Here is a 115,343-nt window from a genome sequence, read left to right as displayed (position 1 = left end):
GCGGCGTAAGTGCGGCTGTACCTGTGAAGGAAGCCTGGAAGCGAGGGGCTGAGCTGGTCATAGTGGTTCGTACCGAACCTTTGCAGATGATACAGCAAACACCGGGGGTGCTGGATGACTGGAGAGAGCGCATCGAAGTTGCCCTGCCGGAATATATTGAGCGATTCAGCCTGAATGAATCTCTCGACCGCGTGAAAGCGGTGCGTCATGAACTGACCGACCGTTTCGATAATTGGAAGCGTTTGTGGCTGGATAAAGAAACACAAGGCATGATCGCAGCCGATGAAATGAATAAAGAGCTCGAAGAAGAGAAAAAAGCGGTGAATGGTTACCGTAAATGGCTCAGTGGGTTGAATGTAGAGCGTTTTCTGTCCTTAACCGGTAAACGTTCTGAAGTGTTTGATATGCTCAACCGCTACTATCAAACCTACAAAGATGTTAATGATTTCCTTATTCATCCTCCTGAGGAACTGAAAGTGATCCAGATTGCGCCGCAAAAAGCCCTGCATAGTAAGGCTTTGTTGAGCAGCCAGCAGGATTTGAATCTGGATTACATGCAAGGCAAGGAAATCGGCCGTGAATTTTTGGTGTATTTTGCTGATATGCTGAACAACAAAACGACAGTCAGGCAATAACCTGATTTTCAGTACTCGATACACAATGACGTACCAGTGGCGTGATGGCCATAACCGGTGACAGTGACCATCCTTTGGCACATGGCACATGGCACCAGGTAGAGACGGAAAGTCCTCCGTTGGTACATGGAGAAAATGATGCAATCAGGTTTTTATATTGGGGACATGTTCTGTCAGCCCCACGTTTTTCAACTGCCTTTGGATTACCACCACCCTGAAGGCCAAAAGATTCGTGTGTTTGCCCGTGAAGTGGTGGCGAGAGGCAAGGAAAGCAGCGATTTACCCTGGTTGGTTTATCTGCAGGGGGGGCCGGGTTTCCCATCACCGAGACCGGAGGCCGAAAGTGGCTGGTTGAAGCGGGCACTGAAAGATTACAGAGTCCTGCTGCTCGATCAGCGGGGCACCGGACAGAGTGAGCCGGTCCATGCGCAGACTCTGGCAGGGTTAACGGCGCAGCAGCAAGCCGATTACCTGAGCCATTTTCGGGCAGATAATATAGTGCGTGACGCAGAAGCTATTCGGGAAGCGTTGGGGATCAAACAATGGTCACTGCTTGGGCAAAGCTTTGGTGGTTTTTGCGCTCTGCATTATCTTTCTTTTTACCCGGACAGCCTGATGAGCGCCTGTGTAACTGGCGGAATTCCTCCAATTTCTGGCCATGCTGATGAGGTGTACCGGGCAACCTATCGCCGGGTGCTGGATAAAAATGCGGCTTTCTTTCAGCGTTTTCCTGCCGCTCAGGCATTGTGTAATCGCATTGCGGATCATGTATTGACCCAGGATGTTTTTCTGCCGAACGGGCAACGATTTACTGTTGAGCAGTTTCAGCTGATTGGCATCAATCTCGGCAGAAGCGGCGGGGATCTGGCGCTCTATTATCAGCTGGAGAGTGCATTTGTCGAGGTGAGCGGGCAACCGGAACTCAGCTATAGCTTCCTTAACGCCATGCTGGCGGAGCAGTCTTACCAGACCAATCCGATTTATGCGATTTTGCACGAATCAATTTATTGTCAGCATCAGGCGTCCCGCTGGTCTGCACACCGGGTGCGCGATGAATACCCGCAATGTCATTATCAGCCCGGCCAAGATTTTTGTTTTACCGGAGAAATGGTTTATCCGTGGATGTTTGAGCAGCTCGACACCCTGAAACCATTGCGAGAAGCGGCAGCTATTCTGGCAGAAAAAGCAGATTGGCCAGCGTTATATGATGCCAGTCAGCTGGCCGCTAACAAGGTCCCGCTGGCTGCAGCGGTTTATGTCGAAGACATGTACGTGGAATTCGATTACAGCCGTAACACTCTGGCCGGTATCCCAAACAGTAAAGCCTGGATGACGAATGAGTTCGAGCATAACGGGCTGCGGGCGGATGGTGAGCGTATCCTTGATACCTTACTTCTCTTTAGTCAGGAGATTCACGATCAGTTTCAGGGCTAGAACAGAGGCTCTGAGGTATGCAGGGCCCATTATCTCTGACAACAATCATTATTGCTCATGACTTAATTGTTATGTTATAACACTTTTAGTGGGTGGCACCGGAGCATAAGTCAACGGTGATGACTGTTTTAGTGTCATAATTTTAGATATCATCAGCGCCACATGCATACCAACAGCGCATTGAAGTCAGCGGTCTAATGAACTGTGTCGGTAGATAACATAGCAATCAATTGTCGTCAGACTGTGGTTGTATGAGAGGTAATAAAACAAAATGGTAAATGTAAGGGCCAGAGTCCCCTTTAAAGTCGGTACGAAAAGCCATATCCCTGCCGATATTCTCTCTTTTGATGGCCTAGCTTCAGGAAAAGAGCACGTTGCGCTTATTTTCCGTGATGCAGATAAACAACAACTCCCTCCTTTGGTTCGGATGCACTCTGAATGCCTTACCGGGGATGTTTTTCATTCGTCACGTTGTGACTGTGGTGAGCAGTTAGATGAAACCATAGAACGGATGGCTGAAGAAGGTGGCATTATCTTGTATCTGCGTCAGGAGGGCCGTGGTATTGGTTTGTATAACAAAATCGATGCCTACCTGCTGCAGAGCCAGGGTATGAATACCTACGAAGCGAATAATCATTTGGGATTTGGGGATGATCTCCGGGATTTTTCCGAAGCGGCACAAATGCTCAAAGCACTAGGTGTTGAAAGCATCAGGTTGATCACTAATAACCCGAAAAAAATTCAGGACCTGGAAGCTTTAGGCATTTCGATTGAAGAAGTAGTGGGTACAAAAGCACACTTGAAAGAGGGCAATGAAAATTACCTTCGTGCCAAAGCCAGCCGTGGTAAACACCGTTTTCATTTTGACTGAAACCGGATAAAAGCCGATTGTAAAGCGAGCTGAAATGCTCGCTTTTTTTTGCCCGGAAAACCGCAATTTTAAGATTAGTTTTTATAATCCGAATTATAATAAAGTATCGTGCTGATTAGGTTAGGATTTACTTGTTGTTTGCCTTGCCTGCCATTACTATCCCGCTCGAAAGCTCGTCATAAGGCTACTTGATGCAAATGGTCGATTCTGCAGCCATTTCTCAACGTTCACTCTCCGCATTGACTTATGATGACTTGAACTTATCTTTTTCTTTGTATTGTTGTAAGGAGTGAGGTTGTGCAAAGGCAATCTTATTCTGCCAGTGTGGCAAAAATGTTGTTCCTGATTATTATTCTGGCCGCCGTTGGGCAAATGACCCAAACCATGTACGTGCCAGCGATCCCACAAATGGCAGCGGTATTCAGCATTAAGCCCGCTTTCTTGCAGGCTGTGATGGCCGCGTATCTCATTCCGTACGGCTTGTCTCAGTTCGTCTACGGCCCTTTATCGGATCGGATTGGACGTAAGCCTGTGATGTTGGCCGGTATGTGTATTTTCATACTCGGCACAATACTGGCGCTTTTTGCCCCTTCGTTTGAAGTTTTTCTGCTTGCCAGTTTTATTCAGGGCATGGGAACCGGGTGCGGTGGCGCAATGTGCAGAACCATTACCCGGGACTGTTACGAAGGTGCAGAGCTGCACAAAGTAAACAGCCTGGTCAGCATGGGCATTATTTTCTCGCCGCTGATTGCGCCGGTACTGGGCGGATACCTGTCCGAGGCATTTGGCTGGTCGGCAAGTTATGTGTTTTTACTGGCGTTGGGTGCTGCCGTTACCTTGATCATTTTATCCCGCTTCACCGAAACCCTGCCTTCTGAGAAGCGCAGGGTAGAACGTGTGACAGTCAGCTACAAATATGTGCTGAGTAATCGTAAATTTCAGGGGTATGTCATGTGCTTAGTGGCAACCTTTTCAGGGCTGGCTGTATTTGAAGCTGCCGCTGGCGTATTACTGGGTAATGTACTGAAGCTGGATCCGACGACAGTGAGCTGGCTATTTGTTATGCCATTGCCGGGATATCTGCTGGGCTCCTGGATGTCGACTTTGTTGCTCAAGCATATGGGGCAGCAGCGGGTGCTTTATGTCGGGCTGGCAGCACTTGGCTTCGGTGCGATAACCATTTTGTTGCCTGGGATGGCAGGGTTAGTCACCGTCAGTTCACTGATTGGCGGCGCATTTCTGTATTTCCTTGGCTCCGGGATTGTTTTTCCTGTTACCACAACAGCAGCGGTGGAGCCTTTTCCTTTCCATGCCGGTACGGCAGGGGCTGTGCTGGGTGGTTTGCAAAACTTAGGCGCGGGTGTTGCGACGCTGGTGGCCTCTATGCTGAGTGCAAAAGACCAGTTCAGTCTGGGCGCAATAATGACGTGCATGGTGCTGATGGCGATTGCCAGCCTGCTCTGGGTCAGACGCTGTCAGCAGGAAGAAACGCCTGTATTGGTATGATTTAAAAAAACGGTGCTGATATCAGCACCGTTTTTGTTGTATCTGACTTAATCACCTGATTAGTCGCGTTTCCACAAGATGTGGCAGAATTTATTGTCCGGATTACGGCTTATCAGCATGCGGGCAAAGACGTCATCTAATTCATCGCTGGCTTCATTCACCAGCCCGATCCGCACTTCTGCATATTCTTCGCCATCAACAGCGAAGCCAACATGGCCTGGCCAGTCTTCTCCGGTTTCTACAACCTCTGCAGCACCACGGTCATCAAACTGAGCCGTGAACAGCAAGACATCGGCGGGTTCCAGACTGTCTTGTGCCATTTCCAGAAAAATATCGTAGGCAGCTTCAATAACGTCGTCGTATGAAATCAGGTCTAAGTTATCCATGTTTGGGTCAATATCAGTTTTATTGAATAGAACCGGGAGTATACCAAGGCCACCTGTCGATGGCTATGATACAGACGATTGTGCTGTAGCAGGCGCGAGCAGGCCTTAGTTGGTTGAGATTGCAGCGTTTAAGCCTGCCGCCAACTTTAAGGCTGCCACTTTCATGCTATGATGCTGGCAGACAGTGCGGTGCTCCAGGAAACAGATATTGCCAACTTTTCTTCCCGTCATTGATAACAACCGGCCTTTGCAACCGGTGTTTCAACCCTGTATTAATGAGACTTTGCAACACCTCGGTGTCCTGTTCAAAGACACACTTCACAGCGTATACCTTGCAGGTAGCGTTGCACGTCGTGATGCTGTGCCAGGGCAGTCCGATCTTAACCTGACTCTGGTGTTTGAGCGGCCACTGAACGATCTGGAAAAAAGCCGGCTGCACAGCCTGAGCACTCATATTGCCAGGCGTTACAGGGCAGTGAAACGTCTGGATATCAGGCTCGCCATTACGCGTGATGTCTTGTCACTGGACGGTATTTTTCAGTGGGGTTTCTGGCTCAGACATTGCTGTGTGTGCCTCAAGGGCGATGACTTGTCCGGACGCTTTGGTGCCTTCGAACCCAGCTGGGACGCGGCAAAATCATTAAATGGGCCTTTTGAACCCATCCTCATTGAATACCGGGAGAAAATCCTGAGAACACGGGTGCCTGAGCATTACCTTGACTACTGTGAATATATAGGGAAGAAAATGCTGTGGACGGCATATACGCTTGTGTTTCACCGGGAAAAAGTGCTGGCCCTGTCAGTCAGAGAGGCCACAGATCTGTTTTTGAAAAATTACCCTGATAAAGCTGTCGACGTTGAGCGTGCGTATATTCTGATGAGCCGGACACAAGTGCCTAAAAAGGCCTCCTTGTTTTTGATGCAGGGTTTTGGCCAGTGGCTTGTTGATGAGTGGAATAAAATTGAACGCAAAATCGGCTAAGCATCCCCACGTTCCACCAGGGCAAAATACACATTCTTTATCTCAGCAAGCTGAGGGGTTCGTACTCACCCGTCAAAGCCGGGACAGGCAAGGGCAGACTCAGATTGTTATCTGGGTGAAAACGGACCAAGGACCTTGCCAGCTGGTTATCGACGGTGAAAGTCCCGTGTGTTTTATTCCGGCCAGCGAGCAGGAAAGGGCAGACACTGTACTTACCCAACACGGTTTTTCAGTCAACTGGCGCACGCTGGACATGAAAGACTTTCAGCACCAGACCATGTCGGCCTGCTACAGTGCTACGATCAGCTCCAGCCTTCGGATTGGCGCATTGTTGTTAGCAGAAGGCATTAAAGTGTTTGAAGATGATATCCGGCTTGCTGACCGTTATCTGATGGAGCGTTTCATCCGCGGTGGAATTGCCTTTGCAGGGAATGCTGTTATCAGAGACGGGTATACCGAATTTCGTCAGGTGAAAACCAAATCGGCGGATTATCTGCCTTCACTGTCTGTAGTCTCACTGGATATTGAATGTTCAGAGAAGGGCGTTTTGTATTCTGTCGGTCTGCACAGCGAGGCTGACAGCCGGGTAATTATGGTAGGAGAGCCACTCAACGCAGAGCAAGAGCAACTGACATGGATTGAATGGGTCCGGGATGAAAAAGCCCTGCTGGTGGCCATGCAGGAGTGGTTTATCCGCTACGATCCTGATGTCATTATCGGCTGGAACGTGGTGGATTTTGACTGGCGCTTGTTACTGCGGCGTGCAGAATGGCACAAATTGCCTTTGCGGCTTGGCCGTGGCAGGCAGACGCCGCACTGGCGCCAGTCCAGTCAGAACCCGAATGCCGGTTTCATCACCATTCCGGGCCGGGTGGTGATGGACGGTATTGATACGCTGAAAACGGCCACTTATAACTTTCGTTCCTGGTCGCTGGAATCGGTCGCACAAGAACTGCTCGGCGAAGGCAAAGCTATTCACAATGTGTACGATCGCATGGCTGAAATTAATCAGATGTTCCGCGAAGATAAAGTGTCACTGGCACGCTATAACCTGCAGGACTGTAAACTGGTTACCCGGATCTTCGAAAAAACACACTTGCTGGATTTTGCGCTGGAACGTAGCCGGCTGACGGGCGTCGAGCTGGACAGAGTCGGCGGCTCGGTTGCTGCATTCACCAACCTATATTTACCTCAGTTACATCGCGCCGGTTATGTTGCCCCTAATCTTGAAAGCGAAAACTGGATAGCCAGCCCCGGCGGTTATGTGATGGACTCGAAACCGGGTTTGTATGACTCGGTGCTGGTGCTGGATTTCAAATCGCTGTACCCGTCGATAATCCGCACATTCTGTATCGATCCCATGGGGCTGGTTGAAGGTTTACTTCTGGATGAGGGGAAATCTGAGCAGCAGGCCATTGCTGGCTTTCGGGGCGGCCGCTTTCACCGGCAGAAACATTTTTTGCCCGAAATGATCGAAGCGCTGTGGGCCGCACGCGACCAGGCGAAAAGAGACGGCGAAAAAGCGTTTTCGCAGGCGATAAAAATTATCATGAACTCTTTTTATGGCGTACTGGGTTCCTCAGGCTGCCGTTTTTTTGATCATCGTCTGGCCTCTTCGATCACCATGCGGGGTCATGAAATTATGAAGCTGACCCGTGAGCGCATTGAAGAGCAGGGTTATGAGGTGATATACGGCGACACGGATTCGACGTTTGTGTCGCTGAAAAAGGCCCACAGCGGTGAGGATGCGGATGCCATCGGTGCCCGGCTGGTGGTTGATATCAATGCCTGGTGGGCCAGGCATCTGCAAGAGCATTACAATCTTGCCTCCGCTCTTGAGCTGGAATACGAAACCCATTACCACAAATTTCTGATGCCGACGATTCGGGGACAGGAAACCGGCAGTAAAAAGCGTTATGCCGGTCTTGTGATTCGAAGCGGTGTTGAAGAGATGGTGTTTAAAGGGCTGGAGACGGTCCGCACCGACTGGACTCCCTTAGCACAGGAGTTTCAGCAGACTCTTTACAGTAAAGTGTTTCATGACGAAGACGTGGAAGAGTATGTACGTGCTTACGTGGAAATGACCGGGCAGGGAGTATTTGACGACAAACTGGTGTACCGCAAAAGGTTACGCCGTCACTTGTCTGAGTATCAGAAGAATGTACCGCCCCATGTCCGGGCCGCCCGGCGAGCCGACGAGGTTAATCAGCAGCTGGGCCGACCATTGCAGTATCAGACTGGCGGCTGGATTGAATATGTCATCACCACACATGGCCCGGAACCGGTGGAAGCCAGACAAAGCCAGATTGATTACGACCATTACATAGACAAACAGCTGAAGCCGATTGCAGATGGGATCCTGCCGTTTATCGGACGGCATTTTGACGACATTATTGCACCGCAACTGGGGTTGTTCTAAATCAGATTTTCTTTCACGGCATAAGCGGTGAGCTCAGCCGTGGAGTGCATGTTGAGTTTATGCTTGATATTCTGACGGTGGGTTTCCACTGTTCGGGTGCTGATCCCCAGTTCCATCGCAATTTTTTTACTGCTTTTGCCCAGCGCCACCTGACGCAGTACAGTTTCCTCACGCCGGCTTAATGCCGCCAGCACCATTTCAGCAGGCTCAGCCTGCACAATGGGCGCGGCGAATAAGGTATCGGCGACCAGTCGGCAAAAATACCGTCCGCCCTGATGCACGGCTTCTATGGCTTGCACCATTTCCTGTGCGGAAACTTCTTTGAGAATATAACCGCTTGCACCGGCCTGCATGACCTGAAGAATGTATTCGCGATTGTCATGCATGGTCAGGATCAGCACTTTGATCTCAGGAAAGCGGTGACGGAAATGGCGTGTGGCTTCAATACCGTTCATTTCCGGCATACTGATATCCATCAGTACCACATCGGGTTGGCACTGCTCGGCTTTTTTCAGCGCTTCATCGCCATTATTTGCTGTTGCAATCACTTCGATGTTGGCTTCGTTGTCGAGCCGTGCTTTAAATCCTTCCATGACGACCTGATGGTCATCCACTAACAGCACTTGAATTTTTGCCATAAATGTCCAGTCCTTGTTTCAGAGGGAGGTTGACCAAAATTTCCGTTCCTTGCCCCGGTTCACTGCTGATATCCAACTCGCCACCAAGAAATTCCAGCCGTTCACGCATGTTGCGAAGGCCGATTCCTTTGCCATTCATGGCGTGTTGCACATTAAATCCCGTCCCGTTATCGCGAATAATAAACTGCAAGTTTTCCTGTATCACTGAAAGTTCTGCATCGATAGCGTCAGACTGAGCATGCTTGCTGATGTTCACCAGTGATTCCTGAGCCACCCGGTATAGCGTCGTCATCATATCTGTAGAGAGGCTGGCGTTGCCAAGTGTCAGAGAACGATTGACACGTATGCCGGTCGAAGCGGAAAAATCACTGAACAAGTTATCCAGTGCCGCAGTCAGTCCTATGTCATCCAACGAGCTGGGACGCAGACTGTGCGAGATACGCCTCAGTTCGGCAATGGCCTGCAACAGGGAGGATTCACTCAGACCTCGATGGCGTATGGCCTGTTCGATGTCTGATCTGGCTATTTTGTCCTGAAGCAATTCCAGATGGCACTTGCAGGAAACCAGCAACTGGTTCACCCCGTCGTGGAGTTCTCTGGCGACATGCTTTTTCTCTTCTTCCTGAAACATGACAGTTTTATACGCCAGCTCTTTTAAGCGGCTGTCTGCTAACCTGTGCTCATGAAGGTTGATCGCCAGCGTGGTGATCAGAATGATCAGAGTGGTGATGGCAACCAGAACAATGACAGAAATGAAGGTCGTCCGAATGTTAGCCTGTACTCCCTGTTCGACCTTGGCCATTTGGCGGGCGACATCTTCAATGTACAGGCCGGTACCTATCATCCAGCGCCATTTAGGCAACCATGCCGCATAACTGAGCTTTGTCACGATTAAATCACTGGAGGGTTTATGCCAGAGGTACTGATGGAAACCACCGCCAGACTTGGCTTTTTCTATCAGTGCCTGAATGAGGTAATTGCCATTATTATCCTGCAAATTCAATAAATTTTTTCCGACCAGTTCAGGCAAAACAGGGTGGGCCAGATTGGTGCCATCTTCATGGTAAACAAAAAAATAGCCGTCATTGCCGTATCTCAGGTCGTTCAGAACACGTTTTACTTCCGCCTTGGCTTTTTCATCATTGGCTGCGGCGTTTTGATAGATGTGATTAATGCTATCGAGGGCAAGATCGACAGTGTCTTTCAATGCCTGCTCTTTAGATGCGATCAGGCTGGCACGAAAAGTGGCGATTTCTTTTTGCCCGAGTGAGGTTGCCTGATGGATAGCAATCCAGCTGATCGCAGCGCTGATCAGCAGTAATGGGAGCAGTGTCAGTAAGATCAGCTTCACTTTCAGGGGCATAGTTGCAAACGTAGGGCTGTTGAGCGATTGCATAGTTGTCTTGAATGTTAACAATTTGTTGGGGATATCAAAGAAAAATAGCGGCACTTTATGGAAAAAGTGCCGGCTAGCTCTAGATTTTTGGGGTTTCATCGCAAGGCTACAGTCCGTAGAAGCCAGGGAATATTAAGACAGAGGCCAGGATCAGAACCTGAATGGTAATGAAGGGCATAACACCTTTATAAATATCCCGCGTGGTAATACCGTCAGGCGCAACGCCTTTAAGGTAAAACAGGCTGAAACCAAAGGGCGGAGTCAGGAAGGAGGTTTGCAGATTCATGGCAATCAGAATGGCAAACCAAAGCATATTGATCCCCATAGCATCGGCAATAGGCGCAAGGATCGGCACCACAATAAAGCAGATTTCAACGAAATCGATGAAAAATCCCAGAATCAGAATGATGAGCATGGTCAGGATCAGGAAACTCCATTCTTCACCGGGTAAAGACAGCATCCACTCTTCGACCAGATAATCACCGCCTGTGTAGGTGAATGCCATAGAGAAAGCTGTCGCACCCAGCAGGATACCAAACACCATGGCGGTTACTTTGACGGTTTCAAATGCACTGTCATACAGCATGCGCCATGAGAACTGGCGGTAAATGAGCGACAGCAAAACCGCCCCCATGCCGCCCAAAGCAGCAGACTCGGTAGGGGTGGCGATACCCGCAAAAATTGACCCTAACACCACGATAATCAGCGCCAGAGGCGGCAACACGGCTTTCAGTGCCGTGATAACTTCCTGCTGACGAGACTGGTCGGGATCCCGTTCCATCGGCTGGGTGGCTTCCGGATTCAACCAGCTGTAAATGACGATGTAAACGATATAAGCCAGTACCAGTGCGAGGCCGGGCCAGATAGCGGCCTGAAACAGATCGCCAACCGGAATTCCCAGTACGTCACCCAACAAAATCAATACGATGGATGGCGGGATGATCTGACCCAGGGTACCTGAAGCACAAATTGTGCCTGTCGCCAGGCCTTTGCTGTACTGATATTTCATCATAACAGGCAGGGATATCAGGCCCATTGCGACAACAGAAGCCCCGACCACGCCGGTTGACGCGGCCAGCAGCGATCCTACTAATACCGTTGAGATAGCCAGACCACCGCGAACACTACCGAAAAGTTTCCCCATGGACTCCAGCAGTTGTTCTGCCAGGCGGGTTTTTTGCAGCACCAGGCCCATAAAGACGAAAAGCGGTACGGCCATGAGCACAGTATTTTGCATAATGCTCATGATACGAAACGGCATGAATGCAAAGATTTCCGGCCCTTCTGCCCAGACGCCGAACAGCAGTGCGATGCCGCCGAAGGTAAATGCCACTGGAAACCCGAGTAACAGGGCAAACAGGGCAACGATAAACATGATGATACCAACCACGGAATATTCCTTATTTTTCGTGGAACAGGCTTGGGTTTACCAGCCGGTTAATGTTGTGCAGCAGCATTCCGATCCCTGAAATGGCCATAAACAGGAAAGAAAGAGGGATCAGGCCTTTAATCAGCCAGCGATAAGGTAAACCGCCCGGGTCGCCGCTGGACTCACCAAGAGAGTAGGATTCTTTCATATAATCAACGCCATACCAGTACACCAGGATACAGAATGGCAGCAGGAAAAAGAGTGTCCCCAGCAGGTCGATAATGGCGCGGGTTTTGAGAGTGAAACGTTCGTAGAAAACATCTACCCGCACATGGCCGCCAGCCTTAAGTGCGTAGGGAACGCCCAGCAGGAAAACGGCAGAGAACAGATGCCACTCCATCTCCTGCATGGCAATAGAAACATGGTTAAAGGCATACCGCATAACAACATCATAAAAAACGTTGAACATCAGTATGATAAACAGAGTGCTGGCCATCCAGCCAAGCAAATCAGAAAACCGGTTGATGATTTTTTCGAAGGCTAACAAGCTTCGCATAATAACTCCGTCGCGAGGCAACATTCCAGACTGATAAATAAGTATGCACCGGACAGACCGGTGCATGACTTTAGTGTTATTTCTGTTCAGCCTGACTGTCGAGATAGGCTTTATCAGCAATCAGCGTCCATTCACGGGCTTTTTTCAGATAGGCCGCTTGTGAATCCAGGATCTCTTTTGCCAGAGGATCACTCTTGGCCTGCTCTTCAAGCAATTCATCGTTGGCCTGGCGAATGGCTGCCATGACGTCATCCGGGAAGTTCATGACTTTGATGTTCGGATATTCTTCCTTCATGGTTGACCAGTTCTCAGCACTGGCGTGGGTATTTAAGATATACATGTCATAGGCAGAGAGGCGCATCGCAACGCGCAGAATTTCCTGCAGATCAGCCGGCAGGCGCTCCCAGGATTGTTTGTTAACTAGAAATTGCAGTTCAGTTGCAGGCTCATGCCAGCCGGTATAGTAATAAGGTGCGATTTTGTGGAAACCCATTCTCAGGTCCAGGCCCGGTCCCACCCATTCCAGCGCATCAATGGTACGGCGCTCAAGTGCTGTGTAGAGCTCGCCCGGCGCAATATTGGTCGGACTGGCACCTAACTTAGCCAGTACCTCACCGGCAAAGCCCGGAATACGGATTTTTAGGCCTTTCAGATCATCAGTCGTTTTGATCTCTTTCTGAAACCAGCCGCCCATCTGAACGCCCGTGTTACCACCGGGGAATGACAGCAGGTTATGCGGGCCATAGACTTTTTCCATCAGTTCCATGCCGCCACCGTGATAGAACCAGGCATACTGTTCGGCCGCGACCATACCGAATGGCATAGTGGAGAAATAAAGGGTATTCGGTACTTTGCCTTTCCAGTAGTAAGACGCCGAGTGGCCAATGTCATACTGGCCGGCTTTTACCATATCAAACACGCCCAGCGGCGCTTTGTGTTTATTGGCAGAATCGATTCGGATCTGCAAACGGCCGTTAGACATTTTCTCTGCTATCTCGGCCATGGTTTTGGTGGTGTCACCAAAAATAGGAAAGTTTGCGCCCCAGGTTTCAGCCAGCTTCAGGCGATAGACTTTTTCTGCGGAATAAGCGGCGGTACTGGAAAGTAAAACCGCAACCGCGCTGGCTGCCACCAGAGCATTGCGTACAGTGCGTTTTACCAGACTCATGTTTCACGTCCTCATTGTTATTGTGATAGCGGGATAATCCCTATGCAATCAAAGCATTGAACAAACTATAGGCCTGAACAAGCGCAATAACACTGAGTGGAGATCAAATAAGATCGTGATAAATAGCGACTAAAGTATTACGTATTAACACGTAGGCTATCTTTTTAGTTAAGTTTAACTATTTGATAAATAACTAATACTTAGTGCGTCATGTGTTTTAGTGAGTGACGTAAACTACGTAGAAAAGACATAGGTAATTATGTTAACTAATTGTGATGGGTGTGAAGTGGCTCACTGATGACAGATCGGCATTACTTCACCTGGGCGTACCCTTGGCCGACTGGCGTTATCAGCATAAAGTCGTTACTATCAGTTTGTATGCAATTTAAGCAGTTTGTGGTTGTTATGAACCTTTCACCGTATAGCACGCAGATAGCAGAGAAGGGGATATGGAGCAGTTAGAACTTTTTACCATTCCCAGCCCGTGTATTGGTGTCTGCCAGGTGAATAACAGAGGGTATTGCAAAGGTTGCCTGAGAAGCCGAGAAGAGCGATTTCACTGGCAGGTGATGAGCAACGATCAAAAACGGCATGTGATCAAATTATGCCGGCAACGTTACCTGCGTTTACTCAAGCGCAAGCGAGATCTGGAAATGCAGGCCGCGAACGGGCCAGACAATCCACAGCAAGATCTGTTCTAGAATTTCATTTCGTTTCATGCAAAATCACCAGACACAAAAAAAGCGCCCTGAGGCGCTTTTTTCTTCAGCGTTTTCACACCAACCGCAATTAGATGCGGATAAAGTCCATGTGCTGAACTTTTGGCTTGAATGGGTGACGCTGGATGTCTTGTGGCTTAACGTTCACTTCTTTACCGTCGATTACCAGAGTGATGGCATCGTAGAAGCCTTCTTTATCCATCTGGTTGATCACGTCATCGTGGTTCAGTTCGATTGCAACTGGAGCTTCAGTGCCACCGTAGATGATCGCTGGGAATTTGTTAGTGTGACGCAGGCGGCGGCTCGCACCTTTACCCAGGTCTGAACGTACTTGTGCTTCAAATTTCATGATAACTACTCTTAAGTGAGTGAATAAAAGAAGGTATTTCAGTAATGCGACCTTACTGAGTACCGTCAAATTGAGCGCGGATACTAACACTCCCTCATGAAACTGACAAGAAAAAATCCTGACAAGCCTTTTAAACAACGAAAAAATCATCAGAACCATCCCATGCATAGCTCTTTTCTACTTGCAACAAAATACACCCAACAAGTTTCATAAATTGGACTTAGTTCCAATAAAATTGCCCAACTGTGATATAAATAACATTGAGATTGATAGTAATTATCATTTGTTTTTGTATAATCTTTACCAATAACGAATCTAATTGATAAAAAAAATTGATAGCAGGGTATATGAATCACAAACAACTCTCACTGATTGCCAGCTCTGTATTGCTGGCCCTTTCTCCTTCATTGCATGCTCAGGGAACAGAGCAACAGGCAGATGAAAAAATTGTCGTCACTGCATCTCGTCTGGAAGTGACGCAGCAGGAGAAGACTCGCTCAATTGATGTGGTCGACCAGAAGAAACTTGCTGAAATTCAGCCAAACTCAGTGGCCGAAGCACTCAAGTTTGAACCGAATGTTTCACTCGCTGGGGGGAATGTACCCGGTAACCAGTCCGTGAATATTCGTGGTTTGCAGGGTAATAAAATATTGCAGGTGATTGACGGTAATCGTCAGAACTTCGACTATGACCACAGGCCTTCATACTTTCTTGACCCTTCTTTGCTGAGTGACGTTCAAGTGATCAAAGGCCCAATCAGTTCGCTGTACGGCTCAGGCGCAATTGGTGGTGTCGTTATTCAGAATACCATCAATGCGGCCGATATCGTTGATGGCAAAGGGCTGGGTGGCCGAATTAAGACCGGATATCAGGATAATGGTGATGTCTGGACTAACACAGCCGCGATTGCGAATCAGTCCGACAATATTGATTGGTTACTTGCCGGCAGTGTGCGTGACACTGGCGTGATGGAGCAGGGTAACGGCTACAAACTTTATGGTACTGAATCGACTGATACAACGGGTCTGGCAAAACTGAATTGGCAGGCGAATAGTGCTAATCGTTTTGGTCTGAGCCTGCGTTATTCAGACAGGGATGGTCATCCACCAGTTGTCGGTTCAACCGATCCGGCTGCTACTGATACATTGATTGATCGTAACACTGAAGATCAGAGTGTGATACTGAGCTACAACTTTAATCCGGCAAATGAACTGGTCAACCTGGATACCCGTATTTACTACAATCAGACTGAAATTTTGGAAACTGCTACCACAGGAAATGGTAAAGACCTGAGTAAAATTAAAACCACAGGCTTTAGCATAACTAATGAGTCTGAGCTGGGTGCTTTGCAGGTGTACACGGGTCTGGATGGTTATCAGGATAAGCTGAATGCCAAGCGGGGTAATGGTGAGCAGGGTCGGCCGACACCACCGGATGGTGCTGAAACAACCACGCTGGGTGCTTTTGCATATGTCAATTATGCGCTGACGGACACCATAGGGCTGGATGCCGGTCTTCGCTACGACACATTTAAAGCAGAGGCGAAAGGTCAGCAAGACAACGATGAATCTGCAGTATCCCCCTCTGCCGGTATCAGCTGGCAGGCTGCTTCCTGGATGCAGTGGTCGCTGCGTTATGATGAAGCATTCCGTGCGCCAACCACGACTGAGCTATACATGGATGGCACACACTTTACCATGTTCAGCATTCCCGGGATTGGCCCGGTAACGAATGCCTTTACTCCAAACCCGGATCTTAAACCGGAGAAAGCGCAGAGTATTGAGCTGAAAGGTCAGTTTGATTTTGAAAACCTGATTGCGAAGGACAAGCTGAGCCTCACAGCAGCGGTGTTCCGTAACGAAGTTGAAGACTTTATTAATCTGGATGTGTTTGTACCAACAGATTCCAGTGCAATGATGGGCTGTATTATGGGCAGTGGCTCAGGCATTGGTTGTGCCGGAACCAGCCGTTCAGTCAACGTTGATCGTGCAGAGCTGGAAGGTTATGAAGTTGCGGCTGTTTATCGGGTTGCTAGCCTGTCGGCAGGTCTGTCTTATGGTCAGACACGCGGTAAGGATAAATCCGATGGATCCTGGCTGGATAATGTACCGGCTGATAAGTGGGTCGCTCAATTGGAATATGCTCTCTGGCAGATTGACACCAATGTTGGTACAAGAGCGCTGTTTGCCAGTGAGCAGGACCGTGTTTCCGGAAACGAGACTTACGACAGCTATAATACAGTCGATTTCTATGCGACATGGGAGCCGCTTTCCAATCTGGATGGTCTGAAAGTTGACTTTACGGTTGCAAACGCATTCGATGAGAACTATCGGGTTGCTTGGAATGAAGTGTATCAACCGGGACGTTCTTTCCGTTTGTCGGCGCAGTACACCTTTTAAATAATGCTGAAAACTAGCCGCACATCACTGTGCGGCTTTGTTCATTCTGAATCATCAGACTTACTGCTTGTACTGATCCAGATCGAACAACTTATCCCGAATCGCCCAGAAGCGGCCGCTTTTCCGGGCGATAATGATTTCCGGCGGCCGCAGCCTGTGTTCATTGCTGGCAACACGTGTTGGCGCTGTATCGGTGAAGGGCCGGTGGCGATCGACCAGATGGGGATTGATGAATTTTTTCAGAAAATCACTTTTCTGTGTTTTATTGGCTAATGTCCAGACTTCGCTGATATGGCCGTCTTCCTCACTGAAGTAGGTCACTTTCAGCTGAGGCTTGCCGTACTGGTTCTTGCCCGGTTCCAGCTTCATGTCGGTACACTTCATGATCATTGCATCTTTAAGTTTCAGCGCATCACGCAGTTTTTTGTCCGGATCGACCATTACCGCATCACACTGATGGCAGCGTCTGGCGGCGATGTCGTTGTCCGTACCGCATTCTTCGCAGAATTTGGCGCGAAAGCGATAGCCACACTCTTCACGCTCTCCGTCATCGTCTTCGAAATAGCCCTGACAGCGGCGGCCATAGTGTTCTATCAGAAAACCGGCCGGGTCGAGTTTGCCCCAGAAGCTGTTTTTAAAGCCGCAAGCCGGGCAGGGCACCATGATCACTTCACTGTTACTGTCAGGTTTGGGATCGCCGACTTCCGGCTGGTACAAGTCATAACAGTTACCGGCATATTCGAGCACCAGACAGTCCGATTTGCCTTCGGCTAACCGCAGACCACGGCCGACAATTTGCTGGTAGAGGCTGATGGATTCTGTCGGTCGCAGAATGGCAATTAAATCCACATGCGGTGCATCAAACCCTGTTGTCAGAACGGAAACGTTCACCAGGTATTTGATCTGCTGATTCTTGAACCCTGTGATGATGCGATCCCGCTCTTCCAGCGGAGTATCGCCTACCACAAGCGCGGCAGACTCACCGGCCAGATAACCCATGATTTCTTTGGCGTGATTGACCGTAGAGGCGAAGATCATCACTCCTTTTCTGTCTTTGGCATAATCGATCACCTGATCGATGATCACTGGGGTGGCGCGGGACGACTTGGCGATCACCGCATCCAGATCTGCCTCTTTATAGTGACCGTTGTTGGCAGGTTTAAGACTGGAAAAATCATAACCAATGACGGCCATGTCCATGATGCTGGGTTCGGTCAGGAAGCCTTCATCAAGCAGATAACGAATAGGCAGCTCGAAAATACAGTCACGGAAGAAGCGATCCTGCTCTGTCCGCACTTGCCCCCGCGTGTGGTATTTGTAAATCCAGCCCATGCCCAGCCGGTACGGCGTGGCTGTCAGGCCAAGGATTTTGATACCAGCGTTGATACGCTGGAGATGCTGGATAACCCGCTGATAGGCGCTGTTTTCATCATCAGGCACCCGGTGGCATTCATCAATGACCAGCAAGGAAAACTCATCGTTGAATTGCTCAAGGCTGTTGACCATAGATTGCACGGAGGCAAAAACGACTTGCTGATCGGTTTCTTTCCGGCCCAGCCCGGCTGAAAAAATGGACGCGTTCAGGCCGTAGCTTTCATACTTGGCATGGTTTTGTTCAACCAGCTCTTTGACATGGGTAAGCACCAGTACCCGGCCGCGGGCTATCCGGGCGAGTTCTGCGATGACCAGGCTTTTCCCTGCCCCGGTTGGCAGAGCCAGGACTGCAGGTGAGCTGTGTTTACGGAAGTAGTGAACTGTGGCTTTGACACAGTCTTGCTGATAAGGACGAAGCGTATACATCAATCACGGTCACTAGTGGAAAGCGAAGGGGAGTGTAACGGCTTTTCTTGGTGTTAGACAAGTAATCGGAGTAGGGCCCAGAGAAATGAGCCCCGGTGGTCAATCATTACGAAGCCATGTTCAGTGGCAGTTTCGTGGGCTTGATGGTTTTGGTCATCATGCAGAACTGGCGGCGCGGAATAAAATCGTGCTTCTCATAGAAGCTGCGGGCGCCTTTGTTACCTATGTTCACTTCGAGAGTCAGTGCATGCACACCGGCTTCTGCGCAGTGATGTTCAATCTGAGGCATGAGCTCAGTGCCTATTCCTTGCTGGCGCCATTCGGATTTCAGGTAGAACTGATCTATCAGGGCTATTCGTCCGCCATGCTCAAGGCTGAAGCTGTAACTCAGGATAATATGTCCGGCAATCATAGTATTGCCTTCATGTTCAATTTCTATAAACCAAACCTGACCCAGTTCAGGATTGTTCAACATCTGGTGTACTGCCTGTGTGGTTTGCTCACGCTTTTGTGGCAGGACTTCATATTCAAAGAGTTCCCCAACTAGTGTAAGCAGCATGTCCACAGAAGACAGGCTAGGCGCTACAAGTGAGATGTTCATAAGTCAACCTTAGTTGTTCGGTGTTTTCATGGCACAGTGGTGAGTTGTTCAAGGTGTTTATACGGATAACTCATGCCCTCTGTCTATAAGTGAAGACCGTGAAAATGGAGAAATGTTCTACTTTTTGAGCTTAGTGGCAGTTCAGGCAATGCGATGTAAAAATTTGTGATCAAGGGTTGCAATTAGTGATATCGCTTCAGCCGGCTCAGGTTTGAGATTTTTCGTGCATCACGCAGGTCAGGTTTTTATAATGGCGCTTTTGCACCACTCGGAGCCTGCAATGCGGCTTGACAAATTTTTATGTACCGCCCTGGGAATTACTCGCAAGGAAGCCGGTAAATTACTCAAAGAAAAAAGAATAGAAGTGAATGGCGACATCGTCAAAACCGGTGCGCTGAAAATCACGGATGACTGTGACGTTGAGTTTGATGGCAGCACGCTGCACATGACGGGCCCGAAATATTTTATGCTGAACAAACCTCAGGGTTACGTTTGTTCGCATGTGGATGACTTTAATCCGACCGTCTTTGTGTTGCTCGATGAAGTCAGCCCGGAAAAACTGCATGTGGCGGGCAGGCTGGACGCGGATACCACAGGGTTGGTGCTGCTGACGGATGATGGCCAGTGGTCACACCGCATCACCTCGCCGCGCCACGTTTGCGAGAAAGTGTACTACGTGGAAACGGCCGATCCAATTCCGGCCTCTGCAATCAAGGAGTTCGCCAAAGGTGTACAGCTGCGCGGCGAGAAAGATCTGACCCGACCGGCAAAACTGGAGATTCTTGAGGAGTGCGCAGCACTGATCACTATCTCTGAAGGGAAATACCATCAGGTGAAGCGCATGTTCGCTGCAATCGGTAATAAAGTGGTGGCGTTACACCGTGAGCAGGTTGGCGCTGTCGTGCTGGATGAAGATCTGGAACCTGGTGAGTATCGTCCTCTAACGGAAGAAGAAATCGCCAGCTTTTAATCTGTTAGCGGCTTAGCGACTCAGTGTTATAGCGACTTAGTGGTAAAACGACTTAGCGGTAAAGCGAGAAGGCGTCGGCCCTGTAGGGGTATCGACGCCTTTTTAATTCCTGCTATTTGTTCTTTCAGGCTGCAGAGAAAAACAGCGAAAATTCGCTGTCAGGCAACATAGATGCGATTTTTTGGTCAATACTTGAACTTTGTGATAACGCGCATCACAATTTTTCGCTAGTACACTATAAAAAGAAACTTATCATTTCCTGTCGGGAAAGATTTAAGTAGCGGAAATTGTCGTACAATCACTCCCTCTCCTTTTCAATATGCTAATAAGTGGTTTATGAATAAATCTGACAGTCCAGGCCTGAGCTTTTCGCTGATCCTCATCCTGGGGGCAATTGCCGCACTCACACCGCTGGCAATTGATATGTACCTGCCTGCTATGCCAACTATCGCGAAAGATCTGGGCGTGAGCCCCAGTTTAGTGCAGGTGACCCTGACAGCGTATACCGCAGGTTTTGCCGTTGGACAACTTATTCATGGCCCGCTTTCAGACAGCTACGGCCGTCGCCCGGTACTGATAATCGGTGTGATGCTTTTCGCACTGGCGGCAGTGGTGAGTGCAATGAGCCATAACATCAATGAACTGACCTGGATCCGTGCCGCGCAAGGCTTTGCCGGTGCCTCTGCCGCCGTTATCATTCAGGCGCTGGTGCGGGATATGTTTGAACGGGAAGAGTTCGCCCGTACCATGTCTTTTGTCACCTTAGTGATGACAATTGCGCCATTGGCCGCGCCAATGATAGGTGGGTATCTGTCTGTCTGGTTCGGCTGGCGTTCCATTTTCTGGTTTCTGGCACTGGTTTCGGTGCTTGTCATTCTGGCCGTGTTAAAAATGATCCCCGAAACCCTGCCAGCTGAAAAAAGACTGCCGTTTAACTTAGGCTCCACACTCAGAAATTATGCGCGCATGCTGACATCAGCCCCCGCGCTCGGTCTGGTGGTGAGCAGCGGTTTTTCGTTTTCGGGGATGTTCGTTTTCCTCACTGTCGGCTCTTTTGTGTACATCGATCTTTATCATGTCAGCACCGAAAACTTTGGCTTGTTGTTTGGTCTGAACGTGATCTGTCTGATTGTCATGACCACCTTGAATGGCAAGCTGGTACGTAAAATGGGCTCGCATTATATGCTGCGTTTGGGCCTGATCATTCAATTGATCGCCGGGGCAGGGTTGATTGCAGGACAGGTGCTTGAACTCGGTCTGTGGGGCGTTGTGGTACCGGTAATGCTGTTTGTGGGCGCGATTTCTACCGTTGCCAGTAATTCAATGGCTTGTTTGTTAGCCAAGTATCCGCATATGGCGGGTACGGCTTCGTCATTGGCTGGTACAATGCGTTTCGGCACAGGTACTGTGGTGGGCGGTATTGTAGCGGCGATGCCAGATACCACAGCCTGGCCGCTGGCAGGAACGATGGCCGCTTGTGCAGTCTTAGCCTGCTTGTTTTATTGGGGACTGGCGAAAGACGCCTGATGACCTGTGATTGAATAAGAGTATTTGAAAGAAAATTATGGCTGCGTTTTATCAAGAGCTGAACAAACTGGTGGATGAAGGTCTGGCTGAGTTGGAGTCTTCTGTTACAGCAGGCAAAACTCCCAACAATCCGGTGAGTGAAACGCACTTTATGAGTGCCTGGATCACCAAAGTGATTAAACAGCAACGCTATGATCATTGTGTGGCGAAAACATTGCTGGGTTGGCAGCAGATGGCACGCAGTATGGGTAAGCAGGCACAGCTGAAGCTGAAGTTTGAACACCTCGCATGGGCGCTGTCGGGTGTGCTGACTGAAGAAGGCACCACCAGTCCGGTGAAATCTGAACAATTGGACAGGTTTTACAGTGCGCTGCTGCAGCTCGACTGGGTGGTGGCGACAGAATACGAAGTGAACCGAAAAGTGACGCACCACACCGATGGTCAGGCGTCATTGGTGGTGTGTGCGAAGCAGTCAAATGAAGCATTTGATGAGGCAGGAAGACTGGCTAAGCCATTGTCTGTTTATGTTCGCGGCAATATCCAGCAATGCATTGATTTGGCCTATCAGCAAGGATTACTGCTGTACAAGGTTACTGACTATAAGTCGCTGGTGAAATACCACGGTGAATATATTCTTTATCCTGATAATGCAGGTGACTATCTTCCCGAACTTCCCACGCGAGCAGCAGAGTAAGAGACATTAAAGTGCAGCGAAGTCGCTGCATTTTTTATATTTTTATTATGTTTATCACGGTTTGTAGCCTGTCAGATAGAGTAAATAACAGGTCGGTTCAGGTTGTCATTCACTTGTGACTTCAACTTGTGATTTGAAAGGGCCAGTATAAAATCCGGGCCTGTCGCTTTTCTTGTTCTCTCCTTATTTTTCAGGAATATGTATGTCGCCATCTGCTTCTCCTTTATTTGAAGGGGTGTTTGTCCGTCGCCTGCTGGCGATTGCTTTTCCTATTGCCTTACAGGTTATGCTGTTTTCCAGCCGTAGCCTGGTCGATATTCTGATGCTGGGTCAGTTAAATGAACTGGATGTGGCGGCAATTGGTATTGCTGGCCGGGCACTGTTTGTCGTTACTATTATGCTGTTTGGTGTGACGACGGGGGGTGCATTACTGGCGGCCCAGTATTGGGGTGCTGGCAATCAGCACGGGATGAAGCAAAGTGTTGCGCTTACGCTGACCATGACAACCCTGGTCGCCACACTGGCTGCGCTGGTATTTCTTGTGCTTCCTGAGCAGGTTATCGGATTGGCGACAAATAACCCTGAGGTGATTGCCCGGGGCGCTGAGTATCTGCAAATTACCGCCGTGAGTTTGTACGCTGTGTCGTGGGGCAGCAGTGTCTCTGTGGGTTTACGGGCTATGCATCAGCCTGCGATCAGCACGCTGTTCAGTGCCGTAGGCATTGCGCTTAACCTGTTCCTGAACTGGGTACTGATTTTCGGTAATCTTGGGATGCCGGCTTATGGTATTGCCGGTGCAGCATGGGCCACGGCGATCAGCGGTCTGGTCGAAATCGCGCTGCTATTTGGTTATCTGCATCTCAAGGATCACCCGATTGCGCTGCGCTGGTCGCTGTTTCCTGAAGTACTTAATGCTCAGATGATAAACCGCTTCCTAAAACTGTCGCTGCCGACTACTTTTAACCATCTTGCCTGGTCGGGCGGGATCTTCATGTATCACGTCATTATCGGGCAGGCCGGTGTCGATGGTTTGGTGGCCTTATCGGTGATGACGCCTATCGAGTCGATGGCGCTGGCGATGCTGATTGGTATTTCCAATGCATCAGCCGTACTGATTGGCAATCAGTTGGGCGGCAGTAACATGGAGCAGGCTTACCGGCAGGCCTGGGCCGTCACTGTGATCAATTTTGGCTTTGCTGTGGTCACGGCTGGGCTGATGTTTCTGATCCGCGATCCTGTACTGGATTTGTTTGCTGCCATGACAGCGGAAACCCGGGAGTTGACCGAACATTTCTTCATGATTTTTTGCGTCGGTATGATAGTGAAAAGCTTGCCGATGACCATGATAGTTGGCGTGTTACGGGCAGGTGGCGACATTCGTTTTTGCTTTTATCAGGATATTGCGGCGCAATGGATGATAGGGATCCCACTGACTGCATTTTGTGCCTTTGTGCTGAAACTTCCGCTGGAATGGGTTTACGCCATGCTGGTATTGGAGGAAGTGGTGAAAATCATCGGTTCCAGCATACGCATACGCTCAAAAGCCTGGATGAATAATTTGGTGGCAGGTTAAAGTTTCATCCCATAACTTCCGATCCGGATGTTATCGCATGATAATCAGTTTTTTCTTTATTCAGACAAAGGATGAGTGATTGGGTAGACCACAACACCAACAGAAAATTATAAGCATCGCCATCCTGGCGGTGCTTTTTTTTGCTCTATAAAAGAGAGGCTTGGCGCAATGTGACAGGAACAAGCCTGCTGGCGCTATATACTACACTAAGTGATGAGTGTTGAAGTGAACACCTCAGTAGCAATGAGCTTTGTTTGATATGACGTAAATTAATCCGTTTTCCAATGTGAGAGCATAGTCACTATTGGCTGTCTGCCCATGATATTTAAAGGTGGTTTGGCATCATTCGATTCACGCTTGGAGAAAAAGGATGTTGAAACTGATTGATCTCTGCAAAGGGTATCAGGATGGCAATGAGTTTCATTCTGTGCTTCAGGGAGCCGAACTGACGTTACAGCGGGGCGAACAGGTTGCATTGATGGGGGAAAGCGGGTCAGGAAAAAGTACATTACTCAATCTTATTGCAGGGCTGGATAAGGCCGACCAAGGTGAAATCTGGCTGGCAGATACCCCGATTCATGCCGTGACAGAACGTGAACGCACGGCTTTTCGCCGTCATCATATTGGCCTTATTTTTCAGCAGTTTAATTTGCTTCCTACTTTAACAACACAAGACAATATCCAATTCTGCCGCCAGTTGAAAGGCTGGCCGGAAAAGCCTGAATTGTGGCGAGCGATTGTCTCTGCACTGGATTTAAAACCTCTACTTAAGCGCTATCCGGAGGAAATGTCAGGTGGTCAGCAGCAACGGGCGGCCATTGCGCGGGCCTTATATATGGAGCCCGACATCCTGCTGGCCGATGAACCGACGGGCAGTCTGGATGAGCGCAATGCTCAGGCTGTCATGCGATTGCTGACCGGACTTTGTGAGCAGCTAAATTGCTCCTTGCTGCTGGTGACTCACAGCAAGCAGGTTGCCTCCTACATGAATTCCAGCATAGTGCTGAAAGGGGGCGTACTGAATGCGCAGCCCCGTCTTTAATGCTTTGTGGGGGCATTACCGGCGCCACCCTCTTCAGATAGTGCTCTTGCTGCTGGGGTTAATGATGGGCGTTGCTCTGCTCGTCGGCGTGCTGGCGGTCAATCAGCAGGCCAAAGCGAGCTACAGGCAAGGCGAGCTGTTATTTGATAACCCGTTTCAGTATGCCATCCGTCATCATCAGGCAGGAATGACTGTGCCACAGGGCTTTTACATTCAGCTGAGGCGACTGGGATATAAACAATGTGTCCCCCTCGAAACCCACAGGATTCAGACGGCTGAAGCCGGTGAGCTGACGCTGGCAGGTATCGACCCGTTTGTTATGTTGCCGTTCGCTCAGTCTAATGGTCAGCTGACGGGAGCACTGTCCCTGACACAAAAGCCTTATCCGATATGGATAAATCGCGAACTGGCCGCGGTAAAAGGACTGACAGAGGGCCAGCTACTGAGGCTGGATTCTGGCGATGCAGTCGGACGGCTGGTGCTGGTGGGCGACAACCGGATTCAGGGCTCGCGCCTACTGGCTGATATGGGGCTGGTCAGGCAGTTATTTCCCCGTTCCGGCTTCACTGCCGTGCTGTGCGGTGCATTGAGCGCTCAGGAGCAACAGGATGTCAATACCCTGTTGCCCGGCGGTCTGATCCTGACGGAAAACGACAGTGCACAGCTGGAACCGCTTACCCGGGCATTTCACCTTAATTTGTTTGCTATGGGGATGCTGGCTTTTGTCGTCGGGTTGTTCATCTTCTATCAGGCCATGTCATTGTCGTTAACCCAGCGTCAGTTTCTGGTTGGCTTACTCTGTCAGGCTGGCGTGACGGGCAGACAGCTGGCGGGCGCCTTGTGTATTGAAGTGGTCATCTGGCTGATGATTGGTGTCGCGGGTGGCAACCTGCTGGGGCTGTTTCTGGCCCGTCAGTTATTGCCTTCTGTCGCCGTGACACTGAGTGATCTCTATCAGGCGAATATTGCGCTGACAACGGGATGGCACTGGCAATGGGGGGCGCTGAGTCTGGTTATCGCTGTTCTGGGCACTTTGCTGGCCTGCGGTTGGCCGTTAATGAGGTTGATTCGTACCCCACCGATCAGGCTGACTGCGCATATGACTATGGTGCGGGGCAGCTGGCGAGAGTTTATCTGGCAGGCAGGCATGTCCGGCGTATTTATTATTGCTGCCGTCATTGTCTATTTTGTCGATCACAGCCAGTTTGCCGGCTTTGTGTTGATTGGCTGTCTGTTAGCGGCGGCGGGTTTGATCATGCCATTTATACTGTGGGCGGCCTTTAAAGCCATTGCCAGATGGCTGAAATCGCCACGGTTGCGCTGGTTTTTCAGTGATGCCGCCGCCAGCCTGAGTTACCGGGGCGTGGCGGCGATGGCGTTTATGCTGGCGCTGGCAGCCACCATAGGCATGGATACCATGGTTGGCAGCTTTCGGCAGGCAACTCAGACCTGGCTGGGCCAGAGGCTGGCTGCCGATATCTATGTGCAGCCTGCCACGGCTCAGGCTCTGGTAATAGCAAACTGGGCTGCTGAACAGCCTGAAGTGACCGAGCTTTGGTGGCGCTGGCGACAGGAAGTCCCTGCCGAGCTGAAAGAACACACCTTGCAGGTGCTCAGTGTTGGCCGTTCAGACGGTGAAAAACAGTCGCTGCCCATGAAGCAACATCTAGACGGCTACTGGTCTGCGCTGCAGAACAACGGCACAGAGAAAGTGTTTCTGGCCAGTGAATCTCTGGCGCTGAAAAGGGGATGGCAGCCCGGCCAGCGTGTTGATTTACCGTTAAGGCTGGGTGAGAACTGGCTGATGGCCGGGATTTATTATGATTACGGCAACCCGTACAGCCAGATCTTTGTGTCTGATGAGCAATGGCACAGGCTGTTCCAGCAGGATGGCAAAGTCAGTCTTGCCATCCACCTGGACAACAAAGATCACACCTCCGTGTTTCAGGACAGCTTGCAGGAAACATTTGGCCTGAAGTCTAATCAGGTTCGCGATAACGCACATATCATGGCACAGGCACTGGCGGTGTTTGACCGCACTTTCGTCGTCACAGCCACGCTGGGTAAACTCACGTTGTTGGTGTCAATCGGTGGCTTGTTTATTGCAACAATCGCAGGTGAGCTATCGCGCCAGAGACAGTTTGCTTTACTGCGCTGTATGGGCATGACAGGTAAAGAACTGGCCTTGCTGGGCGGGGGGCAGTTAGCTGCTATTGGCGTACTGACGGCAATGATTGCTTTACCCCTTGGATTGCTGCTGGCACAACTGCTGATCGATGTGGTGCTTAAGTATTCTTTTGGCTGGACCATGCCTGTGCAGTTTTTCCCGCTTCAGTACCTGCTGACACTCGGGACGGCGCTGACAGCATTGCTGCTGGCCGGTGCCTGGCCGGTGTGGCGTTTGGTTAAGCGCTCAGCCATGCTGTCGCTCAGGGAGGCATTTTGATGCTGCTTGCTGATGCGCGGTTCAAACCGCTTGTTTTTGTTCTGTGTCTCCTGTCAGGCATAACTGGGTGTGAACCAACGACTGTGTCAGAAAACCGGACAGCGGACAGACTGTCGCAGCAGAGCCAGGCTGGTTTTGAACAGGTCTTGCCCGGTCAGCCTCTGGTGTTTCCCAGAGATCACTTGAGCCATCCGGGGTTTCGCACCGAATGGTGGTATCTGACAGCCAACCTGGAAACGGCAAAAGGCCAGTGGATTGCGGTGCAATGGACGTTATTTCGCATCGCCACTCAGCCGCTTTCAGGCTCTGAAGGCGCCACTGGCTGGCAAGATACGCAGCGGTTTATGGCGCATGCTGTGCTGACAACGGCGAAGAAACGCTGGCAGGCAGAGCGCTTTGCCCGCGGCGGCATTGGTCAGGCCGGTGTGGAAGGAGAGCCGTATCGTCTCTGGCTGGATAACTGGCGCTGGCAGGGGCTGGAGTCATCGCCGTTTCCCGCCACCCTGACGTTTTCAGACAGTCATTCAGATGCCCACACCGATGCTCACACTAATAGTGATACGAGCATGAGCGATAGCAGCATGGCCGCAACGCTCAATATCCGGAGCTATGGCAACCTGGTCAGACAGGGTGAGGCGGGTTACAGCCAGAAAGACCCCAAGGATCCGCGGCTGGCGTCTTACTACTACAGCATGCCATTTTTGTTACTGGACGGGGTTGTGACACTGGACGGCGAGACAATAGCCGTGAAAGGTGAGGGCTGGTTTGACCGAGAATGGAGCAGCCAGGCGATGTCTGAGCATCAAACCGGCTGGGACTGGTTTTCTCTCCATCTGGATGATGGTCGCGCATTAATGCTTTATCAGCTCCGCAGTACGCAGCATGTTCCTTTTGCCTTCGGCAGCCTGAGCTGGCCGGATGGCCGTTCAATCGCCCTGTCTTCTGATGAAGCATCGCTGACACCGATAGCGACAAGCACGCTCTCCGGCAGGGAATTTCCGACCCGCTGGCATCTGCAAGTGCCTGCACAACTGATCGATCTCGATGTGCAGGCGCAAAGGGAAGATCAGTTACTGCCGTTTCTTTTTCCGTATTGGGAAGGCCCGGTGACCGCTTCCGGCAGCCATAACGGACAAGGTTTCATGGAACTGACTGGGTATTGATTAAGATAGCTTCTTAAAACCTCACGCCTCTTTCATTTCCACACCCCAAACCGGCAATTCGCAACCTGAAACCTGTTATTTCCACTGAAAGTCACCCTCAAAAACCGTCACACCGCAACCGCTTCCCAGTGATAAAATCTTGCGCAAAATGTTTGATATAGCTGCTTTTTTGTTAAGGGGGCACTGTGAGTGCGGATGACGATTCAGTGAAAAAAAGATATCCCAGGGCGGCTTATGCGCCCCTTGAGGATTACTGCACCATTGCGCCTCCGCCGCCGACAGGGGAAGACCCGGAGCCAGTGGCACAGTTCGAGTACAGTTTTGATCTGTCCTGTTCGGCAGAGTCATTGCACCAGCACAGCACTTGCGAATTTGCGTTAGGCGACACCGAAGCAGAAGACTGGCGGGCAAACTGGCAAATCAAACCCGTTGAACAGGGTTATCGCCACACCACAGAGGTCAGGGTTGAAGAGCCGAAACATTTGTACGTGAACCGCGCCAGCTCATCGCTGGGTGTGACTCCGGTTGAGCCGGTGACCGTTCATCCCAAAGGAGCCGGTCAGGTTCAGGAAGCTTTCGTGGCTGTGATGCCTGCGGTGGAAATTGACGGTCGTCTGGGCCACCCCACACAGGGTTACTTCTACCATTTTTGTGACGATAAGCTGGTGCAGGAATACCAGATTCTTGGTAATCAGCGCTGGGCATTTCAGGCGACGTATTCCACTCATGATCAACTCAGTGATGCGCTTTATCAGGGTGCACAGAGTGCCATCCTACTGCCGTGGAAGCGAGGCGATCAGAAGGCAGACAATCAGTATCTGGTCTACCGCCGCGAGCGGATCACCCGCCTGCATCTGGATAATCTGAATGAAGACTGGCTGGTACAAAACGGCGTCAAAATCGATCTCGGTGCGCTGCTGGATGCCATCAAAGAGCCTGTTGTTGTGCGGGAAAACAGTAGCAATGAGCAGCGTCAGACTGAGTCAACAAGCTCTCATACGGTGCAGCGCGATCCGGCCACCGGACAGCGGGAATCATGGTCTGATATTGCACAGCAATACGGCCTGACCGCCCGAGAATTACTGGATTTGAATCCAGGCTATGAAGAAAACCCCCTGTTGCTGGAGGCGGGACAAATTCTGACGGTGCAATCACCGGATGCTGTGGCTGCCTCCGAGCCGGTCAGAGAACGGCCGCCGGTGCCGCCAGCCGATGTTAATCAGCCGCTCAACACTTGCTATCACTACGACGGTTCGTGCATTGAAGACACCAGCATCATTCCGATGTATCCCAGCGGGCTGGCGGCAGACATTCCTGTCGTGCGTATCAAGTCGGTGGTAGCGCCGGTGTTTGCCAAATCCTGCGATATCCCGCAAGGATGCACAGACGCCGGTACATCGCCAGAGCCGATCACCCATTTCGGGCCGTTCTCGTGGTTTTTCAGCTCGGCTCATGCCAATCCAATCGCAGTTATTCAGGCACAGCAAGCCACCCAATCAGCACTTGCGAGCAGTGCTGGCGGCGCGGTTGGCAACAAGGCACTCAGTTCGGCCAATAAGGATGCCGCAAACGCTCTCACCAGGTTGACCGGTAAACTCGGCAGTGTGCTGGATGACTATCGGCTGATGACCTCAGGCGGCATTACCTCAGTGCTGATGATGCAGCGAAAAATCTGGCACGATGATGACACCCAGCACACCGAAGAAGAACTGCACAACCTGGAAAGCGTGCAAAGCCGGATCCGCATCCGCTTGACCGACCCGGCACCGGGCGAATCTTACCCGCAAGTTCGTGCGTATCACATGGATGACACCCGTATTCCGGTACGTTATGTCGGACTGGATAAAAAGACCAACAGCTACTCAGTTGCGCTTGAAGAAAACGGCCCGCATATTACCTGGACGCCGAATGAAGAGGGCAAGCCAGAGTGGCAACTGACACCGGATCATGACGACGGTTTTGAGGCGGACGATATTCACACCATACCGATATCTGATATGCCAACCCCGACGGTTGAAACCTATCCTGCCGCAGAAGAAGCCCACTGGAGCGATGCGATTCTGGTGTTTCCTGTCGATTCAGGGATTGCACCGATTTATTTGGTATTTAATAAACTTAATAGGGATATACATTTTTTTCCTGCACCTGATGGAACACCGCCGTTACCTGCATTTCCTGATGCAATACGTGTAAAGTCTAAAACCAGTGTTCAAGGGGGAGGGTCAAAGAGAAGGCGATGGAAAGATAAAAAACATATTTATGAGTGGGATTCACAGCATGGCAAGGTCGAAGTTTATGATAAAAATGGCAAGCACATCGGAGAATTTGACCATATAACGGGTGAGCAAAATAAACCTCGAGATCCATCCAGAAAAATAGAGAAATAACATGTATATACTAGAATTATTTGACAAAAAAACAGAAGAGTTAGTTGTTGAACATCAATTGCTAGAACTTAAAGATGACGATGTACTAGATCTATTAGGTTTTCCTTTACAAGGAAACTGTGCTGATTTAGATGAAAATCAAATAATAAAATTAGAGAACGTATTAGGTAGAAGCTTTAATTGTGTAGGCTATGATGCAGAGCTTTGTGAGGTTGAGAGTTAGTGCTTATTCTCGCCGAAATCTTAGTAATATTTTCGATAAAATGCTGCCTCCCTTGTGGATTTCCGCCTGCGCAGAAATGACGGAGGAGAGGAAAATGACAGACCCGGCACAGGGCGAACCTTACCCGTAGGTTCGCGTCTGGCACAGAGACGATGCGTATATTTCGGTGCATAAGCTTGATTATGCCTGTTCTCCCTAGCGAATTTTAAGCTGCCGCGGAATCACTTCGACGCCGGGGTGGTACCGTCCCGCGGTGGCATTGAGTGCCAGTTCCAGTGCACTGTCAGCAATATCTTCAAACTGTTGTGGCAGAGAATGTATGCGCATTGGCAGAAAATCCAACAGTCTGTGATCGCCAAAGGTCGCCAGTTTGATGGTGGCCATCAGCTTGGGGTGGGACAGAAAACAGTCCAGCATGCCTTCAAACAGGGTGTAGGAGGTAATGAGTATACTGTCCGGCACCTGATCGCTGTCAATCCAGGTCTGCAGTAGGCGCTGGCCTTCTTCAGGGCTGAAGTGCGTGCCATACAGCGTATTGACGGCTATGTCTGGCCGGTGATCACGGATGGCGGCATGGAATCCCATTTCCCGCTGTTGCGAGATACCCAGATCCGGCACGGCGCCAATCAGGCCAATAGAAGCAGTGTCAGCTTGTATGAGCTGCTCGGTCAGCGCATAAGCACCATCGTGATCTTCACTGATTACACAGGCAAAAAATTCATCATCCAATCCACGGTCAATCGCGATAACCGGGACACCGGCTTCCTGGATCTGGCGGTAAAAAGCATTGTCAGCAGGTAAGCTGCTCGCCACAATCAGAGCGTCGATACGCCGCCCGACCAGCGTCTGCGCCACTTTCATTTCTGTCTCTGGTTCATCGTCAGAGCAGCTGATAATCACCTGGTAGCCGGCTTTGCGGGCATCACGCTCAAGAAGCTTGGCCAATTTTGCGTAACTGGAGTTTTCCAGATCCGGGATGATCAGGCCCAGCGAACGTGAGCTGCCTGCCCGCAGCGCGCTGGCGGCATGGTCGGGTTTGAAGTTGTGTTCATCAACCACAGCCATGACTTTTTGCTGGGTCTTTTCACTGATCCGGTACTGGCTGGCTTTGCCGTTAATCACATAGCTGGCCGTCGTGCGGGAAACGCCCGCCAGTCTGGCAATTTCATCTAGCTTCATCGTGTCTCATTCACTCGAAAATCTGGCAAAGTGTGTGGTGGATCATAGATTGAAAACGGATCCAATGTCCAATGTTTGCAATTCTTGCTGAATCGATCCAGCATCATGGCTGAAAGGTTTCAGCACTGTCTTATCAGGTATTCTATACTCTCTGGTACATCGCTGAAACTTTTTATTTACCTCGTTGCTGAATCGTTTCAGCTTGACTTAAGTTGTCATTGAGCATGAATCGGTTATCAGACAAAACACTCAGTATATCCGGCCTCCAGAGCCGGTGAGAACAAACAGGGGAGTGAAACATATGTTGTCACTGACGCAGCAAGACATAGTGCTGAATCAATCAGCCAGAGATAAAACCGCGGCAATATCGGCCCTTGCCAGTGAACTGACACAACAAGGCTTGGTATCTGAAGGCTATGTCAAAGGCATGCTGGCCCGTGAGGCGCAAAATTCGACCTTTCTCGGTAGCGGGATTGCTATTCCTCACGGGACAACCGATACCCGTGATCTTGTTCAGCAAACCGGGGTGAAAATTCATCACTACCCGCAGGGTGTCAACTGGGGTGACGGTAATACTGTGTATCTGGCGATTGGCATTGCTGCGAAATCGGACGAACACCTCGGGATACTGAAACAACTGACGAAAGTGCTGTCGGCAGATGGTGTGGCAGAGCAGATCCGGCAATCTAACACTGCCGAGGCTTTAATCTCACTGCTCAACGGTGACACTCAGCTGGAAGCCGATTTTGATGAGTCACTGATTGCCCTGCATTTTCCTGCGACCGATTTGCTGCAGCTGACAGCGGTAGCAGCCGGCCTGATTAAAAATAAGCAGGCAGCCGATAACGCATTTGTTGCTGATGTGATAGCTGAGGGCGCTTCGTATCTGGGGCAGGGACTGTGGCTGGCCAGAAGCAGCAAAGGGGTTAACCGCACGACCATGTCTTTTGTGACGCCGTCACAAGACATCATCCACCAAGAACAATCCACCCACCAAGAACAACCGGTGAAAGGCTTGCTCATGCTGGCAGCCTGTAACGCGGCCTGTCATAAGCCGCTGAACCTGCTGGCGCAAAAGCTCTATCAGAACCAGCTGCACACCTTGTTTGAAGCCGATGCGGCACAACTGCCGGCCTTGTTGACAGACGTTCAGCCAGCGGTGAGCGATGAGGCTAACACAGCGGTGTTTAAGATTCGTAATGCGCACGGCCTGCATGCCCGCCCCGGCGCCATGCTGGTGAGCGTGGCGAAGAAATTCGAATCGGCTATTCAAGTGAAAAATCTGCAGGGCGACGGTAAATCTGTCAATGCCAAGAGCCTGATGAAAGTGATTGCACTGGGTGTTAAGCATGGTCATGAACTGGAATTTATGGCTGACGGCTCGGATGCCCCTGAAGCCCTGTCGGCCATCGGTGATGCGATTGCTGCCGGACTGGGTGAGGGCAGATAGATGAACACTCAGGCAACCCGAAATGACACCCAACCCAAAGTGGTGGCGGTCAATCTCAATCCGGCGCTGGATTTGACCGGCAGTTTATCCGTGCTGGAGGCCGGTACGGTCAATCTGGTCGAACGAGGATCTCTGCACCCGGCAGGAAAAGGGGTCAATGTTGCTCGTGTGCTGGCCGAGCTGGGCGCTGCTGTGACTGTGACCGGTTTGCTGGGAACCGAAAATCAGGATCCGTTTTGTGAGCTCTTCAGCCAGTACGGTATTGAAGACGCGTTTGTCCGTGTACAGGGAGCAAGCCGGATTAATGTCAAACTGGTTGAAGCCAGTGGCCGTGTCAGTGACATCAATTTTCCCGGTGTGACAGTCAGCCAGGACGATGTTGTCGCCATGGAAAACAAATTGTTTGAGCTGGCCGAGCAGCATGAGGTGTTTGTGATTGCAGGCAGCCTGCCGGCGGGACTGAGCCCGCAAGTTTGTGCGGACTGGATCAAAAGATTAAAAGAGCAGGGCAAAAAGGTGCTGTTTGACAGCAGTAATCAGGCCCTGAAAGCCGGCCTGACGGCTTCGCCCTGGCTGGTGAAGCCCAATGATGAAGAGTTGTCCGCCTGGTGCGGCAAGACATTGGAAACACCCGCTGAGCTGAAAAGCGCCGCGGAAACGCTCTATCGTCAGGATATCGCGAATGTTGTGGTGTCGCTGGGCGAAAAAGGCGTGATGTGGCTGGATGAATCTGGCTGGCTGTACTCACAGCCGCCAGGCATGGAGGTCGTCAGCACCGTTGGCGCCGGGGATACCCTGGTGGCTGGCTTATGCTGGGGTTACCTCAATCAATGGAATAAACAAGAAACACTGGCGTTTGCGACGGCTTTGTCGGCACTGGCAGTGACCCAGATAGGGGTCGGCGTACCTGATGCCGGGTTGCTTAACCAAACGTTGGAAAGTGTTCAGATCAGTAACCAGCAGCCTGTTGGTCAAAACGTGAATTGTTGAATGACAAAGGTGACGACATGAAGATAGCAATACTGACCGCTTGCCCGAGCGGAATCGCAAATACGGTCATCGCGGCCGGATTAATGGAACAGGCCGCGAAAGCGCTGAACTGGCAGGCTGAGATTGAAGCCCAGTCCAGTATTATGCCGGTGACACCGCTGTCACAAACCGCCATAGAGCAGGCAGATGCTGTGGTAGTAATTGCAGACTGCCCGGTGGATCTGAGCCGTTTTGTTGGTAAAAAAGTGTATCGCGGCGACATGGCAGGCTGCCTGGCTGATCCTGATGCCTTCCTGCAATCGGCGGTATCACAGGCAACTGTGCTGGAGCAGGCGGAGCCCGTCGCTGCAGAGTCCGCATCAACTTCTGCGGCTCAGCACATTGTTGCCATTACGGCATGCCCGACAGGGGTCGCACACACTTTTATGGCAGCAGAAGCGCTGGAAGCAGAAGCCAAATGCCAGGGGTATAGCATTAAAGTCGAAACCCGTGGCTCGGTGGGAGCCAAGAACCAGTTGACGGCTGAAGATATTTCAGCGGCTGATTTGGTGATCATTGCTGCCGATATAGAAGTGGATCTGTCTCGTTTCGAAGGAAAGCGACTGTATAAAACCAGTACCGGTGCCGCATTGAAGAAAACCCGACAGGAAATCGACAATGCTTTTGCTTCGGCTTCCGTGTTTCATGGTAAAGCCTCCGGCGCGGCCACGCCGTCAGCCAAAGAAGAGAAAACCGGTCCTTACAAGCACTTGATGACGGGCGTATCGCACATGTTGCCATTGGTGGTTGCCGGTGGTCTGGCTATCGCCCTGTCGTTTGTGTTCGGTATTGAAGCGTTCAAAGAAGAGGGCACCTTAGCTGCGGCATTAATGCAAATTGGTGGCGGCTCGGCCTTTGCACTGATGGTTCCAGTGCTGGCGGGCTATATCGCGTACTCTATCGCGGACCGTCCGGGTCTGGCGCCGGGTTTAATTGGCGGTATGCTGGCCAGTTCTACCGGGGCCGGATTCCTTGGTGGTATCGTTGCCGGTTTCCTGGCGGGGTACAGTGCCAAGCTGATTGCAGAAAACGTGCGTTTACCCTCTTCGATGGAAGCACTGAAACCCATTCTTATCATTCCGCTGCTAGCCAGCCTGATCACCGGACTGGTGATGATCTACATCGTTGGCGGTCCGGTGTCTGCGGCCATGAACGGGTTGACTGAATTTTTGAACAACATGGGTTCAACCAACGCTGTGCTGCTGGGCATTCTGTTGGGCTGTATGATGTGCTTTGATTTAGGTGGCCCGGTCAACAAAGCGGCCTATACCTTTGGTGTCGGTCTGCTGGCATCACAAACCTATGGCCCGATGGCGGCCGTGATGGCCGCCGGTATGGTACCGGCGCTTGGCATGGGTCTGGCCACTTTCCTGGCTAAGCGTAAGTTTTCACAGCCTGAGCAGGAAGCGGGTAAAGCCTCTTTCGTGCTGGGACTGTGTTTTATCTCAGAAGGGGCGATTCCATTTGCCGCTCGTGATCCCATGCGAGTGATTCCAAGCTGCATGGCTGGCGGCGCGTTAACCGGTGCATTGTCTATGCTGTTTGGGGCAAAACTGATGGCACCGCATGGTGGTCTGTTTGTGTTGTTCATTCCTAACGCCATTACACCTGTGCTGATGTATCTGGTCGCGATTGCAGCAGGTACGATTCTGACGGGGGCCACCTATGCGTTTTTGAAACGCACTGAACAGGCGGAACTGGTGACGGCATAATGAAAAGAGCCCCAGACATATAAAATGTCTGGGGCGTTGCCACCGCTGCCTACTGAATCTGTGGGTGCTTATCCTCATTATGCACTCTGCTTTCCCCAAAAAGCGCATGACATAGAGTGACTGAGAACACCGACCGCTTTGTTGTATGTAGGCTCTCCGTGCGAGTAAAAACTGCCGTATTGGCGAATGCGCATTTTTCCCAATTATTATTGTTGATTGCCCAATGTCATCGTGGATGCATTGATGTTGTTATTATTGCCATCGCATGTTGCCTGCGATTATTCTTCGACTGTGTACAGAATGGTGTCATCACTGGTAATCAGCAGGTAGGTATCCCCTGGCTCCAGGTTAGGTAAACAAAGATCCAGTTGCTGCGGATCTACCACCTCGCCGTCCTGACCTTTGGTCGCTGAAATTTCAAACTTATCACCACAACTTGCCATCAATATGGTTGACGAGACTTTACCTGCAGCAACATTGGTTGAGCCAGTGGCTGTGGCTGACTGGTAATCAATTTTGATGTCTGTGTTGGTAAAGACTCTGAACCCGTACTGATCATCCGGTACGTCATCGTCGTTATCGCGTCGGATAGAGGTCACTCTGAAGCTATTGGTGGTTTCCCCATCCAGCCAGACAATCGTCCACCAGTCCTCACCATTGTTGAGCAGGGTATTTGTCTGCGCCGGTTCTTCTTCCAACTGGTATTTGGTGTCCCAGATACCAATGGAGACAGGCTGGGCTGAACTGCCGCCCCAACGGTGCATATACTCGCGATGTGTGCTGTCGCTGATCGGGCCTCCTTGCATATTACCTGTGGTGAACAAACTGGTAGTGCTCGCATCTGAGCCGTTTTGCACAAATACATTCACTTGCTCGCGGGCTGTATTGACGAAGGTCAGTCTGGCCTGGTGTTCAAGCTGACCGCTGCCACCTGATGCATCGCCAGAATCACTGCCTGAGCCGCCACCACAGGCAGTCAGCGTTACAATAATTCCCAGATTAAGCGTAAAACCCCAAAATGGCTTATTCATTTGCCACCTCTAGTTGGATTAATTTATTCCTTTCTCAGTAAGCATATTTCAACGATTGGAGCTTTTTTGAGTAATAAGGTGGGCGCAGAAAAGTTTTCATTAATTAGTTCAAATTGCGAGGTTTTTTCACTCTCAAAGCTGAGACACGCTGTCTGGCGGCGGGATAATGCATACACTCAGCAAATCGGGAGGAGAAATATTCGTGACGCAGGAAAACCACTAAACCATAGTTTGACACTATGGTTTAGTTAATGGTGTAGTTAATTTTATAACATTATCAATACTATTTTATTAACACATTCTGCGTTTCAGGCCGCTGATATCCAGCAACCGGGTTGAGATCTCTTCAACCGACAGAGAGGTGGTGTTGAGATAAGGGATCGCTTCGCGGCGGAACATTGCCTCTACTTTTGACAACTCACTTTCACATTGCCCTTCACTGGCATACTGGCTGTTGGCGTAGCGCTCATTGCGTATGGTGACAAGGCGCTCTGTATCTATGGTTAAACCGTATGTTTTGTAACGATAAGGCTCAATCCCTTTGGGTAGTCTGAGGCTGTTCATATCGTCAGCTATGAAGGGGTAGTTCACTGCACGAATGCCAAACTGCATGGCCAGATAGAGGCTGGTAGGGGTTTTGCCACATCTTGATACGCCAAGCAGAATAATATCGGCCTTATCCAGGTTACTCAGGGATATTCCATCGTCATGAGCCAGGGTGTACTCGATGGCTGCGATCCTGTCTTGATAGCTTGCCACATCACGGCTGATGCTGTGTGAGCGGCCCAGCATGGCATTGGGTTGCATGTTCAAATCTTTACTCAGAGGTTGCACCAGAGCGTCAAGCACATCATACAATTTGGCCTGACATTGATTAATAACGGCTTTTACTTCAGGCAGAACGATGGAGTAAAAAACCAGTGGCTCGATGCCGGATACCCGATGAGCTTCATCAATTTTTTCTTTGACTTGCTGAGCGCGTTCAACCGACTCAACAAAAGGCAGTGTGGTTTGGCGAATCTCGAGGTTAAATTGACCGAGTACGGCATGCCCAAGTGTTTCAGATGTAATCGCTGTACCGTCAGAAACGTAAAACACATCACGAAAATCAGATTTGCGGCGCATAATAAGTTGAGTCCTTTAGATGATCCTGTAACGATTGAGGCCAACATACAATTTATAACTATAACCCTACAGGGTAAGTGTTCTGCTGAGCAAGGTTTTGCCAGCAGTTTGTCTCGAACGGTTACTATTCTGAAGCAAGTTTTTTTTGAATGCTAAAGCAATCGTTTCCGTTAAGAGTTTGCCCACACTATACAGCTGATCCAATACAAGGAGACTTCCCGTGCAACAGAATGTTGTTTGGTATGATGCTTTATCAATGAACGACGTTGATAAAGTTGGTGGTAAGAACGCATCGCTGGGCGAAATGGTCGCCAATCTTGCGAATGCTGGCGTGAAAGTACCTAACGGTTACGCAACAACATCTTATGCATTCAACCAGTTTCTGGAAGCCAATAACCTGAATGATCGTATTTACGATCTGCTGGATACGCTGGATGTCGATGATGTGAACGCGCTGAAGCAGGCGGGTGATACTATCCGTAAATGGGTGTATGAAGCACCGTTGCCAGCCGACCTTGAGCAGGACATTCGTCAGTGCTACAAGGAACTGGGTGAAGGTGACGAGATGTTGTCCGTCGCTGTACGCTCTTCTGCAACCGCTGAAGACCTGCCAGATGCCTCATTCGCAGGCCAGCAGGAAACTTTCCTTAACGTTCGCGGTATCGATTCAGTTTTCGAAGCCGTGAAACACGTATTTGCTTCTCTGTTTAACGACCGTGCTATCTCGTACCGTGTTCACCAGGGTTTTGACCATAAAGGTGTGGCACTGTCTGCGGGTATTCAGCGCATGGTACGCTCTGATAAAGCCTCTTCCGGTGTGATGTTTACACTGGACACTGAATCTGGCTTTGATCAGGTCGTGTTCATCACTTCTTCTGTAGGTCTGGGTGAAATGGTCGTGCAAGGCGCGGTTAACCCGGACGAATTCTACGTACATAAACCTACCCTGGTTGCCGGTAATCCTGCCGTCGTTCGCCGTACTCTGGGCTCTAAGCTTCAGAAAATGATTTACGGTGAAGGTAAAGCCCTGGGTACACAAGTTGTTATTCAGGACACAACCGCCGAAGAGCAAAACAGCTTCTCCCTGACCGACGCCGAAGTCGAGGCTCTGGCGAAGCAAGCCATGATCATCGAAAAACACTACGGTCGTCCGATGGACATCGAGTGGGCGAAAGATGGTATCACCGGTGAGCTGATGATTGTTCAGGCGCGTCCGGAAACCGTTCGTTCCCGTGATGATGCCAATGTGATGGAGCGTTTCCACCTGAATGGCCAGGGTACATCTCTGGTTGAAGGTCGTGCTATCGGTCAGCGCATCGGTACCGGTGTGGTCCGTGTGGTGAATCATCTCGACCAAATGGATCAGGTACAGGCTGGTGATGTGCTGGTGGCTGATATGACTGACCCGGACTGGGAACCTGTCATGAAGAAAGCGGCTGCCATCGTGACTAACCGTGGTGGTCGTACTTGTCACGCGGCGATCATTGCCCGTGAACTGGGTATTCCTGCCGTTGTCGGTTGTGGTAACGCCACTGAGCTGCTCAAAGACGGCCAGATCGTGACAGTTTCCTGTGCACAAGGCGAAACGGGCTTTATCTACGAAGGCGAGCTGGATTTCGAAATCCGCCGCTCTGAAGTGGACAACTTGCCTGAACTGCCACTGAAAGTCATGATGAACGTGGGCAACCCGGATCGTGCATTCGACTTCGCCTGCATTCCAAACGAAGGTGTGGGTCTGGCGCGTCTGGAGTTCATCATCAACAAGATGATCGGCATTCACCCGAAAGCGCTGCTGAACTATGACGCGCAATCGGACGAGCTGAAAGCTGAAATTGATCGCCGCATCGCTGGTTACTCCGACCCGGTTGAGTTCTACATTCAGAAACTGACCGAAGGGATCTCCACCCTGGCTGCCGCATTCTGGCCGAAGCGTGTGATTGTACGGATGTCAGACTTCAAATCGAACGAATACCGCAATCTGGTTGGTGGTGTGAACTTCGAACCGGTTGAAGAAAACCCGATGATTGGTTTCCGTGGCGCATCGCGTTACGTGTCGCCTAAGTTCCAGGATTGTTTTGCACTGGAATGTGAAGCGATTAAACGTGTTCGCAATACCATGGGTTTGCGTAACGTTGAAGTGATGATCCCATTCGTGCGTACCGTGAGCGAAGCGGCTTCTGTAATTGATCTGCTGGCGAAATTCGACCTGCGTCGCGGCGAGAACGGCCTCAAAGTCATCATGATGTGTGAGCTGCCATCGAACGCGATTCTGGCCGAAGAGTTCCTGAAGTACTTCGACGGCTTCTCGATTGGTTCCAACGACATGACACAGCTGACGCTGGGTCTGGACCGTGACTCAGGTGAAATCGCCCATATGTTTGATGAGCGTAATGAAGCCGTGAAAGCCATGCTGTCGATGGCCATTAAAGCAGCCCGTAAAGCCGGGAAATATGTCGGTATCTGCGGTCAGGGCCCATCTGACCATGACGATCTGGCCGACTGGCTGATGGAGCAGGGCATCGATTCTGTTTCACTGAACCCGGATACCGTGGTGGAAACCTGGCTGCATCTGGGTAAGAAATAAGTACAAGTCAGCTAAGCTGAAATGAAAAAATAAGCCCGCGCATGTCGCGGGCTTTTTCATGTTTGTCCGTCTTGTCAGGCAAAGGGGATATCCGTACTCACAACACACTCGAATAGTTCCTCCCCCTTTTCAAGGGGGAGGTTAGGAGGGGGTTACTGGGCACAGACGCCAAATATGTGCTCACTTCACGAACCCCACCCTGACCCTCCCCTTGCCAAGGGGAGGGGATAATCGTGCTCACAATAGATTCGGTGCTGTTCCTCCCCCTTTTCAAGGGGGAGGCTAGGAGGGGTTACAAGGCACAAACGCTACATTTGTGATCACTTCGCGACCACCCTTAAACAACACTCACCGCCTCTTTTTCCTTCCGGCGGGTAAAGGCAATCCCGGCCACTAAAACCGCGAAGCCAATACAGACCCAAACCGGTAATTGCGGGAAAATGACAGCCGTACTGGCAAGTAAAGATGCCAGACCATAACCCAGGGTATGCGACATCGAAATCAAACCGGCGATCTTTCCGGGTTTTTCCGGGTTGGTTTGTGTTGCCATTGACGTATATGCCGGCACTAAAAGTGCAGCGCCTACGGAAACCACGACCATGGCGATAGTGAATACCCAGAAAGCCGAGTTGAGGAAAAGCACGAAACCAGCCAGCAGGGCAAAGCCGCCCAGCCGGTACATGGTGTCGATGTCCAGTTTCTTCTTTTTGATCACCAGCACCTGGGTCAACAGGGTAAACGCGGCGCTCAGAGTCAGCAGCAAGCCAATAGCCTGACTGATGTCATCTGTGGCCCACATGGTGATCGATTCAATTAAAGGCGACAGGCTGTATTGCAGCAAAGCAACAACCGTGCAAAGCAATAAACCTGTCAGTAATAACGGCAGCAGCGTCATTTCCGGCAGTTTGCGTGACTTGCCTGGCGGCGATGTTTTTTCTGAATCCGCTTTCGGCGTAAAAGCTGGTTTGGGCAGCCAGCAGGCGCCAAGTAAGGCAATCACTGGAAATGCGACCATCAGCATCAGTGGTGCATAGGTGTGCAGTTGTAAAGCGCCCATCGCCAGCAAAGGGCCAATCAGCCGTCCTGTGCTCAGCCCGATGCTGACGGATGTTATGGCTTGCAGGCGGTTGCCTTCACCGCACAGTAATATCGCCCAGTGCTGACTGGCCGGCACCATACCTGCCACAGTACAGCCGTAAATGATACGCGCCACTATAAGCCCGGCCAGCCACAGGTAGGTTTGTTCGCTGAACTCATTGCTGAGGGCGGTGAAAATGAGTAGAAGCAGAAAACTGACCGCCATTCCGGCTAACGCCTGAAGAACGACAGTTTTTGGCCCGTTCCGGTCACTGAAGCTGCCCCAGAAAGGTGCCGAAGGCAGAAACAGGAAACTGCCAATCGCAATCACAATCGACCAGGTGGGCAAGCCAAATGCGGAGTGTTCAACAAGAAAGGGAAGTGACACTAATAAACCATTTTGTCCGATGCCCATTAAGGCAGCGATAAGCGCGATAAGGGTAAGGTGAAAGCGACGTTGTGTTCGGCTGGCATCGTGCGTCATGTTCCCGTCCTGACTGGAAATGAGTGTGAAAATCAGGTGATACAAAGCAAAGGAGAAGTGTTCTCGTTCTCACTTGAGATTAGTGATGGGTATCCTACATCTAATTAATGGTTGTGAAAACTATTATCATTAACAGTAGGCTGTGATAAAGTTCGTGCACTCTGTTGTGCAACACATTACCGCATTCATGTATCAACTCATTGACGCTGCCTTTGATGTGGACGGGAAACGGATTCTTCATCCTACGTCACTGGCCTTTGAACCCGGAAAAGTCACGACTTTGCTCGGCCATAATGGTTGTGGCAAATCCACTCTGATGAAACTGCTCAGCCGGCAAAATGTGCCTGCTGCCGGGCAAGTTTTGCTCAAAGATCAGCCTGTTCAGAAGTTTGACAGTAAGACATTTGCTCTCAATGTCGCTTATCTGCCTCAGCATCCACCGATCACAGATGGTGTGACAGTGCGCGAATTGGTGTGTTTTGGCCGGTATCCCTGGAAAGGTGCATTCGGTCGTTACAGCCAGCACGATTACCTGTTAGTCGATGAAGCGATTGAGAGAGTGGGGCTGGCCCACTTTGCTGATCGTTTTGTTGCTACCTTGTCTGGCGGTGAAAGACAACGGGCCTGGGTCGCCATGTTGCTGGCACAACAGAGCAAGTGTATTTTGCTGGATGAACCGACTTCTGCGCTGGATGTCGCCCACCAATATGAATTGCTGCATTTAATCAGGGAATTGAACCTCAGCCTTGGATTGACTGTCATCATGGTGTTGCATGATGTCAACATGGCAGCCAAGTTCAGCGACCACTTAATTGCTTTGCATTCAGGTAAAGTGATCGCACAAGGGGCGCCAGAAGAGATGATGACCCCTGATGTTCTCAAGAAGATATATGGCATGGAGCTGGCGCTGTTTTCGCATCCGCAAACCGGCCAACCGATCAGTTACATTCCATAGCAATAAAAACAGGGAAAGACCGTGAGAAAGACTATCGCATTGCTTTTTACCGTACTGACTTTTCAGAGTCAGGCGATGACGATAAAGCACGAGTTAGGCGAAACAGAATTTACTGAGCCGCCTGAGAAAGTGGTGGCACTGGACTGGGCGCTGACAGAAACCGTGCTGAGTTTGGGGGTGATACCCGCAGGTGTCGCGGATAAAGACGGTTACCGTACCTGGGTAGGCGAGCCTGCATTGCCCGATTCAGCGATGAATGTCGGCTCACGGCGAGAACCCAATCTGGAGTTGCTGGCAGAGATGCAGCCAGATGTTATCCTGGTCAGCAATCACATGAGCCCTGTCTATCAGCAGCTAAATGCCATTGCGCCGACACTGGTGTACACCATTTACAGCGATTCGAAAACACCGCTTGCCAATGCCGTTAAGGTGACTCAGCAGTTAGGAAAAGTGCTGGGCAAAGAGCAAAGGGCGCAATCTGTTATTGAAACCGTATCGGCTCACCTCAAGCAAAACGGTGATAAAGTCCTTGCTTCTGAGGCAGGGCAAAAACCTTTGATGTTTGTTCGGTTTATCAATGATAAAACCCTGCGTATTCACAGTGAAGGGTCTCTGACTCAGGACACTATTACGGCGATGGGGCTGAAAAACGACTGGCAGGAGCCGACCAATATGTGGGGATTCACCACAGCCGGTATCGAAAAAATGGCTGAACATCAAAACACGAATGTGATGATTTTCGGCCCGTTGAAAGCGGATGAGCAAAAGAAGCTGATTCAATCACCACTCTGGCAGGTGATGGCGTTTACCCGTTCGGATTCCGTTTATGAGTTGCCTGCGATCTGGACTTTTGGTGGTTTAGTCTCAGCGCAGCGCTTTAGCGATTTCATTACACAAGCATTGACACAGAACTAATGCCGTCCCAGGTTACTTTGATGGATTCATTGCTGCGCTCGGGCCAACAAACCCGGCTGCTGTTGATTATACCGGGCCTGATAGTCGTTATTGGCTATCTGCTCAATCTTACCGTGCCTTATTCGCAAGGGTTGCCATTACTCTGGGAAACGCTGCTCAATTACGATCCCACCAATTACCAGCACATTATTGTTAACCTGACGTATTTGCCTCGCCTGGTGGTTGCGGTGTTATGTGGTTTTTCCCTGGCAGTTGCAGGGGCTGTCATGCAATTTGTGTTACGCAACCCAATTGCATCGCCAACGACCCTGGGTGTGGCCTCTGGTGCCGAGCTGGGTATGGTACTGGGTATCTTGTTATTGCCGGCATCTTTAGCAACACCTTCATTTTTTCCTGCGTTTCTGGGGGGCTCTCTGGCTACAGCTCTGGTGTTTCTGCTGTCGGCTAAACGGGGGTTCGCGCCTGTTCATATGGTACTGGCTGGCATGGTGATCAGCCTGTTTTTTGGTTCTGTCAATACCATGCTGTTACTGCTTCATGAGCAGACTTTGTCGTCTGTTTTTGTCTGGGGTGCGGGTACGCTGAATCAAAACGGGTGGGATACAGTCACGACTTTGCTGCCTATGACGCTCTTACCGCTGGCTGCTTTAATGTTATTGCAGCGCCCGTTAGCGTCTTTGCAACTGGGCGATGGCGTTGCTAGCTCGCTGGGTATAAACGTTAAACAGATTAAAGTGTTGTGTCTGGGGCTGGCCATTTTTATGACGGCAAGCGTGGTCAGCGAAGTAGGGCTGATTGGTTTTGTCGGCATCGTTGCACCAGCCGTTGCGCGTATGCTGGGTAGCCGGAAGTTGCATCAGAATATTCTGCTCAGTGGGGTGATTGGCTCGCTGATGCTGCTGCTGGCTGATCTCATCATTCAGCCATTCTCTGGTGTCGGCGGCGAGATGCTGCCAACGGGTGCCATGACCGCCTTGTTAGGTTCACCGTTTTTACTTTGGCTGCTGAGGCGAAAAACCTTACAGTCCGAGCTTAGAGCAAGGGATGAAAGTACTGCTCACTACCATCAGCGTGATTTTAAAAAGACCGTGCTGATTTTGTCTGTGTTTGCATCTTTATGCTTGATCCTGGCGATCACCGTGGGCCAGGGGCAGCAAGGCTGGTCCGTGACTTTTACGGACGCTGTCTGGGAATACCGTTTCCCCCGGGTGGCTGTGGCTCTGCTTGCGGGCATTGGTCTGGCACTGGCAGGTACGATTATTCAGCGTGTGACAACCAACCCCATGGCAAGCCCTGAAGTCTTGGGTATCAGTTCAGGAGCCGCTCTGGCACTGGTTATCGGTGCATTGCTTGGTATTTCCGTTGAACGTCATGAACAAGTCATGCTGGGTACGGCGGGGGCGTTGCTCGTAACTGCAGTGATCTGGCTGATGGGCAAGAAGCATCAGTTTGCACCTACGCAGACTTTGCTGACAGGCATAGCATTAAGTGCCGGCCTTGATGCTTTCCTGCGCATCGCGATGTCCTCGGGGCAGGATAATGTCCGCGCTTTGCTGACCTGGCTTTCAGGTTCCACCTATTTGGTTTCAGCTCAGGATGTCACCTTACTGGCTATCGGTGTCGGCGGGCTGCTGATAGTCACTTTGTCGCTGAGTCGCTGGATCGACCTGATTGGGTTGGGTGAAGTCAGTGCAACCAGTGTCGGCCTGGATTGCCGGCGAGTCAGGCAGTTATTGCTGTTACTGGTTGCGGGTTTGACAACGCTTTGCACTATCGTGATTGGTCCATTGAGTTTTGTCGGGTTACTTGCCCCGCATATGGCGCGCACCCTCAACCAGTACACGGCAAGCCGACAACTCATTGTTGCCTGTTTACTGGGTGGTTGCCTGATGATGGTTGCCGATTGGATAGGGCGAAACCTATGGTTCCCCTGGCAATTTCCCGCGGGCTTGCTCGCTTCAGTGATAGGCGGCGGTTATTTCCTGTATTTGATGCGAAAGTAGCGTTTACAGTCGATATCTAAGTCACAGAGTGTGTTTTGGTAAAAAGCACTGCATTTGTTTCGAAAGCCAGCAATGATTGCTGGCTTTTTTACTTTTAGCTCAGTCAGATACCAAGTCTCAATAACAGAATTTGCCATATAAAAAATTCAAATAGAATTAACATAAAAGTATTGATTATGTTTTTGATAATCATTAGCATTTGACACAATTGTTAATGCAATGAGTTCATTATGAAAATACATAACACATCCTGCGCAAACTTAACCTCGGATCAGCATGATGTTGCCGCGGCCTGTTTCTTAAATGCGCTTGCCAGAGAATGTTCATCCATTCAGTTTGAGTCAGGAAGCGAAGGTACGAGTTTTCTGATTCCGCTAGCCAATCAGCAGCAAATTCGTATTCCTCTTCGTTATTACTCTTCTTTGGGTGTTCATGAATATCATTTTCCGGCCTTGCTGGATGCCGGGACATCCAGTGAAATCAGCTTTCCAGAGCTGGTCGCTCTTATTCTGGAAGAGCCCTCGCTGGTTGGTTTGGTGACAGAAGAACAAAAACATATTTTCATCAAACGTGTTATGGAAAGTCACCACAATACCTACAGTGCTACCAGCCAAAGCCCCTATGGTGAGGTGCTGTTTAACCAGGCGTTGAATTTTCAGCAAGCGGAGCAGGGGCTGCTGATTGGCCACTCTTTTCATCCGGCTCCTAAGAGTCGTGAACAGTTCAGTACAGACGATGCGAAACGGTTTTCTCCTGAGTTTGGCAGCCATTTTCCCCTTCGCTGGCTGGCTGTTGATTCATCTATCACTGTGTCTGGCAGCTCTGCTGAACAATCCGTCACAGAGCGCATGTCCGAGCTGATTCGCTCTGACGCAAGGTTTAATCAGGCACTGTTAGAATCGCTTACTGATAATCAGGTTCTGCTTCCAGTGCATCCCTGGCAGTGGCAAGTATTTGGTCAGTATCCGGATGTCATTGAATACTGCGAGAAGGGGTTGATTAAAGACTTAGGGGAATCAGGATGCGACTGGTATCCAACCTCGTCGACGCGTTCATTGTACGCGCCTTCTTTGCCGTACATGCTGAAATTCTCGCTGAGTGTGAAACTGACAAACTCAATTCGTAACCTGTCGGTCAAAGAAGTGATTCGTGGTATTCGTTTGAATCAGCTCTTTTCAGAGACAGATATTCAGCATGTGCTGGGTAACGGGAAAGGGTTTCAGCTGATGCAGGAACCTGCCTATCTGGGGCTGATTGATAAAAACGGAAAAGCCATAGATGAATCTCTGGTGGCGTTTCGTGACAATCCGTTAGCAGACAAGGAAAATGAAGAAGCGGTTGTGCTGGCAACCTTGGCACAGCAAAATCCATTTGGTGGCAAAAGCCTGTTAGCAACACGGGTTGCCGATTATGCCGCCAGTCAGAAAATTAGCTCAGAGCAAGCTGCGAAAGCCTGGTTCCAGGCGTATTGTGAGCATTGCGTTATTCCTTTGTTTAACCTTCAGGCCAACTATGGCGTGGTATTTCTGGCTCACCAGCAAAACATTGTTCTGCAATTGCAAGAGGGTTTTCCGGTCGGCATGTATTACCGGGATTGTCAGGGAACCGGATATACCGATCTGGCTTTCGAGCGATTTGCAGATGCCTTGAGCGACACCAGGCAGGATGTCGAAAATTACTGGAGCCAGGAGAAAGTACGTCGCTACTTTGCTTACTACCTGATTATTAACTCTACATTTAACGTCATCGGTTCTATTTGTGCTGGCGCTGAAATTGAAGAAATGACGCTGATTGCCATTCTTCGCGAACAGCTTGAAGCGCTTAAAGATCAGGGCGTCAGCGACTCCGCCTGTCTCGACTATGTGCTCAATGACGAAGGTCTGTGCTGCAAAGGAAACTTCTTCTGTTACCTGCAGAATTTCAATGAAAACTCCATTCCGGATCCAGCCGTGATCTACTTTGATCTGCCCAATCCACTCATCAATGTAAAGGAAGCCATGAATGTTTAATGCAAAGACGTTTCAAGTGGTTGAAGGAAGCGAAAACCCACTTCGCGTGCAGTTGACGCTATCGGAAAGTGATCTTGTCAATCCTCAGGTGATAGAACAGCTGATTGCTGATCTGGATGGCGAATTCAGTCAACAGTTTGACTGCAATTGTTTTCAACTGGAAGCCTCTGAAGTGATTCTGGCCGAGCTGGCAAAATGGCTGCCGTTATGTGAAGGGGCGGCGTTATATAAATCGCTGTTTTACCAGATGCCCGCGCAATGGCATCGCCACACGGTATCGAGCCACTTTCCGTTGATTGAAGTGCAGACAAACAACCAGTACCGCCATCATCCGCTGCGTCCTGTCATGCCAACCGGTACTGTTTACCAGCGCTTTGATCATCAGGCCGATCTTGACATCTCTTTTCGCGTCTTTGATATGGAGCGGGATCTGGATCGATTTGTTCGCTGGATGAATGATCCCCGTGTCGCGCATTTCTGGGAGCAGGCCTGGAGTAAAGACGATCTGGCGGAGTTTGCTCAGTCCCGATTGAATGACCCGCACATTATTCCGCTGATTGGTGAGTTCAACGGCGAAGCATTTGGTTATGTTGAGGCTTACTGGGTGTGCGAAGACAGACTCAGCCCTTATTATGACGTGCAGCCTTATGATCGCGGTATCCATTTATTAGTGGGTGAAGACCAGTTCCGCGGGCCGAGGTATTTTAACTGTTGGATGCGTGCAATCAGTCATTATCTGTTTATTGATGATGTGCGCACGACTCGCATTGTTCTTGAACCCCGTTCAGATAACCAGCGCCTGTTTAACCGGATTAAAGAAGTGGGTTATCAGAAGCTGTTTGAATTTAATTTTCCGCATAAACGTTCAGCGCTGCTGATGCTGAAGCGCGGTGCATTCTTTGAGGAACAATGGTGATGATTCAACAGGCGTTGCAAAAGTACTGGCCTCAGGCGAATCGTGCCATCGTGGCCAAGATGATCAGCGAGTTTGCCTATGAGCAGGCTTTTCAGTTTCAGGTGTCAGAAGACGGGTTTATCCTGAATCTGGATCATGGTGTCAGCTACCGGTTCGAAGGAAAAGCAAACATTTGGGGGCAAGTGGTGATTGACCCGCAGACTGTCACGCGCATACCGGATACCGGGTCATTGCTAGCCACTCAATTCATGATGGATATTCAAAGCCTGCTCAACATACCGGATGAAGCATTAGCCGAGCATTTTGAAGATTTGAATGCCACCTTGCTGGGTGACTGTAAGCTGGCAGAGAAAAAACAGGCTATGACAGTGAAAGATCTGGTCAGTTTGAGCTGTGAGTTGCAGCAGACCTATTTCGACGGTCATCCGAAGTTTGCTTTTAATAAAGGCCGCAGAGGGTGGGGGACGGATGATCTTGACCTCTACGCTCCGGAATCGCAACGTGCATTTCAGTTAGGCTGGGTTGCCGTTCATCATTCGATTTTGCAAAAATCAACCAACGCACGCACCCATTGGCAGGAGCTGGTTGACTCGGCGGTCTCTGAAGCAGAACAGGCGAAGCTAGGGCGTGTATTAGCTCAATGTGAGGTAGAGCAGCAGGATTATACTCTGGTACCAGTGCATCCCTGGCAGTGGTCTCAAAAATTATCATTGTTATTTGTCCGAGAAATGGCTGACAAATCGTTGTTGTATCTTGGTGAGTTTGGCGACTACTTTTTGCCGCAACTGTCTATCCGTACCCTGAGTAATGTATCCCGGCCACAGGGCTATGATATCAAGTTACCGCTGACAATCATGAATACTTCCTGTTATCGGGGTATTCCTGGTCGTTATATTTTGGCGGGTCCGCTGGCATCAGACTGGATCGATCAGGTTTTTAAAAACGATCCGCTCTTGCTGGGTAAAGAGGCTGAAGTGTTGCAGGAGCCGGCTTCGGCTTATGCAGCGCAAGCGGATTACAAGCTGCTGGAAAAAGCGCCATACCGATATCACGAACTGCTGGGTGTTATCTGGCGTGAATCTCTGGCCTCTAAGCTGAGAACAAATGAATCTGCCATTTTGATGGCTGCCCTGATGGAGTCTGATTCTCAGGGCAATCCGCTGATCGGCGAATACATTGCAGCGTCAGGGCTGTCTGTTGAAGCATGGCTGACCAAACTCTTTGATGCTGTCGTAATACCTTTTTATCACTTGCTGACTAAATATGGCGTGTCGCTGATTGCTCACGGCCAGAATATTACTATCGTGATGGAAAATTTCGCACCCAAACGCATTCTGCTGAAAGATTTCCAAGGCGATATGCGTCTGGTTGAGCGTGATTTGCCCGAACAGGACTCGCTTGATCCTATGGTCAAAGCCGTGACGGTACGCTTACCTGAAGAGCTGATCATCCATGATTTGCAAACGGGTCATTTCGTCACAGTGCTGCGTTTTATCTCTCCATTAGTTGAAAAGCTGGGATTCACAGAGCAGCAGTTCTATCGCTTGCTTGGCGATCGAATCGGTGAGCATATTTCCCAGCATCCTGAACTGGAAGAGCGGTATGAGCGGCTGGATCTGTTTAAACCCCGAATTTTGCGTATTGGATTAAATCTGGCGAAGTTCAGACACAGCACTGATAGCAGTGCGTCCCGAATGCTGCCGGACATGGACGACATGCTTGATAACCCATTGGTTTTAGCCCGATAACAATAAGGAAATAGAAATGAAAATGAATAATCATAAACAATGTCTGGACTTGGCGGGTGTGGGTGTAGGGCCGTTCAATCTGAGTGTGGCGGCACTTATTGAAAGTAAAACTGAGCTAAATGCCTGCTTTTTTGAAGGTCGTGAATCTTTTTCCTGGCATCCGGGGCTGCTGCTGGACAACACCAATATGCAGACCATGTTTCTGAAAGACCTGGTGACGGCTGTTGATCCGCAAAACCCATACTCATTTTTGTCATACCTGGTTGATCAGAAAAAGTTTTATCGTTTTTTGTCTGCAGAGCTGAGTTGTATCAGTCGTCATGAATTTTCCGATTATCTGGCCTGGACAGCACACCAGTTATCAAACGTACAGTTCTCAAGCCGTGTGGAGAATATTGAGTACACGGGAGAAGCGTTTGAAATTGAAACGACGAATGGTGCTTACTTAGCGAAAAATCTTTGTATCGGCACAGGCAAGGTGCCGTTCATCCCTGATTGTGCCAAGCCGCACATCAGTGACAAGGTGTTTCATGCAGCTGAAATGGGGCTGCGTGATCGTGATTTTACTGGTAAGCGCGTCATGGTTGTCGGTGGTGGTCAGAGTGGTGCTGATATTTTCCTGAACGTGCTGAACGGTAAGTGGGGCAAAGTGAAAAGCCTGGACTGGTTATCCCGTCGTTCGAATTTCCAGCCACTTGACGAAGCGGCATTCACCAATGAGTTCTTCACACCTGAATATGTCGAAACATTCCTGGACTTGGAGCCGTCAGTCAAACAGTCTGAAATTGATGCACAGAAACTGACTTCAGATGGTGTGACACAGGCAGCTTTGTTAGCGATTTATCGCGAGCTTTACTATCGGTTTGATGTCCTGAAAGAAGACAAGTGGGTACGACTGCTGCCGCACAGAACGGTTAATGTCGTTGACAATCTGTCTGGTGGTTTTGCTATTCAGTCACTCAATGCACTGAGCCAGCAGGTGGAAGCGCATGAAGCCGATATCATTATCCTGGCGACCGGCTTCAGTTCACCGTATCCACAATGTCTGAAATCCATTCTGCCGTTACTGGAATTGGATGAAAAAGGCCGATATGGCATGACGGCTAATTTCGAATTGAAATGGAAAGGCAGCGCTGACAATAAAATCTTTGCGGTGAATGCCGGCATGCACAGTCATGGTATAGCCGAGCCTCAACTGAGCCTGATGGCATGGCGCAGTGCGCGGATTATCAATCAGCTTTGTCAAAAATCTGTCTTCGATATTGAAAGTGATAAGGGCATGATCGAATGGGTAACAGAGCGCTTGGTCACTGAGTATGCCAAGGCTTCTTAAGTGCCAATCTGGCCTTATAGATATCCTTATTAAATATAAGGCCTTAAAAAAATACATAAAAATTGAACTTTTTTTACCTTGGATATGGAAATAAAGTGGCAAATGAGTATGATTATCAAACTCTGTATTGGTAGTTAACTTAAAACAAGAAGTGGTAATCATGTCCGTGAAAAAAGGGATGTTTCAATTGACGACAGTGGCAGCTGCAGTGGCCGCCACTACTTTCGTATCCAGCGCAGCTTTCGCTCAAGAATATAAGACAACGGAAGAAAAAATGGTGGTGGTGTCCAGCCGCGCACCGAAAGCAATCAGTGATATTCCAGGCACTGTCTGGTACATCGACAATGCTCAAATCGAGCAAGAATACCGTGGTGGTAAAAGTCTGGGTGAAATTCTTGCTGCAGCGGTTCCATCGCTGGACGTAAGCAGCCAGGGCAGAACCAATTATGGTCAGAACCTGCGTGGTCGTCCGATGCTGGTGATGATAGACGGTGTATCACTGAACTCTTCTCGTCTCATCAGCCGTCAGTTGGATTCTATTGATCCGTTTAATATTGATCGTATCGAAATTCTTTCTGGCGCTACTGCGATCTACGGCGCTGGCGCAACCGGTGGTGTGATCAATATCGTCACTAAAAAAGCAGAAAGTGATGAGCTACAGTTTGAGAGCTACGTCAGTACCACATCTGGCTTTAATAGTAGCGATGACTTTGATTATAAACTGGCCCAGTCTGTCAGCGGTGGCAATGACTTGGTAAAAGGTCGTGCTTCTGTTGTTTATGGTGAAACACAGGGCTATTACGATGCTAATGGCGATATCGTTGTACCAGACATTACGCAGGGCTCTGTCCAATTCAATGAAGTGATTGATGTACTGGGTACGCTATCAATTACGCCAACCGATACTCAAACAGTAAATCTTCTGGCTCAATACTACAGCAGTGAGCAAGATAGCCCGTATGGTATTTACTTCGGTCAGGATCTGGCTGGTGTAAATAAAAACATTACAGGCAATCCAGGTGATAAAAGTCTGATTGATGTCAGAGACGGTTTCGAGTCTGATCGTCAGGGCTCAACCGAACGTCTGATGCTTAATGTAGATTACATTAACACTGACTTTCTGAGCCACGAGTTACTGGTTCAGGCATCATACCGTAATGAAACACTGAGCTTTATTCCGTTTATCTATTCAACGTATTTAGCGGCATCTGAGCAGGAAACGGACGTGATCAGCCTTCGTGCCGCGATGATCAAATCCCTGGATAACCTGACTCTGACTTATGGTATTGATGGCTATATCGATAAATTAGACAGCAATCAGATGCTGTTTGACCGTCAGACCAGTTATAACTCTGGCGGCTTAGTGAATCGCAAAGCTTCGATGATTGGCCGTTATCCTGGTACCGAAGTGTCTTCTATCGCTGGTTTTATTCAGGCGGACTATGCGATCACTGAAGACTGGACAGTTGAAGGTGGCTATCGTTTCCAGTACATGAATAACAAAGTGGATGATTTTGTTGCTTCAGGTACGCAAGTTGCGATCGCCCATGGTAATGGCACGTCTGCTGATGCGGTACCGGGTGGTGAAACGGATTATGATATCGGTTTATTCAATCTAGGCACTATCTACCACCTCACCGATACAGATCAGGTGTGGGCGAATTTTTCTCAGGGTTTTGACCTGTCAGACCCAGCGAAATATTACGGTGTTGGCACTTATGATGGCCCGGATGCCAATGGCCATTACAACCTGACTGGCAGCATCAATGTCGATGACTCGAAACTGGCTGGCATTAAAACCAACAGCTATGAAATTGGTTATCGCCATGATGGCAGTGATTTGAGCATTCAGACTGCTGTTTATTACTCTCAGTCTGATAAGAAAGTGAACGCCAATAAAAAGACGCTTAACATTGAACTCCTGGATGATAAGACACGAGTTTATGGCTGGGAAGGTCAGGCATCTTACTGGGTGAGTAATGCTTTGCAGGCTGGTGTAAATGGACACCTGGTGAAATCTGAAGTGCAGAATGCTAATGACGATTGGGTGAAGCAATCTATCAACTATGCAAGTGCTTCAAAAGCTGGGGCTTGGCTGGCCTGGTTTGAAGATAGTTACGCACTGAAACTGCAAAGTCAGACTTTGTTTAATCTGGATGATGAAGCCGGCAATGAAATTAATGGTTATACAGTATTTGATTTAGTAGGTAATTATCAGTTACCAGTGGGTAGCCTTGGTTTCGGGATTCAGAACCTGCTGGATCGTGAATACAGTACAGTTTGGGGACAGCGTGCCGCGGGTTGGTACTCAAGCTATGGTCCTGCAGAAGTTTTTGACTACAAAGGCCGTGGCCGTACTTACACCCTGAACTACCAAGTGAAGTTCTGATCCGTTAAATATACATGTATCCTGCCTTTAAACCGCCCGACACCTCGGGCGGTTTTTTTATTTTTTAGAAAGAGCATCATTCATCCATTAGCTATTTCTGATGTTTGTTGTTTATTGAGCTGTGAGTTTTACTGATGTGATCTTCATCAACTCTTAATTAAATGCATTGAATACATCTCAAGAATTTGTCGCTTCAAAAAAGTGCTTGTATTTATCACTCTTTTCAAGAAAAACGGGTGAAAGCAACAATTAATTAAAGGAAAAGTAATGAGAAAATCATCAGTATCTTATTTGTTGTTAGCTGCAATGGGGTTAACGGGTTGTGGTAGCGACTCATCCAGTTCCAGTCAGACGACTAAAGAAAGCCAGCAAGGCTCAATAGTGACAACAGATGTCAATGATTCGTTTTTTACACCGGAACCTATGAGTATTCAAGTTGATCTGGCCAATCAGCTATCAGCGACCATACCCGATGATCAGCTATTTGACGTGGCGGTTAATTTTGATTTAAACAATTCTGGCGATATTGATGAAGGCGATATTCAGGTCCGAATGAAACGTATTGGGACGGGCTGGACAAATACAACCTCCAACCTGTATTACATATTTGTCCAGGGCGGCGGTAACACTGTTGTGTTCGATGAATCTCCGAACTTTAAGTCTGAAAGCGGAAGAATTACAAGTCTGGGTGTTAAATCTGTTGGCACGATAGAGCAGACGGATAATGCGGGTAAAACTGCACTTCGTTTTGACTTAATTAAAAATCCCCAGCGTAGCCTGAGCGGTGATCTCAATGGTTCAGACGCCGTCTACAGCGCATTTGAATTGGCATTGTCGCAAATCAGTGCGTCGACACCTGTGAACGCGAGTGTGGGCTTAGCCGACCAAAGTACGACACCCGCAACATCTGTGAGTTTTGACCAAGTGCCAGATGGCGGGACTTACTTCCAGGGCAGTAATGCAAGCATCGATGACAATCTTGCTGATTTTTCAGGGGTGAGCGGCGAAGCAGATATTGAAAAAGTAGCTGTTGGTTTTGCGGATTAATTGTTACTGGCTTTTCTGATTCCTGTTTCACGGAAATAAAAATGCCGCCTGTGTGAGTTATTACCAGGCGGCTAAAGTTCAGCAAGAGAATATTGTTATTATTGTGTAGGGCTTATTTCAGTGCAGGGAAGGTCTGATAGCGAACGCCCATCATTTGTTCCATACAGTGAACGACCTGGCAGCTGTAGCCAAATTCGTTGTCATACCAGATATACAGCACGCAGCGCTTATCTTGTGCGATAGTTGCCGCACCATCGACAACACCCGCATGGCGAGAGCCTACTATGTCGCTGGATACAATCTCAGTTGATTGGGTGTAATCTATCTGACCAGACAAAGCCGAATTCAAGGCGACGTTTCTCAGGTAGATGTTCAGTTCTTCTGCAGACACATCAGTATCCAGGTTCAGGTTAGCCACTGCCATGGACACATTCGGGGTAGGGACACGAATTGCGTTACCTGTCAGTTTACCGGCCAGTGCAGGCAGTGCTTTCGCCACCGCTTTGGCTGCGCCTGTAGAAGTCAGTACCATATTCAGTGATGCTGAGCGTCCACGACGTTCGCCGGAATGGAAGTTGTCGATCAGGTTCTGATCGTTGGTGTAAGAGTGAACGGTCTCAATGTGCCCGTTCAGTACACCGTACTTATCATGAACGGCTTTCAGTACCGGTGTAATGGCGTTGGTGGTGCAGCTCGCGGCTGAGATAATGGTATCTTCACTCAGAATGTCTTTTTCATTCACACCGAATACGATGTTCTTGATCTCACCTTTACCCGGCGCAGTCAGCAGCACTTTCGCTGCACCCGGGCACTTCAGGTGCTGGCTCAGGCCGTCAGCATCACGCCAGATACCTGTGTTATCGACCACAAGCGCATTGTTGATGCCGTAGGTGGTGTAATCTACATCCGCCGGGCTGTTTGCATAAATAACCTGAATGTAGTTACCGTTAACAATGATGGCTTTACGCTCTTCATCAACAGTAATGCTGCCGTTAAACTGGCCGTGTACAGAGTCACGACGCAGCAAGCTGGCGCGCTTTTCCAGATCGCCATGTTTACCACCGCGGACCACAATCGCTTTCAGGCGCAATGGGTAGCCTGGGCCACTTTTCTCAATCAGCAGACGAGCCAGCAGGCGGCCAATCCGTCCGAAGCCATAAAGCACGACATCACGTGATTGCAGCGTTTGTGTACTGCTCAGGGATTCAGCCAGTGCCGTTGTCAGGAAATCGTCCAGATGGCTTTCGTCATTGTGATCTTTCCAGTACGCATGTGCCAGCTGACCAATATCGATACGGCAAGGCGACAGGTCCATGTCGTTCAGCTTTTCGACCAATGGCAGGGTCAGGGAAGGGGAAATATCAGAGCCGGTATAACGGCGACCAACACGGTGGGCTTTAATCAGGTCGATAACAGAGGCATTGACTACCTGACGACCGAACAACAGCACTTCGACGCCTTTTTGTCGATATAGCTGGCCAAGAATTGGTGAGATGGATTCAGCATTAGTTTGACTTGTTTGCCAGTCTAGGAGGTAATTTTCCGGACTCATCTTTACTTAGGACCTTTCACATATTGGGAAGAAAAACAGGCATTTATCCTGTGAGCTGTTATCGTTTTTATGGGCAGGGATTGTAACGGTGCATGGGTTATTATCCTAGTAAAATTAATCACTTGTATTTGTGATCTAGATCTTTTGTAACTTGTGATCTTGGTCGTTTGCTCAGAGTGATATGCTGGAATAAGTGTGAGGTAAGAAATAACTTATTTTTTAAGAAATATTAGGATGATTGTAATAAAACAAGAAAAAATGGCTGCCAGGGAACAACTCTTCAATAAAGTTGGTATTTTTACAAAAAAAATCAGGTGACGCCGCCAAAACGGTGTCAAGCCCTGCAGAAATCGCTGTCACCAGCTTGCTGGTAAGTTTTTTCTCAGTATTCGGTGATATTTTAGTCAGTAAAGTGTTTTGCCATTGGTAGCGCTCAGGCAGAATGCCGCTTTTGTCGTCTCTGTGTACTGTCGGACGCTTTCTTCAGTGAACAGACAAAGCGTGATAAAACTCACGTCATCTGTTAATATGCTCGCCAATTTCCGATGAAAAGCTGCCAATGCTATCAGGCAGCTTTTTTCATGTCTGATTATTGTTGTAGGAACCTATTTTGATCACAACAGCGAACATCACCATGCAGTTTGGCGATAAGCCTCTGTTTGAAAACATCTCCGTTAAATTCGGCGAAGGAAACCGTTACGGCCTGATCGGTGCTAACGGTTGCGGTAAGTCGACGTTCATGAAAATCCTGAGTGGGGAACTGGAGCCTTCTGCTGGTGTGGTCAGTAAAGATCCTAACGAGCGTATGGCGAAGTTAGGTCAGGATCAGTTTGCTTTTGAAGAGTTCACTGTAGTTGACACCGTGATTATGGGTCACAAAGAATTGTGGGAAATCAAAGCGGAACGTGATCGTATCTACTCGCTGCCGGAAATGTCTGAAGAAGACGGTATGCGTGTTGCCGATCTGGAAACCGACTTTGCTGAAATGGACGGTTATTCTGCTGAAGCCCGCGCGGGTGAATTGCTGCTTGGGCTGGGTATTCCTGAGCACCTGCACTTTGGCCTGATGAGCGAAGTGGCACCTGGTCTGAAAGTACGGGTACTGCTGGCTCAGGTGCTGTTTGCTGATCCTGAAATCATGCTGCTGGACGAACCAACGAACAACCTGGATATTAATACTATCCGCTGGTTAGAGCAGGTTCTGATGCAGCGCAACTGCACTATGATCATTATTTCGCACGACCGTCACTTCCTGAACACTGTTTGTACTCATATGGCGGATCTGGACTACGGTGCATTGCGTCTGTTCCCGGGTAATTATGATGAATACATGGTGGCAGCGACTCAAGCCCGTGAACGTCTATTGGCCGACAATGCGAAGAAGAAAGCGCAAATTGCTGAGCTGAATACGTTTGTCAGCCGTTTCTCTGCTAACGCTTCGAAAGCGAAACAGGCTACCTCTCGCCAGAAGCAGATTGATAAAATTCAGCTTGATGAAGTGAAAGCCTCCAGCCGTCAAAACCCGTTCATCCGCTTCGAACAGGAAAAAGAACTGTTCCGTAACGCACTGGAAGTGGAAGGGCTGAAGCAGGGTTATGGTGAGAACATCCTGATCAATGGCGTTAACCTGATGGTAGAAGTCGGTGAGCGTATTGCAATCATTGGTGAAAATGGTATCGGTAAGTCAACTTTCCTCAATACCCTGGCAGGTGTTATGACGCCGATGAGCGGTATGATTAAGTGGTCTGAGAATGCCAATATCGGCTTCTACGCGCAGGATCACTCCGCTGATTTCGACACCGACATGAATCTGCTGGACTGGATGGGCCAGTGGAAAAATGAAGGCGATGACGAGCAGGTTGTTCGCGGTATTCTGGGTCGTATGCTGTTCTCGCAGAATGACATCAAGAAATCAGTTCGTGTGATTTCCGGTGGTGAGCAAGGCCGTATGCTGTTCGGTAAACTGATCATGCAAAAGCCAAACATCCTGTTAATGGATGAGCCAACTAACCACATGGATATGGAGTCTATTGAGTCTCTGAATCTGGCGCTGGAAAACTACAAAGGAACATTGATGTTTGTCTCTCACGACCGTCAGTTTGTATCCTCGGTTGCTACCCGCATTATTGAAATCACCAAAGACGGTGTAAATGACTTCCACGGTACTTATGATGAGTACCTGCACAAGCAAGGCATTGAGTGCTAATCCCGTACTTTTAAAGACAGCCGCCTTTCCGGGCGGCTTTTTTTATGCAAAATAGGAAGCCGAACGGCCAATGTGCCCTGAACCAGAGTTAAGGAAACCATCATGAATATCTGGGTTGATGCTGATGCTTGCCCGAATGTGATCAAAGAAATCATTTTTCGTGCCGCTCATCGGGTAGGCGTCTGCACGATATTGGTTGCGAACCATGCCATCCGTATCCCGCCGTCACCGCATATCCGAGCAGTGCAGGTGATGGCTGGCTTTGATGTCGCTGATAATCATATCGTTCAGCAGCTTGAGCCTGGTGATTTGGTGATTACTGCCGATATCCCGCTTGCGGATGAGGTCATTACTAAAGGTGGTCACGCGCTTAATCCACGTGGCGAAATGTACAGTAAAGATACGATTAAACAGCGCCTGCAAATGCGGGATTTTATGGAAACTATGCGCAGCAGCGGTATCCAAACCGGTGGGCCGGCACCTATCAGTCAGGCTGACAGACAGCAATTTGCCAATAAACTGGATGTCTTCCTCGCAAAAGCTCGCTGATAAGCACTGTAATACAGGCTCCTGTTATGCTGATTGGGGCCTGCCATTCTTCTTTCTTCCATTGCATTATTTCGATTTTGCACTTCATGCCAGGCTTGCTCTCCATGCATGCTCTCCATGCGTGCTCTCTATGCCTGATATGCCCTTTACCGGGCGGGACAATAATAAATACCATGCGCTCAGACTCTTATTTTTAATAAACAACTTGTTTCATCTGCATTTTGATGAATAAAATTCATGCTGATGAGTTGATTATGAAAAATAAGGAACAGCCGTGCTTGAACTGACCACCCAAAGATGCGTACTACGCCCACTGACCCTGAGTGATGCCGGGGCCTTGTTTGATATTTTCTCTGATCCGGATGTGATGAGATATTGGGATAGCAGCCCATGGCAATCCATTGAAGAGGCGAATGATTATATACAGGCATCAAAACCGTCATTGGATGAGCCGGAAAAGCTGGTATTGGGTATTTATGAACAGCCTGAGCAACGACTGTTAGGCAAGTGCATGCTCTTTAATATTGACCAAGATTCGCGCAGGGCAGAGCTGGGTTTTGGTATTTCCAAAGCCCACTGGGGCAGAGGCCTTGTTCAGGAAGTCGCTTCTGCCCTGATTCAGTTTGCTTTTCAGGAAATGCAACTCAACAGGTTGGAGGTAGAAATTGACCCGGATAACACAGGATCGGCAAAAGTATTAACAAAACTGGGTTTCTCACAGGAAGGGTATTTAGCAGAAAGGTGGATTGTCGACGGTAAAATGTCAGATTCAGCGATTTATGGTTTACTTGCCAGAAAATGGCGTGCTTGAGCGGGTTTGACTATTGCAAATACACAGAAGCAAGTTCGTTGTTACTTTTTTGCCATGATAACGGCCAGTAAGATGACTTATTACTGACTGACGCCACAGTTTCTTCATGTAAGGTTTTTTGAGCAATACTTACAGGTAAATGCTGCATAATGACACGTTGGAGGCAATATGTTTACTGTTGAAAAAGTGGGTAATGACAGGCTCGACATTGAAATGAGCGGTAAGCTGGATTCTGAAGAGATGAGATCGGCGTTAGATGAACTGCTTAATAAGTCATCAGATATTCAGAATGGCAAAATGCTGTTTGATATAGTGGAATATCAGCTGCCTTCCATGGGGGCGATTGGTGTTGAATTGTCACGCTTTCCATCAATGATGAGGTTTATCCGTAAATTTGACCGTGCAGCGGTGTTATCTGATACAAACTGGGTCAAAAAAGTCAGCGAAGCCGAAGGTTTCTTGATTCCTGGTCTGACGATTAAATCCTTTAATCGCGATCAGCGTGACCAGGCCGAGGCATGGCTGGAAGGGTTCGGCACGGACTCGTGAGAGTCTGTGGAGCCGGATACCAACGGAAGGAACAAATTAATTATATGTATCATGTAATGTTTGATGTGGACGATACATTAATTCAGTCCAGCCAGTTTGATGAAAGTTGTTTTGTTAAGGCGGTGAAGTCGGTAACTGGTCTGGATCTATATCAAAGCTGGAGTGATTATCCGCATGCTACCGACAGGGGGATCCTTCGCACTTTTATTGAAATTCAGGCGCCAGATGAAGAGCTTGTTGATCTTGAGAGGCGAGTAAAAGCGGTTTTCATTCAGAATATCAGGGAGCGTTTGAGCCATCGCCCTGCACTAGAGGTGAGTGGAGCCAAAGCATTTTTTCATCGTTTGCTGGGCGATGATCGCTTTATTGTGTCTCTGGCAACAGGTGGCTGGCGGGAAACGGCAAGAATGAAGCTGATATCTGCAGGCTTTAACATTAATGATGTCAGTATGGCGTCATCAGACGATCATTATTCCCGCGCTCGTATCATGGAACTCGCCCGGGAGAGAGCGGGCGATACGGATTTACAACTGACCTATTTCGGTGATGCCGAATGGGACGTTCGAACGTGCCAGGAGCTGGGTGTTAATCTGGTTATCGTTGGGAATAAAGTCAGTCACTGTCAGACCATTCATGACTATCACAGTGACGATCAGGCGCTGTACTACATTACTAACCAGTAGGGCGATACACTAATAACAAGCCGTCTGCATTCGGCCATCACATCAAGGAAGCTAAATGGATAAAAAGGAAATTATGGCTTTATACAATCAGTTTGAACGTATAGGGCAATCCGTGCCCGGCTATGAAAAGCAAGTGAATGGGTCGGTTGTCCGATGCGTCTCACCCGAGCCACAGGGCAGCTACATTACGTATTTCCACTTTGATGAAGAGCAGGCAATGCCGGCGATCAAAAAAGAAATTCACTTCTTTTCAGAACAGAAGAAATCCTTTGAATGGAAAACCTATTCCACAGACTCACCCGCTAATATAGGCAAACACCTTATTGAACAAGGTTTTACTCAGGAGGATTCTGAATCCTTTATGGTGCTGGAATTGGACGGCATACAAAATATCTTGCCTGTGACTGCGGACATAACCGAAGTTTATGATCTTGATGGTATTCGTGAAGCCATGTCTGTGCAGGAAAAAGTGTGGGGTACAGATCATACAAGTCATGCCTTTCATTTACACCAGATTAAGCAGGCTTGCCCAGAAGATGTCGCTGTTTATGTTATCTATGATAATCATATTCCCGTTTCGTCGGCCTGGGTTTTATACAGCGCCGACAGCCCGTTTGCCGGCATTTGGGGGGGAAGCACATTGTCCGAATACAGGAGCAAAGGTTATTACACAGCGTTACTGCACCGGAGGATTAATGATGCCAAACAACGTGGGATTCGCTACCTCACTATCGATGCATCCGCTATGAGCCGGCCTATTGTAGAAAAGCACGGCTTTAGGTTCATAGCAGAAACGACGCCATACTTTCTTGACGTTAATCACTGACAGGCAAATACCTGCCTGTCACCATTTTTCGGCCTATTTTCCACGATTGATTGCAAGATGGCGGAGATAAAAACGCGAAAATTATCCATCGATCACCCATGTCTTTATCTATTCTGATCTTGACGGATAGCATCTGGTAATTCGTGCTATCCAGCCTGAATTGCATGAGGTCGGAGGGCGCATGGACCGGAAATACGTTATTACCAGCTTTATCTACGCTATCCTCGGGCTGTTGTTAGGCATCTACATGGCTGCTTCTCATAACCATGGTCAAATGGTGACACATGCTCATATCATGCTGGCCGCTTTTGTTGTGTCCTTCATCTATGGTTTGTGCCATCGATTATGGCTGACAAACGGCTCAAGTGCTTTATCCCAGATTCAGTTTTATGTCCATCAGGCAGGCATTTTGGTGTTGGTTGTAGGGCTATTTCTACTGTATGGCAATGTCGCTGAAGCGGATGTGCTGGATCCGATTCTGGCATTGCCGTCGGTGGCGGTATTGGTGGGAATGATTCTGATGACAGTTTTGTTTATGACATCAGGCAAAAGTCAGTAATCAGGGCGAGGTGAGTTTCGCCCTGATTGCATAATACTGCCTTTAGTTCTCAGTTTTCTCGGCGCTTGCAGGTGCAACCTCTTTTTTGGCGCTTTCTTTTTTCGCTTTTTGCTCTTCAAGAATGCGTTTTGGTGTGGATTCTTCTTTTTCACGCTGGCGATAGGCTAATGCGTAGCTCCAGCTTGAGGTCGGCCGGGTGAGTAATGAATCCAGTGCTTTGGTATTGACTTCATCAAACTGACCCAATTCTTTCGCAGTTTTGCCTGATAAGGCAATGTTTTCATCATCTGTCGCCGCCACAATAAGGCTTGCCGCTTCTTTAAGTGCAGCAGTGTATTCATCGGGGTCGTTAAGGTCGTAACTCGACACCTTCATTTTTTTACGCAGATACTGGGCCCAGTGATATTGCATATAGGGAATAGACATAGGTCGGATCAGAGGGTTCACCGTTTTGCCTTTATCGGGATCGCTGTAAGCGATATTGCGCAGGAAAAAGACCAGTGACAAATATTTATCATGCTTTAACTGCTTCATACCCAGATACTCAGGTAACTCAGAAGGTTTGATTTTTTCGCCACGGGTATCAAACAGCCAGAATTGCCCAGCTTCTTTCATCGCATTCCAGACTTCATCAATATCATCGCCGGCCAGGCTTTGTGTGACTTTCACTTTTACAGGAACACTGGTTCCACCGTTAGGCATATCCCAGAATGTCGTCAGGATATGATGACCAGAGAGCAGGTAAAGGGTTTTACCGTCCGGCGCAAGCAGCACGGTAGGCAGGGCATCCTGATTGCTGCCTGGCGGTTCTTGGCAAGTATAGCTTTCCAGATCGGTCGGTTTAGACTGGTGATCCCATGTTTTCACACCTTTGCCCCCGCTAGTCAGGCAAAGGTCATCAAACATTTGGGCCGGGCGTGCTTCGTAACGGCCCAGGCTGGCAAACACCCTGTCAAAAGCAAGAACAGGTTGTGTTGGTAACAGTGCATCCAGTTTAACCGTCAGCACGTCGCCCACTTGAATAGAATTATCCTCGTTGTTTTTGTTGCTGTCATCGCTTTCGGCCTGACTGGGTGCTTTTGCGGCTGCTTTTTCTTCCTGAGCTGCAAGTGCAGAACCTGTGACAGCAGCACCTAACATGGAAGCAAAAACTAAGCAGGCAGTACGATGTAATCGCATGAGAGCTCCTCACTGATAAGGGTAGCAAATTGAGTTTAGCAAATAGCTAAGGTCGCGTTGTATAAGAAATAATACTGAAATCGGGCGGGGGAAGTATCAGATGGCTGTCAAAAAACTGTCGTCACTTAGAAACCCGATCAGAGTCGGGCTTCTAGTTATACGGGAAGATCAGGCAAATCGTTTTTCAAGATATTGAATAATGTCAGAAGATTCATACATCCATTCCACATGTCCATCTTCTTTTTCAATTCGCAGACAAGGTACCTTGCGTTTTCCGCCGCCATTAATCAGTTCCTGTTCGAAGGCAGGTTTCTTCGCATCAAGGGTTTTGAGAGGAAGAGCCAGTCGTTTGGCACTGCGACGGACTTTGACACAGAAAGGGCAGGCATCAAACTGGTAAAGTTTCAGCTTTTCAGCCGCCACATTGATTTCGCTTTGCTCAAGGGCAGAGCGTTTCATGGATTTTGGCGTAAATACAACATTGAGCAGCAGGATAATCCGGCCAAGGAACCATCGAACAAATTTCATTAGAATGTCTATCTCTATAGTTCAGATTTTAGTGGCAGGATTGTAACGTAAAAGCCCTCCTAACGTCACCAGTGTTCCAACTTCAGCATGGTATCAGCAGAGACCGAAAATCCGCGTTGTTAACTGCTCGGAGGCTGGTGCTGGCAAAAGTCATCTGGCGGATGGCTAAATTAGCTGTTTCTTATTGATAAATAAAATAGTTAACTTGAGCACACTTGGTGTCACAGAGCTTGAAAAACAAATTGGACACTCTATCATTTGCTGTAGTGTTGGGTGGAATAAGCAAAAGATATGGTTGTTGAATCTGATGGTTATCACGCGCTGATTGAGTATTTTACGGAACACCTGAGTGTGTTTGCTGTAAGCGGTACTGATGCAAGTGAGGAAACCGTAGAAAATGTTGTCACGGATCTGATCGCTACAAACCTGATGGCGGTGTTTGGTCAGAACCCGGATCTTGAACCGGAGTTTCGATTCAAGCTAATGCAGGAAGCCGATGCTGTATTGGATGATATGGCGGAAATGCTAGGCGGCTTATGGCAGAAAAACCCGGGAATTGAACAAATTACCTTCCTGGAAGATTATATCAGCCTGGTCAAAAACCTGTTTGACAGTGTGATAAGTCAACAAACTTCACACGCCTGAACACAATGCTCGGAGAGCGACATCCGGCAAGCAACACAGAAGCAGCTGAGGCTGCTTTTTTTGTCGCTGACATTTAGCTAACTGCAGGCTTTCGTTACATATTTTTTACCTTTGACATTTTATTGTCATATTTGAGCCGTATGTTAACGGCGAATTTAATGAGAATAGGATCACAATTATTGTCCTGTAACGTGTTGGAACTGGTTTTGCTGGGGCAGAAATTGTGGCATTGACAAAGGTTCATTATGACAAAAAAACGCACTCAACGGACAAGGCTGTCAGTTGTGGTTCTGATACAGTCAGTCTTTCTGCTTCTTGTGGTTATCGGTGGATTGCTGTCATTCTTTGGTAATCAAGGGCTTAACCGTGTTTCTACGCAGTTCGCCTCGCTGAGCCAGCAGGCATTACCCGTCGCAACACTGAATGCCGAAATGGTAGAGGGATCACTGGCTTCCGCCCAGAGTCTGACAGAGGTGATAAATAGCCGGACAATAGAAACCCTTGAAACGGCACTGAACACACTGAAAAGTAATGAACAGCATGTAGAAGATGCCGTAGCAGAATTGCAGCAGCTGGCGACTGAACATAGCATTAGCTGGCTTGAAAATGATGTCAGTGCTTTTGAAAGCGATCTCACCACATTTAATCAACTCGTCTCGTCCATTCAACAAACACAGCAGCAAATTCTGACCAATCAAGCCAAGCTGGAATCTGACAAAGCTACGATGAACTATGCTGTTTCATCTGTTCGCTCTGAAATGAGCAGGATCAGCATCGGGTTGTACGCTGGCGATACTGCGGCTATGGGTCATGTGACTAACTTCATTAATCATTCCCAGGAAATGGGAAACAACATGGTGGCTTTGTTGTTTGAAAGCGATCTGAAAAAAGCCGAAGCGTACGCTAAAGATCTGAATCGGACTAATTTGTCAGGCATGTTATACGCGTGGAAAGAGCTGAATCGACTAAATCCTGAATTGGCGGAATACTCCAGTTTATCTGTACCGTTTGATATGGTGAAAGAGCTGTTTAGCGAGCAGGGGATGGTCGCGCTCAAGCTCGATACGCTTCGCCTGATACAGACGCAGGCTGAAAAAGCCGATCAGGCAAAAGTGCAGGTGGAAAAAATCATGCTCAAGCTGGGAGATATGGAGACAGGTTCACAGCGCATGATCTATGAAAGCGAACAGGGTGTTCTGGCCGCCAGCGACAATGCCAAAATGATTTTTATTGCCCTGAGTGTCGCCGGTTTGCTGTTGGCGCTACTAGCCGGCGCCTGGGTCAGCAAAACGGTTCGCCTTTCTTTGCAGCGTCTGGATGATGTGATCAAGGCAAACAGCGTGGGTGATCTGACAGTCATCGCAGACGAAAACGCACCGAAAGAATTTGCCGAACTGGCCAGTTTGCTGAATCAGTCAAATCGGACCAACAGCCATGCCATGGCGCAACTCAGTGAGAATGGCCATACCTTAACTCAGGCGGCTGAGCGCAGTCAGGCCGCTTCGGCGCAGTCTCGCCGCGCACTCAGTCAGCAGAGTGATCAGTTGAGCACTATTGCTGCTGCCATCACTGAGCTGGAAGCCTCTATCAAAGAAATCGCGCAAAGTACCACTGAGTCGGAAACCGAAGCCGAAGCGGCCAATACGCTGGCGCAAGAAGGGGCCGGGATTATTGCGCGCAGCACCGAAAGACTGCAGTCTCTGGATGTTCAGTTTGCGCGAAACGAGGCCTGTATGATCTCGCTTGATGAACACGTCGGCAAAATTACAGAAGTCGTGGAGCTTATCAGCACGATTGCCAACAATACCAACCTTCTGGCGCTGAACGCGGCAATCGAAGCGGCACGGGCGGGTGAGCAGGGACGCGGTTTTGCCGTGGTGGCCGACGAAGTCAGAAAACTGGCCAGTGAGACCAACCAGCAAACCGAGTCGATCCGCCGGACTATCGCCGAGCTGCACCAGGCGGCAGAGGAGGCGAACACGGCAATGCAGGAAAGCCGTAGCGAAATGACAGCCTCCATTAATCTGAGTGGCGAGGTTGAATCGGCTATTCAGAGTATACAAGGCGCCATTGCCCGGATTACTGATAAAGTGATCACGATTTCTGCTGCCACACAACAACAGGAAAATGCTTCCATGGAAGTGGGCCGAAGTGTTGAGGAAGTCGCCAGCCAGGCCAGCCTCAACAATCAGCAATTATCGACGCTGGTAGAGGAAGCCAGAACTGTGTCTGACATTGCGCGGGAGCAGAGCCAGATGCTGACGCGCTATAAAATTCTGGACCCTGCCGTTTAGAAACCGCAGGCATAGACTTGTCACCGGGTCACTAACGCCAGTAGAATGCTGGCGTTTTTTCTTTCCCTGGTAGTCTAGCTATGCGTATCCACGCTGTTCATAACCTGTATGAAATGCGTCTTGCCCGTTCAACACGGCCATTTCTGGCACGGGGTGGAAAAGTTGAGCGTTGTCAGTTCTGCATGCTCAGAGCCCACCTTTGTATCTGCAGCCATAAACCACAGATTGAGTCTGACGCCGCTTTCATGCTGATTATGTATGATGATGAAGTTCTGAAGCCCAGTAACACCGGCAGGCTGATTGCCGATCTTTTTATCGATACCTTTGCATTTATCTGGTCTCGAACTGAGCCTGATCCCGCCATGCTTGCGGTGCTGACTGATCCCCAATGGCAACCTTATGTGATTTTTCCTGCGGAATACGGTACCCCAGAGCGTGTCGCAAGCGAGGTTGTGCCTGCGGCCGGCAAACGGCCATTGTTTATTTTGCTTGACGGAAGCTGGTCTGAAGCGAAAAAAATGTTTCGTAAAAGCCCGTATCTGAACGAATTTCCTATGCTGTCAATTACGCCTGAGTCACGTTCACGTTATCAGGTAAGGGAAGCGGCCAAGGACAATCAGCTGGGTACGGCAGAAGTCGCGGCCCGGATCGTGGCCAGTTTCGGTGAGCAGGAAAATGCCCGAATGCTGGATCTCTGGTTTGATGTATTCAGAGAAAATTATATGGTCGGAAAACTAAACCGGTCTTTGCCTGAAGACTCGGCTTTGGCGCGCCTAAAGCAGGCGGTGCTCTCCGAAGCTTGTGTGTAACCGTGCTTTTCAGCTTTGCATTGCTTACTTAATATAATTGTGCGCTTGCGCTGATTGATACACTGCTAAATATGGTTTGTGTCACAGTCTGTATATGCTGATAAATGGATAATTTTTGCAGCGCAAAATAATGGAGACAACGATGTATTACGGCTTCGATGTAGGAGGCACTAAAATTGAATTTGGTGCTTTCAACGAACAACTTGAGCGTGTGGCCACTGAACGTGTACCTACGCCGGGTGATGATTATGAGGCGTTAATTGAGACGCTGGTGGAATTGATCGGTAGAGCGGATGAACGTTTTCACTGTAAAGGGAAAATTGGTATCGGTATCCCCGGTATGGAAGACGCCGAAAATGGCACAGTGCTGACGTCCAATATCCCTGCTGCAAAAGGCCGCCACCTGCGTCGAGACCTTGAAAGCCGTCTTGGCCGTACTGTCAGTATTGATAACGATGCAAACTGTTTTGCTTTGTCTGAAGCATGGGATGAAGCATTGCGTGATGAACCGTCTGTGCTGGGGCTGATTCTGGGCACGGGTTTTGGCGGTGGTTTAGTGTTTAACGGAAAAGTGTTTTCCGGTAAAAACCATGTCGCCGGTGAACTGGGCCATACGCGTCTACCCATTGATGCCTGGTTTCACCTGGGTGAGAAAGCCCCTCTATTCCAATGCGGCTGTGACAACAAAGGCTGTATTGACAACTATCTGTCCGGCCGCGGTTTTGAACAGCTTTATGCGCATTATTTTGGAGAGAAAGTCCCGGCGGTTGAGATAATCAAACACTACAACCAAGGTGAAGCGAAAGCCGTTGAGCATGTTGAACGTTTTGTTGAGCTGCTGGCCATTTGTCTGGGTAATCTGCTGACAGGCTTGGATCCACATGTGGTTGTTCTGGGCGGCGGTTTGTCCAATTTCGAACTCTTGTATGATGAGTTGCCAAAGCGTTTGCCTAAGCACCTGCTGTCGGTGGCCCGCGCACCTAAAATCATCAAAGCCAAACATGGCGATGCGGGCGGTGTCCGTGGCGCGGCTTTCCTGAATATCGAAACGGTCTGAACCATACCCTTATTATGCTGAAGGCACCCGCAAGGGTGCTTTTTTATTGGTAACTCACCGCAACAGGGGATAGAATCCCTGCTTTTTCGTGATCAAGGCAGCGGTATGGCGTTTTCCAAGTTAGGGCTACAGGCTGAAATTCTTTCAGCGATCAATACGCAAGGCTTTACAGAACCGACTCCGGTACAGCAACTGGCGATCCCTGCTGTGCTGGCGGGAAAGGATGTGCTGGCTGCAGCACAGACAGGAACAGGAAAAACCGCTGCTTACGGATTGCCGATGCTGGATCGGATGCTCAGCCAAACCGCTAAGAATCAGGGGCTGGGTAAGGGCGCGCCAGTCAGAGCCTTGATTCTGACACCGACCAGAGAGCTGGCGCAGCAGGTACAGGACAACATGGACGCCTTCTGTGCTGTTTTACCTCTCACATCTGTGGCTGTGTATGGCGGTACCAGCATGAATATGCAGACCAAAGCTCTCAGAGATCACCCCGAGATAGTCGTTGCCACCCCGGGACGTTTATTGGATCACGCGCATGTCGGTAATATCGATCTCAGTCAGGTGGAATATTTGGTGCTTGATGAAGCGGACCGTATGCTGGATATGGGCTTTCAGGATGAAATTCAGCGTATTTTAAGGCGAATGAAAGCGCCGCGGCAAACTTTGCTGTTTTCTGCCACCTTCTCGAAAGCAGTAAAGAACCTGGCTTATAAGATGATGCAGGATCCTTCTGTCATCGAAGTCACCCCTGCCAATACCACTGCAGAAACCGTGCAGCAGATTGTCTACCCGGTTGATAAACACCGTAAAGCCGAATTACTGGCTTATCTGATTGGCTCACGTAACTGGCAACAGGTGCTGGTGTTTACCAAAACCAAACAGGGATCGGATGCCTTGGTGAAGGAATTACAGCTGGATGGTATTAAAGCTGCGTCCATTAATGGTGATAAAAGCCAGGGGGCAAGACAGCGCGCTTTAGATGATTTTAAATCAGGAAAAGTGCGGGCCTTGATTGCAACCGACGTGGCAGCCAGAGGGCTGGATATAGAACAGCTCTCGTATGTCGTGAACTTTGATATGCCCTTTAAAGCGGAAGACTATGTTCACCGCATCGGACGCACCGGTCGTGCCGGCAGTGAAGGTCTGGCTGTATCGCTGATGAGCCTGGACGAAGAATGGGCGTTAAAGGCGATAGAAGATCTGCTGGATACGCGCTTACCACAAGAATGGCTGGCAGGTTATGAACCTAATCCGACTATTTCGCCTCCGGAACACGCGCCTAAAGGCCGTTCAGCCGATAAACGCCGCATGAAAAAGCAGCTAAAAGTGCATCACGGCAGAGGTAAGCGTCAGTCATCCAAACGTTAGAATTCCAAGCGTTAGAATTTGCCCATTGGGGCGAAAAAGCCACTTAGTGACTAAGTGGCTTTTTAATTGTCGCCCCTAAACCACCGCTTATGGCGGTGGTCATTGTTTAAAGCTGCTTTCTCAGAAGGCGGATATTTACTGCGGCTGACAGAATGTAATTATTTCACACCAGTACAGTGGTCAATCGCGTTTTGCATAATCTCGCGCGCTGTTTTCTCACAAGGCGGCAGTTCGGCATCTGATTGCGCGACAGGCGTTACCCGCTGCCCCCATTTAATCAGGCAGGCCCCCCAGGTCAGGCCGGCACCAAATGCTGCCGACAATATGGTGTTACCGGGCTTGATGAATCCTTCTTCAACCGCTTCACACAATGCAATTGGCACAGTCGCAGCAGAGGTATTGCCGTAGCGATGAATGTTGACGAAAGCTTTTTCCAGCGGAATGCCTGTGTGATCGCACAGGGCTTCAATAATACGCTTGTTAGCCTGATGGGGAATGACTACATCAATATCATCTTTGCTTAACTGAGCACGTTCCAGCACTGTACTGGCTGCAGAACCCATGCCCCGTACCGCGCGGCGGAAAATTTCACGGCCAACGAAGTTAAAGGTAAAGTGACCCGGATCCGGATTGAAGCGATCCATTGACGTGCCGAAGTCAGGAATGGCCAGCACATCACGGCCTTCAGCATCACAACCAAGCTGCGCTTCCTGAAGGCCAAGTTTTTCTTCAGTACGGCTGATGATCACTGCGCCTGCACCATCGCCGAACAGAACGGCGGTGTCGCGTTTGCTCCAGTCGATCAGCCAGGATAAACGTTCTGCACCAATAACCAGCGCATGACGGTAATTACCGGCCTGAATCAGGCGTGTGGCGGTTTCCAGGCTGTAAATGAAACCGGTACAAGCGGCGTTCAGATCGAACGCTGCGGCACGTTTGGCACCCAGATCCAGCGCGACTTTGGACGCAATATTCGGCATCAGTGTGTCAGGTGAGCAGGAAGCGATGATGATTAAATCCAGATCACTGGCTGTTAATCCAGCGGCTGCCAGTGCACGGGCTCCGGCTACCTCTGCCAGCTTCGAGGTATCAACGTGGCTGATGCGGCGCTCCTGAATCCCGGTACGGGATTGGATCCATTCATCATCGGTTTCGACAAACTGGCTGAGTTCATCATTAGTCAGAATAGCTGGCGGCAGGCACTTGCCCCAACCAGTGATTTCGGCGTGGTACATAGCGATTCTCTGTTCTGGTTATACTTTTAGGCAAATAAAAATTGCAAAAATATGAATTCGGTTGCTTTCTCTACGGGAAAATGCAGGAACATCGGTGAAAACCCATTGAGTCAGCCTGTTATCTTACTTCAAGCTCTAACGGACTCCAAGCTATCAAAGCAGGGATTTGTGCTCATCATCAAACCCTTGGCGTTTACCCGAATTTTCCTGTGTGCATAATGAAATAAACAAAGTGGCAGAGAGGAACCTGGGCAAATGTTAAGAGTGGCAACGGTCGGTACAAATTGGATCACTGACAGTTTTATAGAGGCAGCCCAGCAAACAGGGAAGATCAATCCTGTCGCTGTCTATTCCAGAACAATGGAAAGTGCTGAAAATTTTGCGCGAAAGCACCAGATTAAACGTTGTTTTGATGACATTGAAGCAATGGCAAACAGTGATGACATAGATGCTGTGTATATTGCCAGCCCCAATGCTTTTCACGCCTCTCAGGCTGAAATCTTTATCCGTGCCGGAAAACATGTGATGGTTGAGAAACCTATGGCATCCAACATTCAGGAAGCTGAGGCTTTAATTGAACTGGCTCAGACGAAGAATGTGGTGGTGTTTGAGGCGCTGAAAACGACATACAACCCTAACTTTGCCGTGGTGCGAAACAGCCTGAGTAAAATCGGACGGCTGCGTAAAGCGTATTTCAGTTTTTGTCAGTATTCATCCCGTTATGATAAGTATCTCAACGGTGACAACCCGAATACTTTTAATCCTGAATTCGCTAATGGCTCACTGATGGATATCGGTATCTATCCATTGAGTGTCGCTATCGCATTGTTCGGTGAGCCTCAGAGCTTCACGGCTCAAGGTACGTTGCTGGACTCTGGGGTGGATGCTCATGGTACTCTGGTTTTGCATTACGGTGATTTCGATACCGTCATTACTCACTCTAAAGTGAGTGACAGTAAGATACCTTGCGAGTTGCAAGGAGAGCTGGGGACATTAGTGATTGATACCATAGCAGAATGCCGCAATATTGTTATTCATCGCAGAGATGAATCTGATGTGACGCTGTCACGATTTCAGGCAAAAAATACCATGCAGTATGAAGCTGCAGAGTTTGCACGTTTGATCGAAGGTAAAGATTATTATCACTCGGGTCTGGAGCGTAGCCGTATCGTACACACCATAATAACGGTTGCCAGAGAGATTATCGGTATACGGTATCCGGCTGACTCCTAGGTTAATAACACAGCTTGATAACATAAGGTTAATAAAAAGGTTAATAAAAAAAAGGTGGCCAATTGGCCACCGGGAAAAAGAGATTGGCTTTGCTATTGTTATTATTATCAGGGTTGTCAGCGCAATCGTTTACCAGAACAGGTAAGCCACCATAGTAAGGAAAGCAATGGCAACAATGTTCAGATAAACGCCGGCGCGCATCATTTCACTTTGTTTGATATGACCAGAACCAAATACAATCGCATTAGGTGGCGTCGCAACAGGGAGCATGAAAGCGCAAGAGGCGGCAACACCAATTAACACGGAAAGAATCACTGGCGATATACCCATAGCATCTGCCACAGAAGCGAAAACAGGGACAAGCAAAGCCGCACTGGCGGTGTTGCTGGCAAATTCGGTCAGGAATACCACGAAAGCGGCCACAACCAGGATGGTGAGCAGCAGGCCAGCCTGATCCAGGAAGCCGCTCAGGCTGTTAGCCAGGAAGATACTGGTACCGGTTTCTTTCAGTACGTTACTCAAACAGATACCACCACCGAACAGCAGCAACACACCCCAGTCGGTTGTTTTTTCAATCTGCTTCCATTTTACGACGCGTGATGCACCCAGCAGAGCGACAGCAAACAGCGCGACCAGAGTGTCAAACTTGCTCAGTCCGCCTAACATACCATTGATGGGTTTACTGAAAATCCACAGCACAACGGTTATTGCAAAGATAGCAAGGGTGATTTTCTTCCCATTGTTCCATTCAACTGGTTTGTGATTCAGCTCGAAAGTGTGGTTCAGGTTTGGTTTGAGCAGGAAGTACAGTACGCCAATCGCCAAAGGTAACAATACGAGTGCGGTAGGCAAGCCGAAGGCCATCCAATCGGTAAAGCTCAGTCCGGCTTCGGCGGCAGCAATGGCATTTGGCGGGCTACCAATAACAGTGGCAATCCCACCGATGCTGGCACAGTAAGCAAGGCCTAATAGTACGAAGACATAGGTGTTACGCTGGTTTTTGGCATCCACTTTAGCCAGTACACCCAACACCAGAGGCAACATCATAGCAACTGTTGCTGTATTGCTGATCCACATAGACAGGCCAGCGGTCACACCGAACAACAGGAAAACGGCGACAGACATCTTTCCTTTCGCCATCGCCAGCACTTTATCTGCGATGGCTTGATCCAATTCTTGACTGCGCAAAGCAGCTGCAAGAGCAAAACCACCCAAAAACAGGAAAATGATGGGATCGGAGAAGTTACCCAGCGCTTGGTTGGTTTTGAAAACGCCAAAACCGACCGCCAGCAAGGGGACGAGTAGTGCTGTGATGCTGACATGAACCGCTTCTGTCAGCCAGAGTACGGCGACGAAAGCAAGAATACTCAGACCCGTTGCTACTTCTTTTTCAACAGGTAATGTATTTAGCAGGACGAAAAATAGGGCGATATCTGCAAGCAGTATCAGGCTGTTCCGGTCAAACAGCCACTGTTTAAGTGTCAGTGCTAAGGCTGTCATATTGGGTTCCTTTCAGATTGACTGTAATTATGGTGTAGGTTTGGCACGAGGCGTTTTTCGCTTCTGTTGTGCTGCCGAACTGAAATGTTGCATTTTTTTTATACTTTGTTAACGCGAATGTGACGTGTGGGCTGAGTTGTCATGGCTTTTGTGAGGTCATGATTTTTGAATGTGTGGGAATCTACCCATTATGTTTCTGCTCGCCTGAGTAGAGACGATGACAAAACAGGCGATGTTGTCTTTACTAGAGTTCGATGTATTGATAACAAGGCATGAGCAAACACAGGTAAAAAATTGCTTATGTCTGGCTTGCGATAGCTGGTCGGGTCAATTATCTTCTGGTGCTTGGTCTTGGTGCTTGAATAAGCCCATCGATCTTAGGCTTTCGGCCGGCGGTTAATAGAACAAAAAATAAGCTAGGTTAACAAATAATGACATCGACAAAAAAAGCATTTAAGAAGCGTATTCAGGAAGAAGCACAGCAGCATTTGAGCCGCGTACGTATGAAAATGCTGAGACAGTATTCACTGCCTGACAAGGGGCAGCGCAAGGAATAAAAAGTCGGTTTTATCATTGAGATAACAGTATTGTTTCATCGTAGCGAAATGCACAACAACCCAGTCAGTTTGGCTGGGTTGTTTTTTTACTGTTATCCCCATCACCACCGCCTATGACGGTGGTGATGGTTCGCTGCAGCAATCTTGGCCTTAGTTGTCTTCTCGATACTTAATTTTACAATATCATCCAATTAGAGTAATTACTTGACACTTTGTTAACAACGTATGCACAATGTGTATATAAAAATTGTTGCTTAATGGTTTGTTGAGGGTGCTGAGTTGTCTGTAAATAATGTTGGTGTTATTGGTGTGGGCCCTAGAGGGCTGGGTGTTGTTGAGAGGATTGTTGCTTCAGCAATGAATAATATCGACGCAGAAATTAATTTGTTGATATTTGACCCGTATTTACCTGGATCCGGATGCCATACCACAGATCAGCCTAATCACTTGTTAGTTAATACTGTTGCAGAACAAATCACAATGTTTGCAGATGACTCTGTCGTTGAGGCTGGCAATATTCTCTCAGGACCAACGTTTTATCAGTGGTTATGCGAGCAGCGACCTTCTAAAGATATCCCTGATGAGGTACATCCTGACGGCTACTACTCTCGAAAACTGTTCGGGCAATACCTTAACTGGGTCTTTAACTACATTCTTGAATTTGCTTCAGTTCGATTGAATATATCTTATATTCCTCTTGAGGTTGTGGATATTGAAGAATCTGACGGTGGCTGGTCAGTAAAAACAGAAGATGAGACTAGGCATAAACTGGATTATGTGTTTATTACAACTGGGCACACTAAGCCCGAGTTGGCAGAAGAACAAAGTGGTTTAGAAATTTGTGACCCGTACCCGATTCAAGAAAAGCTATCAGAAATTCGATGTGGCGACACCGTTGCTGTGAAAGGCATGGGGTTGACAATGTGCGACGTTGTGGCAGAGCTTACGGTAGGTCGAGGAGGCGAGTTTATCCGCTCTTATAACGGCCGATTAGCGTATGCCCCATCCGGGCATGAACCACAGATCATTGCTTATTCACGAACAGGCTTACCTTTGTCAGGTCGAGCGACTAACCAAAAGGGCGCTTCTGCTCAATACAAGGCAAAGTTTTTGACTGCTGATGTGGTGAGAAAGCTTCGTGTTAAAGGCTCTATAGACTTCATCCAAGACGTACTCCCACTCTTAATTAACGACATGGAATATGCGTATTATGAAGCTTACGTACGTGATAAATATGGAGCGATTGAATCACAAAAATTTTGCAACAGTTATTTCTTTTCATTGCCGCCGAAACGGGTTGAGCTGATAAACAGAACAATTAAACCGGAAGATAGATTTTCGTGGCAAAGACTAATTTCCCCAATACCAATGAAAGTACTTTCTTCTAAAGAAGCGTATGGGAAATGGCTGCTGACTTTTATTGAAAATGATTTGTTTGAAGCACAGCGGGGAAATGTGAACAGTCCAATAAAATCTGCCAGCGATGTTTTACGTGATCTTAGGGATTTAATCCGTGACACTATTGATTTCAAAGGATTGACGGAAGACTCTCACCGTTGGATAGATGCAGTGTTTATTCCAATTATGAACCGGATAGCTGTAGGCCCGCCCAAAGAGCGCCTGGAAGAGATGTTGGCACTGGTAGAGTGTGGGATTTTACATCTCGATTTGGGACCTGCGCCCAATGTTGTAGTGGATACTGAGGGTAAACAGATAGTGCTTCAGTCTTCTGTATGGCCTGAATATGAACGACGGGCTGATATTTTAGTCCATGCAAAAATTTCGATGCACAGCCCTAAAGACGATGGAACGGCACTGTGGAAACAATTGCTCTCTAAAGGTTTTACGCGTTTGTATTACAACGGTAAGTATCATCCAGGCGGGATTGATGTGACTAAGACAATGCAAGTGATTAGCCAGGATGGCAGTGTTCACGACAATATGTGGGCACTTGGTATTCCAACGGAAGGCAATAAATTTTATACGTTTATTGTTCCAAGACCGGGCGTGAACTCTACGGCTATTGTGGATGCCGGAAAGGCTGTAAACCAGCTCTTTGCGTTGATGGCTGAAAATCGAAGAGCACTTTCCTATGCAGAGTAATCCGATATTTAACCGATACAGTTTCGCAGGCCTTGGGGCAACACTGATTGGTAATGGCATTGGGCGTTTTGCTTATATCGCTCTGATGCCAGCCCTGATACAAGCCGGTTGGTTTAGGGTGGAAGACGCCACTTATCTGGGAGCGGCAACGTTAATCGGCTACATATTTGGTGCGCCGGCAGCCAATTTTCTGATCAGGTATTTTACTGTCGGCCAGGTTATCCGAGTCTCCATGCTGGTAAGCAGTATCAGCTATCTGGGTTGTGCGTTTCAGGACGCACCTCTCGCGTGGTTTTACGTGTTGCGCACTTTGGCAGGCGTCGCAGGTGCCATGCTGATGGTGCTCGCACCGCCGGTCATTGTGAGAATGCACAGCGCTAAGGTCAAAACTCGTGTCAGCGGCGTGGTGTTTTCCGGTATTGGCCTGGGTGCCATGTTATCCGGGACACTGATTCCGCTTCTTATCTATCACAGTGTTGTTTCTGCATGGATAGGAATGGGGGTTGTGGCTTTTGTGACTACTGTGCTGACATGGAATGCCTGGGGAGCAACAGAGCCGCTATCCGGAAGTCGTTCCGCTCCGGCAACCTTCCGGAACATGTCCAGACCGCAGGGGATGACAGTACTACTCATCTTGCTGGCCTATACCTTTAATGCCATCGGCTACTTGCCTCATACTCTCTTTTGGGTGGATTATATAGTGCGTGAGCTTGGCATGTCGTTTGTCAGTGGCGGGCTCTATTGGGCAACGTTCGGGATTGGAGCCGCAATCGGCCCTGTTTTAACGGGTTTTCTTGGTGATCATGCAGGAGTAAGGCGCTCGTTGTTAATTGCTTTTTCTTTGAAGGCTCTGGGTGTTTCGCTTCCCTTAATCAGTACTCACCCATTAGCGCTGTTTTTCTCCTCTCTGCTGGTGGGTATTTTCACACCGGGCACTGTCACTTTGGTTTCGACCTATACACTGGAATCTGTCGGCTATGAACTGCATACCAAAGCCTGGAGCGCAATGACCTTGTCCTTTGCTATTTCTCAAGGGGTGGTGGGTTTTATCATGGCATATTATGCCGCTCATCTTTCCTCGTACTATATTCTGTTTGCCGTTAGTGCTTGCGCGCTAGTTGTATCAATTGCATGTATCTTTTTCACGCCTCCTCAACAGGGAAGCGAACCTGTCTCGCAATCTGTATCCTGAACAAGGGAATGACTATGAAACTTTACTTGAATGAAACCTCACCGTTTTCGAGGGTTGTTACAGCAACGGCATTGCTGTCCCGGTGCGATGCTTTGCAACTAATGTGGGTTGATCCCTGGCAATCTCCCGAAGAGTTAGAGCAGGTCAATCCTTTTTGTATTATTCCTGCGCTGGCGCTGAATGACGGTGTCTCGCTCAGTGAAAGCTTATGTATCTGCCAGTATTTGATTGCAACATACCAACCCGAAGCCTTACTCGTCGTGGATAGCCAGAGTGCCCTTGAGATTTCTGTAATGGGATTGGCAAAAACCATGATGGAGTCAGCATTCAGAACTGTGGCGCTAGGACGCTTTGTTGAGGGAGACAATGCACTCAGCCAGCGGGGGAAAACCGGACTGGTTAAAGCATTGCATAAACTGGAAGCAGAGGCAGGAAGCGCCGGAAAAGGTGTGTTGTTTCAACCTAACCTGGCCACACTTTATCTCCATGTGGCTGTTGAGTACGTGCAATTTCGTCATAGTGAGATTTTTCATGATGCAGCGGGCGATAATATTGCCTTCTTCCTTGAAAACTCTCCCTTCAAACAAGTGCTGCAGACAGTGAGTTTAGAGCGATTAGCGGCAAAACCGGACTTTAAAACACTCATTTCAGCGGGTGTTTAGCTGAAGGCAACTGCGGTATACACAGAAACAGACACACTGCTCAGGCAGTGTGTCTGAACTCAGATCGTGTTGATAAGAAGAGGAGATAATGGTGCTGAGTAAGTCGGCTGCTCAGGCTGTACTTGCTGCAGAGGCGGTTTGGTAAATATGGGCTCTTTGGGGCCGGGAAAGCGGGGCTGCTCGTTCAGAATGTACAGATCCAGTATGGCTTTTACTCTCGCAAACACTTCCCTTAACCGAATTTTGAATCCGGCGAATCCGCGAGGTTCCGGAACGGCCAGACAGATGGCATTCAGATTTTTGTGACTGGCAATAAACAGCGCTCGTTCACAATGGAATTGCTGGGTAATAATGACCAGACTATTAGCTTCAAACACATTTTTAGCCCGGATAACCGAATCCAGCGTCCGGAAACCCGCATAGTCGAGCACAATGACTTCGTCAGGGATCTCGGCTTTGAGCAAATCACGTTTCATAGTCCATGGCTCGTTGTATGAACGGTGCGCGTTATCACCACTTAACAGAAAGATCTGGACCTTTTTCTCCCGGTACAACTTAACCGCGGCATCCATCCGGTAGTTGTAATAAGGATTGAGATTATGGGCTATGTATTTACTCGTTCCCAGCACAAGACCAACGGTGCGGGCAGGGATGAGATCTATCTGGGTATAGATACGATCAGCCGTCGTCGCTGCTACCCATCTGTCGAGTATCAGAAAGAATCCGAACAGTACAATCATCAGCATGACGGTATACCGCAGAAATGTAGGTAGCTTCATAGAGGCCCAAAACGCAAAAATAACGGTTGCTTAACGCCTTAAGTGTACCTTAATCCGTTGATAATGTTGTGTAAAAATCAGGTCATACTTGTCGTGAAAATCATCAGTATGGCAGGCTGAAAAATAAAAAACCCGCCAGTAGCGGGTTTGTTCATCAAAAAAGCGAATAATTAGAACGATGTCCGCTTGTATCGGCGGTAGCCCGGTTCCCAGAAGTTCGCATCAATTTTCTCTTTAATGCGCTCTTCGGTGTTTTTCGGTGCTTTGCGTTGCTCAACTGCTTTCTTCGCCACTGCCATAGCGATGTAGCGAGACACATTCTGGATATCTTCCAGCGGTGGCAGCAAAGCGCCACGGCCGTTAATGGCTAAGGGGGAACATTCCGCCAGTGCCCGGCTGCTTTCCATCAGCATTTCATCGGTTACGCGGCGGGCACCAACAGCCAGCACGCCCAAACCAATGCCAGGGAAGATATAACTGTTGTTACACTGGGCAATCGGGTAGGTTTTACCGTTATAAACAACAGGTTCAAACGGCGAGCCGGTGGCAACCAAAGCCTGACCGTCCGTCCAACGGATGATATCAGCAGGCATGGCTTCTACACGGCTGGTCGGGTTGGATAACGGGAAGATGATCGGACGTTCACAATGTTTGTGCATTTCACGGATCACTTCTTCACTGAACAGGCCCGGTACACCGGATACCCCGATCAGTATGTTCGGTTTACCGTTACGCATTACGTCCAGCAGGGAAATATTGCTGTCATCAGTTTCCCACTCACTGATGCTCTTACGTGTTTGCACCAGTTTTTTCTGGAAGTTAACCAGATTAGGCATATCGTCAAGCAGCAGACCCCAACGGTCTACCATGTAAACCTGGCTGCGTGCCTGTGCATCGGAAATACCTTCAGAGACCATTTGCGCAATAATCGCTTCAGCAATACCGCACCCGGCAGAGCCTGCACCCAGGAAAGCGACACGTTGTTCAGACAGTTTACTGCCGGCCGCTTTACAGGCTGCCAGAAGGGAACCCACAGTTACAGCAGCAGTACCCTGGATATCATCGTTGAAACAGCAGACTTTATCTTTGTAGCGATCCAGCAAAGGCATGGCGTTTTTCTGTGCAAAGTCCTCAAACTGGATTAATGCATCTGGCCAGCGTTGCTTAACTGCCTGAATGAAGTTATCTACGAAGTCTTCGTATTCTTTACCGGTAATACGGGTATGGCGCCAGCCCATGTACATAGGGTCAGACAGACGCTGCGGGTTATTGGTACCCACGTCCAGCACAACCGGCAAGGTATAAGCCGGACTGATACCACCACAGGCGGTATAGAGCGACAGCTTACCAATTGGGATACCCATGCCGCCGATGCCCTGATCACCCAGACCAAGAATACGCTCGCCGTCAGTCACGACTATGACTTTGACATTATGGCGGGAAGCATTGTTGAGCATATCTTCAATGCGGTCACGGTTCGGATAAGAAATGAACAGCCCACGACCACGGCGGTAAATATTAGAGAAGTTCTCACATGCCGCACCGACAGTCGGGGTGTAGATGATTGGCATCATCTCAGTGATATGGCTTTCAACCAGTCGGTAAAACAGTGTCTCGTTGGTATCCTGAATGTTGCGAAGATAGATATGCTTATCCATATCATTGTCAAATTTCAGGTACTGCTGATAAGCACGTTCTGCCTGTTCTTCAATGGTTTCAATCGCTTCTGGTAACAAACCTTCGAGGTTGAAGAACATTCGCTCTTCGACAGAAAATGCACTTCCTTTGTTAAGTAGAGGAGTTTCTAGCAGGGCCGGTCCGGCGTAGGGGATATATAGGGGTCTTTTATCGTCTTTCATGCAATAGACTCTGTTTTTGGCTGAAATTTTGGCATTTCTTCTTATTGATGGCACATCGTAGACCTATCACTCATTATATTCAAAGAGAAAGTTCAAAAATTTTGTTAAAATGATCAACATTTTCAACTTTTGTTGAATGTCTTATTGATGAAGGAAAATGCGAGATAAAGTAAGGTATTATCAGGTGATAATGGCTGTTTTTGGCTTATATTAGCTGAGTTATTGTGTTTTATTGGCGTATTTAACTGGAATGGCGGGTGATTATCAGAAATTTACCCCAAAATCACCCGATTTACATTATCCGTCTTATGTATTAGGCATTCCATAAAGGAATCACTCGGAAGCGCCTGCCTGAGCGGACAGTTTAGCCTTAATGAAAGTGGCATGGTCAACATAGATCAGCTCTGCAACCTGGCGGATAACGGCTTCTTCCACCGGGTCTAAAATGCCGTCAGCAAAAGCGACCTGCCACATGGCTTCGATTAAGCGGTAACGCTCTTCCGCAGACAGTGAGCGCAGCTTATTGGTGAATTCAAAAACCGACACAGACTGCTCACTGCGGGTTTGAGCTTCGTGCAGCAGGGCTCTGGCTTGTGTGTCATCCACTTCAAGCAATTTGACTAACAGGTGGACTTTTGCACTTTCCTCGCTGGGGTCTCTGCTGTGATCGGCATCTGCGACTTCACAGAGTAGTGAAGCCATCGCCAGGTGAAGGGATGGGGTATCAACCGCCGCGCCATCATCACTACCTTCATTCATTACCTGACGAAAGAGTACGCGTAATTGCTGGAACATAATCATTTCCTTTCAACAGCCTCAGTCATACTTTTATCTTTGCAGTGCTCGCAGAAAAAATGCAAGGGATAGTTTTAGCCTGCCTGATGAAAGATAAACTATGTGTTAGAATCGCGGCAGTTTTATGATGCGTTTGTTCAGGCCTTTTGATGACTTGCATTCAGCCTGAACGACCAACTGATACAAGCAGGAAATCACTTGACTCAGTCTACAAAGTCTCAATCTGAGCGGACCGAGGTTCGCAATAATGAAAAAACATTAAAAGCCGCACTGAAAGATTGCCTGATCCGCGATCGTTTCCGTCTGCACAAAAGAGTGCAGGGTGCCGCTAAGATAAAGAATGAACAGGCTCGCCATACGGTATTCGATGAAATCGCTATGGATATCGCACGCTCAATGCAAGCGGTAGACATCCGGCGCCGCAGCTGTCCTCAGATTACCTATCCTGAACAGTTGCCTGTCAGTCAGAAGAAAGAGGACATTGCGAAGGCGATCAGCGAGCACCAGGTCGTGATTGTTGCGGGTGAAACCGGCTCAGGTAAAACCACTCAGCTACCTAAAATCTGTCTCGAACTTGGGTTGGGCACCACGGGAACCATAGGTCACACTCAGCCCCGTAGGCTGGCGGCGCGGTCAGTGGCGAACCGTATCGCTGAAGAGCTGGGCTGCGAGATGGGCTCAACCGTAGGTTACAAAGTCCGTTTTAACGATCAGGTATCAGATAAAACGCAAGTGAAGCTGATGACCGATGGTATTTTGCTGGCTGAAATTCAGAACGATAAATACCTGAGTCAGTATGACACCATCATTATCGATGAAGCCCATGAGCGAAGCCTGAATATCGACTTTATTCTGGGCTATCTGAAAAACCTGTTGCCGAAACGTCCGGATCTCAAGGTGATCATCACCTCAGCGACTATCGATCCGGAACGCTTTTCAAAACATTTTAACCATGCGCCGATTATCGAAGTGTCTGGCCGTACCTATCCGGTTGAAGTACGTTACCGGCCGATCATGGATGACAGTGACGATAACGATCGTGATCAGCTACAGGCCATTTTCGATGCGGTCGATGAGCTGTGCGATGAAGGCATGGGCGATATCCTGATCTTCATGAATGGCGAACGGGAGATCCGCGATACGGCAGATGCCCTGAATAAGCGCAATATCAAACACACTGAAGTCGTGCCTTTGTACGCACGCCTGTCAGCCAGTGAGCAGAACCGGGTGTTCCAGTCGCATAGCGGCCGGCGCATTGTGCTATCGACCAACGTGGCTGAAACCTCACTGACTGTTCCTGGTATCAAGTATGTGATCGACCCGGGTACAGCCCGTATAAGCCGCTACAGTTATCGCACCAAGGTGCAGCGCTTACCGATAGAACCGGTATCGCAGGCCAGTGCCAATCAGCGTAAAGGCCGTTGTGGCCGGGTGGCGGCAGGTATCTGTGTTCGTCTGTATTCAGAGGATGATTTTCTGTCGCGTCCGGAATTTACCGATCCGGAGATTCTGCGTACTAACCTGGCATCGGTTATTTTACAGATGACGGCGATTGGCCTTGGTGATATCCAGGCCTTCCCGTTTGTTGAGCCGCCTGACAGCCGTAATATTCAGGACGGTGTGCGCCTGCTTGAAGAGCTGGGTGCGATGAACGCTAACGCGACCGACCCGCGAAAGCGTTTGACTGAGGTTGGCCGTCAGCTGGCGAAGTTGCCGATTGATCCGCGTTTGGCACGTATGGTGCTGGAAGCACCGAAACACGGTGCGCTGCAAGAGGTCATGATTATTGCTTCTGCTTTGTCGATACAGGATCCACGGGAGCGCCCGACAGAAAAACAACAGGCCTCGGATGAGAAACACCGTCGTTTCTATGATAAAGAATCGGATTTCCAGACCTTCGTGAACCTATGGGAGTACGTGAAAGAGCAGCAAAAAACGCTGTCTGCAAATCAATTTCGTAAGCAGTGTAAAGCGGATTACCTGAATTACCTGCGCGTGCGGGAGTGGCAGGATATTTATTTTCAGGTGCATCAGGTTGTGCGTGAGCTGAAGCTGCGTCATAACGAGGAACCTGCCGATTATCAGGCGGTGCACACCTCGCTACTGGCGGGCTTACTGTCGCATATTGGCCAGAAGGATCAGGAGAAGAACGACTATCAGGGCGCGCGCAACGCCAGATTTAACATCTTCCCCGGTTCCGGTATTTTCAAGAAGCAACCGAAGTGGGTTATGGTGGCCGAGCTGGTGGAAACCTCCAAGCTGTGGGGGCGTATTGCCGCTAAGATTCAGCCTGAATGGATCGAACCGTTGGCCCCCCATCTGATCAAGCGCAGCTACAGTGAACCGCACTGGGAGAAAAAGCAGGCTTCTGTGCAGGCCTTTGAGAGAGTCACCCTGTACGGCATTCCGATTGTGCCTAAACGTAAAGTGAATTACGGCAAGATTGATCCTGTACTCAGCCGCGAAATTTTTATTCGCTCGGCACTGGTCGAGGGGGACTGGGAAACAAAGCATAAATTCTTCCATCAAAACCGGCAGTTATTGCGGGAAGTGGAAGAGCTTGAGCATAAGTCCCGTCGGCGTGACATTCTGATCGATGACGATGCGCTGTATGAGTTTTACGATCAGCGGGTTGAGCATACTGTGGTTTCCGGGCGGCATTTTGACGCCTGGTGGAAGGAAGCTTCCCGGAAAGACAAAGATCTGCTGAACTTTGAACGTGAGATGCTGTTACGGGGTGATGCGAGCCATGTGACTGAGCTTGATTATCCCAACTTCTGGCATCAGGGCGGCTTAAAACTCAAGCTGAGCTATCAGTTTGAACCGGGTGAAGACACCGATGGTGTCACAGTTCATCTTCCGTTACCTGTATTGAATCAGGTGGAACCGGACGGTTTTGACTGGCAGATACCGGGTTTGCGTCATGAGCTGGTGGTAGCTTTGATCAAGTCGTTGCCCAAATCGTTACGTCGTAACTTTGTGCCGGCACCTAACTATGCGGATGCTTTTCTGGCCCGGGTACAGGCATTGTCGATACCTTTGCTGGATGCGCTGGAAAAAGAACTCAAGCGTATGACAGGTGTGACTGTACTGCGCGATGACTGGAATTTGGATCAAATTCCTGAACACCTGAAGATCACATTCCGTGCTGTGGATCACCGTAACCGGAAACTTCGGGAAAATAAAGACTTGTACGCACTGAAAGACAGCCTGAAAGAGAAAGTTCAGGAAACGCTGTCTAAGGTTGCCGATGATGATATTGAGCAGGACGGCCTGAAGACCTGGAGCTTTGGCGCATTGCCAGAGCGTTATCAGCAGAAACGTGGCGGGTTTGAAGTTAAAGCCTATCCGGCTATCATTGATAACAAAGATTCGGTCGGTATCAAGCTGTTTGAAACAGAAGAAGAGCAACGTACGGCTATGCAGCAAGGCCAGCGTCGTCTGATATTGCTTAACGTGCCGTCGCCGATCAAATATTTGCATGCTAATTTGCCGAACAAATCAAAGCTGGGTCTGTACTTCAATCCGTATGGGCGGGTTATGGATCTGATTGATGACTGTATTGCCTGTGGCGTAGATAAACTGATTGAAGAAAAGGGCGGTCTGGTTTGGGATGCCGATACATTTGAAGCATTGAAAGAGCATGTGCGGGCCGAGCTGGGAGATACGGTTGTCGATATCGCCAAACAGGTAGAAGCCATTTTGACTACGGCCTTCAATATCAACAAAAAATTGAAAGGGAAAGTCGACCTGAGTATGGCCTTTGCGTTGTCTGATATCAAAGCCCAGATTGAAGGTTTAATCTTTAAAGGGTTTGCCACTGAGTGTGGTTGGCAACGTCTGCCGGATATCTTGCGTTACATGAAAGCGATTGAGCGCAGAATGGAAAAACTGCCGATTGACCCGAATAAAGACAGAGTACATATACTGAAAGTTGAGTCAGTAACCAATGACTACAAAGAATTACTCAATAAGATTCCTAAAGGTCAGCCGATACCTGAACAGGTTAAGGAGATCCGTTGGATGATAGAGGAACTGCGTGTGAGTTATTTCGCTCAACAATTAGGTACACCGTATCCTGTCTCTGATAAACGAGTCAGAAATGCCATCGCTTCCTGTTAATGAAGTGATTCATTTAAACGTCATTAAAAAACATTATAATTAAAAATTGACGAGTTAATAACTCGTCAATTTTTTTGCTTGTGTTATATGTGTTCTGTTTTCATGGTGATATATATAATAAAGCACTGGATGAATAATTGAGCTGGTTCGTTATAAGCCCGCTCCAGATTCATGTTTTATTCATAATGCATTTTTATCTCATTATTTTTTGTGAGAGATAAAAGTGTCTTATTTTTTATTAATTACCTATCTTGTCAGTTACAGAAAATTACATCGATTTCACTTATAACACGCAAAAATACCTCCTGCTGATGAATGCAGTTTAGACAAGTTAAATTCTCTTTCCTACACTTGTTTACGCTGTGAATAGTCCGGTAAATACCTGAATGTAATAGCTGATAACACTCATTAGTCATGTTGGGGCAAATCTGTTCCCTCACTTTTTATTACCACTCGTTCTGTCGGTTGGTGCATTTTTATGTTGGCTGTACGGTGAGTTTCATTGCGTATTGACAATAAGATAGGGAATATTATGAATAAACAGGCTCAGTTAAACGATAATAGCCTTCAATCTTTTTATTTTGTCGGTGAAGAGCAACATACTTTGCATGGGATTACCACGGCCCAGCATGAACTCTGGCTTAGCGAAACCATGTCTCAAACGCAGCCCTTTAATTTCTGGGGTTATGGCGTGATAGATGGGCCATTGAATGTTGAGTTGCTGCGCCAGGCCGTTGAGATAACAATTAACGATATACCCGCTCTTCAGGCGCGATTTGTTGAAAAGGAGGGGGAACTTTATCAATATCATGCCAAGCAGACGGCTGAGCCGCTGTATTTTTATGATTTCTCCTCCAGCCATAATCCATTGGACACTGCTATAGCATGGATGCGTGATGACGCTGACCGGGCCGTTTCTGTCCTTGAGCACGATTTGTATCATTTTGCTGTACTGAATCTGGCACCAGAGAAGTGCATTTTTTACCGCCGCTTACATCACATGCTGATTGATGGCAGAGGCGGGGAAGAGTTCAGCCGCCGGATTGTGCTGACTTACAATGCGCTGGCGAGCCAACAACCTATTCCTGAGTTTGAAAGCTGTGGCTTTACCCAACTCTATGAGAACGATAAAAAATATCGGGGTTCGGCGAGGCTAGGCAAGGATAGTCAGTTTTGGAAGCAGTATACCGCGTCTTCCGTTCACACTCTGACCCGCAAAGAAAAACACGTCCCTTATTCAGAAATGAACATCAGTAAATATGTGCTCGACAAGGCAGATTTGGATCAGATTGATCAATGTGCTGCACAAATTGGTGTTCACCGCGCACACCTGCTGACAACGGCAGTGGCGGCTTGTTTTTATAGTGTTACAGGTCATACCGAGTTGAATTTCAGTCTGCCGGTAGCTGGGACCCGGGAGCGCAGTGGCATAGGTATGACCGCGAATGTGGTTCCGCTGATTCTGCGCTTAACCCCTGATGACACGCTTGAGCATCTGGCCCGGCAGGTGACAGCCGAAATGGGGAAAACGGTTCGGCGTCAACTCTACCGGGGCGAGGATATCCGGCGGGACAGGAACGCTGCTGATGTATCCTGGTTTGGCCCTGCGATTAATATTGTCGCTTTTGATAACGGTGATAGCTTTTGGCAATGTAAAACACGCTGGCATTATGGCGGAAATATCTCGGTCAGCGATATTCAGATTCTGTTTTTTGAAGACAGACAGGCACAGGAACTGGATGTCATGTTTGTCGATGCGCCGCATATCCATTCACTGGCGCAGCTTGATAACCTGCAGCGCCGCTTTCAGTTCATTCTCCAGTCGCTTTGTCATAAACCAGACAGCCAGCTTGAAGATGTTGTACGTCTTGCTGCCAAAGCGGATGAGGCGGATTTGCAGGATAATTTTTATGTATCCCGTCTTCAGCCTGCTGCGGGTGGGGTGCTGTGCTGGGACCAATCCGCTCAGGTATTGGAACGGCTGTCTTATGCCATAGGTCATCCTTCGCAATCTTGTCCGGTTAAGCTGGCACTGAAGGATGGTGTGCTCGGTATCGACACTGTGGATGTGTGCGAAGGCCAAACCACGGCTTTACCAGGCACGATACTGCATATTGACGATCAGGGGTGGGAGATTGCGACAGCTCAGGGAATTGTACGCATTGGTGGCTGGTTTAACGCATCCGGAAAAGTGCAATCAGGGAAACAGCTTGCACGTCAGTATAAGCTGGAGCCGGGGCAGCGTCTGCCTGTGCTCAGCAAAGAGCAGGCTTCCCGCCTGACTGCGCTGTTTGATGAAGGGAAAGGCTTTGCTTCTTTTTGGCAAGCCCGTCTGGAGCAACCCATACCTTCGGCATTTCCGGCCCGACAAATCGCCCCGTCAGAGACAAACTGGCAAGCTACAGCCTGGCAGTTTGTGGGCAAGACCGATCTGCCGACTTTTCTGAGCGCTGTCGCTGTTTATCTTGCCCGAATGGGAGATCAAACCGATTTCCAGATTGGCTGGTTACAGAGGCAAGTAGACAGTCTGTTAGCCGATGCTGTGTTGCCGGTGCATGTTTCTCTGGATATGACGCAGCATTTTTCAGCTACCCAGCAATTATTGAAAACGGAATGTGACCGTGTGCTGGCGCATCTGCCTTTCCATCCTGAGCTCCATGCTTTACTGTCGCCAACCGTCTGGTGGCCACTGACGATTGAATTGATTTCTGATATCTCTGCCGCTACTGACTGCCCGATAGATGCCGGCGCACTGCTGCAAATCGATAAAGCAGGGAACAGATTCCGCTGGCTGTATGATGAGGCAGTACTTGGAACTGAGCAGGTTGACAGGCTCAGTACACACCTGCTTTTTGTCCTTGAACAAGCGCGTAATGAACCTGATACCCCGGTAAGTGAGCTGTGTTTGCTGAATGCGAACGAACGTCATTATTTACTGGAGGAGATGAATGTAACAGCGGCTGACTTCCCGCCGGTGAGTTACGTTCATGCCATGTTTGAGGAGCAGGCGGACAAAACGCCTGATGCCATTGCTCTGCGTTACGGAGACGCCGAATTCAGTTATGCCGAGATCAATACGCGGGCAAACCGCCTCGCGCATGAACTGCTGGTTTATGGCGTGGGGGCGGAAACCCGGGTAGCAATCTGTGCCACGCGCAGCCCGGAACTGATTGTGGCAATGCTGGCGGTACTCAAAGCCGGAGGGGCGTATGTTCCATTAGATCCCAGTTACCCTGGTGAGCGGCTCGAGTATATTCTTAATGATTGCCGTCCTGTGTTGTTGCTCGCCGATGCCGTTGGCCGTTCGGCGTTAAGTGTGCATCCTGTTCCTGTGCTGGATCTGGAAGCAACGTTACCTGCGACGATTTCATCTGAAAACCTGGCGATACAGGTCCAACCCAATCAATTGGTCTACGTGGTATACACCTCAGGGTCAACGGGTAAGCCCAAAGGGGTGATGGTCGAACACGGCCAGTTGCTCAATCTGATTTACTGGCATGCCGAGGCAACAGAACTGAAAGCCGGAGAGTGCACTACTTGTATGGCAGGTCTGGGTTTTGATGCCTGTGTATGGGAAATATGGCCATCTTTGTCATTGGGCGCCACAGTGCTGATACCGCCAAGAGAAGTATCCGGTGATAGTGATGCGCTGTTGCGTTGGTGGGGTAACAGCGACGCACAGATATCTTTCATGGTGACGCCTTTGGCTGAAGTCGCCCTTGCTGCCGGTCATCTTCCTGTGGCACTGAGAACTTTGCTGATTGGTGGCGACAGTATTCGCCGTTGGCCGCTGAACATCCCGCATGGCCTGACATTATTGAATAATTACGGCCCGACAGAAACCACTGTTGTTGCCACATCGGGGAATCCGCACACTGGTGCTGTAGTGCCATCGATTGGCCGCCCGATCGCTAATACGCGTGCCTATTTACTGGATGAGTCGGGGCAGCCGGTACCCTTGGGGGCGATAGGCGAATTGTATATTGGTGGTGAGCAGGTTGCCCGCGGTTACCTGAATCAGCCTGAACTTACTGCTGAGCGATTTCTTGACGATCCATTTAAGCCGGGAGGGCGAATGTACCGAACCGGTGATCGAGCCCGATATTTGCCTGATGGCAGCCTCGAATACCTGGGCCGGAATGACCATCAGGTGAAAATACGGGGTTTCCGGATCGAGCCCGGCGAAATCGAAGCGCAGCTGGTGTCCCATCCATTTGTCTGTGATGCGGTTGTCGATGCACTGTCAGACAGTACAGGAGAGAAACGGCTGGTTGCCTGGCTGGTACCAGCAGAAGAGTCCGGATGGGGAGAGTTGAATACCGAGCTGTCAGCGTTTCTCGCGGGATGCCTGCCAGACTATATGATTCCCACTGTGTTTGTCAGCCTGAAAGCCTTGCCTTTGTCGCCGAACGGCAAGCTGGACCGCCGTGCACTGCCAGCGCCTGATTTGACCGAAACCGGACGAATGATTTACGTCGCTCCCGAGGGTGAAACAGAATTGTTACTGGCGCGTATATGGCAGGATCTGTTGGGTGTTGAGCGTGTAGGCCGCGATGATAACTTTTTTGAATTAGGTGGCCATTCATTGCTTGTGGTCAAATTGCTGGCTCAACTGCGTAAGGTCGGTCTGGCGACAGATTTGCAGGCATTGTTTTCTGCACCGACGCTGTCGGTATTGGCTCAGACGCTAGTCCCCCAGGCCGATGTGGCCGTACCTGAAAACAGAATTCGGGTTGGCAGTGAAACAATCACGCCAGACATGTTGCCTCTGGCCGATCTCGCTCAGGAAGAGATTACTGCGATCACTGACAGTGTGCAGGGCGGTGTCGTTAATGTGCAGGATATCTATGCACTTTCTCCGTTACAGGAGGGGATCTATTTTCACCATCAGTTAGCAGAAAAAGGCGATCCCTACCTGCTGTCCGCTACCTTACAGTTTGACAGCCGGTCCCGTCTGGATAATTGGTTGGCTGCAATGCAGCAGGTTATCACTCGGCATGACATTCTGCGCACTGCTTTTGTGGCAACTGGTACAGCGTCTCCGGTACAAGTTGTGTGGCGGCAGGCTAATTTCAATGCAACAGAGCTGGTGCTGGACCCGGCGGAGGGGCAGATCAGCCAGCAACTGGCATCGCGTTATGATCCCCGTCATACCCGACTGGATCTGACTCAGGCACCGTTACTGCATGTTGTAATTGCGCAAGAGCAAGATGGCAGCTGGTGCGCGTTACAACAATGGCACCACCTTATTGGTGATCATACGACGCTGGCCTTGATGGTTGAAGAAGTCTGCGAAATCATGGCAGGTAACGAAGCGGCACTGAAACCCGCACAACCATTTCGCAATGCGGTGGCACAAGCCCGGCTGGGCGTCAGTGACAGCGAGCATGAAACATTTTTCCGTCGCATGCTGGCTGATATGTCTGAACCTGTGCTGCCCTTTGGTCTGAGCAATGTTCACGGTGATGGTTTGCAAACCAATGAAGCAAGCCTGACGCTGCCCGCTGATTTGAATCGGGCGTTGCGGGTACATGCAAAACAACTGGGGGTCAGCCTTGCCAGCCTTTGTCACCTTGCGTGGGGGCAGGTACTGGCGAGAACCAGCGGTCAGGACAGTGTTGTTTTCGGCACTGTGTTGCTGGGTCGCATGCAATCCGGCGAAGGGGCTGAAAGTGCGTTGGGACTCTTTATCAACACCTTGCCTTTGCGGTTGGAAATGGATAGCCGCAGTACAGAAAACGCCGTTCGTCAGACCCATCAAAGCCTGAGTGCTCTGCTGGCTCATGAACATGCCCCACTGGCGCTGGCGCAGCGGTGCAGTGGTTTACCGGCAGGAACGCCATTATTCAGTGCATTGCTCAATTATCGCCACAACGAAGGTGATAACCTGCCTCTGCCTGAAGGGGTGAGTCTGATTTCCGCAGAGGAAAGAACCAACTACCCCTTTGTACTGTCGGTGGATGACGGTCTGGACATGCTATCTATCACGGCTCAGGTCATTGCGCCGATAGAGGCAGAACGGGTATGCGGTTATATGCAGCAGGCGCTGAGTGCGTTGACCAATGCGCTGGCTTATACGCCGGATCTTCCGGTTTGTGAACTGCCGATTGTGCCGGACAATGAGTATGCCATACTCGTCAATGGCTGGAACAGCACTGCCAGGGATTATCCTCAGTCCGAGTGCCTGCAGACCTTGTTCGAAGCGCAGGTGGCACGCACACCAGATGCCGTTGCCTTGGTCTATGACGATCAGGTCTGTGAAGATCAAGCTTGTGACGATCAGACATTGAGCTATACCCAGCTCAATGAGAAAGCAAACCAACTGGCGCACACACTGATAGCACTTGGTGTTGGCCCAGATAGCAGGATAGCTGTTTGTGCTGAGCGAAGTCTGGCAATGGTGATCGGCCTGCTTGGTATTCTGAAAGCCGGTGGCGCTTATGTTCCCCTGGATCCGGCTTATCCCGGCGAGCGGTTACAGTACATTCTGCAAGATGCTGATCCCGTCTTGCTGCTGACTGATGAAGCCGGGCGCAATGCGCTCGGCAAGCACGCTATTCCTGAAATGTCGTTAAACGGCAACCAGCCATCTGGTGTGAGCTGCGAGAATCCAGTGCCACAGTCCCAGCCGGACAATCTGGCTTATGTCATTTATACATCGGGTTCAACAGGTAAACCGAAAGGCACGATGAATGAGCACAGGGGCATAGTTAACCGCTTGATCTGGATGCAGGAAGCTTATGGGCTGACCGCAGAGGATACGGTCCTTCAAAAAACACCGTTTGGCTTTGATGTGTCGGTCTGGGAGTTTTTCTGGCCGTTGATGTATGGGGCCAGACTGGTGATGGCACGTCCTGAAGGGCATAAAGATCCGGATTATCTCAGCCGTACTATTGCCCGTTATGGAGTAACAACCCTGCATTTCGTGCCTTCTATGCTGCAAAGTTTTCTGGCCTACAGCGGCGCGGCAGAACGCTGTCAGCCTGTCGCGCGGGTTATCTGCAGTGGCGAGGCGCTGCCTGCCTCTTTAGTGAAGGCATGTTACCGTCAGTTACCACATGCACAATTGCACAACCTTTACGGGCCGACCGAGGCCGCAGTTGATGTTACCGCCTGGCATTGTTCTCGCGAGACAAATCTGGTGACCGTTCCTATTGGTCGCCCGGTGGCGAATACCCGTATTTATCTGTTAGACAAATATGGTCAGCCAGTGCCTTTAGGCGCAGTGGGTGAAATGTATATCGGGGGGATACAGGTTGCACGCGGGTATCTGAATCGTCCTGAGCTGACCGCTGAACGGTTTCTCAGTGATCCGTTCAATGCCGAACATGGCGGACGTATGTACCGGACCGGTGATCTGGCACGCTACCTGCCGGATGGCAACATTGAATATCTGGGCCGTAATGATCAGCAGGTAAAAATCCGCGGTTTCCGTATTGAATGTGGTGAGATTGAGGCCGTATTGCAGACGCACCCGCAGGTGCTCGATGCCGTTGTGGACGCCCGCAGTGACAGACATGGTGACAAGCACCTGATCGCCTGGTTTGTGTCAGGTGAGGGTTGTGAACCGGACGGAGCCGGATTGCGGGACTATCTGACAGGTCTGCTACCGGACTACATGGTACCTGTGGCCTTTATGCCGATTGACACAATACCGTTATCACCCAATGGCAAGTTGGATCGCCGTGCATTACCGGATCCTCAGGCGCAGAGCCAGTCACGTGCTGACTATATGCCACCCGTAAATGAAACTGAGCAGCGGCTGGCAACTTTGTGGGAAGCTTTGCTTGAAGTGGAGCGGGTAGGCCGGGATGATAATTTCTTCGCGCTGGGAGGCCATTCGTTGCTGGCCGTACGTCTGGCTAACCGGATGCAGCAGTTAGGGCAGCCGTTGGCTCTGTCGGCGTTGTTCGCCAATCCTGTGCTGCATCAACTGGCCCGTCAGCTGACGACAGACAATACAGAAGGATTACCGTCCATTGAGCCCGTTGTGCGCGGTGAACGGCTGCCATTGTCATTTGCCCAGCAACGATTATGGTTCCTGACACAGCTGGATGGCATGAGTGAAATTTATCACATGCCACTGACGGTGCGTTTACGGGGTTCGCTGGATATCCCGTCCTGGCAACGTAGCCTGGATACCATTTATGCGCGCCATGAAGCGTTGCGCACTGTGTTTAGCAGTCAGGACGGCCTGCCCTGTGCCCAGATCCTGCCTGCGGCGGAACTGCCGCTGACTGTGCATGATTTGCGTCAATTATCCAATTCAGACAAGGCAGAAGCGCAGGCGCTCCAGATCGCCGCGAGTGAAGCGAGCAGACCGTTTGACTTAATGAATGGTCCCTTGCTGCGTGTCAGCCTTATCCGGCTCAGTGATGACGAGCAGATCTTTACCTTTACCTGTCATCACTTGGTATCCGATGGCTGGTCTAACGGCATCTTGTTGCGTGAACTGGCAGCTTTGTATCAGGCATTTACACAAGGCGAACAGAATCCGCTACGCCCGTTATCAGTGCAATACGCGGATTATGCCAGCTGGCAACGTCAGTGGCTGACGCCCGAGCGACTGTCGAGCCAGGCAGATTACTGGCAGCAACAGCTGAGTGATGCACCCGTATTACTGACGTTGCCGACAGACCGTCCTCGTCCTGTCGTGCAGTCGTTTGCCGGTGATCAGGTTGCGATACGGCTGGAGGCCGAACTGGCCCAGGCATTACGCCAGTTCAGCCAGCGTAATGGTGCCACCTTGTTTATGACTGTACTGGCTGCCTGGGGCATAGTGCTGTCCCGACTTTCGGGGCAGCAGGATGTTGTTATTGGTACGCCGGATGCCAATCGCAGGCAGTTAGATACCGAGCCCATGATGGGTTTCTTTGTCAGCACACTGGCGTTGCGACTGGATTTGTCCGGCGACATTGAGTGGCCGGCACTGTTACAACAAGTTCGCGAGACATTGCTTCTGGGGCAGGAAAATGGCGACTTGCCGTTTGAACAAGTGGTTGAGCAGGTTAATCCGCCACGACAACGTGCTTATACGCCACTTTTTCAGGTGATGCTGACCTGGCAGGAGAATACAGCCCATAACATTCGCTTACCGGGACTGGATGCGGAACCTCTTGCGCCGGGCTACGCGGCCGCTAAGTATGATTTGACGCTGGATCTCACCGATCACGGGCAGGAAGTCGCAGGGGCATTGTATTTCGCAACCGCTTTGTTCGATCGGGCTACGGCTGAACGTTATGTTGCGTATCTGCATCAGGTACTGATCGCGATAGCAAAAGATGTGTCAGAGCCGGTTAACCGCATTAACCTTCTCCCGGAAGCTGAACGTCAGTGGTTATTAGATGGTAGTAATCAGTCTGAAAATCAGATTATAGAGCAGCGTTGTCTCCACCATAGATTTGAAGCCATGGCAGCGAAAACACCGGATGCCATCGCTCTGGTGTCCGGCGACCAGCAACTGAGTTATCAGTCTCTGAACCAGCAGGCCAATCAGCTCGCTCATGAACTGATTGCACGTGGAGTCGGGCCTGATACTCTGGTTGCGCTGTGTACAGAGCGGGGAATCGGCACTGTTGTTGCTATTCTCGCCATTCTCAAGGCAGGTGGAGCCTATGTGCCGTTAGATCCGGCTTATTCCGGCGAACGTCTGCAATACATTGTTCAGGATGCTGCGCCTGTGTTGTTACTGGCTGATGAAGCGGGTCGTTCTGCTCTCGGAGAACAGGCGATCCCTTTGTTGTCGCTGGATAAGCCCTTGGCAGGGGATAGCCGTGATCCGCAGGTTGCGGGTTTATCACCGGCCAATCTGGCCTATGTTATCTACACCTCCGGCTCAACAGGCCAGCCCAAGGGAGTGATGGTTGAGCACCGTCAGGTTGACCGTCTGTTCACTGCCACAGATGCCGATTTCGGTTTCAATGCTGAGGATGTCTGGTGTCTGTTCCACTCCTTTGCGTTTGATTTCTCCGTATGGGAGATCTGGGGGGCGCTGAGACACGGTGGCCGGTTAGTGGTGGTGCCACAGACAACAGCCCGTTCTGCAAAGGATTTTTACCGCCTTGTCTGCCAGAGCGGTGTCACCGTGCTGAACCAGACCCCGAGCGCGTTCAAAGCCTTTATTCAAGCGCAGGATGATACACCGCACCAGCTCAGATACATCGTCTTTGGCGGTGAAATGCTCAACCCGGTCGATCTCACGCCCTGGTACGACCGCCACAGTGCTGATGCGCCGTTGTTGGTGAATATGTACGGGATTACTGAAACAACGGTACATGTGACTTATCGGGCCATGTCACCGTCAGATATTCATGCCAGCGGCAGCCCGATCGGGCATCGTCTCTCTGATCTTCGTTTGTATCTGCTGGATCCGCACGGTCAGCCGGTGCCGTATGGAGCGGTTGGTGAATTGTATGTGGGCGGTGACGGTGTCGCACGCGGCTATCTGAACCGGCCAGCGTTGAATGCAGAGCGTTTCCTTGACGATCCGTTTCATGACGGTGGGCGTTTATACCGGTCGGGCGATTTGGCTCGCTATCTGCCGAACGGTGAGCTGGAGTATTTAGGACGTAATGATCAGCAGGTCAAAATTCGTGGTTTCCGCATTGAATGCGGTGAAGTGGAAGCAGCACTGCTTGCCCATCAGAATGTGACCAATGTGGCCGTCGATGCCTGGCAGGCAGCTGATGGCGATAAACGGCTGGTGGCCTGGGTTGTCCCTAAGGGTCAGACTGACAGGGAAACACTGGCCGTTCAATGGCGTCAGTTCCTGTCAAACCGTCTGCCGGACTATATGGTACCCGCATCATTCGTCTGTCTGGACGAAATGCCACTGACAACCAATGGCAAGCTGGATAAACGTGCTCTGCCGGCACCGGAAAAGCAGACAGGGATCCGCGAAGTTTATGAGCCGCCGAAGGGCGAAAAAGAGGGCTTGCTGGCTGCCTTGTGGGCCTCTTTGCTGGGTGTGGAATCTGTGGGTCGCAATGATAATTTCTTCGACCTGGGCGGGCATTCTCTGCTGGCGGTACAACTGGCTAACCGGATTGAACAGGCTGGCTGGACACTGTCGCTGCCATCTCTGTTCTCTACGCCTGTACTGCATGCGCTGGCTGAAGAGTTGCAGGGTGAGGGAGATATCCGGCAGCGTCCTGTTACGCCTGTTTCAAGGCAAGAGCCAGTGCCTTTATCGTTTGCCCAGCAAAGGCTGTGGTTTCTGAGTCAGATCGAAGGCACCAGTGAGACCTATCATATCCCGGTAGCACTGACATTGACGGGGCTGATAGATAAAGCCGCTTTCAGCCAAAGTCTGGATGCATTGTATTCACGTCATGAAAGCCTGCGCAGTACTGTAGCAACGCAGGGAGATCAGCCTCAGGTTCGTTTCCTGCCTGAGCAGGCTATGCCTCTGTCATGGCATGATTTGCGAGCCGAACCGGAAGCGAACGCCCGGCGTCAGGCGCTGGTTCAAGCTCGTCGCGAGATGACTGCACCGTTTGATTTGTCTGAGGGACCACTGGTCCGCGCCCATGTCTGGCAGATCACAGATAATCACACTCTGTTTGTATTGGTTTGCCATCACATAGTCTCAGATGGCTGGTCAACCAAAATCCTGCTGAAAGAGCTGGGTGAGCTATACCAGGCGTTTAGTCACAACCGGGAAAATCCTCTGTCGCCGCTCAGGCTGCAGTATGCTGACTATGCTCATTGGCAGCGAGAGCACCTCAGTCAGGATAAGCTGGACAGGCAGGCACAGTTCTGGCGTAACTCGCTGGCCGATGCACCGACGCAACTGACATTGCCGACGGACAAACCACGCCCTCCGGTTCAGTCTTTTGCCGGCGCAGAGGTGCCGCTTGAGATTGATGAGGCGCTGACGCAGTCATTACGCCATCTCAGCAAACAGCACGGAACCTCACTGTTTATGACGGTACTGGCTGCCTGGGGGATCGTGCTGTCGCGGCTGTCGGGGCAGCAGCAGGTTGTGATAGGTATGCCTGATGCAAACCGCGGGCGGCTGGAGGTAGAGCCTATTGTCGGTTTCTTTGTCAGTACACTGGCCCTGCATATCGACCTGCGTGAGGATCCCTCTCTGGATACCTTGCTGACAAGGGTCAGACAGGCCGTGCTTGCGGCACGTGAAAACAGTGACTTACCTTTTGAGCAGGTGGTGGAGGCGCTCAATCCGCCTCGGCAGCTTGACAGAACACCGCTGTTTCAGGTGATGCTGTCCTGGCAGGATAACACTGTGCGTGATATCTCGCTGCCAGGGCTGGAGGTGGCCGAGGCCGGTCTCGGTTACGATATTGCCAAATTCGATTTAACCCTGGCACTGGAAGAGAGCGGTGAGCAGATCACAGGTATGCTGAATTTTGCCACTGCATTGTTTGAGGCCGAGACAGTACATCGCTTTAGTGATTATTTGCTGGCGGTGCTGACAGCGATGGCGGCCGATGTCAGCCAGCCGGTGTCGCAGGTTGATATATTGCCTGACAGCGAACGTAAGCTGTTGCTTCATAACCTGAATCAGACTGAACGTGTGTATCCCGGCTCTGCCAGTGTGCATCAATTGATTGAAGAGCAGGCCAGCCGCTCTCCTCAGGCCGTTGCCCTGGTATGCGGTGATGAAGTTCTGAGCTACGGCCAGCTGGACAACCGGGCAAACCGATTAGCCCATGGACTGATTGCCCGTGGTGTCGGCATCGAAACAAGAGTGGCAGTGTGCGCTGTCCGCAAGCCAGATATGATCGTTGCACTGCTGGCCGTGTTAAAGGCGGGAGGAGCATATGTGCCGCTGGATCCGGATTATCCGGCTGAACGGCTTCACTATATTCTGAAAGACAGCGCCCCGGTGCTTTTGCTGGCCGACTCGGCTGGCCGTAAGTCACTGGGTGATGTGCAGGTGCCTGTTCTGGCTTTGGATGAGCCGCTGGCAACACCTTTGTCTGTTGGTGCGCCAGAGACGATGGTTCGTCCTGAGCATCTGGCCTATGTGGTGTATACCTCAGGTTCTACCGGTCATCCTAAAGGGGTGATGGTTGAACATGCTCAGCTGATGAATCTGATTGGCTGGCATGCTGAAGCAACCGGGTTGCAGGCTCGGGAGAAGAGCACTTGTATGGCGGGACTGGGTTTTGATGCCTGTGTCTGGGAGATCTGGCCTGCTTTGTCGCTGGGCGGAACGCTGCTGCTGCCGCCGTTACAAGTAAAAGGTGACAGTGATGCCTTGTTGCGTTGGTGGCAAAACAGTGGCGCGCAGGTGTCTTTTATGGTGACACCGCTTGCTGAAGTCGCACTGGCAAACGAAATGGTACCTCAGTCGTTACGTAAGTTGCTGATTGGTGGAGACAGTGTCCGCCGCTGGCCGCTGAATGTTCCGCCGGGACTCACAGTCGTCAATAACTACGGTCCTACCGAAACGACTGTGGTGGCAACTTCGATGCCGCTGGATCTCAACGCCCCGGCTCCCTCGATTGGCCGTCCGGTGAGTAATACCCGCGTCTATCTGCTGGATGACTACGGGAATCCTGTACCCAAGGGAGCTGTTGGCGAGTTGTATATCGGCGGGGTTCAGGTGGCTCGTGGTTATCTGAATCAGCCAGCGTTAACGGCTGAGCGTTTCCTTGACGATCCTTTCCATCCGCCTGGACGTATGTATCGCACCGGCGATCTGGCGCGTTATCTTGCTGACGGCAGTCTGGAATTTCTCGGACGTAATGATCATCAGGTGAAAATCCGTGGTTTCCGTATTGAACTGGGCGAAATCGAAACTCAGCTTGGTGCTCATCCCGCGTTAAAGGATGTGGTTATTGATGCGCCGGCAGGAACCAGCGGTGATAAACGTTTGATAGCTTGGGTGGTTCCTGAGGATTCGGTGGAGGCGAACAGTGAATGGTCTGTTTTCACTGATCAATTACGCCTGTTCCTGAGCACGCGTATGCCGGAATATATGATCCCGTCAGATTTTGTCCGCATGAAAGCGCTGCCTATGTCCCCTAACGGCAAACTGGATCGCCGAGCGCTGCCTTTGCCGGAAGCTGAGGCTGGCCGTGCTTATACGGCGCCACAGGGTGAAACGGAAATCTTGCTTGCTAAGATCTGGGCAACAATACTGGAACGCGAATACATTGGCCGGAATGACAATTTCTTCGAGTTGGGTGGCCACTCTTTGCTTGTGGTGAAACTGATGGCTGAACTCCGTCGCTATGGGCTTGCCGCAGATGTCAAAACGCTGTTTTCTGCCCCCACGCTGGCCTCACTGGCTTCAGCATTGGGTTCACAGCAGGAAGTCCGGATTCCGGAGAACCGGATCACTGTCGACACCAAAAGTATTATCCCTGAGTTAGTACCACTGGCAGATCTGAATCAGCTGGACATTGATCAGGTAGTGGCGACGGTTCCGGGCGGTGTGGGCAATGTGCAGGATATCTATGGCTTGTCGCCATTGCAGGAAGGGATTTACTTCCACCATTTACTGAATGAACAGGGTGATACCTACCTGCTGTCCGCTTTACTGCGCTTTGACAATCGCCAGCGGCTCGACAATTGGTTGTCGGCTATGCAGCAAGTAGTTGATCGTCATGATATTTTGCGCTCTGCTTTTATCAGCCATGGTCTGTCTGAATCTGTACAGGTGGTCTGGCGCAATGCCACCTTACCTGTTAGTGAGGTAGCGTTGAATCCGGCCGACGGGCCAGTGGCCGAGCAGTTACTGGCTCGCTTTGACTCCCGGTGTTCCCGTCTGGATCTGACGAAGGCGCCACTGCTGAATATGGTGGTAAGTCAGGACGAAGACGGTCGCTGGTTAATGCTGCAGCAATGGCACCATCTGATTGGCGATCATTCAACGTCTGCCCTGATAGAAAGTGAGATTGACACTATTCTGGCTGGCAGAGCCAGCGAACTGGCGGTCGCGCCACCATACCGAAACGTGATTGCACAAAGTCGGTTGGGTATGAGCCAGGCACAACATGAGGTGTTTTTCCGCCAGCTGCTGGCTGATATCGAGGAGCCTGTGCTGCCATTCGGGCTGAGCGATGTTCGGGGAGACGGCGCACGTGTTGTGACTTCTCACTTGTCTGTTCCCGGCGATCTCAATCGTGCTTTGCGAGAGCAGGCACGCAAGCTGGGGGTCAGCCTGGCCAGCCTCTGTCATCTGGCCTGGGCACAGGTGCTCTCTCGCGTTACGGGCCGGGATACTGTGGTATTCGGCACTGTATTGCTTGGCCGGATGCAGGCCGGTGAAGGTGCAGAGCAGGCGATGGGACTGTTCATTAACACTCTGCCGCTTCGCCTGGATATTAATGATAAGGATGTAGTGAGTGCGGTGCAGCAGGCACACCAGAATGTAAGTGGTTTGCTTGAGCATGAACATGCGCCTCTGGCGCTGGCTCAGCGCTGCAGTGGTCTGCCGGCAGGAACGCCATTGTTCAGTGCATTACTGAACTACCGCCATAACAAGGGTGACGAGTTAATATTACCGGCAGGCATTGAACTGCTCAGTGCTGAGGAACGGACCAATTATCCCTTCGTTATGTCAGTTGAAGATGGCGGTGATTCACTTGGTCTGACGGCGCAAATCAGTCAGCCGGTTGAGGCAGCCAGGGTTTGCGAATATATGTTGCAGGCGCTGACTTCACTGTCTCATGCTCTGGACACAACGCCTGACATGCCTGTTAATACGCTGGACATTGTCACCGATGCTGAGTATCGCTTGCAGCTGGAAACCTGGAACCAGACGACCATGGCTTACCCGGCAGACTGCTGTGTGCACACTGTGTTTGAACAGCAGGTACGCGCTAATCCTGATGCGATTGCCGTTACCGATGGTCTGCGATCTGTCAGTTATGCTGAGTTGAATATTCAGGCTAACCAACTGTCCCATGTCCTGATTGAACGGGGTCTCCAAGCCGGTGATCCTGTGGCGGTCAGGCTGGGGCGCAGTCTGGATTTGGTTGTGGCACAGTTGGCTGTACTCAAGGCCGGCGCGGTTTATGTGCCTATTGATCCCAAACTACCGGAATCCCGGCAGGCATGGATCATCAGTGATTGCGGTGCATGTATCGTCATTACAGAACAGCCGGGTGATGATGCATTGTCTTATGTCTTAGCCGATGAGCGCAGTCAGCGCACTGACAATCCTGAACGGCTGCGGTCAAGTACAGCAACGGCATATATCATGTATACCTCAGGGTCGACCGGACAGCCTAAAGGTGTGATGACACCGCATCAGGGTATCAGCCGGCTTGTGATCAACAACGGTTATGCGGGCTTCGACGAGACAGACATTGTCGCGTTTGCAGCGAATCCGGCCTTTGATGCGTCAACGATGGAAGTGTGGTCAGCCTTGCTCAATGGCGGTCAGCTGGTGGTCATCTCCCCGCAAACTGTCCTGGATGCCAAAGCCTTTGCTGAGGTATTGCAAAGGCAGCAGATCACGGCCTTATTCCTGACAACCGCTTTGTTTAATCAATATGTTCATACCCTTGGCAGCACTTTGTCTCAACTCAGGTATTTGATTTGCGGCGGCGAGAAGGAAGATCCGGCCGCTTTCGCGAAGCTGCTGCAATACCAGGGGCCGGTGAAACTGATCCACGCCTACGGGCCAACCGAAACAACGACCTTTGCTACCACGGCACATATAGAGCATTTTGATGGCCACGATCGTTTACCTATAGGTAAGCCGATAGGTAACACGCGTGCTTATGTACTGGATGCGCGAGGGCGGGTTGTTCCTCGTGGCGCTGTGGGTGAGCTTTACATAGGTGGTGTCGGTGTGGCTCTGGGGTATCTGAATCGTCCGGAAATGAGTGCCGAGCGGTTCCTGCCCGATCCGTTCAATGCGGGAGCAAACATGTACCGGACCGGTGATCTGGTGCGTTATCTGCCGGATGGTAGTCTGGAATATCAGGGACGCAACGACCGGCAGGTGAAAATTCGCGGCTTCCGGATCGAGATGGGCGAAATCGAGCAGTATCTGCGTGCACATGATGCGGTTCGTGATGTGGTGGTCGATGTAAATTATCTTGGGGATGGTCAGCAACTGGTTGCCTGGCTGACACTCGATGACGGTGCATCAGCCCCGGAAACACCGGCAATGCGCAAGTATCTGGCGGAGTCTTTACCGGCTTATATGCTGCCCTCGGCTTACATATGGCTCGAATGTCTGCCGCTGACACCGAATGGTAAGGTGGACAGACGTGCTTTACCTGCACCGCAAGGTCAGGCTTTTACAGATGCAGGCTATGTGCCGCCTCAGGGAGACACTGAAGTCATGCTGGCTCAACTGTGGCGAGATTTGCTGGGAATGGAGCAGGTGGGTCGTTACGATCATTTCTTTGAATTGGGAGGTCACTCCCTGCTGGCGGTGCGTCAGGTGAGTATGGCACAGTCGCTTGGCCTGAGTTTTCCGGTACAGGCCATATTCGATCATCCGGTACTGGCCGACTTGGCTGAGCAGCTCGATAACCAGTTCGGTGAGCGACGTCCGTTAAGCGCGTTACCGGCTCGACGCAGTGGCATACGTCCACCCTTGTTCTTTCTGCCGACAGGCTTTGGCGATCATTCTTACGTGTATGAGATAGCGAAAGTCATTAACCCGGATCACCCTGTCTATGCCGTACCCTGGCCGGATATGGCTCAGCCGTTGCCTGAAACCATGGATGGCATGGCAGCAGCCAGCATAGCGCTGATTCGTAAAATACAGCCGTGCGGGCCGTACCACCTGTTCGGGTATTCGTCTGGCGGTATTCTTGCTTACCAGATTGCACTGCAATTGCAAAGGGAAGGGGAAGAAGTGGCCCTGCTGGGACTGTTTGATACCATGCGGCCTCAACAGGCGATGAGCAGCGTAACAGCCCTTTTCCTGAGCTGGTTCGAAGTGGAACATGCAGAGCTTGATCTGGCCTTGCTGGCACAGTTGCGTGATATGCCGCTACAGGCTGTGCTCAGGACGTTGAAAGATAGGGGGATCAGTACACAGATGGATGATCATCAGGCAGAGCTGTTGTTGTGGAACCAGCGTTATCACTATGCGACTTTGGTTGGCGCAACAACTCTCTCGCCATCGGAACTGGCAGTGCATTTATTCAAAGCAAAAGAAGACATGCCTCCCATGCGCAGTGATGATCTGATTCGGTATTGGGAAGCTATCAAACCTCAGGACTTTAACCGCACGGATAACTCGGCACTTGGATGGGAACACCATTTACCGACACATTCGCTGATTGTGAAAAAAGTGGATGGCGATCATGTCACTATGATGGCGGATGCTGAGAATCGGCGCCGGTTAGGGGAATGTATTGATGCGGTGTTGCAGGAAATATCGGCTGATACTTTAGTTAACCGCTCGATGGATACAGAGAATACGCGGTAACTGAATCACTCTGGAAAGACTCAAAATCCGGTGCTTTGACAGGCACCGGATTTTTTGACTATTTTGTTGTTTAATTATGCTGTTTCTTTAATGATGTTGTACGCTGTGCAGTTACTGCTCCAGCAGCTTGGTTGCTTCTTTGCGTGTTCCGCCGACCGGTCGGTTAACCGAAATAGAGCGGCCTTTTTTCATGCCTTTCTCGTAATCATCTGTCATCGCCTTCATGGCTTCCTGTAATTGTTTTTTGAAGGTTTCACGATCCAGGTTTTCAAATTCACGGTCGATGAAATTACTCATGCGTTTGTCATGGTCATCATCAGTGTTCAGCATCGGCAGCTTTTCCAGCGCGCCTTCTATCCAGCCTGCAAGGAAAGAGGAAACACGGCGTGTGACTTCGGTTGTACTGGCTCCTGTGCCGGCAAAGCTGTTACGGAACTGGCCGGTTTGCTGGTTCATTTCGCGGTACACGACATCGAAGGCAAAAGCGGCGAAAATTGCACGTTCGGCCACGCCAATAAACTCAGCCTGTTTGAGTCCTTTGTAATTGGTCAGCACACATTCGACACCAAAGCGGCGGTTGATCCCACGAATGATTTTCAAAATGTGTGAACTGATGTCTGACGGTAACAGGGTGGCTGATTTTGTTTTGCCCATTTGGATGAATTCAATGTCATCTTGCTCCAGGCCGTACTTGAGCATGAGGCGATGAGCCATTTTGATGGCTTGCGCTGCTTCATTGACGTTGGCCGAGTTACCTAACTCAAGGCATTTGGCTATTTTTTTCAGTGCCTTTCGCTTTTGTTCAGACATCCACACCACTCACATTAAAAAAACGGTCACGTATTTTAGCGTGTTCGCTATCAGGAAGGCAAAGTTCTCTGTTGGTATTCTTTTGCGATGAATGGGAAATGAAGGGCTTGCCTTGTACTGATTGTGGTTGAACCGCATAATGAGCCGCACTTTTTGCAAATCAAACCGAGCTAAGTAATGACGATTGTCCAGTCTATCGATGTGCCATTTGAATTTCGCCATACCTGCTGGTTTTGCGGTGAGCCTTACTATGAATGCCATGTGTTCCGTCCTGAGCCTAACTATGATAATGATCCGCCGGTCAAAGTACCTTGCTGCGAAGAATGCTATGGCTTTTGTTCCCGCACCAAAGCAAGCGGGCTGGATATACTGCGTGACAGAGTGAAAGGGCGCTTGCATCAGCAGTATCAGAAGCATTTACAGATAGGTGCACAATGGAGCAGAGAAGAGCTGGAAGACTCTGAACTGGAAGGTAAGGCATTTGAAGGCTTTAAACACAGCGCCTGGATGATGTTTGAAATTGCACGGGACAGAGTTAATTATCCGGGTTGGCCGCTGGCGATTGATGGTCAGCCGGTGGGGCAGCTAAGTAATGCTTTTCAGGTTGAATATAATGGTATTATTTATCCCAATATTTCACAGGCCGTTGAGCAATTGGCCAAAAGTTACGTGATTCCGCAGGAATACCTTGAACAAACTTTAGAGCTGGTTGGACGTCACCAGTTAGGGTTTGCTATCCGCTTTTGTAAAACCACCCATGGTTATTCAGAAACTCAGCGTGCTGTCAGTCTGGCCAGTTTGCGAGAAAGACTGCAGGAAGAGGCAGAATCTGAACAGACAGTCTCGCTCAGTCAGGGCATTGAGGTTGGCATCAAGTATATTGAACCCCAGATACTTTTTCGCACCGAAGTTTCTCCGTATGCGGTGCAATGGGCTTTGCAAAACGGTGTGACAACGTTGGCGCAGTTGGCCGAACTGGAAGACGCTTTTCTGGCGCATTTCAGTCAGGATTCAGAACTGACAGCTTTTCGTTATTTCACAGGCTTGCAGGTTTATCTGGAGAAGAGAGAAGAGGATACCCACTGGGCGCTCACTCAGGATCCCAACAGGCAATGGTTCGCTAAGTTGCTAAAGAAATAAGCTTTAAAAAAACTCAGGTAGTTAAAGAAAAAAGGCCAGAATACCTGGCCTTTATCTGCACTTTATTGAGTCTGAGCCTGATTATGGCTGGCCCAGACGATTGTGTTGCCTTCTTCATCAAATGCGACGACGTCATACGGCATTTTCTGGTCGTTATACTCCATGCCCGGTGAGCCCATCGGCATACCAGCCACAGCAAGGCCTTTCAGATTGGCGGGCTTTTTCTTCAGAAATCGTTGCACATCTTGCGCAGGTACATGGCCTTCAAAGACGTACCCCTGAATAATAGCGGTATGACAGGATGCATACTCAGGTTGTATCCCATTGGCTTGTTTGATTGGATGGAGATTATTTGCCATGTTCATTTCAATCTCAAAACCATTACTGTTCATGTGTTTTACCCAATCTTTACAACAACCGCAGGACGGAGACTGGTAATTCTTTCCCTTGATCGTATCGGCAGCTATCGAGGGGAAAGCCGCCAGTAACAGTGTGGCAGTCAGGAGATATTGTGATTTTTTCATCATTTAACCTTTTATTCATCTGTGATGCTGGGCATACAGGCTCAGCAGTCTTTAATCGGGCAGCGCCAATCGAAAAGCTACACTCATCGAAAGCGTTACTCAGGCAGTACATAAAATAGCGTTGTGTTACAGATGAATAGGAGGCCGTAACAGTGTTGAGACCGGTTCGTCCCAGTACCCTGATAAATAGGGATGGTTACTGTGGCTTGCAGCCATCAAAACTGGAGCCGCTAAAATAGCGGGAAGAATCAATGTGGTATGGCAGGAAGACTGGCAATGCTGTAAGCACCCCGAATGCAGAAGCTCGTCCTGGCAGGAGGTATGGGGTGCTTTACTCGCAAGTAAGGTAACAGTATTGGCACAACAGTCTGAGTTTGTCATTACCGACGGACATCCGTCTGACATGACTGCCGGGAATAAAGTTGCACTGGCGTTATTGATCGGCAGCAACAGCAGGCACAAGATAACAATGATTATCCTGTTCGTTGAACAATGCGGCTGGTGAAGCAACTGAGTCAACATGCTGTCAGCGAGTGTCTTCCTTAATGATCAATGTTGTAGATTATAACCCCAGTACAAATTGGATTCATAACCAAAATCAAGAAACGGTAAGTTTTCTAACTTGCTGAAAGATAGGGAACTGCCTTGTACCCAGATTCTATGCGGGTTTGCGAGGGTCGCATTTGGAACAAGCCTAACGTTTTTCTGACATTTCCTGACAGGGTTTAGGCTTTAATTGCGGTGAATTGACATTTTTTTGCGCTAGGAACAGGTATGCAATACACAGAAGAAGACAGAAAAGTACTCTATGAAACATGGATGAGCTATAAGGCAAAAATGCGGGTGACTCAGATTGAAATGGCCAAGAAACTTGGGGTAAGCCAGCTGTTTTTCTCTGACATTCTGCGTGGTAACTTACCGCTTGAACATCGTTTTGTCAGTCAGTTCTGTCAGTATATGGGTGTTGATCCTGTACTTACCATTCCTTCTCTGAGGGAGCAGATTGGCAGCAGTTTGCCTAACACTGTCACATTAACAAATACGTATATAGTTGATGGCAATATCAAAAATGTGCGATATAGTGGCAATCAAATCGTTGTTGAATATGAGCACAGCGTGACAACTCACTGATCAGTTCACGTGTTGTTTGCAAATCAGCGAATCAGGCCCTTGTCACAGACGAGGGCTTTTTTGTATCGGCCATTTGGGCTTTAACAAGGAGGAATGATGAAGATTGGCATTATTGGTTTAGGGGATATAGCTCGCAAAGCGTATTTGCCTGTACTCACTCAATGGCCGGACCTTGAGCTGGTATTCTGTACCCGCAATGAAGACACACTAAAGCAACTTGTCCGAACACACAGAATTCAGGATGCGGTGACAGATTATCGCGGACTGGTGACGCTGGGCGTAGACGGTGTCATGATTCACAGCGCAACCTCTTCCCATTTTGATATTGCGCGCTTTTTTCTGAACCAAGGCATTGCCGTTTTCGTTGATAAGCCTCTTACCGATAATTACCAGCAGTGTGAGACTCTTTATGAATTGGCCGAAGAAAAACAATGCCCATTGTTCCTTGGTTTTAATCGCCGATATTTACCACTGATAAAGCCTTATCTGAGCGATTCGTCAGTGACTGAGGGTAAGAAATTACTGGGTTTGAAATGGCAAAAACACCGACTGAATCTGCCCGGTGATACCCGAACCTTTGTGTTTGATGATTTTATCCATGCGCTGGACAGCGTGAATATTTCCGGGCAGGTGAGTGAAAATGATCTGCATATTGTAACTCAGTCTCACCAGGGAAAACTTGCGCGATTGGATGTTGAATGGCAGCTTGATGAAGCCATATTTCAGGCATCAATGAATCGACTGAATGGCGTGACAGCAGAACATGTGACGATCAACTATGAGAATCTGACCTGTCATTTTGATTCCCTGGTAACGGGTAAGCAATGGGATGAAGGCCGTGAACAGGCGCTGGCGCTGCCAGACTGGACCCCCATGCTCGATAGTAAAGGGTTTACTGCCATGATTGCCCACTGGCTGGATGTGGTGGCGAACGGAAAAATGGAAGCCTCTCTGGTGGCACGAAACCTGAATACTCACTATCTTGCTGAAGCCATCTGCCAGAAAGTCAAACCATAGCCTCAGAGACCCTTGAATTTAACCAGATCTGACGGGTCTGGTTATTGGAAATTGGTTCGAGTTCAAACTTTTTTCAGAATGCAAGGAAATTCAATGCAGGTTTGTTTACCTGTTCAATAATTCACCACTTACTTCTCTTTGGCTGTTTTTTGAGCTTAATTTGACCAATGGAGTTAGATTTACTGTTTCTAAGCTGGTAATGTGCGTCCCCTCACACAACTGGTGAGAATTTTATGCAAACCTCCGAACGAAATAGTGCTGATAAAATGGTTTCAGCTCTAACCATTGGTTTCCTCAGTCTGTTCCTGATTGCTGCGCTGGTAGACCTGTCATGGGTATCCTCTTCCATCCAATCCCTTTTTGCACTTTCAACCGCTAGTTTCGGCTACTTTTGGCAATGGCTGATGGTACTGAACTTTATTCTTGCACTGTGTCTGGCGCTGTCGCCCCTGGGCAAAATAAAGCTCGGTAATACAAAACGGCCTGAAATCGGTCAGTTTCGCTGGACTGCCATGATCATGTGCACTCTGCTTGCTGGTGGCGGCGTGTTCTGGTCTGCAGCTGAGCCTATTTATCACTTCGTGACCACGCCGCCATCCTTTGATGGCTTGGCGGCGCGTCAGCCAGAAACGGCTGCGCCTGCGCTGAGTCAAAGCTTTTTGCACTGGGGATTTCTGGCCTGGGCTGTGCTGGGTACATTAGCAACAATCGTGCTGATGTATGCGCACCATCAGAAAGGGATCAAGCTCAGACCGAGAGCTTTGTTGTATCCGCTGGTGGGTGACCGGCTGGAAAATCACTGGCTGGGTTCGGTGATTGATGCAAGCTCAATACTTGCCGTCGCCGCTGGCACAATCGGACCGATAGGCTTTTTAGCCTCACAACTGGGTTACAGCCTGCATGTTGTTGCCGGATTGGATAACTCGGTACTGACTCAGATTGGTTTGCTGGCGGTAGTGGTCACAATTTATTCCTTATCTGCAGCGACAGGGATGGATAAGGGACTGCAGTGGTTGAGTCGCTTTAATGTGATCGTCGCCGTCTTGCTGCTGGTGGTTATGTTATTGCTGGGGCCAACGGGCTTCATCTTTGAAAAGTTTGCCGAAGCGATGACTGTTTATATCCAGCACTTTCCTGCGATGAGCCTGACAAACGCTTCTCCGGATTGGAACGCCTGGTGGACATGGTTTTTCTGGGGGTGGTTTATCGGCTTCGCGCCTATGATGGCAATCTTTATTGCCCGCATCACGGTTGGCCGCAGTATTCGGGAGCTGGTCATGACAGTGGCTATCGGTGCGCCTCTGGTGACCCATTTCTGGTTTACTGTGCTTGGCGGCTCAGGTATTTATTTTGAACTGACTCAACCTGGTGTCATTTCAGAACCCTTAAGTGAAGGGGGCTTGCCTGCAGTGTTATTAGCAACCTTGTCTCAACTGCCTTTCAGCGAATGGCTCATTCCGGCTTTTCTTGTGCTGACGACAACTTTTGTTGTCACAACCGGGGATTCTATGGCGTATGCCATTGCGATGGTGACCTCAGGTAAGAATGAACCGGCCAGAGGGCATCGTTTGTTCTGGGCGATCGCAATGGGGGCTGTGGCCGCGGTATTACTGCTGGCCGGTGATGGGGGATTGAATGCCCTGCAATCTTTTATTGTGATTACGGCTGTACCTGTTTCATTGCTTATGGTCTTCACATTACTGACTGGTCCGCTGGCCGCCATCAGGCTACACCGAGAAACAGAAGTTGCCCCATCTGAGAGTTTGCTGGTTACTGAGTAGCAAGACTTTTTCACCCTGAAACAACGCCCTCATTTCGGAGGGCGTTGTTTATTCGTTGCTGGTTACTCCCGATTTTTATGCTTCCGGTTAGTGCTTTGTATCGTACGATACATGCGCCCCAGCTGTTTCGATTTGGCTCGTTTCTCCGCAATGCTGGCAGTATTGAAGGTCACTTCGCGATTCAGCTTGAGATAATTGCGCAACCTGCGTTCTTCAAGCGCGCCGGATTCAATGGCAGCCAGTACGGCGCAGCCAGGCTCATACTGGTGAGCACAGTCGCCAAACCGGCATTGTTCTGCCAGCGTTTCTATATCCGCGAAAGTGGTTGACAGACCTTCACTGCAGTCGGCTAACTGGAGTTCACGCATACCAGGTGTGTCCAGCAGAAGACCGCCACTTTGCATCAGATGCAGTGACCTTGCGGTCGTGGTATGTCTGCCTTTACTGTCTTCCTCCCTGATACTGGCTGTTTGCTGTGTTTCAGTGGCAAGCAGGGTATTGACCAGGGTGGATTTCCCCGCACCCGAAGAGCCCAGAAAAGCAACCGTTTTACCTGTTCTGCACCAAGGTGCCAGTTTAGCGACACTGTCTCTGTCTAATCCATTGACGTACTCAACCAATAACATGTTATCGATGTGACGTACCTGTTCGACGAAAAGGGTGGGATCGTCAACACAATCGGCCTTAGACAGAACAATAACTGGCTCAACACCAGACTGGTGAGCAAGAGCCAGATAACGCTCTATACGACTGAGATTAAAATCCTGGTTCAGTGAGCAGACGATAAAAACGGTATCGACATTGCTGGCGATGAGCTGTTCTTCAATTTTGCTACCTGCGGCTTTTCGCCAGAAGCGGGAAAAGCGCTCCAGCAGGCGGACAAAATGGTCTTCGCCAGACAGTAATATCCAGTCTCCGACAGCGAGTTCAGGCATATTAGGCAGAACAGGTATCGACAAATGGCCGTGCTCTGAGAAAACGTCCAGTCGGTTTCTGTGTAAAGCACATACCCGGGCTGGTTTCATCTGATCCCATTCATCGAGAGACAGCAGCTGTTGAAAATAAGGTTTCCAACCAAGTTTTTGCAAAGAATACGTTGGTGTAGAAATCGTTGTTGTCATGATGTGTTTACCCCTGACGCAGCACAGGCGTCATTAACTGAAATGGTAAAATTCAGGGGCAATATGTCCCCGGTTATTCAGAACCGGGCAATAGAAGAGGAAAGGGCAGAAGCGGAGAGGGTGTCCTGTTATCTTTTTCGCTTACTGGTTCTTTGCCTGTTTCTGTGCCCAGAGAGTTGTTAATACAATCATCTTGTGTCCTCCAAAGTAATAAACAGGTATTAAGTGCATGAAATGTAGCAGGCGGAGTAAAGTGTGTCTAGAAGCGGTTTAAGGTTTCCAGACACATTTGTCAAATTATGCTGCCTGGTAAGCTTCTTTTCTGGCGTTAAAGCGGGCGACCAGATCATCTATGTCGTTCTGGCAGTATGGCTTAAGACCACTCATCAGCATACGCTTACGACCTTCACCCACGACTTCACCGTGCTCTGTAAAGCTGAATGCCAGCGTTACGCTACCACGCTTACCGTCAGATTCGAGAATGGAATCAGTAAGCTCAACGGTTGGCGCTTCAAGGTCCAGCCGGCTGAATTCCAGTTCCATGCTTTCATAGATAACCAGCGGGCGGGCAGGATTGATCATTACCTGCTTAGACTCCATTAAAGGCACCATGATGTGCGGGAAATTCTTTCCGGAAAATTGCACATAATTTTTGGTAACTGTTTCGATAAGGCTGGCATTGTGGGTGACTTCACCTTCGCGAAGGACGTGAAGGTATTCTTTGCCTTTTTCATCGACGAGTGACAGATCGTTGGATGATTTCGTGTTGATAGCCAGGGCTACGCCATCAGTGATCATACCTGCAAATTCCACACGCATTTTCTGGCTCAATCCTGTTTTTGCCAGCATGACAGAAAAGAGGAGGTCGCCCGGAACACAAAAACGTTTGTTATCGGCATCGTGGATTGGGTTGAAATCGCCAGCGACTTTTTTGGCAAAATGGCTGGCTTGTTCGCGGGTAAATGTATAAGCACCATTATGCTCGGCGAAGTAAGAATCTAAAAACATTGAGTTGGAACTACCTTAGATCATCGTAATCCTGGTAGTTTACCTGATATCAACAGAGTAAATGGTCTAGCCAGCTGAAAATGTGGCAGAACACTGATTTGATTCAGAGGTGAAAACAAAAGTGATGCAACAAATCACATACTAGGGTAATATCCGAGACCTTTGAGCTGTGATCAGCTCTGCTGAATCACCCATCTGTGCGTGTAGAAGAGCCAGATATTATAAGCGGTAGGGAAACTGCATGCTAATGGGTACTCTGTCAGTATTGCTGGCTGAGTACCCAAATTTTATCTCATGTGGTTGATACTAATTGTCGTCTACAACTATCAATGCATTCGCTCTCGAACGCCAGTTTGTGCTCAGGCAGTTGACGTTCAGTTGGATGTGCCAGTGAGTAGAGTTTAAAAGAGCATTAATAGCAGTCCTGCCGCTAAGATGAAACCGGCCACACTTGCTGTCCGGCCGATAAGACCAACGGCGCTTGGTACGATCATTTCGTCATGATGCATGAATACTCCCCCGGTGACTGCTCACTGTTGTTATGCTC

79 protein-coding genes (1 of these 79 running past the window's edge) are annotated in these 115,343 nt (G+C 49.6%); 54 read left to right on the top strand and 25 right to left on the bottom strand.

Annotated features, from left to right (window positions below; translation table 11 throughout):
• The 4 genes from L6J37_RS05590 to emrD form a co-directional block, all read left to right on the top strand.
• Positions 1-635, top strand: partial view of a patatin-like phospholipase family protein gene (locus L6J37_RS05590; RefSeq protein ID WP_192016585.1) — the 3' portion only. 571 nt of this gene lie to the left of the window's left edge; the window shows 635 of its 1,206 coding nt (coding positions 572-1,206); the start codon falls outside the window, past its left edge; it ends in the stop codon at positions 633-635.
• Between the two features lie 138 nt (positions 636-773).
• On the top strand, positions 774-2,069 hold the full coding sequence (locus tag L6J37_RS05585; protein WP_237794561.1) for an alpha/beta fold hydrolase: 1,296 nt from the start codon (positions 774-776) through the stop codon (positions 2,067-2,069).
• 271 nt (positions 2,070-2,340) lie between these two features.
• Positions 2,341-2,940: a GTP cyclohydrolase II gene (locus tag L6J37_RS05580; protein WP_192016586.1), complete on the top strand. Its 600-nt coding sequence runs from the start codon at positions 2,341-2,343 to the stop codon at positions 2,938-2,940.
• Positions 2,941-3,237: 297 nt separating this feature from the next.
• Positions 3,238-4,446 (top strand): multidrug efflux MFS transporter EmrD, encoded by a 1,209-nt coding sequence (emrD, locus tag L6J37_RS05575; RefSeq protein ID WP_330872754.1) that lies wholly within the window; start codon positions 3,238-3,240, stop codon positions 4,444-4,446.
• A 59-nt stretch (positions 4,447-4,505) separates the two neighbouring features.
• Here the strand turns inward: emrD and L6J37_RS05570 are convergent, their stop codons facing one another.
• Positions 4,506-4,832 carry an HI1450 family dsDNA-mimic protein gene (locus L6J37_RS05570; RefSeq protein WP_192016588.1) on the bottom strand — a complete coding sequence of 109 codons (327 nt, stop codon included), beginning with the start codon at positions 4,830-4,832 and terminating at the stop codon, positions 4,506-4,508.
• Positions 4,833-5,040: 208 nt separating this feature from the next.
• Between L6J37_RS05570 and L6J37_RS05565 the strand changes: the two genes are divergently transcribed.
• Positions 5,041-5,814, top strand: coding sequence for a nucleotidyltransferase domain-containing protein (locus L6J37_RS05565; RefSeq protein ID WP_237794451.1), 774 nt, complete (start codon positions 5,041-5,043; stop codon positions 5,812-5,814).
• The gene (locus L6J37_RS05560) at positions 5,795-8,233 is read left to right on the top strand and encodes a DNA polymerase II (protein WP_237794450.1); all 2,439 of its coding nucleotides are present in this window, start codon (positions 5,795-5,797) and stop codon (positions 8,231-8,233) included. Before L6J37_RS05565 ends, L6J37_RS05560 begins: the two co-directional genes overlap by 20 nt.
• Here the strand turns inward: L6J37_RS05560 and L6J37_RS05555 are convergent.
• From L6J37_RS05555 to L6J37_RS05535, 5 genes are all read right to left on the bottom strand, one after another.
• Positions 8,230-8,871 carry a response regulator transcription factor gene (locus L6J37_RS05555; protein WP_218384725.1) on the bottom strand — a complete coding sequence of 214 codons (642 nt, stop codon included), beginning with the start codon at positions 8,869-8,871 and terminating at the stop codon, positions 8,230-8,232. The two genes, L6J37_RS05560 and L6J37_RS05555, sit on opposite strands and share 4 nt — an antisense overlap.
• Positions 8,840-10,234, bottom strand: coding sequence for a cache domain-containing protein (locus L6J37_RS05550; protein ID WP_237794557.1), 1,395 nt, complete (start codon positions 10,232-10,234; stop codon positions 8,840-8,842). Before L6J37_RS05550 ends, L6J37_RS05555 begins: the two co-directional genes overlap by 32 nt.
• A 139-nt stretch (positions 10,235-10,373) precedes the next feature.
• A complete protein-coding gene (locus tag L6J37_RS05545) occupies positions 10,374-11,657 on the bottom strand; it encodes a TRAP transporter large permease (protein ID WP_218384723.1) in 1,284 nt (427 codons plus the stop codon).
• A gap of 10 nt (positions 11,658-11,667) precedes the next feature.
• Positions 11,668-12,192: a TRAP transporter small permease subunit gene (locus L6J37_RS05540; RefSeq protein WP_192016593.1), complete on the bottom strand. Its 525-nt coding sequence runs from the start codon at positions 12,190-12,192 to the stop codon at positions 11,668-11,670.
• Between the two features lie 76 nt (positions 12,193-12,268).
• A complete protein-coding gene (locus L6J37_RS05535) occupies positions 12,269-13,360 on the bottom strand; it encodes a TRAP transporter substrate-binding protein (protein ID WP_192016594.1) in 1,092 nt (363 codons plus the stop codon).
• A 449-nt stretch (positions 13,361-13,809) separates the two neighbouring features.
• On the opposite strand from L6J37_RS05535, the gene L6J37_RS05530 reads away from it, so the two are divergent.
• Positions 13,810-14,061, top strand: a complete 252-nt coding sequence (locus L6J37_RS05530) for a DUF1289 domain-containing protein (protein ID WP_192016595.1) — start codon at positions 13,810-13,812, stop codon at positions 14,059-14,061.
• A gap of 88 nt (positions 14,062-14,149) precedes the next feature.
• On the opposite strand, the gene rplY is transcribed toward L6J37_RS05530, so the two are convergent.
• A complete protein-coding gene (gene rplY / locus L6J37_RS05525; RefSeq protein ID WP_192016596.1) occupies positions 14,150-14,428 on the bottom strand; it encodes a 50S ribosomal protein L25 in 279 nt (92 codons plus the stop codon).
• A 347-nt stretch (positions 14,429-14,775) separates the two neighbouring features.
• Here rplY and L6J37_RS05520 point away from each other — a divergent pair, with 347 nt between their 5' ends.
• On the top strand, positions 14,776-16,827 hold the full coding sequence (locus L6J37_RS05520; RefSeq protein WP_237794449.1) for a TonB-dependent hemoglobin/transferrin/lactoferrin family receptor: 2,052 nt from the start codon (positions 14,776-14,778) through the stop codon (positions 16,825-16,827).
• A 60-nt stretch (positions 16,828-16,887) separates the two neighbouring features.
• Here L6J37_RS05520 and L6J37_RS05515 read toward each other — a convergent pair whose 3' ends face one another.
• Together L6J37_RS05515 and L6J37_RS05510 are read right to left on the bottom strand one after the other, a co-directional pair.
• Positions 16,888-18,627, bottom strand: coding sequence for a DEAD/DEAH box helicase (locus tag L6J37_RS05515; RefSeq protein WP_237794448.1), 1,740 nt, complete (start codon positions 18,625-18,627; stop codon positions 16,888-16,890).
• A gap of 106 nt (positions 18,628-18,733) precedes the next feature.
• Entirely contained in the window at positions 18,734-19,228 is a 495-nt protein-coding gene (locus tag L6J37_RS05510; protein WP_027252305.1) for a GNAT family N-acetyltransferase, read from the bottom strand.
• A gap of 280 nt (positions 19,229-19,508) precedes the next feature.
• Here L6J37_RS05510 and rsuA point away from each other — a divergent pair, with 280 nt between their 5' ends.
• The 9 genes from rsuA (at position 19,509) to L6J37_RS05465 (ending at position 31,253) form a co-directional block, all read left to right on the top strand.
• A complete protein-coding gene (rsuA, locus tag L6J37_RS05505; protein WP_237794447.1) occupies positions 19,509-20,198 on the top strand; it encodes a 16S rRNA pseudouridine(516) synthase RsuA in 690 nt (229 codons plus the stop codon).
• A gap of 336 nt (positions 20,199-20,534) precedes the next feature.
• On the top strand, positions 20,535-21,725 hold the full coding sequence (locus L6J37_RS05500; RefSeq protein ID WP_192016600.1) for a Bcr/CflA family multidrug efflux MFS transporter: 1,191 nt from the start codon (positions 20,535-20,537) through the stop codon (positions 21,723-21,725).
• A 37-nt stretch (positions 21,726-21,762) separates the two neighbouring features.
• Entirely contained in the window at positions 21,763-22,419 is a 657-nt protein-coding gene (locus L6J37_RS05495; RefSeq protein ID WP_218384718.1) for a DUF2913 family protein, read from the top strand.
• Between the two features lie 202 nt (positions 22,420-22,621).
• Positions 22,622-23,992 (top strand): MATE family efflux transporter, encoded by a 1,371-nt coding sequence (locus L6J37_RS05490; protein WP_237794446.1) that lies wholly within the window; start codon positions 22,622-22,624, stop codon positions 23,990-23,992.
• Between the two features lie 370 nt (positions 23,993-24,362).
• A complete protein-coding gene (locus L6J37_RS05485) occupies positions 24,363-25,034 on the top strand; it encodes an ABC transporter ATP-binding protein (RefSeq protein WP_237794445.1) in 672 nt (223 codons plus the stop codon).
• Positions 25,015-27,480: an FtsX-like permease family protein gene (locus L6J37_RS05480; protein ID WP_237794444.1), complete on the top strand. Its 2,466-nt coding sequence runs from the start codon at positions 25,015-25,017 to the stop codon at positions 27,478-27,480. Before L6J37_RS05485 ends, L6J37_RS05480 begins: the two co-directional genes overlap by 20 nt.
• A complete protein-coding gene (locus L6J37_RS05475) occupies positions 27,480-28,643 on the top strand; it encodes a lipocalin-like domain-containing protein (RefSeq protein WP_237794443.1) in 1,164 nt (387 codons plus the stop codon). Before L6J37_RS05480 ends, L6J37_RS05475 begins: the two co-directional genes overlap by 1 nt.
• A gap of 185 nt (positions 28,644-28,828) precedes the next feature.
• A complete protein-coding gene (locus L6J37_RS21410) occupies positions 28,829-31,030 on the top strand; it encodes a colicin E3/pyocin S6 family cytotoxin (RefSeq protein ID WP_237794442.1) in 2,202 nt (733 codons plus the stop codon).
• 1 nt (position 31,031) lies between these two features.
• A complete protein-coding gene (locus L6J37_RS05465; RefSeq protein WP_218384708.1) occupies positions 31,032-31,253 on the top strand; it encodes a DUF7683 domain-containing protein in 222 nt (73 codons plus the stop codon).
• Positions 31,254-31,448: 195 nt separating this feature from the next.
• On the opposite strand, the gene cra is transcribed toward L6J37_RS05465, so the two are convergent.
• A complete protein-coding gene (cra, locus tag L6J37_RS05460; protein WP_237794441.1) occupies positions 31,449-32,432 on the bottom strand; it encodes a catabolite repressor/activator in 984 nt (327 codons plus the stop codon).
• 301 nt (positions 32,433-32,733) lie between these two features.
• On the opposite strand from cra, the gene fruB reads away from it, so the two are divergent.
• The 3 genes from fruB to fruA are packed head-to-tail and all read left to right on the top strand — an operon-like array spanning position 32,734 to position 36,623.
• A complete protein-coding gene (gene fruB / locus L6J37_RS05455) occupies positions 32,734-33,882 on the top strand; it encodes a fused PTS fructose transporter subunit IIA/HPr protein (protein WP_237794440.1) in 1,149 nt (382 codons plus the stop codon).
• Positions 33,883-34,872: a 1-phosphofructokinase gene (gene pfkB / locus L6J37_RS05450; protein WP_237794439.1), complete on the top strand. Its 990-nt coding sequence runs from the start codon at positions 33,883-33,885 to the stop codon at positions 34,870-34,872.
• Between the two features lie 17 nt (positions 34,873-34,889).
• The gene (gene fruA / locus L6J37_RS05445) at positions 34,890-36,623 is read left to right on the top strand and encodes a PTS fructose transporter subunit IIBC (RefSeq protein WP_237794438.1); all 1,734 of its coding nucleotides are present in this window, start codon (positions 34,890-34,892) and stop codon (positions 36,621-36,623) included.
• 278 nt (positions 36,624-36,901) lie between these two features.
• Here fruA and L6J37_RS05440 read toward each other — a convergent pair whose 3' ends face one another.
• Positions 36,902-37,654: a hypothetical protein gene (locus tag L6J37_RS05440; RefSeq protein ID WP_192016622.1), complete on the bottom strand. Its 753-nt coding sequence runs from the start codon at positions 37,652-37,654 to the stop codon at positions 36,902-36,904.
• Between the two features lie 291 nt (positions 37,655-37,945).
• Positions 37,946-38,779, bottom strand: coding sequence for a posphoenolpyruvate synthetase regulatory kinase/phosphorylase PpsR (gene ppsR, locus L6J37_RS05435; protein WP_192016623.1), 834 nt, complete (start codon positions 38,777-38,779; stop codon positions 37,946-37,948).
• Positions 38,780-38,999: 220 nt separating this feature from the next.
• On the opposite strand from ppsR, the gene ppsA reads away from it, so the two are divergent.
• Entirely contained in the window at positions 39,000-41,363 is a 2,364-nt protein-coding gene (gene ppsA / locus L6J37_RS05430; RefSeq protein ID WP_192016624.1) for a phosphoenolpyruvate synthase, read from the top strand.
• 337 nt (positions 41,364-41,700) lie between these two features.
• Here the strand turns inward: ppsA and L6J37_RS05425 are convergent, their stop codons facing one another.
• Positions 41,701-42,924 carry an MFS transporter gene (locus tag L6J37_RS05425; protein ID WP_237794437.1) on the bottom strand — a complete coding sequence of 408 codons (1,224 nt, stop codon included), beginning with the start codon at positions 42,922-42,924 and terminating at the stop codon, positions 41,701-41,703.
• A 187-nt stretch (positions 42,925-43,111) separates the two neighbouring features.
• On the opposite strand from L6J37_RS05425, the gene L6J37_RS05420 reads away from it, so the two are divergent.
• The 9 genes from L6J37_RS05420 (at position 43,112) to L6J37_RS05380 (ending at position 56,239) form a co-directional block, all read left to right on the top strand.
• On the top strand, positions 43,112-43,879 hold the full coding sequence (locus L6J37_RS05420) for an ABC transporter ATP-binding protein (protein WP_218384696.1): 768 nt from the start codon (positions 43,112-43,114) through the stop codon (positions 43,877-43,879).
• Positions 43,880-43,900: 21 nt separating this feature from the next.
• Positions 43,901-44,794, top strand: a complete 894-nt coding sequence (locus L6J37_RS05415; protein ID WP_192016627.1) for an ABC transporter substrate-binding protein — start codon at positions 43,901-43,903, stop codon at positions 44,792-44,794.
• A gap of 20 nt (positions 44,795-44,814) precedes the next feature.
• The gene (fhuB, locus tag L6J37_RS05410; RefSeq protein ID WP_237794436.1) at positions 44,815-46,797 is read left to right on the top strand and encodes a Fe(3+)-hydroxamate ABC transporter permease FhuB; all 1,983 of its coding nucleotides are present in this window, start codon (positions 44,815-44,817) and stop codon (positions 46,795-46,797) included.
• 230 nt (positions 46,798-47,027) lie between these two features.
• Entirely contained in the window at positions 47,028-48,806 is a 1,779-nt protein-coding gene (locus L6J37_RS05405) for an IucA/IucC family protein (protein ID WP_237794435.1), read from the top strand.
• The gene (locus tag L6J37_RS05400; protein ID WP_237794432.1) at positions 48,799-49,722 is read left to right on the top strand and encodes a GNAT family N-acetyltransferase; all 924 of its coding nucleotides are present in this window, start codon (positions 48,799-48,801) and stop codon (positions 49,720-49,722) included. The genes L6J37_RS05405 and L6J37_RS05400 overlap by 8 nt, the downstream gene beginning before the upstream one ends.
• Positions 49,722-51,470, top strand: a complete 1,749-nt coding sequence (locus tag L6J37_RS05395; protein ID WP_237794430.1) for an IucA/IucC family protein — start codon at positions 49,722-49,724, stop codon at positions 51,468-51,470. The genes L6J37_RS05400 and L6J37_RS05395 overlap by 1 nt, the downstream gene beginning before the upstream one ends.
• A gap of 22 nt (positions 51,471-51,492) precedes the next feature.
• Positions 51,493-52,803 carry a lysine N(6)-hydroxylase/L-ornithine N(5)-oxygenase family protein gene (locus L6J37_RS05390; protein WP_370630681.1) on the top strand — a complete coding sequence of 437 codons (1,311 nt, stop codon included), beginning with the start codon at positions 51,493-51,495 and terminating at the stop codon, positions 52,801-52,803.
• A 160-nt stretch (positions 52,804-52,963) separates the two neighbouring features.
• Positions 52,964-55,192: a TonB-dependent receptor gene (locus L6J37_RS05385; protein ID WP_192016633.1), complete on the top strand. Its 2,229-nt coding sequence runs from the start codon at positions 52,964-52,966 to the stop codon at positions 55,190-55,192.
• A gap of 267 nt (positions 55,193-55,459) precedes the next feature.
• Positions 55,460-56,239, top strand: a complete 780-nt coding sequence (locus L6J37_RS05380; protein WP_237794428.1) for a hypothetical protein — start codon at positions 55,460-55,462, stop codon at positions 56,237-56,239.
• Positions 56,240-56,351: 112 nt separating this feature from the next.
• On the opposite strand, the gene L6J37_RS05375 is transcribed toward L6J37_RS05380, so the two are convergent.
• Positions 56,352-57,791, bottom strand: a complete 1,440-nt coding sequence (locus L6J37_RS05375) for a glyceraldehyde-3-phosphate dehydrogenase (protein WP_218384684.1) — start codon at positions 57,789-57,791, stop codon at positions 56,352-56,354.
• A 610-nt stretch (positions 57,792-58,401) separates the two neighbouring features.
• Here L6J37_RS05375 and L6J37_RS05370 point away from each other — a divergent pair.
• From L6J37_RS05370 to L6J37_RS05340, 7 genes are all read left to right on the top strand, one after another.
• The gene (locus L6J37_RS05370; protein ID WP_192017159.1) at positions 58,402-59,997 is read left to right on the top strand and encodes an ABC-F family ATPase; all 1,596 of its coding nucleotides are present in this window, start codon (positions 58,402-58,404) and stop codon (positions 59,995-59,997) included.
• A 102-nt stretch (positions 59,998-60,099) separates the two neighbouring features.
• Positions 60,100-60,546, top strand: coding sequence for a YaiI/YqxD family protein (locus L6J37_RS05365; protein WP_237794427.1), 447 nt, complete (start codon positions 60,100-60,102; stop codon positions 60,544-60,546).
• A gap of 274 nt (positions 60,547-60,820) precedes the next feature.
• Positions 60,821-61,357 (top strand): GNAT family N-acetyltransferase, encoded by a 537-nt coding sequence (locus tag L6J37_RS05360; RefSeq protein ID WP_218384682.1) that lies wholly within the window; start codon positions 60,821-60,823, stop codon positions 61,355-61,357.
• Between the two features lie 168 nt (positions 61,358-61,525).
• Positions 61,526-61,906: an STAS/SEC14 domain-containing protein gene (locus tag L6J37_RS05355; RefSeq protein WP_218384680.1), complete on the top strand. Its 381-nt coding sequence runs from the start codon at positions 61,526-61,528 to the stop codon at positions 61,904-61,906.
• Positions 61,907-61,950: 44 nt separating this feature from the next.
• On the top strand, positions 61,951-62,589 hold the full coding sequence (locus L6J37_RS05350; protein ID WP_218384678.1) for an HAD family hydrolase: 639 nt from the start codon (positions 61,951-61,953) through the stop codon (positions 62,587-62,589).
• 55 nt (positions 62,590-62,644) lie between these two features.
• Complete coding sequence (locus L6J37_RS05345; RefSeq protein WP_237794426.1) at positions 62,645-63,415, top strand: GNAT family N-acetyltransferase; 771 nt, start codon at positions 62,645-62,647, stop codon at positions 63,413-63,415.
• Positions 63,416-63,596: 181 nt separating this feature from the next.
• A complete protein-coding gene (locus tag L6J37_RS05340) occupies positions 63,597-63,974 on the top strand; it encodes a TonB-dependent receptor (protein ID WP_237794425.1) in 378 nt (125 codons plus the stop codon).
• Positions 63,975-64,016: 42 nt separating this feature from the next.
• Here the strand turns inward: L6J37_RS05340 and L6J37_RS05335 are convergent, their stop codons facing one another.
• Together L6J37_RS05335 and L6J37_RS05330 are read right to left on the bottom strand one after the other, a co-directional pair.
• On the bottom strand, positions 64,017-65,153 hold the full coding sequence (locus tag L6J37_RS05335; protein ID WP_237794424.1) for a ParB/Srx family N-terminal domain-containing protein: 1,137 nt from the start codon (positions 65,151-65,153) through the stop codon (positions 64,017-64,019).
• A gap of 168 nt (positions 65,154-65,321) precedes the next feature.
• Positions 65,322-65,681 carry a glutathione S-transferase N-terminal domain-containing protein gene (locus tag L6J37_RS05330; RefSeq protein WP_192017152.1) on the bottom strand — a complete coding sequence of 120 codons (360 nt, stop codon included), beginning with the start codon at positions 65,679-65,681 and terminating at the stop codon, positions 65,322-65,324.
• 291 nt (positions 65,682-65,972) lie between these two features.
• Here L6J37_RS05330 and L6J37_RS05325 point away from each other — a divergent pair, with 291 nt between their 5' ends.
• The 5 genes from L6J37_RS05325 (at position 65,973) to L6J37_RS05305 (ending at position 71,854) form a co-directional block, all read left to right on the top strand.
• Complete coding sequence (locus tag L6J37_RS05325) at positions 65,973-66,326, top strand: DUF3802 family protein (protein WP_027252261.1); 354 nt, start codon at positions 65,973-65,975, stop codon at positions 66,324-66,326.
• A gap of 245 nt (positions 66,327-66,571) precedes the next feature.
• Positions 66,572-68,620, top strand: a complete 2,049-nt coding sequence (locus tag L6J37_RS05320; protein WP_192017151.1) for a methyl-accepting chemotaxis protein — start codon at positions 66,572-66,574, stop codon at positions 68,618-68,620.
• Positions 68,621-68,700: 80 nt separating this feature from the next.
• Complete coding sequence (locus L6J37_RS05315) at positions 68,701-69,429, top strand: tRNA-uridine aminocarboxypropyltransferase (RefSeq protein WP_192017150.1); 729 nt, start codon at positions 68,701-68,703, stop codon at positions 69,427-69,429.
• 142 nt (positions 69,430-69,571) lie between these two features.
• Entirely contained in the window at positions 69,572-70,486 is a 915-nt protein-coding gene (nagK, locus tag L6J37_RS05310; RefSeq protein ID WP_218384673.1) for an N-acetylglucosamine kinase, read from the top strand.
• A gap of 105 nt (positions 70,487-70,591) precedes the next feature.
• Positions 70,592-71,854, top strand: a complete 1,263-nt coding sequence (locus L6J37_RS05305; protein WP_192017148.1) for a DEAD/DEAH box helicase — start codon at positions 70,592-70,594, stop codon at positions 71,852-71,854.
• Positions 71,855-72,012: 158 nt separating this feature from the next.
• Here L6J37_RS05305 and L6J37_RS05300 read toward each other — a convergent pair whose 3' ends face one another.
• Positions 72,013-73,095, bottom strand: coding sequence for a ketoacyl-ACP synthase III (locus L6J37_RS05300; RefSeq protein WP_237794556.1), 1,083 nt, complete (start codon positions 73,093-73,095; stop codon positions 72,013-72,015).
• A 249-nt stretch (positions 73,096-73,344) separates the two neighbouring features.
• Between L6J37_RS05300 and L6J37_RS05295 the strand changes: the two genes are divergently transcribed.
• On the top strand, positions 73,345-74,322 hold the full coding sequence (locus L6J37_RS05295) for a Gfo/Idh/MocA family protein (protein WP_237794423.1): 978 nt from the start codon (positions 73,345-73,347) through the stop codon (positions 74,320-74,322).
• A gap of 129 nt (positions 74,323-74,451) precedes the next feature.
• On the opposite strand, the gene L6J37_RS05290 is transcribed toward L6J37_RS05295, so the two are convergent.
• A complete protein-coding gene (locus tag L6J37_RS05290) occupies positions 74,452-75,822 on the bottom strand; it encodes an SLC13 family permease (protein WP_192017146.1) in 1,371 nt (456 codons plus the stop codon).
• A 431-nt stretch (positions 75,823-76,253) separates the two neighbouring features.
• Here L6J37_RS05290 and L6J37_RS21295 point away from each other — a divergent pair, with 431 nt between their 5' ends.
• From L6J37_RS21295 to L6J37_RS05275, 4 genes are all read left to right on the top strand, one after another.
• Positions 76,254-76,379: a hypothetical protein gene (locus tag L6J37_RS21295; protein WP_255557964.1), complete on the top strand. Its 126-nt coding sequence runs from the start codon at positions 76,254-76,256 to the stop codon at positions 76,377-76,379.
• A gap of 279 nt (positions 76,380-76,658) precedes the next feature.
• On the top strand, positions 76,659-78,482 hold the full coding sequence (locus tag L6J37_RS05285; RefSeq protein ID WP_237794421.1) for an FAD/NAD(P)-binding protein: 1,824 nt from the start codon (positions 76,659-76,661) through the stop codon (positions 78,480-78,482).
• A complete protein-coding gene (locus L6J37_RS05280) occupies positions 78,472-79,674 on the top strand; it encodes a YbfB/YjiJ family MFS transporter (RefSeq protein ID WP_192017144.1) in 1,203 nt (400 codons plus the stop codon). The genes L6J37_RS05285 and L6J37_RS05280 overlap by 11 nt, the downstream gene beginning before the upstream one ends.
• 14 nt (positions 79,675-79,688) lie before the next feature.
• Positions 79,689-80,336: a glutathione S-transferase family protein gene (locus tag L6J37_RS05275; RefSeq protein ID WP_237794420.1), complete on the top strand. Its 648-nt coding sequence runs from the start codon at positions 79,689-79,691 to the stop codon at positions 80,334-80,336.
• Between the two features lie 59 nt (positions 80,337-80,395).
• Here L6J37_RS05275 and L6J37_RS05270 read toward each other — a convergent pair whose 3' ends face one another.
• From L6J37_RS05270 to L6J37_RS05260, 3 genes are all read right to left on the bottom strand, one after another.
• Positions 80,396-81,076 (bottom strand): SanA/YdcF family protein, encoded by a 681-nt coding sequence (locus L6J37_RS05270; protein ID WP_370630680.1) that lies wholly within the window; start codon positions 81,074-81,076, stop codon positions 80,396-80,398.
• A 209-nt stretch (positions 81,077-81,285) separates the two neighbouring features.
• Entirely contained in the window at positions 81,286-82,974 is a 1,689-nt protein-coding gene (locus L6J37_RS05265; protein WP_192017141.1) for an NAD-dependent malic enzyme, read from the bottom strand.
• 333 nt (positions 82,975-83,307) lie between these two features.
• Positions 83,308-83,769 (bottom strand): tellurite resistance TerB family protein, encoded by a 462-nt coding sequence (locus L6J37_RS05260; protein ID WP_192017140.1) that lies wholly within the window; start codon positions 83,767-83,769, stop codon positions 83,308-83,310.
• A 198-nt stretch (positions 83,770-83,967) separates the two neighbouring features.
• On the opposite strand from L6J37_RS05260, the gene hrpA reads away from it, so the two are divergent.
• The gene (hrpA, locus tag L6J37_RS05255; protein WP_237794419.1) at positions 83,968-87,891 is read left to right on the top strand and encodes an ATP-dependent RNA helicase HrpA; all 3,924 of its coding nucleotides are present in this window, start codon (positions 83,968-83,970) and stop codon (positions 87,889-87,891) included.
• Positions 87,892-88,423: 532 nt separating this feature from the next.
• Complete coding sequence (locus L6J37_RS05250; RefSeq protein WP_237794418.1) at positions 88,424-106,264, top strand: non-ribosomal peptide synthetase; 17,841 nt, start codon at positions 88,424-88,426, stop codon at positions 106,262-106,264.
• A gap of 111 nt (positions 106,265-106,375) precedes the next feature.
• Here the strand turns inward: L6J37_RS05250 and L6J37_RS05245 are convergent, their stop codons facing one another.
• Positions 106,376-107,074 carry a DUF2786 domain-containing protein gene (locus L6J37_RS05245; protein ID WP_192017138.1) on the bottom strand — a complete coding sequence of 233 codons (699 nt, stop codon included), beginning with the start codon at positions 107,072-107,074 and terminating at the stop codon, positions 106,376-106,378.
• A 177-nt stretch (positions 107,075-107,251) separates the two neighbouring features.
• Here L6J37_RS05245 and L6J37_RS05240 point away from each other — a divergent pair, with 177 nt between their 5' ends.
• A complete protein-coding gene (locus L6J37_RS05240) occupies positions 107,252-108,214 on the top strand; it encodes a hypothetical protein (protein ID WP_237794417.1) in 963 nt (320 codons plus the stop codon).
• Between the two features lie 62 nt (positions 108,215-108,276).
• Here L6J37_RS05240 and L6J37_RS05235 read toward each other — a convergent pair whose 3' ends face one another.
• On the bottom strand, positions 108,277-108,738 hold the full coding sequence (locus L6J37_RS05235; protein ID WP_237794416.1) for a DUF411 domain-containing protein: 462 nt from the start codon (positions 108,736-108,738) through the stop codon (positions 108,277-108,279).
• Positions 108,739-109,093: 355 nt separating this feature from the next.
• On the opposite strand from L6J37_RS05235, the gene L6J37_RS05230 reads away from it, so the two are divergent.
• The 4 genes from L6J37_RS05230 (at position 109,094) to L6J37_RS05215 (ending at position 112,667) form a co-directional block, all read left to right on the top strand.
• A complete protein-coding gene (locus L6J37_RS05230) occupies positions 109,094-109,243 on the top strand; it encodes a hypothetical protein (RefSeq protein ID WP_237794415.1) in 150 nt (49 codons plus the stop codon).
• A gap of 269 nt (positions 109,244-109,512) precedes the next feature.
• Complete coding sequence (locus tag L6J37_RS05225; protein WP_027252244.1) at positions 109,513-109,869, top strand: helix-turn-helix domain-containing protein; 357 nt, start codon at positions 109,513-109,515, stop codon at positions 109,867-109,869.
• Between the two features lie 96 nt (positions 109,870-109,965).
• Positions 109,966-110,886 carry a Gfo/Idh/MocA family protein gene (locus tag L6J37_RS05220; RefSeq protein WP_237794555.1) on the top strand — a complete coding sequence of 307 codons (921 nt, stop codon included), beginning with the start codon at positions 109,966-109,968 and terminating at the stop codon, positions 110,884-110,886.
• Positions 110,887-111,119: 233 nt separating this feature from the next.
• Complete coding sequence (locus L6J37_RS05215; RefSeq protein ID WP_237794414.1) at positions 111,120-112,667, top strand: BCCT family transporter; 1,548 nt, start codon at positions 111,120-111,122, stop codon at positions 112,665-112,667.
• Between the two features lie 62 nt (positions 112,668-112,729).
• On the opposite strand, the gene rsgA is transcribed toward L6J37_RS05215, so the two are convergent.
• Positions 112,730-113,788, bottom strand: coding sequence for a ribosome small subunit-dependent GTPase A (gene rsgA / locus L6J37_RS05210; protein WP_237794412.1), 1,059 nt, complete (start codon positions 113,786-113,788; stop codon positions 112,730-112,732).
• Between the two features lie 297 nt (positions 113,789-114,085).
• Complete coding sequence (locus L6J37_RS05205) at positions 114,086-114,796, bottom strand: DUF3581 domain-containing protein (protein WP_192017132.1); 711 nt, start codon at positions 114,794-114,796, stop codon at positions 114,086-114,088.
• Positions 114,797-115,343 lie beyond the last annotated feature (547 nt).

Source organism: Photobacterium sp. WH77 (assembly GCF_022014395.1).
Lineage (GTDB): Bacteria > Pseudomonadota > Gammaproteobacteria > Enterobacterales > Vibrionaceae > Photobacterium > Photobacterium arenosum.
The sequence above is the reverse complement of the archived record's forward strand: the minus strand, read 5'-3'. Positions and strand labels throughout refer to the sequence as shown.

Bases quoted from the DNA above. Each gene is read 5' to 3' on its own strand.
- L6J37_RS05245 (WP_192017138.1), bottom strand. From the start codon at position 107,074: ATGTCTGAACAAAAGCGAAAGGCACTGAAAAAAATAGCCAAATGCCTT.
- L6J37_RS05400 (WP_237794432.1), top strand. From the start codon at position 48,799: ATGTTTAATGCAAAGACGTTTCAAGTGGTTGAAGGAAGCGAAAACCCA.
- L6J37_RS05490 (WP_237794446.1), top strand. From the start codon at position 22,622: ATGTCGCCATCTGCTTCTCCTTTATTTGAAGGGGTGTTTGTCCGTCGC.
- L6J37_RS21295 (WP_255557964.1), top strand. From the start codon at position 76,254: ATGACATCGACAAAAAAAGCATTTAAGAAGCGTATTCAGGAAGAAGCA.
- L6J37_RS05225 (WP_027252244.1), top strand. From the start codon at position 109,513: ATGCAATACACAGAAGAAGACAGAAAAGTACTCTATGAAACATGGATG.
- L6J37_RS05535 (WP_192016594.1), bottom strand. From the start codon at position 13,360: ATGAGTCTGGTAAAACGCACTGTACGCAATGCTCTGGTGGCAGCCAGC.
- fruA (WP_237794438.1), top strand. From the start codon at position 34,890: ATGAAGATAGCAATACTGACCGCTTGCCCGAGCGGAATCGCAAATACG.
- L6J37_RS05205 (WP_192017132.1), bottom strand. From the start codon at position 114,796: ATGTTTTTAGATTCTTACTTCGCCGAGCATAATGGTGCTTATACATTT.
- L6J37_RS05390 (WP_370630681.1), top strand. From the start codon at position 51,493: ATGAATAATCATAAACAATGTCTGGACTTGGCGGGTGTGGGTGTAGGG.
- L6J37_RS05345 (WP_237794426.1), top strand. From the start codon at position 62,645: ATGGATAAAAAGGAAATTATGGCTTTATACAATCAGTTTGAACGTATA.
- L6J37_RS05385 (WP_192016633.1), top strand. From the start codon at position 52,964: ATGTCCGTGAAAAAAGGGATGTTTCAATTGACGACAGTGGCAGCTGCA.
- L6J37_RS05295 (WP_237794423.1), top strand. From the start codon at position 73,345: ATGTTAAGAGTGGCAACGGTCGGTACAAATTGGATCACTGACAGTTTT.
- pfkB (WP_237794439.1), top strand. From the start codon at position 33,883: ATGAACACTCAGGCAACCCGAAATGACACCCAACCCAAAGTGGTGGCG.
- L6J37_RS05570 (WP_192016588.1), bottom strand. From the start codon at position 4,832: ATGGATAACTTAGACCTGATTTCATACGACGACGTTATTGAAGCTGCC.
- L6J37_RS05405 (WP_237794435.1), top strand. From the start codon at position 47,028: ATGAAAATACATAACACATCCTGCGCAAACTTAACCTCGGATCAGCAT.
- rsuA (WP_237794447.1), top strand. From the start codon at position 19,509: ATGCGGCTTGACAAATTTTTATGTACCGCCCTGGGAATTACTCGCAAG.
- L6J37_RS05355 (WP_218384680.1), top strand. From the start codon at position 61,526: ATGTTTACTGTTGAAAAAGTGGGTAATGACAGGCTCGACATTGAAATG.
- L6J37_RS05215 (WP_237794414.1), top strand. From the start codon at position 111,120: ATGCAAACCTCCGAACGAAATAGTGCTGATAAAATGGTTTCAGCTCTA.
- L6J37_RS05485 (WP_237794445.1), top strand. From the start codon at position 24,363: ATGTTGAAACTGATTGATCTCTGCAAAGGGTATCAGGATGGCAATGAG.
- L6J37_RS05380 (WP_237794428.1), top strand. From the start codon at position 55,460: ATGAGAAAATCATCAGTATCTTATTTGTTGTTAGCTGCAATGGGGTTA.
- L6J37_RS05550 (WP_237794557.1), bottom strand. From the start codon at position 10,234: ATGCCCCTGAAAGTGAAGCTGATCTTACTGACACTGCTCCCATTACTG.
- L6J37_RS05280 (WP_192017144.1), top strand. From the start codon at position 78,472: ATGCAGAGTAATCCGATATTTAACCGATACAGTTTCGCAGGCCTTGGG.
- L6J37_RS05420 (WP_218384696.1), top strand. From the start codon at position 43,112: ATGTATCAACTCATTGACGCTGCCTTTGATGTGGACGGGAAACGGATT.
- L6J37_RS05585 (WP_237794561.1), top strand. From the start codon at position 774: ATGCAATCAGGTTTTTATATTGGGGACATGTTCTGTCAGCCCCACGTT.
- L6J37_RS05580 (WP_192016586.1), top strand. From the start codon at position 2,341: ATGGTAAATGTAAGGGCCAGAGTCCCCTTTAAAGTCGGTACGAAAAGC.
- L6J37_RS05290 (WP_192017146.1), bottom strand. From the start codon at position 75,822: ATGACAGCCTTAGCACTGACACTTAAACAGTGGCTGTTTGACCGGAAC.
- L6J37_RS05495 (WP_218384718.1), top strand. From the start codon at position 21,763: ATGGCTGCGTTTTATCAAGAGCTGAACAAACTGGTGGATGAAGGTCTG.
- L6J37_RS05520 (WP_237794449.1), top strand. From the start codon at position 14,776: ATGAATCACAAACAACTCTCACTGATTGCCAGCTCTGTATTGCTGGCC.
- L6J37_RS05440 (WP_192016622.1), bottom strand. From the start codon at position 37,654: ATGAATAAGCCATTTTGGGGTTTTACGCTTAATCTGGGAATTATTGTA.
- L6J37_RS05260 (WP_192017140.1), bottom strand. From the start codon at position 83,769: ATGTTCCAGCAATTACGCGTACTCTTTCGTCAGGTAATGAATGAAGGT.
- L6J37_RS05220 (WP_237794555.1), top strand. From the start codon at position 109,966: ATGAAGATTGGCATTATTGGTTTAGGGGATATAGCTCGCAAAGCGTAT.
- L6J37_RS05270 (WP_370630680.1), bottom strand. From the start codon at position 81,076: ATGATTGTACTGTTCGGATTCTTTCTGATACTCGACAGATGGGTAGCA.
- L6J37_RS05335 (WP_237794424.1), bottom strand. From the start codon at position 65,153: ATGCGATTACATCGTACTGCCTGCTTAGTTTTTGCTTCCATGTTAGGT.
- L6J37_RS05540 (WP_192016593.1), bottom strand. From the start codon at position 12,192: ATGCGAAGCTTGTTAGCCTTCGAAAAAATCATCAACCGGTTTTCTGAT.
- L6J37_RS05375 (WP_218384684.1), bottom strand. From the start codon at position 57,791: ATGAGTCCGGAAAATTACCTCCTAGACTGGCAAACAAGTCAAACTAAT.
- rsgA (WP_237794412.1), bottom strand. From the start codon at position 113,788: ATGACAACAACGATTTCTACACCAACGTATTCTTTGCAAAAACTTGGT.
- fhuB (WP_237794436.1), top strand. From the start codon at position 44,815: ATGGATTCATTGCTGCGCTCGGGCCAACAAACCCGGCTGCTGTTGATT.
- L6J37_RS05530 (WP_192016595.1), top strand. From the start codon at position 13,810: ATGGAGCAGTTAGAACTTTTTACCATTCCCAGCCCGTGTATTGGTGTC.
- L6J37_RS05425 (WP_237794437.1), bottom strand. From the start codon at position 42,924: ATGACGCACGATGCCAGCCGAACACAACGTCGCTTTCACCTTACCCTT.
- L6J37_RS05515 (WP_237794448.1), bottom strand. From the start codon at position 18,627: ATGTATACGCTTCGTCCTTATCAGCAAGACTGTGTCAAAGCCACAGTT.
- L6J37_RS05305 (WP_192017148.1), top strand. From the start codon at position 70,592: ATGGCGTTTTCCAAGTTAGGGCTACAGGCTGAAATTCTTTCAGCGATC.
- nagK (WP_218384673.1), top strand. From the start codon at position 69,572: ATGTATTACGGCTTCGATGTAGGAGGCACTAAAATTGAATTTGGTGCT.
- L6J37_RS05275 (WP_237794420.1), top strand. From the start codon at position 79,689: ATGAAACTTTACTTGAATGAAACCTCACCGTTTTCGAGGGTTGTTACA.
- L6J37_RS05340 (WP_237794425.1), top strand. From the start codon at position 63,597: ATGGACCGGAAATACGTTATTACCAGCTTTATCTACGCTATCCTCGGG.
- L6J37_RS05325 (WP_027252261.1), top strand. From the start codon at position 65,973: ATGGTTGTTGAATCTGATGGTTATCACGCGCTGATTGAGTATTTTACG.
- L6J37_RS05465 (WP_218384708.1), top strand. From the start codon at position 31,032: ATGTATATACTAGAATTATTTGACAAAAAAACAGAAGAGTTAGTTGTT.
- L6J37_RS05265 (WP_192017141.1), bottom strand. From the start codon at position 82,974: ATGAAAGACGATAAAAGACCCCTATATATCCCCTACGCCGGACCGGCC.
- L6J37_RS05350 (WP_218384678.1), top strand. From the start codon at position 61,951: ATGTATCATGTAATGTTTGATGTGGACGATACATTAATTCAGTCCAGC.
- L6J37_RS05395 (WP_237794430.1), top strand. From the start codon at position 49,722: ATGATTCAACAGGCGTTGCAAAAGTACTGGCCTCAGGCGAATCGTGCC.
- L6J37_RS05235 (WP_237794416.1), bottom strand. From the start codon at position 108,738: ATGAAAAAATCACAATATCTCCTGACTGCCACACTGTTACTGGCGGCT.
- L6J37_RS05315 (WP_192017150.1), top strand. From the start codon at position 68,701: ATGCGTATCCACGCTGTTCATAACCTGTATGAAATGCGTCTTGCCCGT.
- rplY (WP_192016596.1), bottom strand. From the start codon at position 14,428: ATGAAATTTGAAGCACAAGTACGTTCAGACCTGGGTAAAGGTGCGAGC.
- L6J37_RS05365 (WP_237794427.1), top strand. From the start codon at position 60,100: ATGAATATCTGGGTTGATGCTGATGCTTGCCCGAATGTGATCAAAGAA.
- L6J37_RS05480 (WP_237794444.1), top strand. From the start codon at position 25,015: ATGCGCAGCCCCGTCTTTAATGCTTTGTGGGGGCATTACCGGCGCCAC.
- L6J37_RS05240 (WP_237794417.1), top strand. From the start codon at position 107,252: ATGACGATTGTCCAGTCTATCGATGTGCCATTTGAATTTCGCCATACC.
- L6J37_RS05510 (WP_027252305.1), bottom strand. From the start codon at position 19,228: ATGAACATCTCACTTGTAGCGCCTAGCCTGTCTTCTGTGGACATGCTG.
- L6J37_RS05320 (WP_192017151.1), top strand. From the start codon at position 66,572: ATGACAAAAAAACGCACTCAACGGACAAGGCTGTCAGTTGTGGTTCTG.
- L6J37_RS05475 (WP_237794443.1), top strand. From the start codon at position 27,480: ATGCTGCTTGCTGATGCGCGGTTCAAACCGCTTGTTTTTGTTCTGTGT.
- fruB (WP_237794440.1), top strand. From the start codon at position 32,734: ATGTTGTCACTGACGCAGCAAGACATAGTGCTGAATCAATCAGCCAGA.
- L6J37_RS05500 (WP_192016600.1), top strand. From the start codon at position 20,535: ATGAATAAATCTGACAGTCCAGGCCTGAGCTTTTCGCTGATCCTCATC.
- L6J37_RS05250 (WP_237794418.1), top strand. From the start codon at position 88,424: ATGAATAAACAGGCTCAGTTAAACGATAATAGCCTTCAATCTTTTTAT.
- L6J37_RS05555 (WP_218384725.1), bottom strand. From the start codon at position 8,871: ATGGCAAAAATTCAAGTGCTGTTAGTGGATGACCATCAGGTCGTCATG.
- L6J37_RS05330 (WP_192017152.1), bottom strand. From the start codon at position 65,681: ATGAAATTTGTTCGATGGTTCCTTGGCCGGATTATCCTGCTGCTCAAT.
- cra (WP_237794441.1), bottom strand. From the start codon at position 32,432: ATGAAGCTAGATGAAATTGCCAGACTGGCGGGCGTTTCCCGCACGACG.
- ppsR (WP_192016623.1), bottom strand. From the start codon at position 38,779: ATGCGCCGCAAATCTGATTTTCGTGATGTGTTTTACGTTTCTGACGGT.